This window comes from Actinosynnema sp. NPDC023794 (genome assembly GCF_040639675.1).
GTDB classification, from domain to species: Bacteria; Actinomycetota; Actinomycetes; order Mycobacteriales; family Pseudonocardiaceae; genus Actinosynnema; species Actinosynnema luteola.
In genome coordinates, this window is the sequence record NZ_JBFAFR010000001.1 from 574,191 (window position 1) to 687,718 (window position 113,528).

Here is a 113,528-nt window from a genome sequence, read left to right on the forward strand (position 1 = left end):
GTCGGATTCATCGGCGCGGCCGAGTCGAAGGACGCGTTGGCGGACAACGGTCTGGGGCTGGAATACCTGGTCGTGCGCGGTCGGCGGGGCGGCAGCGCCATGACCGCGGCGGCGCTCAACGCGATCGCGAGCGAGGAAGAATGACGGGCAAGCTGTACGGGGTCGGTGTCGGTCCGGGCGACCCGGAGCTGGTGACCGTCAAGGCGGCGCGGCTGATCGGCGAGGCCGACGTGGTCGTCTTCCACAGCGCGCGGCACGGGCGGAGCGTGGCGCGCAAGATCGCCGCGCCGTACCTGCGGGACGGGCAGGTCGAGGAGCAGCTGGTCTACCCCGTCACCACCGAGGACTCCGACGACTACCAGGGCGAGATCGACGCGTTCTACGAGGAGTGCGCGGCGCGGTTGGCCGCGCACCTGGACGCCGGGCGCACGGTGGTGGTGCTGGCGGCCGGCGACCCGTTCTTCTACGGCTCCTACATGCACCTGCACAAGCGGCTGGCGCACCGGTACGAGGCCGAGGTCGTGCCCGGCGTGACGTCGGTGAGCGCGGGCGCGGCGGTGATCGGCCGGCCGCTGGTGGAGCGGGACGAGGTGCTGACCGTGCTGCCGGGGACGTTGTCGGCGGACGCGCTGGTGGAGCACCTGGCCGGCGGCGACCCGGTGGCGATCATGAAGCTGGGCAGGACGTTCCCGCAGGTGCGGGAGGCGTTGGCGCGCGCGGGGCGGTTGGACGAGGCCTGGTACGTGGAGCGGGCGACGACCGGCGCGCAGCGGACCGCGCCGCTGTCCGAAGTGGACGCCGACGGCGTGCCGTACTTCTCGTTGGCGTTGCTGCCGAGCAAGCCCGCGGCCCGTCCGGAGTCCGAGGGCCGGGTGGTGGTGGTCGGGCTCGGCCCGGCCGGTCCCGAGTGGTTGACGCCGGAGGCGCGGCGGGCGTTGGCTGAGGCCGACGACCTGGTCGGGTACGTGACCTACCTGAACCGGGTGCCGGTGAACCCGCGGCAGCGGCGGCACGCGTCGGACAACAAGGTGGAGGCCGAGCGGGCGGCGTTCGCGCTGGACCTGGCGAAGCGCGGGCGGCGGGTCGCGGTGGTGTCCTCGGGCGACCCCGGGGTGTTCGCGATGGCCAGCGCGGTGCTGGAGGTGGCGACCGACGAGCAGTTCGCGGACGTGCCGGTGACGGTGCTGCCGGGGTTGACCGCGGCGCACGCGGTGGCGAGCCGGGTCGGCGCGCCGTTGGGGCACGACTACTGCGTGGTGTCGTTGTCCGACCGGCTCAAGCCGTGGGACGTGATCGAGGAGCGGCTGGAGGCGGCGGCGAAGGCCGACCTCGTGCTGGCGATCTACAACCCGGCCTCGCGCAGCCGCACGTGGCAGGTGGACAAGGCGCGCGACCTGCTGCTGCGGCACCGCTCCCCCGACACGCCGGTGGTCGTCGGGCGTGACGTCGGCGGGCCGGAGGAGTCCGTGCGGGTGGTGCGGTTGGCGGACCTGGACGCGTCCACCGTGGACATGCGGTGCCTGGTGCTGGTCGGGTCGTCGCAGACGCGGGTGAGCGCGCGTGGCACCGTCTTCACGCCGCGCCGCTACCCCGGGTGAGCCAGTCGACGGCCTCGGCCACCGTCTCCACCAGCGGCGCTCGTGGTGGCGGTGGTCGGCGCACGACGACGACGGGGATGCCGAGGTGACGGGCCGCGGTCAGCTTGGCCGCCGTCATCGGGCCGCCGCTGTCCTTGGTGACCAGGACTTCGATCCGGTGTTCGCGCAGGAGCGCCAGCTCACCGTCCACTGTGTACGGTCCGCGGTCCAGGACGAGGCGCAGGCGCGGGTTCGGCGGGTCGGGCGGGTCGACGGTGCGCGCGACACCGCTGGTGAACGCGGCCAGCTCCTGGCGGCCGGTGGTGATGAACGCCCGGCGGCCGGCGACGAGCGTGGCGGCCTCGGCGACGCTGTCCACGTACCGCCAGCCGTCCTCGGGCGGCCAGCCGGGGCGGCGCAGCACGAGGAACGGCGTCCCGGTCGTGGTGGTGGCGGCGAGGGCGTTGGCGGTGATGCGGTCGGCGAACGGGTGGGTGGCGTCCACGACGGCGTCCACGCGTTCGGCCCGCAGGTAGGCCACGAGCCCTTCGACGCCGCCGAAACCGCCGATGCGGACCTCGCCCTCGGGCAGCTTGGGGTCGGCCACCCGACCGGCCAGCGACGAGATCACGCGGACGTCGGTGAGCTGCCGGACCAGTTCACGGGCCTCGCCCGTGCCACCCAGCACCAGCACGGTCTTCACGGCTGTTGCATCCTGTCGTCGTGAGCACGAACCTGCGCTTCGGCTGGACCACCGGCGCCTGCGCCACCGCCGCGACCACGGCGGCGTACACGGCGCTGCTCACCGGCGAGTTCCCCGACCCGGTCGGGATCGTGCTGCCGAAGGGCCAGACGCCGTCGTTCGCCCTGGCCCGCGAGGAGCTGGGTGACGACCGGGCGTTCGCCGCGATCGTGAAGGACGCGGGCGACGACCCGGACGTCACGCACCTCGCGCTGGTCGGGTCCACCGTCCGGCGCGGCGCGCCGGGCAGCGGCGTGGTGTTCGAGGCCGGGCCCGGTGTGGGCACGGTGACGAAACCCGGCCTGCCGCTGGCGGTCGGCGAGCCGGCGATCAACCCCGTGCCGCGGCAGCTGATGCGCGAGCACATCGCGCGGGTGGCCTCGGCGCACGGCGGCAGCGGCGACGTGGTCGTGTCGATCTCGGTCGAGCACGGCGAGGAGCTGGCGCGCAAGACGTGGAACCCCCGGCTGGGGATCCTGGGCGGGCTGTCGATCCTCGGCACGACGGGGATCGTGGTGCCGTACTCGTGCTCGGCGTGGATCGACAGCATCCGGCGCGGCATCGACGTGGCGCGGGCGCAGGGGTACGAGCACGTGGCCGGGTGCACCGGGAGCACGTCGGAGAAGGTCGCGGCGGCGCTGCACGGGCTGCCGGAGGACGCGTTGCTGGACATGGGCGACTTCGCCGGCGCGGTGCTGAAGTACCTGCGCCGCCACCCCGTGGCCCGGCTGACCGTCGCGGGCGGGATCGGGAAGCTGTCCAAGCTGGCGGACGGGCACCTGGACCTGCACTCGGGCCGGTCGCAGGTGAACCTGGGCTTCCTGGCGTCCCTCGTGGACGACCCGGCGCTGGCCACGGCCGTCGCCGAGGCCAACACCGCGCTCGGCGCGTTGCAGGTGTGCCAGGCGGCGGGGGTGCCGCTGGGCGACCTGGTCGCGGAACGCGCCAAGGCGACGGCGGACGACGTGCTGCGCGGCGCCCCGGTCGCCGTGGACGTGATCGTGATCGACCGCGCGGGCACGGTCGTCGGCCGCGCCTGACGCCTCAGAACATCCCGTGGGGCACGTGGGCGTCGTCCGGCACCGGCTGGACCACGTCCCAGTGCTCGGCGATGAGGCCGTCGGCGAACCGCCAGATGTCGACCACGGCCGCGCCACGTGCGCCCTCCTCCTCGACCAAGTGGTAGTGCACCACGACGTGCTCATCATCGGCGATGACGCGCTTGAGCTCCAGCCGCGCCCTGGCCACCGGGGACTCCTTGATGAACTCCACGAACGCGTCACGACCGGACGGGTTGCCGGGGCTGTGGTCGACGAAGTCCTCCCGCAGCACGGTGTGCAGCACGTCGTGGTCGCCGGCGGCGAACCGCGCGAACGCGGTGAGGAACAGCGCCTTGTTGGCCTCGGCGGGGCTCTGGGCGGTGGTGTCGGTCATGGCTCCACCGTGGCAGCCGGTGATCACCCCGTCGATTACCCGGCGGGTAATGGCGGTCCCGACGGGCCGGGACGTACCGTGGCGACGAGGTGGAACCACATGTCCCAGGCCGGCACGGTCGGTGAGCTGCTCCGCGAGTGGCGGCGACGGCGACGGGTGAGCCAGCTCGAGCTCTCCGTCCAGTCGGGCGTGTCGAGCCGGCACATCAGCTTCGTGGAGACCGGCCGCACGAGGCCGAGCCGTCGGATGGTGCTGCACCTGGCCGAGCACCTCGCCGTGCCGCTGCGCGAGCGCAACCACCTGCTCGTGGCGGCCGGGTACGCGCCGGTCTACCGGGAGCGCGCCCTGGACGCGCCGGACATGGCCGCCGCCCGTGACGCCCTCCGCCAGGTCCTCGACGGGCACGAGCCGTACCCGGCCCTGGTCGTCGACCGCCGCTGGAACCTCCTCGCCACGAACTCCGCGGCCGAGGTCTTCCTCGACGGCGTCGACCCGGCGCTGCTGGAACCACCGGTCAACGTGATGCGCCTCGGGTTGCACCCGAACGGGTTCGCACCCAGGGTGGTCAACCTGCCGGAGGTGCGCGCGCGGCTGATGGCCCGCCTCGCGCGCCAGGCGGGCGATCCGCACCTGGCCGCGCTCCACGAGGAGCTGCTGTCCTACGGCCCGCCGGGCGACTACCCGCCGCCCGGCGCGCACGACATCGCCCTGCCCATCCGCATCCGCCACCGCGGGCACGTGCTGAGCTTCATCAACACGGTCGCCACCTTCGGCACCGCCGTCGACATCACGCTCGAGGAGATCGCGATCGAGTCGTACTTCCCGGCGGACCGGGCCACCGCGGAGGCGCTGGGCGCCCGGTCATGAACGGCTGCGGGTGGTCGAGTAGAGGTGGCTGTCCGGGAAGCCCTCGGCGGTCAGGACCTTGCCGACGACGATGACGGCGGTGCGCTTCACCCCGGCGGCGCGCACCTGCTCGGCGATGTCGGCGAGCGTGCCGCGCAGCACCAGTTCGTCCTCCCGGCTGGCGCGGGCGACCACGGCGACCGGGCACCCCGGGCCGTAGTTCGGCAGCAGGTCGGCGACCACCTCCTCGATCCGCTGCACGGCCAGGTGCAGCACGAGCGTCGCCCCGGACCGGCCGAGCGTCGCCAGGTCCTCCCCCGGCGGCATGGGGGTGGCGCGGGCCGACGTGCGGGTCAGGACCACGGTCTGGCCGATGCCCGGCACGGTCAGCTCGCGGTTCAGCGACGCGGCGGCGGCGGCGAAGGCGGGCACACCCGGCGTCACGTCGTACGGGATGCCCAGGGCGTCCAGGCGGCGCATCTGCTCGGCCATCGCGCTGAACACCGACGGGTCGCCGGAGTGCAGGCGGGCCACGTCCCGGCCGGCGGCGTGCGCGGCGGCGAGCTCGGTGGTGATCCGGTCGAGGTCCAGGTTCGCGGTGTCCACCAGGTGGACGTCCGGCGGGCAGTGCCCGAGGACCTCGACCGGGACCAGCGCCCCCGCGTAGAGGCAGACCGGCGACTCGGCGATGAGCCGCGCCGCCCGCAGGGTCAGCAGGTCGGCCGCGCCGGGCCCGGCGCCGATGAAGTGCACGGTCACGCGTTCTCCTTGGTCACGATCCAGGTCGTCACGGGCAGCTGCGGTCGCCAGCCGGTGAAGCCGCCGATCGCGGTCGCCCGGCTCACCTCCAGCCGCGTCAGGTCGCCGCCCAGCCGACCGCGCCACCGCGTCAGCACGGCCTCCGACTCCAGCGTGACGGCGTTGGCCACCAGCCGCCCGCCCGGTTTCAGCGCGTCCCAGCAGCGCTCGACCACGCCGTCGGCGGTCAGGCCGCCGCCGATGAACACGGCGTCCGGCCCTTCCTGGTTCATCACAGCCAGGTCGAGCGCCCCCGGCGACGTGCCGACGACGACCTCGATCCCCGGCACGCCCGACTTCGTCGCGTTGCGGGTGATGCGCGCGGCGCGCTCGGGGTGCTGCTCGACCGCGATGGCCCGGCAGCTCGGGTGGGTCCGGCACCACTCGACGGCGATGCTGCCCGCACCCGCGCCCACGTCCCACAGCAGCTCACCGGGGCGGGGCGCGAGCAGCGCCAACGTGACCGCCCGCACCTCGCGCTTGGTCAGCTGCCCGTCGTGCTCGTACTCCTCGTCCGGCCGACCCGGCGTCGACGACGTGCCGTCCGCGCCGCACTCGACCGCGAGCACGTGCAGCGGGTCGGCGTCGTCGAGCGAGTGGTGCACCCGCTCCCCCGGCCCGCCCAGCTGCTCCAGCACGGTCAGCCGCGCGTCCGGGGCCAGGGCGGCGACCTCGCGCGGGTTCCCGCCGAGCACGAGCACGCGCCGTCCCGGGTGCAGGTGCGGCACGACGAGCGCGGCGGGCTTGCCGACCAGGCTCACCACGTCCACGTCGTGCAACGCCCACCCCAGGCGGGCGCACGCCAGCGACACCGACGACGGGTGCGGCACGACGCGGACCCGCGCGGCGCCCAGCAGCCGCACCAGAGTGGCGCCGATGCCGTGGAACATCGGGTCGCCGCTGGCCAGCACGCCGACCCGCCGTCCGGCGTAGCGGGCCAGCAGGCCGGGCAGCGCGGGCGCCAGCGGCGACGGCCACGGCACCCGGTCGAACTCCCCCGGCACCAGGTCGAGCTGCCGGGCGCTGCCCATCAGCACCTCGCACGACGCGATCTCGTGCCGCGACGCGTCCGGCAGGCCGGCCCAGCCGTCGGCGCCGATGCCGATGACCGTGACGCTCACACCGTCCCCAGCACGCGGGTGACGGCGATCTCGATCACCACGCGCCGCGGGTTGGGCCGGGGCGTGCGGTAGCGGTCGGCGTACCGCCGCTCGGCGTCCTCGACCACCTCCGGCTCACGGCGGACGACCGCGCGTCCCTCCAGGGTCGACCACCGGCGTCCGTCCACTTGGCACACGGCCACGGGAGCGCCGCCGGCCGCCAGGATCTGCCGCGCCTTGTGCGAACCACCCGAGGTGATCACCCTGGCGGTGGCCGTCTCCAGGTCCAGCGTGACGCCGACCGGCACGACGTGCGGCGTCCCGTCCGGGCGGATCGTGGTCAGCGTGCACAGGTGGCGCTCGGTCCAGAACGCGCGGAAGTCCTCGCCCTTGCTCGACAACATGCGTGCATCATGCGGCACGCGCGGGCTATCGTGGAAAACGTGACGCGCCGATTTAGCCGCCCCCGGCCGGGAGACCCGGCCGCTGGGGCCTGTGGCGTGCGCTAGTTCACGCGGTCCCGGTGGCGGACCGGCTCGGCGGATCCCTCCAGCCGATGTCCACCACCGTCGAAGGGACCACCCGCGATGCCTCGCGACCTCAGCGACCCCGCGTACGGGCCGCACGCCGTGCAACTGCTGGTCGACGACGTCCTCGCCGCCCTGCCGGGTGAGTTGCGCGTGCTGCGCGACCACCCGGAGGTGTCGGTCGACGACAACTACACCGCGTTGGGCTACCCACCCGACGCCATCACCCGCGACGCCCGCTACACGCGCTACACCAGCGAGAACGGCATGCTGCGCAGCCACACGACGGCGATGGTGCCGCCCGCGTTGCGGCTGCTCGGCACGGAGGACGGCTGGGACGACGTGCTGCTGGCGTGCGTGGGGATGGTGTACCGCCGCGACGCGGTCGACCGGGTGCACTCGGGCACGCCGCACCAGCTCGACCTGTGGCGGATCTCCCACCACCGGGCCGACCTGGACGAGTTGATCGACGCCGTGATCACCACCGCCGTGCCCGGCATGCGGTACCGGACGACGCCCGCGACCCACCCGTACACCACGGCGGGACGGCAGGTGGACGTGCTGGTGGACGGCGAGTGGCTGGAGGTCGCCGAGTGCGGCCTGGCGGCCAGGCACGTCCTGCGCCGCGCGTGGCTGCCGGACGACGTGCACGGGCTGGCGCTGGGCGTCGGCCTCGACCGGCTGCTGATGCTGCGCAAGGGCATCCCGGACATCCGCCTGCTGTCCTCGGACGACCCGCGCGTGGCCGCCCAGATGCTGGACCTCGCGCCGTACCGGCCGGTGTCCAAGCACCCGCCGGTCACGCGGGACATCTCCGTCGCGGTCGGCGCGGACGCCGACGGCGAGACGATCGGCGACGTCGTGCGCGCGGCCGTCGGCGATTTGGTGGAGGAGGTCACGGTGGTCAGCGAGACCCCGGTGTCCGCCCTGCCGCCGGTGGCCGTGGCGAGGCTGGGCGCGCGGCCGGACCAGAAGAACGTGCTGCTGCGCCTGGTCCTGCGCCACCCGACCCGCACCCTGACCGACGACGACGCCAACGCCGCCCGTGACGCCGCCCACGCGGCCGTGCACGAGGGCAGTCAGCCCCTGACCTCGTTGAGGTAGTTGTAGATCGTGTACCGGGTCACGCCCAGCACGCCGGCCAGGTAGTCGATCGAATCGCGGATCAGGAAGAGGCCCGCTTCGTCCAGCACCCGCACCACCTGGGACTTGTGCGACTTCTTCATCAGCTCCACGGGCACGCCGACGGCGGTCACGGCGCGTTCGACCAGGAGGCGTTGGAGGGTGTCGACGTCGCCGGGGAAGGCCTCCACCGCCGGCGCCCCCGACACCGCCGTCTCCGGGCGTCGGTTCGGGCCAGGGTCGCTGTTGACGCACAGGCAGCCGACCGCCACCCCGTCGGCGTCGCGCAGGAACACGGTGGACGAGTGGATCACCCGCCCGTCCGGCGCGTAGGTCTCGTAGCCCGCCAGGTCCTGCGTCGTGCCACGGCGGACCAGGCCGAGCAGCAGGTCGGTCATCGGGCCGCCGACCTTGCGGCCGGTGAGGTCGCCCGCGATGGCGATGATCGAGTCGGGCAGGGCGCCGAGGTCGTGCAGCACGACCTCGGTGCCCGGTCCCAGCGCGGTGGCCAGGCTGTTCACCGTCGGGACCAGTGCGGTGAGCACCTCGGACGTCACCGCCGGAGCGGGCGCCGGCGCCTCGACGACGACCGGCTTGCGGATCTCCTTCAACGCGGTGGCGAAGCGGGCGACGGTGTCCGCGGTCGTGGAGGCGTGCGGTGACAGGCGCACGTGCTCCGGCCGCACGGTCGCGGCCACGCCCGCGTCCGCCAGCGCCGCGCCGATCACCGACGGCGCGTGATCGGGCAGCGTGAAGGCGAGGATGCCCGCGCGGCGGTCCAGCGCGGACACGACCGCGCCGCCGGCCGCGCGGATCACCTCGGCCAGTTCGTCGGATCGTTCGACGACCTGCGCGTGGATGGCCTCCACGCCGGCCACCTCGACCAGCTCCAACGCCGCCGCCAGCGCACCCGAGGCGATCGGGCTCAGGTTCGTGATCGACCACCCCGCCGCCCCCTCGCCGACGGGGTGGATGCCGTTGTCGAACAACCCGGGGTCCTCGGCGCCCGTCCAGCCCGACAGCACCGGGTCCAGCCTGCTCAGCGCCCGGTCGGACAGCGTCATGAACCCCGTCGACCAGCCCGCCCGCAGCCACTTCTGCCCGCCGACCACCAGCACGTCGGCCACCTCCCACGGCTCGTCGACCACCCCGAAGCCCTGGATGCCGTCCACGACCAGCAGCCGATCGCCGACCACCTCGCGCAACGCCGCCAGGTCGGCCCGGTAACCGGTGCGGAAGTCCACCGCGCTCACGGACACGGCGGTCGTGCGAGGCGTCAACGCCGCCCGCACCACGTCGGCCGTCACCGGACCGGGCGGCAGCCACGACACGTCGACGGACGGCGACCGCGCCCACGGGTAGGTGTTCGCCGGGAACTCCCCCGACGACACCAGCACCTCGCCGGTCACGCCCAGCGCCGCCTGGAACAGGCCGGTGCTCGTGTTCGGCAGCAACGTCACGTGGTCGGTGTCGCCGCGGCACAGCCGGGCCACCGCCGCCTTCGCGCGCAGCTCCTGTCGCATCAGGTCGTCCACCGTGGACGGGCCGGCCGACACCGACGCCTCCACCAGCCGCGTGGAGGCGTCCACCACCGCGAACGACGGCGGGCCGAAGCGGGCGAAGTCCAGGTACCCCTCCGGCTCGTGGAACTGGACGAGGTAGGACGACGGGATGCGCATGACCACCTAGAGCACCTTCGCGAGGAACTGCTGCGTGCGTTGCTGTCGCGGATTGTCCAGCACCTGACCCGGCGGTCCGGTCTCGACCACCGCGCCGTCCACCAGGAACACCACCTCGTCGGCCACCTGCCGGGCGAACCCGATCTCGTGCGTGACCACGATCATGGTCATGCCGTCGCGGGCGAGGTCCGCCATCACGTCCAGCACCTCGCCGACCAGCTCCGGGTCCAGCGCCGACGTCGGCTCGTCGAACAGCATGAGCTTGGGCCGCATGGCCAGCGCCCGCGCGATCGCCACCCGTTGCTGCTGGCCGCCGGACAGCTGGTGCGGGTAGGAGTCGGCCTTGTCGGCCAGCCCCACCCGGTCCAGCAACGCCCGCGCCTCGTCCACGGCCGCCTTGCGGGGCGTCCGCAGCACGTGCACCGGGCCTTCGGCGACGTTCTCCACCGCCGTGCGGTGCGGGAACAGGTTGAACCGCTGGAACACCATGCCGACACCGCGCCGCTGCCGCGCCACCTCCCGCTCGCGCAGCTCGAACAGCTTCCCGCCGCGCGAGGTGAACCCGACCGGCTGGCCGTCCACCCAGATCCGACCGGCGTCGATCGTCTCCAGGTGGTTCACGCAGCGCAGGAACGTCGACTTGCCCGCGCCCGACGGCCCGAGCAGGCACACCACCTGGCCCGCGTCCACGGACAGGTCGATGCCCCGCAACACCTCGGTGTGGCCGAACGACTTCCGGACCCCTACCGCCCGCACGAGGGTCACCGGGCCACCCCCTTGCCGTAGTAGCGCTCCAGGAAGTGCTGCCCGACGCTCGCCACGCTGACCACGACCATGTACCACGCGGCGGCGGCCAGCAGCGTCTCCATGATCTGGAGGTTGCGCGAGGCGATGTTGTTGGCGGCGTGGATCAGCTCCAGGAACCCGATGACCGACGCCATGGACGTGCCCTTGAGCATGTTGATGAAGTTGTTGCCGGTCGGCGGGATGATCACCCGCATGGCCTGCGGCAGCACGACGCGCCGCAACGTGGTCGCGGGCGTCATGCCGATCGCCTTGGCCGCCTCGACCTGGCCGTGGTCCACGCTGTTCAGCCCGGCCCGCACGATCTCCGCCATGTAGGCGCTCTCGTTGAGCCCCAGCCCGAGCAGCGCGGCCACGAACGCGGTCACCAGGACGTTGGTCTTCTCCTCGAACAGCCCCGGGATGGAGATGTTCTCGAACACCAGCGCCAGGTTGAACCACAGCAGGATCTGCAACAGCACCGGCAGGCCGCGGAACAGCCACACGTACCCGGCGGCGAACCAGCGGGCGACCGGGTTGGCCGACCGGCGCAGCAGCGCGATCAGCACGCCGAGCACGATCGCGCCCGCCTGGGCGGCCAGCGCCAGCACGACCGTGTTGACCAGGCCGCGCAGCATGATGTCGTGGGTGAAGAACCCCGGCACCGCGGCGTAGTCGATCTTCGCGTCGGCCAGCGCCCAGCCGAGCGCGCCGAGCAGTGCCAGGATCACCGCGCCGACGACCCACCGCCCCCAGTGCCGCAGGGGAACGACGACCAGGTCGTCCACCTCGTCCTCACCGGCCATTGACGGTCGCCTTCGTGACGGCGCCCTGCTCGACGTCCCAGGCTTCGAGGATCTTGCCGTAGGTGCCGTCGTCGATGAGTGCTTGCAGTGCCTTCTGCAGCGCTGCGGTCAGTTCCGGGGTGTTCTTGTCGACGCCGATGCCGTACGGGCCGCCGTTGATCGGGGCCAGGTCCACGACCTCGAAGAACTCGCCGTCACCGGCGGTCTTGGCCACGTACACGGCGGTGGGCAGGTCGTTGAGGATGGCGGCGACGCGGCCGGTGCGCAGCTGGTTCTGGTTCTGCGTGTCGCTGTCGGTGGCCGTCACCTTGATGGGTTCGCCGGACAGGCACTGGAACTGCTTGGCGTAGGTCTCCTGGCTGGAGCCGAGGTTGACCGCGACGGACTTGCCGCACAGGTCGTCGGGGCTCTTGACGCCCGCCGGGTTGCCCTTCTGCACCATGATCGTGATGCCGGAGGTGAAGTAGTCGACGAAGTCGATCGCCTGCTGCCGTTCCGGGGTGTCGTTCATCGCGGCCATGGTCACGTCGATCCGGCCCGCCTGCAGGCTCGTGATGAGCGAGCCGAACGCCATGTCCTGGTGCTCGACGGTCAGCCCGAGCTTGGCGCCGAGCGCCTTGGCCAGGTCGACCTCCGAACCGACCGGGGTCTTGCCGTCGGCGGCGTAGAAGTTGTTCGGCGGGTTCTGGATGTTCGAGCCGACGCGCAGCTTGCCCGCTTGGGCGATGGCGGCCGGCAGGGTCGCGGCCAGGGCGTCGTCCTTGGTGACAGCGTCCACGATCGCCGAGGACGACGGCAGGTCGTCGCCGGACCCGGCCGGCGGGTTCTCGGCGGGCGTACCGCACGCCACCAGCGCGAACAGGGACAGGGCGAGGGCTGCGGTCCTGCGCACGGGACACCTCCTGCATTCGGGTGAACCGAAAGCTACAACGTTCTGTTGAAGGCGTCCACTGCTTGTTGAAGGGAATTGTCGGCGAGCGACCATCGTTGATCCGGGTACAAGGGGGGCGACCCCCGCGTCCACAGCAAGGAGGACCTATGGCCACCGTGGAGCTGACCGCGGAGAACTTCGACGAGGTTGTCGGCGGCTCCGAGATGGTCCTGGTCGATTTCTGGGCGGGCTGGTGCGGGCCGTGCGTCCAGTTCGCCCCGACCTACGAGAAGTCCGCCAAGAAGCACACCGACATCGTGTTCGGCAAGGTCGACACCGAGGCGCAGCAGCAGCTGGCCGCGGCGTTCCAGATCCGGTCGATCCCGACCCTGATGATCGTGCGCGACGGCGTCGTGCTCTACGCGCAGCCGGGCGCGCTGCCCGAGGCGGCGCTCGAGGACCTCATCGAGCAGGCGCGCAAGGTCGACATGGAAGAAGTGCGCAAGCAGGTCTCCGAGCAGCAGGCCTGACCTCCACCGGGCCGGGTTCCACCTGACCTCCACCGGGTCGGGTCTCCAGCAGCTCAGTCAGTCCATCGCAGCCGTGTCGCGGGGCGGGGCCACCGGGTCCCGCCCCGCGGGCTGTCCGGCCTCCATCCGCCTGCCCCGCTCCAGCTCCGCGTCCAGCTCGGCGCCGAGCAGCAGGGCCAGGTTCGAGATCCACAGCCAGACCAGGAAGATGATCACACCGGCCAGCGAGCCGTAGGTCTTGTTGTAGGAACCGAAGTTCGCCACGTAGAACGCGAAGCCGAGCGACGCCGCGACCCACACCACCACGGTCAGCAGGCCGCCGGGCGTGATCCACAGGAAGCTGGGCTGCCGCACGTTCGGCGAGGCCCAGAACAGCAGGCCGATGGCCAGGCTCGCGAGCACGAACAGCACCGGCCACTTCGCGACGTCCCACACCGCGACGAACGTCGAACCGAGCCCGAGCACCTCGCCCAGCCACTCGGCCACGCCTCCCGTGAGCGTCACGCCGAGCGCCGTGAGCGCCAGCAGCACGACCACGCCGACGGTCAGGCCCAGCCGCAGCGGGATGACCTTCCAGAACGGCCTGCCCTCCTCGACGTCGTAGATCGAGTTCGACGCGCGCATGAACGCGCCCACGTAGCCCGAGGCCGACCAGAGCGCCGTCACCAGGCCGACGATCGCCAGCAGGCCGCTGGCCTGTGACCTCTGCAGGTTCTCGATCGCGCCCGCGATGGTGTCCTTTGCCTCGCCGGGCCCCAGCGCGTCCAGGCTGTCCACAATGGACTGTGTGGCGTCCGGGCCGAGCAACCCCAGCAGCGCGGTCAGCAGCAGCAGACCGGGGAACAGCGACAGCACCGCGTAGTAGGTGAGGGCGGCGGCCCAATCGGTGAGGTTGTCGTCTCCGAACTCCTTGACCGTCCTCTTCAGCACGGCCCACCACGAGCGCCTCGGCAGCTGGGTGGGCACCTCCGGTGCGTGCGCCATGGGCGACGGGTTTCCCCCGAACACGGTGCGTACACCCACGCGTTTCCGGGTAGTCGGAGGGCGAGTGGAGAGAGGAGACGGCCATGAGTCACGTCGCCGCCACCCGTGCGGCTGACACGGGCGCCGATCGGGTTACCGCGGGTGCCGCCGCGCGGATCACCGACCGCGGGACCGGTCGCGTGAGCGACCGCGGCACCGAACGTGTCGCCGGGCGGGAACCGTCCACCGCGGAACTGGTGAACAGGCTGTCCGAGCAGGTGAGCAGGCTGGCCAGGGACGAGATCCGGTTGGCCGTGTCCGAGATGCGCACGAAGGGCAAGCGCGTCGGCGCGGGGGCCGGGCTGCTCGGCGGCGCGGGCGTGCTGGCCTGGTTCGGCCTGATGACGGTGCTCGCGGGGCTGGTGCTGCTGCTGGCGACCGTCATGCCGGCGTGGATCGCGGCGTTCGTCGTCGCGGCGGCCGTGCTCGTCGTCGCGGGCGTGCTCGCGCTGATCGGCCGCAAGCAGCTCGAACGCGGCACCCCGCCGGTGCCGGAGGAAGCCATAGCGGGTGTCAAGCAGGACATCGCCACCGTGAGCGAGAGGGCACACCGATGAGCGGCAAGAACGGCCCCACCGACCCGGACGAGTTGCGCGCCGACGTCGAGCAGACCCGGCGGGAGCTCGGTGACACGGTGGAAGCGCTCGTGCACAAGACCGACGTGCCCGGACGGGTGAAGGACAAGGCGCATGAAGGAGTGGAACAGGTGAAGGAGACCGCTACGCGGGCCAACGCGGCGGTGTCGGCGGCGGCGGGCAAGGCCACCGCCAAGGTGAGCCGCGCCACCGACAAGGCGGGCGAGCAGGTCGGCAAGGCGGGCGCGGCGGCCGGCGCGGCCGGTGCGGCCGTCGGCGAGAAGGCCGCCGTGATCGGCGAGAAGGCGGGTGCCGCGGCGTCCCAGGTCAGCCACAAGGCCGGCGAGGTGGCGGAGCAGGTCGGCCACAAGGCGAGCGAGGTGGCCGGGCAGGTGAGCCACAAGGCCGGCGAGGTGGCCGATCAGGTCAGCGTCAAGGCCGGTGTGGTCGCGGAGCAGGTCGGCACGAAGGCCGCGCAGGCGGTCGAGGCGCTGCCGCCGCCCGTGCAGCAGCGCGTCGAGCGGGGCGTGCAGCAGGCTCGCCGGCACCCCGCGGCGGTCGCGGCGGGGGTCGCGGCGGTCGTGCTGGTGCTGTGGAGGCTCCTGCGGAGGGGGCGGTGAACGTGAACAAGCTCCTGTACCGGCCCCTCGGCATGCTGTTCGGCGTGCTCGGCGGTCTGGCCGCCAGCGCGTTGTTCGGCCAGGTGTGGAAGCTGATCACCGGCACCAAGGAGGCGCCGACCCCGACCCAGAAGGACCGGAGTTGGGGCGAGGTGCTCCTGGCGGCGTCCGTCCAGGGCGCGATCTTCGGCCTGGTGAAGGCCGCGATCGACCGGGGCGGCGCGACCGGTTACGACCGGCTCACCGGCGAATGGCCCGGTGACACGAACAAGTACGACGACTGACCCTCCCGCCAGGGGACCTCGTCCCGGAGGACCCTCCCGAGACCGGGAGGGTCCTCTCACGAGGGCGGCTCGTCTTCCTGCCCGCGCCGCTCGCCCTCGGCGAGGAACCGCTCCGGGTCCACGTCGAGGTCGGGCGGCTCCGGCGTGCCCGGCGAGTGCGGCGGGTCGGGGTTGATGTGCTGGTCCGGGTCGTTCGGGTCGCCTTCGAGCGGCTGTTCGGTCATGCGGTCGAGGTACCCGCGTGCCGGCGGTTCAGAACCTCGGCGCCCGCTTCTCCAAGAAGGCCGCCACGCCCTCCGCGTACTCCCGGCTGTGCACGGCTTCGTCGTACAGCGCGCGCACGGCGTCGTCCTCGTCGTGCTGACCGTCGGTGATCCGGTTGACGATCTGCTTCGCGCCGCGGACGCTGACCTGCGCGCGTGCCGCGATGGTCTCGGACAGCTGCCCGACCCTGGCGTCCAGGGCGTCGGCCGGGTGGACCTCGTTGACCAGGCCGATGCGCAGCGCGGTGGCCGCGTCGACGATCTCGCCGCTGAACAGGATCTGCTTGGCCCAAGCCGGGCCGACCACGTCGACCAGCTGCTTGGTGGACGTGAAGTTGTAGACGATGCCGAGCTTGGCGGGCGTGATGCCGAACCGGGCGTCGGCCGCCGCCACGCGCAGGTCGCAGGCCAGCGCGATCTCGCAGCCGCCGCCGATGCAGAAGCCCGTGATGGCGGCGATGGTGGGCTTGCCGAGGGTGGCGATCGCGCGTTCGCCGTTGTGGACGGCCTCGCTGTACTTCGCGGCGCCGTCCGCGCCGTTGCGGAGGGTGGAGAACTCGCTGATGTCCGCGCCGGCCGAGAAGTGCTCGCCGCCGCGGACGACGAGCACGCGCACGTCGTCGTCGTGCCGGACCTGGGCCAGCAGGCCGGGCAGCGCCGACCACATGTCGTAGCTCATGGCGTTGCGCTTGGCCGGGCGGTCGATGGTCAGCGTGGCGACCGGGCCGGCGGTGTCGAGCCTCAGCGTCATCACCGGAGACTAGATCCTCACCGGCCGTGACCGTACGTAACCACTCTCACACCACCCCCGCGTGTCGAACCTCCAGGCCCCGCGTGTCGAACCTCCAGGACCCCCGAGTTCAACACCCAGGACAGCCGGCCGTGTTCTGAGCGTTGAATTCGGCGGTCCTGAACGTAGGACACGGTGGTCCTGAACGTTCGACACGCGGGACGCGGAGGTTCGACACGCGAGGGGGTCAGCGGTAGGAGTTGCGGGTGTAGGTCAGGCTGAAGGTGCCGCGGTTGGCGAAGTAGACGGAGACCAGGTAGGCCGGGTCGGTGGCCAGGAGGCCTCGTTGGAGGTCGCTGCCGTCGTTGCCGTCGTCCCAGCCCCACGCGCTGTTCGCGGAGTTGTCCTTGCCGTTGTCGCCCCGGAACGTGCCCCAGCTCGCGAACGTCGTGGAGCTGTTGCGCTGCGCCCACAACCCGCCCGCCGCGAAGGTGTCCACGAGCCGGTACCCGACCGAACGGTCGTTGCCGCCCGAGGGCACCTCGCCCGTGGTGCTCGGCACGTACACCACACCGTCACCACCCGGGAACTCCGCGCCGTTCCACGCGTACAGCCCGTGCCCCTTCGCCTCCTGGCGCGTGGTCGGCCGGGTTCCCTGCAGCCGCAGCGTGCCGTCGATGCCCTCACGCCCGGACGTGAACGTGCTGCCGGCCGGCACGTACGAGTAGAAGTCGCTGTGCGCCACCGTGACCACCGCTTCGAGCCTGCCGAACGCCGAACCGTCCTTGCGCACGGTCGCCAGCAGGCCCTCCATGTCGTTCTCGTGCGTGAACTGCTCGAACGGGTCGGCGAAGTCCTCCCAGTCACGCGGGTGGTAGAAGCTGTAGACCAGGAACCAGTGCGTCGACGTCTCCACGACCGAGTAGTACGCCGCACCGGTGAGACGCGCCAACGAGTCGTCCTGCGCCTCCCAGTTGTCCAACGTGTTCCACTCGCCGTCGAAGTCCACAGTGGACAGGTAGTCGGCGTCGTAGTCGGACGAGTCGGTGTCCTGGTAGTGCACCGGCGCCCAGTGGAAGGCGAGTTCGGCGTCGGTCGCCGCGTGCGCGGGGGTCGTGAGGAACACCGAGAGCGCGGCGGCCGCGAACAGGGACGCGGCGATCTTGCGTGCAGGGGACATGCTCCACCTCCGTCAGGGATGCCCGTCGGAGCCAACGGGCCGCGCTGAACCCTGGGGTGAAGCGGTGGTCAACACAAGGGGTGGAACAGGTGATCATTACCGTGGAGGCGCCTCCGAAGTGCCCAGGAAAGCCCGCGAGACCGCGGAAACGCTTCGGGACACCGCAGGCGGGCGGACGGGGAATGTCGAAGAACCCCGGTCCACCCGCGACCGCGGCCCGCCCGGGTTCACCCCGAGACGACGAGCGCGAGCACCGAGGTCAGCAGCAACAGGCAGCGCGTGCGCATGGATCACCTCAAATCCTTCTCGAACGGCAGGAGCGGAAGGGCTTCCGCGGTCAGGTCGAACAGCGGCGTGTACCCGGTCGCCAGGTACAGCGCGCGGGCCTCCGGTTGCCGAGGCCCCGTGGTCAGGTAGAGCCGCGCGTAACCGAAGCGGACGGCTTCGCGCTCGAGCTCCGCGAGCACGCGGCGGGCAAGGCCGCGACGGCGGTGCCGCGAGTGGGTCCAGATCCGCTTCAACTCGGCGTGCGCCGGTCGTGGCGCATGAACGCACCGCCCGCCACCGCCGCGCCGCCCTCGAACAGCAGCACCAACGTGCCGCGCGGCGGGGAGAAGACGGCCGGGTCGTACCGCGTCAGCTCCGCACGGGCGGCGTCGCCGTAGCGGGACACGTACTCGTGCGTCAGCTCTTCCCTCAACGGCGAGGTGGCCGGGTCCTCCCAGCCGACCCGGCGGGCGACGAGGGTCGTCACGCCACCACCGCGGCGGCGCGTTCCCGGTCCCGCTTGGCCACTTCCTCCCGCACGATCGGGATCACGTGGCGACCGAAGTCGATCGTGTCGTCGACCATGTCGTAGCCGCGCGCGGACATGACGCCCACGCCCAGGTCGTAGTAGTCCAACAACGCCTGCGCCACGGTCTCCGGCGTGCCGACCAGCGCGTTGGAGTTGCCCGCGCCACCGGTCGCGGCGGCGGTCGGCGTCCACAGGGCGCGGTCGAAGCGATCACCGCGCCCGGCGATCTCCAGCAGCCGCTGCGAGCCCGCGTTCTCCGGGTTCTTCAGCGAGTGCCTGCGGGTCAGCGGGTTCGCTCCCCCGGTGCGGGACTTGATCGCGTCCACCGTCCGGTGGGCCTTCTCCCAGGCCAGCTCCTCGGTCGCGCCGAGGATCGGGCGGAACGCCGGTGGGGTTCGGAGCGGTTGGGGGTGGTGCTTTCGGTCGGTTCGGGGTGGGGTCAGGCGGCCGGGAACATCCGGGACATCCCCGGCGGTGGCGTGAAGGGGTGCCAGCGGTTCCGGCGTTGGGCGAGGCGGTCGGCTATCAGCCAGAGGACGGTGGCGTTGTAGCCGTAGCCGAGGTGGCTGGAGGTGACGGCGACGTTCTCCTGGCGGGCCGCGGGGGTGCAGACGCAGGTCTGCCAGGCGACGATGCCGTCGGACTTCGAGTAGACCGACGTGGACGGGACCGGGAAGGGTGGCCGGGTGTGTTCCGGTGGTGGCATGTCCGCGCCGGCGACGTAGAACCGGGCCAGTAGTCGGTACACCGGGTTGACCCGGGTCTGGCGGAGGTCGGTCATGGCGTAGGGGCTGCCCAGGGTGATCACTTGGCGGACCATGCCGGGATGTTCACGGGCCAGTTCGCGGGCGAAGATGCCACCCAGGGACCAGCCCACGATGCTCACCTTGCCGCTCACCGCCAGTTCACTCAGCAGGTCGCGCATGCCGCGCACGACGCCGACCGACGGGCCGATGTTCAGGCCGAGACCCCAGCCGTGGACGTCGTAGCCGAGGCCCGCGAGGAACTTGCGCAGCGTCGCGGTCGAGGCGTCGGTCGCGCCCAGGCCCGGCAGCACGAGGACGGTGTGGCCGTCGCCGCTGGGAGCGGCCCGCAACAACGACCGGGTGGCCGCGAACTGGCCGATGGCGACGGCGGTGCGGGTCGGTTCGGTGAGGTACCAGAGCAGGCCCGGCGCCGGACCTGGCTCGGACGACAGCTCTTCACGCAGGTCAGAGTCATCCGGTGGGACGTGCGGCAGTGCAGACATGGCCCCTCCCCCGCTCCGCGTCGAGCGCGAACCCCAGGTGACCATGATGTTTCGTGGCGGTTGATTCCGCCAGTACCGGCAAGTCTCGATTCTTGCGCGGCGCTGTCCTGGACCGCCGGGTCGGTACAGGCCTACGGTCGGGCGATGGACCGGATGAGCGCGATGGACGCGGGCTTCTTCTTCATCGAGGACGAGAACGTGCCCATGCACGTCGGGTCGGTCCTGGTGTTCGAAGGCCCGGCTCCGTCGTACGGCGACGTGGTGCGGTTGTTCGCGGCCAAGTTGGGCACCGTGCCGCGCTACCGGCAACGGGTCAAGGCGCTCCCGCTGCACGTCGGCCGACCGGTGTGGGTGGACGACGAGCACTTCCAGATCCTCTACCACGTCCGGCACACCGCCGTGCCGTCGCCGGGCGCGGACGACCAGCTCCGCAACCTCGCCGGACGGCTCTTCGCGCAACGCCTCGACCTGGCCAAGCCGTTGTGGGAGGTCTGGTTGGTCGAGGGCCTGGAAGACGGTCGGTGGGCGATCATCTCCAAGGTCCACCACTGCCTGATCGACGGCGTCGCGGGCAGTGACCTCATGCAGGTGCTGCTGGACTGGCGTGAGGACGCGCCCCTGCCCGAGCCGGTGCGGTGGCGGCCCGCCGCCGGCCCGTCGACCCTGGACCTCGTCGTGGACGGCGTGCGCGACGCGGTGCTGACGCCGGTCACCCACCTGGCCAAGTTCCCGGCGCTGGCCAAGCGGTTGCGCAGCGGCTCGGAGGTGCTGGACGTCGGCCGTGCCGTGCTGGGCAGCTTGCCGACGACCGCCCGGCGACTCGCCGTCGGCACCCCGAAGACCTTGAACGGGCCGATCGGACCGCACCGGCGGTGGGTGTGGGCCCGCGCGGACCTCGCCGAGATCAAGGCCGTCCGCCGGGTCACCGGTGGCACGGTGAACGACGTCATCCTCGCGGCCGTGACGCGCGGTTTCCGCGACCTGCTCGCCAAGCGCGACGACCTGGCCGACGGTCAGGTGGTGCGCAGCATGGTGCCGGTGTCGATGCGGTCGTCCGCCGAGCGCGGCGTGCTGAACAACCGCGTCAGCGCGGTGCTGGTGAACCTCCCCGTCAGCGAGTCGGACCCGTTGGCGCGACTGGCGTCGATCCGGGAACAGATGGACGACCTCAAGAGCAGCCGTCAGGCGGCCGGCGCGGACGTCCTCACGAACCTGTCGAACTTCGCCGCACCCACCCTGCTGGCGCTGGGTTCACGCACCGCCATGCGCTTCCCGCAGCAGCTGTTGCAAACGGTCACGACGAACGTCCCCGGCCCCCGCATCCCGTTGTTCATGCTGGGCAGGCGGCTGTCCGAGATCTACCCGTACGTGCCGATCGCCAGCACCGTCCGCATCAGTGTCGGCATCTTCTCCTACCTCGATCAGATCACTTTCGGCATCAACGCGGACTTCGACGGCGTGCCGGACGTCCAGGTGCTCGCCGACGGCATCCGCGCGGGCTTCGACGAACTGGTCACCTCGACCGCGAGCTGAGGTGGTCGGCCGCCACCGCGCCCGCCAACTCGGCCGCCTCCGCCGCCGCCTCACTGATCTTCGTCAGGGCTTTCGGATCGATGAACAGCTCCACGTCCTGACCGATCTTGAACACCACCGCCCCTCCCCCCGGCTCCACCTCGTAGTTGATCCACACATCGCCTGGAACCTGCGCCCACAAGTGCACCCGAGCCCGACCCATGACCTCTCCCGTCTCCGCCTCTGTTATGATCGTGACGAGTGGAGCTAATATTAGCAAGTAGCACAACTCGATCGGGTGATGAATCATGGCAATGTCACCATCTGTAGCCGGCTGGGAGCTGGGTCTCCGCCTGCGAGAGCGCCGTGAGCTCATGGATGTCACCGCGGTGTCGGCGGGGCAGGCCATCGACACGAGCCAGTCGTACATCTCGGGCGTCGAGAACGGGAAGCTCAAGATCAACGCGAGCAAGCTCGCCGAACTCGCCGCCATCTTGGAGTTCGACGAAGCGGAAGTCGAAGAACTGCAGGAACTGCGCGAGGCGGCGGGCAAGCGTGCCTGGTGGAGCCCTTACTCGGCCATGTTCAGCGCCGAAGTGCTGCGGTACTTCGGCTTCGAGGCCGGCGCCGAGAGCATTCGCGCCTACAGCGCGGGCATGATCACCGGCCTGCTCCAGACCCGGGACTACGCGATGGCCATCATGAACGGCGGCGCGCCGAGCATCCGGCTGGCCGAGGCGCACCGCCGGGTCGAAGTGAGGATGAAGCGACAAGAGCGGTTGGAGGGCGACGACCCGCTCCGGCTCACCACGGTGATCACGGAGTCGGGACTGCGGCAGATGGTCGGCGGCCGGGAGGTGATGGCGGCGCAGCTCAAGCACCTGGCCGCCAAGATCGACCAGCACCCGGAGACGCTCGACGTCCGGATCGTGCCGTTCAGCGCCGACTACCACAACGCCATCGGCGGGTCGACCTTCTACCTCCTGGGTTTCGCCAGCAGCAGGCTGCCCGACCTGGTGTGGCAGGAGACGGTGTCGACCACCGATCTGATCGATCAGCCCATGCGGATCCGCGAGTACAGTCTGGCCCACAGCCAGGCGATGGATTCCGCGCTCGACCGGGTCGAATCACTGGGTCTGATCGAGCAGATCGGCAAGGAGTTGGAGTGAGCGACCGCACCGACTGGTTCAAGTCGAGTCGCAGCGCCGAGAACCCCGCGTGCGTCGAGGTCAGGTTCGTGCCCGACGCGATCGACGTCCGCGACTCGAAGAACCCCACTGGGCCGACGTTGTCCTTCCCGCGCAACGCCTGGGCGAAGTTCCTCAACCGCCCGGGTTCGTCAGCCAGTCCTTGATCCGCGACGCCACCAGCTCCGGCACCTCCAGCTGCGGCACGTGGCCGACGCCCTCCAGGACCTCGAAGCGCCACGACGGGTTGCGGCGGGCGGCTTCCCGGGACGACGCCACGGGAACAAGCCGGTCCTCGTCGCCCGCCATCAGGTACACCGGCACGCGCACCCTGCTCATCGCCGCGTAGTACCGCCGTCTGGTGGCGCCGGTCCACACGACCGAGCGCGCCGCCGTCAGGAACGCCTCGTCCAGCCCCGGGATCTCGGCGCGCTGCTCCAGCAACGACATCGACGCCAGGACCATCTCCTCCGGCACCGACTTCGCGTTCGCGCACACCAGGTTCAGCACCCGCTTGACCTGCCGTCGCGTCGACACCCCGGTCCGCGACTTCGTCAGGAACCACTGCCCGAGCCCCGGCACGGCGTACATCGCGAACGCCGCCGTCACCTGCGGGTCCAACCGCGCGCCCAACGCCAGCGGCACGGCGGGGTCCAGCAGCGCCAGCGCGGTCACGGACGCGGGACGGCGGGCGGCGTGCAGGATCGCGATCATCCCGCCCATCGAGTTGCCGACGAGCACCGCCGGCTCGCCGACCACCTCGGCCAGGAACCGTTCCAGCAGCCGCGCGTTGGCGGGCACCGTCGTGGCACGTCCCTCGGGGTGGGTGAGCCCGAACCCGGCCAGGTCGACGGCCAGCACGCGGTGCCGGTCGACCAGGTGGGGCGCGATCAGGCACCAGTTCAGGTGCGAGCCGCCCAGGCCGTGCACGAGCACCATCGGCGGTCCGTCGCCGCCGAAGTCGACGTAGTGCACCGGGGCGCCGTCCAGGTCGACGTGCCGGCTCGTGCCGCCCCAGTGGTCGAGTGTCGTCATACCGGTCAGTATGTCCCGGCCGGGCCCGCCTCCGGACGGGGGCCCGAAGTCACCTAATGTGGTGAACATGATCGTCTGGATCAACGGCGCGTTCGGCGGCGGCAAGACGACCCTGGCCGAGGAGCTGGGTCGGCGGCTGCCGGACGCCCTGTCGTTCGACCCCGAGTACGTCGGCTACCTGCTGCGACAGTGGGCTCCCCTGCCGGAGAGCGGCGACTTCCAGGACATGCCGCCGTGGCGCAAGCTCACCGCCGAGTTCGCCGCAACCCTGCACCGGGAGTACGGGCGTCACCTGATCACGCCGATGACCCTGGTCGAGCCGGCCTACCGGGAGGAGATCTTCGGGCTCCTCGCCGCCGCGGGTGTCCCGCTCCTGCACGTCTTCCTGGACGTACCGGCCGACGAGCTGCGCCGCCGCATCAACAACCAGGTCATGGACCCGCACAACCCGGACGCCGACACGAAGATCCGCGCCTTCCGCCTGGGCAACGTCGACCGCTGCGTCGCCGCACGGGCCGACCTGCCCGCGGACACGCTGGTCCTCCGAGGCGACCTGCACACCCCGGAGCAGCTGGCGAACCAGGTCCTCGCCGCGCTCTAGGACGACGGCGGCCCGGCCGTGATGCGGTCGCGCACGGCGTCGACCGTGGTCTCCCAGTCCGACTCGACCCACCAGGTCGCGCCCGCGTCGGCCCACTCGCCGACGCTGGTCGCCACGCCCTCGGCGATCACGTCGAACCCCTCCCACGGCAGCCCGAGGGACGCGCGCAGTTCCCGCGCCCGCGCCACCACCGCCGCCAACTCCGACGGGTTCGCCGGACCACGCGCCTCACCGCCGTCGATCACGTTCGGCAGCAACCCGTCCCACGCCACCGCACGCCTCATCGACGCGGGGCGGCCGTACGCGCCCACGACCCACACCGGCACCCGTGGCCGCTGCACGGGCGGCGGTGGTGGGAAGAAGTCCGTTTCCCGCACGTCGTAGCGCTGCCCGCGGAACGAGAACGGCTGCCCGCGCATCAGCCCGTCGTACACCGCGAGCCCTTCGTCCAGCAGCAACGCCCGTTCCGCCCGGCTCGTCGCGCGCTCGAACGCCGTCCACCCGGGGTGCAGCGCGCCCAGCCCGACCGACAGCTGCACCCGCCCGCCGGACAACCGGTCCAGCGTCGCCGCCTTGGACGCCACGTCCCACGGCTTGAACCGGGGCAACGGCGTCAGCATCGTGCCCAACCTCACCGACGACGTGCGCATCGCCGCCGCCGTCAACGCCACCCAGGCGTCGACGCCCCACACCGACTCGGCCAGGAACACGCCGTCCCAGCCGCACCTCTCGGCCAACGCCGCGCACGACGCCACCTCCGGCGCGTCGAAGAACGGCAGCACGATCCCGCAACGCATGCCGGCAGCCTCCCACACGTGGTCACGTCGTCCCCGCCAGGAGTGGCGCGCTCCAGGTGCCGAGAGCGATCTCCGCGGTGATGCCGGGGCCGAAACCGGCGATGACGCCTCGCGCGCCGTGCCCCGCCCCGCCGTCGGCGAAGAGCCGTTCGAGCGCGTCGAAGATGACGACGCTGGCCACGTTCCCGCGTTCGGTGAGCGTCATCCTGCTGTACCGGAACGTCTCCGCCGGCAGCCGCAGGTGCTTGCCGAGGTCGTCCAGGATCCGAGGCCCGCCCGCGTGCACGATGTAGAAGTCGAGGCCCGCGATGTCCCAGCCGTGCGGTTCGGCCGTCTCCCGCATGGCGGGCGCGAGCATGGACATCGTGCCGGGCACCCGCTTGTCCAGCAGGAAGTGGAACCCGGTCTCGCGGACCTCGTAGGCGATCCAGTCCTCGGTGTCGGGCACCAGGCGCGAGCAGTTCCGCTCGACGCGCACGCCCTCACCGCCCTCGCCCCGCATCACGGCCGCGGCCAGCGCGTCGCCGAACAGGCCGTTGGACAGCAGGTTGCCGACGCCGAGGTCGGTCGGTTGGTACAGCAGGGAGCAGAACTCGCACGCCACGATCAGCACGTTGGCCCCGGGGTAGGCGGTGCAGAAGTCGTGCGCGCGGTTGATCGCCGCACCGCCTGCGGCACACCCGAGTTGCGCGATCGGGAGTTGGCGGGTCGACGACCGGAAACCCATGGTGTTGATCAGCCAGGCCGTCATCGACGGCATCATGAAACCGGTGCACGAGACGTACACGATCAGGTCGATCTCGGCCGCCGGCAGGTCGGCGTGCTCCAGCGCCCGTCGCACCACTTCCGGCACCCTGGACTTGGCCTCCTTCTCGTAGAGGGCGTTGCGCACGGCGAAGCCGGGGTGCCTGAGGGTGTCCTCGATCGGCTGGAGGATGTGCCTGGTCTGGACGCCGGTGTTGTCGATGAGCCGCAACGCGAGGTCGAGTTGCGGGTGGTCGCGGTGCAGGACCCTGGCGAGTTCCAGGGTCTGCTCACGGGTGATGAGGTGTTCGGGCACCGCGACGGCGGGTCGGCACAGCGTGGCCACGAGCCCGCCCTCACCAGGCGACGGGCAGCGCGAGCGGGCACCGCCAGATCGAGACGGTGTTCCACCGCACGTCCCGCGCCGGCACGGCCAACCGCAGCGTGGGGAACCGGGCCAGCAGCCCTCCGACGGCCACCTGGAGGACCATGCGGGCCAGGTGGGAGCCGAGGCAGTGGTGGCTGCCGTGGCCGAACGTCAGGTGCGGCACGGGGTTCTCGCGGTCGAAGTCGATCTCGTCGGGCCGCTCGTAGGCGAACCCGTCGCGGTTGGCGGTCAGGTACGACACGTGGACGGCGTCGCCCGCCCTGATCGTCACGCCGCCCACCTCGACGTCCTCCAGGGCGACGCGCGGGATGCCGCCGCCCTGCCGGAACGGGATGAACCGCAGCAGTTCCTCGATGGCCCGCGGCAGCGACTCCGGTCCCGACCGGAGCCGCTCCAGGTGCTCGGGGTGCGTGAGCAGTGTGTACGTGATGTCGCCGATCTCGTAGGTGGTGGTGTCGTGGCCCGTGACGACCAGCAGCATGACCAGCACGGACAGCTCCGCGTCGGTCAGCACCTCGTCGCTGACCCGGGCCGTGGCGAGGGCGCTGACCAGGTCGTCACCGGGGTCGCGGCGGCGTGCGGCGGTGAGCCGGTCGAAGTAGGCGCGCATCCCGGTCTTGGCCGCGGTGGCGGCCTCGCGGTCGGCGGGGCTCATCGACATCATCGCGGTCGCCCACCGCCGCAGCGCCGGCCGGTCCGGCTCGGGGATCTCCAGCAGCTCGCAGATCGTCATCAGGGGCAGCCGGTCCGCCAGGTGCTCGACCACGTCCGCCGGCGGGCCGTGCTCGACCATCGCGTCCAGCAGGGTGTCCACGGTCCGCCGCGCCCACGGTCGCAGCGCTTCGACCTGGGGCGTCGAGAACACCTTGAGGACCAGCCGGCGGACCCGGTTGAGGGCGGGCGGGTACATCAGGTTGATCGCCTCGCGCTGGGTGATGGGGGCCGGGGTGATGCGGGGGAAGTCGCGGTCGACCAGCGCGGCCCGGCTGAACCGCCGGTCCGAGGTGACCGCGCGGACGTCGTCGTGGCGCGTCACCAGCCACGCGTCGCCCTCGCCGTAGGGCAGGCGGACCCTGGCGACCGGCGACTCGGTCCGCATCCGGGTCAGGAAGGGGTCGGGCTCCAAGGCCTCGTCGTGACGAAAGGGGCAGCTCGACACCGCCTCTCGGTCGTGCGTCCGGACGTTCACGACGACGTTCCCCTCTGCGGCGGTCTGCGGCGAAAACTCATCCTTTCCATCAGACACGCCGCCGCACCGCCACGTCCCGGCCCCGGGCGCGGTTTCATCAGTTGTCGCGGTTCTCCCACCGGTTCGTGACCGGTGATCGCGCGCCCACTAACTCTCCGAGCTGGCCCGTGCCACTCATTCAGGCGCTCAAACGCCCTCCATGGAGCAGAGGTCCGGTGTGCCACAACCGCTCAAAGTAGGTCAGCACGCCCCGCAACCGGCGTCGTCGCCCGGATCCGCGAACGGGATCGGGCAGGACGGCGCGTGCGCGCACGTGACCAGGTCGTCGCAGCCGAAGTCAAGAGCGGTGCGCAGCGTGTCGCGGACGACCTCCAGGTCGACGATCCTGGCCTCCACCTCGGCGAGCTTGACCGCGACCCGGTCCCGCAGCCCCGGCTCGCGGCGGGGGCCGAGCCGTCGGCGGCGCACGTCGAGCAGGTCGGAGATCTCGTCCAGCGTGAAACCGAGCCGCTGCGCCGCCTTGATCATCCGCAACACGGTGAGCGCTTCCGGCGGGTAGACGCGGTGGCCGCCCGGCGTGCGCTCCGGTTCGGACAGCAGGCCTCGGCGCTCGTAGTAGCGCAACGTCTGGTGGTTCACCCCGGCGGCCTCGGCGAGCTGCCCGCTGCGCAACCCGGTCACCTCGCCTCACCCGCCCGCTCCTGGAGGGCGTCGAGCACGTCGACATGCGTGTCCGTGACCGTGAGGTCCAGCCGCACCCGCCCGGCCGAGGCCACGACGGCGAACGTGAAGAACGAGCAGCACGTGGTCTCGCGCACGGCCAGCGCCGCCGCCCGTGCCGCCGTCTCCGGCGTCGGGTCGAGGGTGATGCGCAGGTGGGTCGGGTCCGGGCGCTCCACGTCGCCGGTGGTGACCAGCTCGTCGAACTCCGCTTCACGCAGCGGGCGTTCCGCGGTCGGCAGCGTGCACACCGCCGGCGCCCAGCGTTCGTCTGTGCTCATGAAGCCACGGTAAGCCTGTACCGCGGTACCGGTTTCAACGTCAGGACATGGGCGTGAAGACGCACTCGAAACCGGTTCTCAACCCCGGCTTGTGCGTGGCGGCCATCCAGAACTCGCCGGGACGCACGACGCCGCCCAGGCAGCAGCTGCTGACGTAGCCGACGCTGGTCGTGGGCGGGCTCTGGGGCCCGACCAGCAACCGCACCCGAGCCGTCCGACCGGTGACGAAGTGCACGGACACGTACCCGAACGTCCTGGCCTGGTAGACGGTGTCCAGGGCGGCTCGGAAGCGCGGCTCGGCGGTCCGCGTGGGCCGCTCCCCGTTCCCGGTGAGCTCGCCCAGCAGGTCGGTCAGCTGCTCGACGCGGCCTTCCAGCTCCCGGATCCGGGCGTACAGCGCTTCGTCCCTCGGTACTTCGTCCCTCGGCGCGGACACGTCCCCACCCCTTGTCGCGTTGCGGCAACACCCTCGATGACGCTAAGACGCGGTCGACGCCCCGCCGTTCCCGACTCGGCCGCGCGGTGGCGCCCAGGTGGTGGTGAACGCGGCCCACACGAGCGGTGAGCAGGTGAGGTCGCCCGTTTCCTCCCACCGGGTGGCCGCGGCGCGTTGCCAGTCGTTGAGCGCGGTCACCGGGTCGGGCGCGCGGTGGGCGGCGTCGATGGCGACCACGGTGGGCGCGAGGACGGGGGTCGGCGGGAAGCCGGGCACGAGGCGGCGCAGCCCTTCGTCGGTCGGCAACGTCCACCTCGTCGCGGTCACGTGCTCCGCCCCGCCGTGCACCATGGCCGTGACCAGGCCGGACGGTTCGGCGAAGCGGACGTCGCCGCCGCTCTCGCAGGCCACCAGGGCGACCCGGGCCGGTATCCGCCACGGGCGCACCGGGCCGGGCCGGTGACCCAGCACGATGTCGGCGGCGGCCAGGGGGCGGTGCGCGCCGAGCGGTGCGGCCCGACCCGTGGTGTCGGCCGTGCAGGACAGGTGCAGGCGTGCGTCCAGGCCGTGCCCGCCGGTGGTGACGTGGCCGACGTAGAGGAAGCGCGAGGCGGTGGCCAGCGCCCGTTCGAGGTGGTCGCGGTCGATGTCGTCGCGGCGCAGGCCGCCGGGTGCGAGCGCGGTCAGGTCCGGGGTCGGGTGGCTGAGCACCGAGCCGAGGCCGGACGCGTCGGGGAACCCGGGCACGACGGGGTCCAGCACGCTGACGACGGGTCCTCGCGGGTCGAAGGCGTGCACGCGGCGTTCCGCGGCGTTGCCGACGGTCGCCGGGGGCAGCACCGAGATGGTGGCGTCGTGCACCGCCCGCTGTCCTTCGTCGACCCGCAGCGCTTCCCAGGGCACCAGGGCGGTCGAGGGTGACGGCTGGACGCGCAGGTGGGGCCGGATCCCCTGTGCCGGCCAGGAGTTCAGCTCGGCCGCCAGCCGGTGCGGCACCAGGGCGCGCGCCATCCGGGTCGACAGGTCGAGTTCGCGCGTGTGGTCCACCAGCGGGCCGTTCGTGAGCGCGCGCCGCAGCGCCTGGTCGGAGGTCTCGCCCGGCAACGGCGACGGCACCGCCGCCGCCCACTCGTCCAACGTGGCCCGCACGAGGTCGCGCGGCACGGCGATGACGCGGGGTTCGGCCGGTGCGTGCTCCCACCGCCACGACACGTACAGGTCGCCCGCGTCCACGAACTTGAGCTGCACGGTCACCACGACGCCACCGCCCGTTCCGACCGCACGGCGAACCCGTACCGCCGCTCGGCCACGTCGATCCAGGCGTCCAGGGCGGTCGGCGTGGCGGGGTCGAGCCGGACCCTCGGCGGCAGTTCGAAGCCGGTGGAGGGGAAGGCCGGGTCCGTGCCCGTGGCGAAGCCGGAGGCCGCGTAGGGCAGGTGCGTTCCGGCGGTCGGCGGCTCGGGCAACCCGATCAGGTCGGCGCGTTCCACGGGTGTCGTGATGCCCTCGGCGTGCAGGGACACCGCACCCGCGAGGTGGTCGATGTACTCCGCCGCCAACGTGGAGTCGCCGAGCGCCCGGATGGCCAGGAACGCCGACCGCGTGGCGGGTGCGGAGGCCAGTGCCACCCACCGTTCGCGCAGGGGGCCGTGCGGGAACCGCTGCCGGATCGCTTCGGAGGCCAGCGCGGCGGGGAGGGCCAGGTCCAGTGCCCGGCGGCCGAGCTGCTGCCGTTCGTCGCCTGTGGTGGTGGCGGCGCGGCGGATCAGGGCGTCCGCGCGCCACCACGCCATGCCCAGCGCGACGTGCCACAGTCCGGCCGCCTCGCACAACGCCGCCGCTTCGGCGTAGCAGGACTCGGCCTCGGCGAACTCCTGCGCCGCCTCGAACGCCGAGCCCCGCACTTGGTGCAGGGACAACGACTCCAGCGGGGTCGCCGTGCCCAGGAGCGCGAGTGCCCGGTCCGACAGGGCGAGGGCTTCCCGGGGCTCGCCGCGCAGGACCGCGACGGCGGCCCGACCGTGCAGGCAGGCGGCTCGTCGGCGGGGGTCGTCGGCGAGGAGGGCTTCCGCCTCGCCGTACAGCGCGTCCGCCCGGTCGGTGTCCGAGGCGAGGTAGGCCAGTCGGGCGGAGCTGATCAGGGCGGTGGCGACGCCGGCGACGTCTCCGGTGGCGGCGCTCAGGTCGCGGGCGAGGGCGAGGTGTTCGACGGCGCCGGGGAGGTCGCCGGTGGCGCTCGTGATCTCGGCCAACGTGGCGTGGACGGACGCGGCCATGGCGGGGGCGGAGGTGTAGGCGAGGTCCAGCGCGGTGCGCGCTTCGTCCGCGGCTTCGGCGAACCAGCCCCCGGTGGCGAGCACGCGGGCGCGGGTGGCGCGGACGGTGGCGCGGACGGGTTCGGCGTTGTCGACTTCCGTCACCAGGTCGAGGGCTTCGTCCAGGTCGGTGAGGGCGTCGGGGAGGTGGGTCTGGTTGAGCCGTGCCGCGGCTCGGGAGATCAAGGCGTTGACCAGGACGGAGGCCGAGCCGTAGGCGTCGCCGACGATCGTGAGCGCCGTTCGGGCTGCTTCGATGGCTTCGGTGCTCCAGCGGACGGCTTCTCGGGGGTGGTCGGCGACTCCGGCCAGGTTGCCGGCGACTCCGGCGCGGCAGACCACGGCTTCGACGTCGTCCACGGTGGCCGGGTCGCGGTGTGGGGCTTCGAGCGTCTCGCGGTACGCGGCCTCGAAGGCGACCCTGGCGGCGGCGCGATCGCCTGATGACAGCAGCACCGCGCCCTCGGCGTTCAGCTCCACGAACCGCCGCCACCGGGGCCCGAGCGGCTTCCGGCCCGGGTTGTCCGCCAGCAGCCGGTACGTGGTCGCGCGCCCCTCGTCCCCCGCCTCGTCGGCGAGGAGCGCCAGGTTCGTGTAGAGGTTCTCCAGGTACTCGGGCGCGTGAGAAGCCGCCAGCTCGACCGCCTCGACGGCCTCCGCCTCGGCCTCGGCGAGGTGACCGGCCACCATCAGCAGCCCGACGCGCGTGTTGCGCAGCACCACCTGCTGCGACGGCTCGGCGCCGACGAGCGCGTCCTCGACGTCCCGCCACCCCTCGTCCCACCGGTCGAGCCAGGGCAGCAGGTCCGCGCGCGCCGCGATGGCCGTCAGCCTGACCGTCCCCTCCCCCGCCTCGATCGCCTCGGTCAGCAAGTCCACCGCGCGCGAGCGCTCGCCGGCCATGTCCACCACGTGCGCCAGGTTCACCAGGACCTGCGCGCGGTCCTCCGCTGAGGACGCCGTGAGCGCCGCTTCGAGCGCGGACCGCGCGCCGACCAGGTCACCGGCGCCGGCCAGTCGCACGCCTTCGTCGTTCAGGTCCGACGAGTCGTTCACCGCGCCGTCCGCTCGGTCACGGTCGAGGTCGGCGAGCCGATCCGGGACCTGGCGTACGAGATGATCGCCGCACGGCGCGGCCCGGCGTCCGGATCGGGCGCGGTCGGCTCGGCGAAGTCCGGCGCGTAGACGGTCAGCGCGCGCCGGTCCGGCGGCAGCAACAGCACGGCCGCCGACACCGGCGCGGACCCGGTGAGCCACCCCGTCGCGTCGACCTCCAACGTCACCTCGACCTCGCCGAACCGGGCCGCCAACCGCGGCCCCGGCGTGGGTCCTGGCACGACGGACACCTCCAGCACCGTGCTCCCCTGCCGCCGCACGACGGCCCACCGGGCGGGCGCGGCGGCGTCGACCACGCCGTGCGGCACCAACGCCCAGTCCACAGCGGACGAACCGGACAGGGCCGTGACGCCGCCGCCGTCCACACCTCCGGCGGCCAACGCGAACCCCGCCCTGCTCGGGACCTCCGCCGGCCGCAGCTCGACCCCGTAGTCCTCGGCCAGCTCCGCGACGCGTTCGGCCAACGCGGCCAACGCGGGATCGGACACGTCGAGCGGCACGACCGGGGCCAACGCCCGCCCGACCGCGTCCGGGTCGTCCAGCAGGTGCTCCACAGTGGACACGGCGACCGCGCGTTCGGCGTGCAGCACGGCGGGATCCAACGCGGGCACACCGGCCGTGACCGACGCGGGCCACCACGCACGAGCCCAGTTCAGCTGCGCCACCCGGCGGCAGGCGTCCCGGACGCGCCAATCACCGTCACCAGGCACCTCCACCTCCGCCGCGCCACCGAGGATCGCCTCGGCCGCGTCGCCGTAGACCTCCCACAACCACTCGGACGCGCGCTCCGGGTCGTGCACGCGTGCGGCGGGCACGGCGGCGTCGGCCAGGACGTCCCACGCGAGCGAAGCGCCCGAACCTTCGAGCAGCGCCACGACCTCGGGCGACGTGGGCCAGTCGCCGACGACGAGGTCGGACTCGCGCGTCACCCTCACGCCACCGCCTCCCGCTCCAGCACGGACCGCAACCGGTCGCGCTGGTCGAGGATCACCGATCGCAGCACGCCGTCGAGCACGTCCCACACCTGGTCGAACGTCACGGTCTCGTGCCGCAGCTCCCGGCCGTGCACGCGCACCCACAACCGCCTCAGGTACGCCTCCCGCACGCCGCGCACGTCCGCGCGGACCTCCGGCGGCGCGGCCGACGGCATCCGCAGCACGCGGTGCACGTACGCCTCGCGTTCCCACCTCGACCGCAGCCTGGCCGCCGCCGAGCCCGGTCCGCCCGCCGGCCGGCCCGCGAGGTCGGCGGACGCGTCCCGGCCCAGCACCACGACGAGCCTGCTCTCCTCCTCGGCGAGCTGCCACGGCCCGGCCGATCGGGTGATCTCCCGCCGCACCAACGTCGGCACGTCCGCCAGCCCGGCCCGCTGGAACGCGTTGGTCAGCGGCGCGAACAGGCGTTCCACGATCGACCGGTCGAACGGCCTCGGCAGGTTCGCCTTCGACGCGCCGCGCCCCAGCTCGGGTCGCACGGGCCGGTCACGCGAGGTCAGCCCGTGCGCCAGCGCCACGCCCGGCCGGTCGAGGTCCGCCGCGCCCGCGCTGCCCGCCGAGCCCGTGACCAGCGCGTCGAACAGGGTCCGGTCGGGCGTGACGGCGCAGGTGGCCAGGAACTCCGAGGTCGCCGTCGGCACCGCGGCGGCGGGGCGGGGAGCGGCCCACGCCGCGTCGAGCAGCCGGGTCAGCTCGGCCGCGTTGACCGGGTCGGTCACGAAGTCGCGCAGCGCGGCGACGGTCGGCCCCTCCTGCTCGTGGACCTCCTCCAGGACGGTCCCGGCGACGTCGGCCGCGTCCGGTCCGGGTTCGCCGTGCGCGGTGGCCAGCTCGAAGCAGCGCTGGAAGTAGAGGTCCTGCGGGTTGCCGTCGGTGATCCAGCGGCGGCGGCGCTCCTTCTTCAGCACCGCGAACCAGCTCGCGGTCGCGACCAGCACGGGGCCCGCGTCGGCGATGCGGGAGGTCAGGGCGTCGGCGTGCTCGGCGGCGATCGCGCCCGCCGCGAACTCCGGGTTGAGCACGGGCCGCAGCACGAGCGGGTCGAGGATCAGCTTCACCGTGCGGGTCAGCGGGCGGCCCGACGCGTTGCTCAGCGGAGCGACCGCGTCGCCCAACGCGGCCCACGCCCGGGCGACCAGCGCACCGCGCGGAAGCGTCGCGGCTCGGACGGTGCTCACCTGCCCGAGCCTAGTCGAACTCCGATCACCGCTGGTGGCGGACTCGCGCACCCGGTTCCTGGGACCGGTAGGCGAGACGCCCGGCCGAAGCTCACCCCGTCACGACCGAACGGGGGAACCGATGTACCCGACACCGCAGCAGTACTCGCCGATGATGCCCTACGACACCCCGTCGCCTCGGCGGCGACGCGTCCTTCCGCTGCTCCTGTTGCCGCCGGTGCTGTTCGCACTGCTGTTCTTCGGCGGGTCCTACGCGATCTCGCCGGAACCGGACGTCGAGATGCAGGCCGGTTTCGCCTTCGCCGAGATCGACGGGCGGGACGTGGTGCTGGCGCCGTACGCGCGGCACGGCGTGCGCGGCATGTTCCAGCTGATGACGCAGGACCTGTTCCAGGTGCGGCTGGCGGCCACGGACCCGGCCACCGGCGAGGTGCTGTGGGACACGCAGCTGTCCGACCGGCTGGTCTGGGAGGCGTCGGTGCTGGCCGCCGGGCAGCGCTACGCGTACCTGGCCACGGACTCCGGGCTGATCGTGGTCGAGTTGGCCGACGGGTCGGTGGTGGCCGAGGGCGCGGGCGTCCAAGGGCTCGGCGACGCGTTCGCCACGGCGCGGACCGCCTACGCGTACGACCGGGAGAACCGCCGCATGATGGCCATGAACGCCACCGGAGGGGTGTTGGCGATCAGGCTGGACGAAGTGGTGGCCGAGCCCGTCGACCCGCAGACGGCCGCCGCCTGGTCCGGTCGGCTGTCCGTGCAGCGCGGCCCCGGGGCGCCGACCGCGGCGACCGGCGCCGAAGCCGCCTTGGCCGGCGGCGAGCGGATCGCGCTGCGGCAGGCGCCGGGTGGCGTGCCGGGCAGCGTGCTGGTCCGCGTCCCGCCCGACGGGCGGGAGCTGCCGGTGGGCTCGACGACGTTCCACGGCGCCCGGCTGGTGGTCGACGGCGTGACCGCGGTCGCCGCGGCCACCGGGCACGTGCTGGTCGAGCACCAGCGCTCGGTGAACGACACCGGTGTCGCGCTGAGCCTGGTGTCCCTGGCGACCGGGCAGGTCACCGCGACGTTGGCGGTCGAGACCCGGGTGGAACGCGCGCTCGTCGGCCCCGACGGCATCACGGCGCTGACGGCGGGCGAGGTGTTCGCCGCCGCCCGCGGTGACGGCCGGGTCGTACCCCTCGACGTCGGCTCGGCCGACTTCTTCGGTTCCCACCGCTGAATCAGAGAGGGACCAACGACCATGAAGGTGCTCACCTGGCTCGGGCTGACCGTCGGGCTCGCCCTCACCGCGACGTGGGTCGCGGGCGGGCTGGCGGGCGACGACGAGTCCGCCTGGCTGAACGGCTGGTTGGCCGGCCCGATCATCCTGCTGTTCGTCGTGCCGTCGCTGTTCTCGGTGGACCGGCTGCTCGGCGGCGGTCTCGCGGCGCTGACCGGCGGCGTGCCCAAGCAGTTCCGCGGCGCGCCGATCGGCATGGGCACGGTGGTCGGCGTGGCGCGCACCGGCCTGTCCGTCAACGACCAGCCGCAGCTGGACATCCGGCTGCAGGTCGACACGGCGGACGGCCGCACGTTCCCCGCGACCGCGCGGCAGATCGTCGACCTCACCGACCTGTCCGTCGTGCAGCCGGGCGCGATCCTGCCGGTCCGCTACCTGCCCGACGGGCGCGCGGTGCTGGCCACCGACGCTCCGCCGCACGAGCTGCAAGCCGCCCTCGACCGCGTGCACGTGGCCAAGGGCTTCTTGACGCCGCACCAGCTGCGCATCACCGAGCAGGGCGTGGACGCGAGTGCCGTCGTGCTCGACATGGTGCCGACCGGCCACACGCCGGACGGCCGGACGGCGCTGCGCCTGACCCTGCGCGTGACCCGCCCGGACGGCACCACGTTCGACGTCACGCAGGACAAGGAGCTCCCGCCGCCGTCCATCCCGCAGGTGCAGCGGGGCATGGTGGTCCGGGTGAAGTACCTGCCGGGCGACGAGTCGGACGTCGCCGTCCTCACCACCCTGATGTGACGACCGGGTGGACGGCCGCGCCGCGTCGAGCGCGACCTCAGCCGGTCGTGGGCCGGCGGGGTTCGGGCTCGGGCAGCTCGCCGAACGCGGCGGCCGGTCGCCCCACAGCGCGTCCACCGGGTCTCGCCTGGCCACGGTCTCGCCGCCGGGCCGGCACCAGCAGCCCGAGCACACGCCACCGAGGGCCCCGCGATCGGAGACTCGCGCGGAACGCATTTCACCCTTCGGTGGCGCACAAGGAGAACGCGGGGAAGGGAATCACCGGTCCCGGCAGTTGATCCGGTCGGGTCAGCCGCTCCCCAACCGATCGGCCGGGCGACCCGGTCGGGGTGCCCGAACGTGGACCGGCGGGCAGGGCACAATGGCTCGCTGTGACCACAGCCATTCACCAGAGGATCGCCGACGAGCTCGGGGTGCGGGCCGGGCAGGTCAGCGCCGCCGTCGACCTGCTCGACGGTGGTTCCACCGTTCCCTTCATCGCCCGCTACCGCAAGGAAGCGACCGGCGCGCTCGACGACACCCAGCTCCGCACGCTGGAGGAACGGCTCGGCTACCTGCGGGAGCTGGAGGACCGCCGGGCGGCTGTGCTCGAGTCCATCCGGTCGCAGGGCAAGCTCGACGAGGCGCTGGAGGCGTCGATCCTGGCCGCCGACTCCAAGGCCCGGCTGGAGGACCTCTACCTGCCGTTCAAGCCGAAGCGGCGGACCAAGGCGCAGATCGCGCGCGAGCAGGGCCTCGAACCGCTCGCCGACGGCCTGCTGGACGACCCGACGCAGGACCCGCAGGAGGTGGCGAAGGCGTTCGTGACCGAGGAGGTCGCCGACGTCGCCGCCGCGCTGCTGGGCGCGCGGGCGATCCTGGTCGAGCGGTTCGGCGAGGACGGCGACCTCATCGGCGAGCTGCGCGAACGCATGTGGACGCAGGGCCGGCTCGCGTCCAAGGTCCGGGAGGGCAAGGAGGAGGACGGCGCGAAGTTCGCCGACTACTTCGACTTCTCCGAGCCGTTCACGAAGCTGCCCTCGCACCGCATCCTCGCGCTCCTGCGCGGTGAGAAGGAAGAGGTGCTCGACCTCCAGTTCGACCCCGCCGACGAGGACGAGCCCACCGGCTACGAGGCGCGCATCGCGTCCCGCTTCGGCGTGGACAACCAGGGCCGGCCCGCCGACCGCTGGTTGGGCGACACGGTCCGCTGGGCGTGGCGCACCCGGATCCTGGTGCACCTCGGCATCGACCTGCGGTCGCGGCTGCGGGCGTTCGCCGAGGACGAGGCCGTGAAGGTGTTCGCGTCGAACCTGCGCGACCTGCTGCTGGCCGCGCCCGCCGGCACCCGGGCCACGATGGGCCTGGACCCCGGTTTCCGCACCGGCGTGAAGGTGGCCGTGGTCGACGCGACCGGCAAGGTCGTCGACACCGACGTGATCTACCCGCACGTGCCCGCGAACCGGTGGGACGAGTCGATCGCCAAGCTGGCCGTGCTGGCGAAGAAGCACGACGTCGAGCTGATCTCCATCGGCAACGGCACCGCGTCGCGCGAGACCGACAAGCTGGCCGCTGACCTGCTCAAGCGGCACCCCGAGCTGAAGCTGACCAAGGCCGTGGTGTCGGAGGCGGGCGCGTCGGTGTACTCGGCGTCCGCGTTCGCGTCGGCCGAGCTGCCGGGCATGGACGTGTCGCTGCGCGGCGCGGTGTCCATCGCCCGCCGGCTGCAGGACCCGCTGGCCGAGCTGGTGAAGATCGACCCGAAGTCGATCGGCGTCGGCCAGTACCAGCACGACCTGTCCGAGACGAAGCTGTCGAAGTCGTTGGACGCGGTGGTCGAGGACTGCGTGAACGCGGTCGGCGTGGACCTGAACACCGCCTCGGCGCCGCTGCTGACCCGCGTCTCCGGCATCACCCCCGGGCTGGCCGAGAACATCGTGCAGCACCGCGACAGCAACGGCCCGTTCCGCTCGCGCCGCGCGTTGAAGGACGTGGCGCGGCTGGGCCCGAAGGCGTTCGAGCAGTGCGCGGGCTTCCTCCGCATCCCGAACGGCGACGACCCGCTGGACGCCTCCTCCGTGCACCCCGAGGCGTACCCGGTGGTGCGGCGGATGCAGGAGCGCGCGGGCGGTGAGCAGCTGATCGGCAACACGGCGGTGCTGAAGTCGCTGCGTCCGCAGGAGTTCGTGGACGACACGTTCGGCCTGCCGACCGTCACCGACATCCTGCGCGAGCTGGAGAAGCCGGGACGCGACCCTCGGCCCGCGTTCAAGACGGCGACGTTCGCCGAAGGCGTGGAGAAGATCGCCGACCTCAAGCCCGGCATGGTGCTGGAGGGCGTCGTGACGAACGTGGCCGCGTTCGGCGCGTTCGTGGACGTCGGCGTGCACCAGGACGGCCTGGTGCACATCTCGGCGCTGTCCAACACCTACGTCAAGGACCCGCGGGACGTCGTCAAGTCCGGTGACGTGGTGCGGGTGAAGGTGCTGGAGGTCGACATCCCGCGCAAGCGGATCGGGTTGACGCTGCGGCTGGAGGACGAGCCGGGCCGCAAGCCGCCCCGCGAGCAGCGCGAGCCGCGTGGCGGTCAGCGCGGCGGTGGCGCGCCCCGCGGTGGCGGCAAGCCCCGTCAGCAGGAGCGCCCGCCGGCGAACGGCGCGATGGCCGAGGCGCTGCGGCGCGCGGGGCTTGGCGGCGCGAAGTAGGGGTACCCGGCGGCCATGAGGGTCGTCGTCACGGGTGCCAGCGGCAACGTGGGGACGGCCCTGCGCCGCGTGCTCGCGGAAGCGGGCGACCCGGTGGTCGGCATCGCGCGGCGGATACCCGTCGGTTCACCCGGATGGGTGAGTTGCGACGTGGGCGCGCCGGCCGCCGAGGTGGTGTTGGGCAGGGCGTTCGCGGGGGCGGACGCGGTGGTGCACCTGGCGTGGGCGGTGCAGCCCACGTCGGGTGAGGCCGCCATGCGGCGCACCAACATCACCGGCACCGCGCACGTGCTGCGTGCGGCGGAACGCGCCGGTGTGCCGCACGTGGTGGTGATGTCCTCGGTCGCGGCGTACACGCCCGCTCCCGCGCCGGTGGACGAGTCGTGGCCGTGCGGCGGGGTGCCCGGCAGCGCGTACAGCGCGCAGAAGGCCGAGCTGGAGCGGTTGCTCGCCGGTCGTCCCGGGGTGGCCGTGCTGCGGCCGTGCGCGATCGTGCAGCCGGACGCGGCCGGTGAGCTGGGCCGGTGGGCGTTGAGCCCGTTGGCGCCGGTCCGGGTGGTGGGGCGGCGGTGGCTGCCGGTGCCGTTGTGGCGGGGGTTGCGGGCGCAGGTCGTGCACGCCGAGGACGTGGCGCGGGCGATCCGGGTGGTCCTCGCGCGGCACGCCTTGGGCGCGTTCAACGTCGCAGCCGACCCGCCGTTGGGCGCGCGTGAGCTGGCCCCGTTGTTCGGCGGGTTCCTGGTGCCGGTGCCGTTGGCCTTGTTGCGGGCGGTGGCTTGGCCGACGTGGCGGCTGGGTCTGCAGCCCGTGCACCCCGGGTGGTTGCGGCTGGCGGATCAGGTGTCCGTTGTGGACAGTTCACGGGTGCGGGCGTTGGGGTGGGCGCCCGCGCACCCGCCGCGGGAGGCGTTGGCGGAGTTCGTGGCGGCCATCGCGGAAGGGCGCGGCACGTGGGGTCCGCTCGCGCCGCGTGATGTGGGACGGTGGCAGGGGCTGCGGTTCGGTCGGCCGGTGCAGCAGAGCCAGGGAGACGTGCGTTGAGCGATGTCGTGGACGCGGTGGTCATCGGTTCCGGTCCGAACGGGCTGGTGGCGGCGAACCTGCTGGCCGACGCCGGGTGGGACGTGCTGGTGCTGGAGGCGGCCGACGAACCCGGTGGGGCGGTGCGGACGGCGGAGTTGACCGAGCCGGGGTTCCGGCACGACCTGTTCAGCGCGTTCTACCCGCTGGGCGCGGCGTCGCCGGTGATCTCCGGGTTGGACCTGGGTCGGCACGGGTTGCGGTGGCGGCGGGCGCCGGAGGTGCTGGCGCACGTGCTGCCGGACGACCGGGCCGTGGTGCTGTCGCAGGACGTGGACCGGACGGCGGCGTCGGTGGAGGCGTTCGGCGCGGGTGACGGTGACGTCTGGCGGGCGGAGTTCGCGTTGTGGCAGCGGGTCCGGGCGGAGCTGGTCGAGGTGTTGATGCGGCCGTTCCCGCCGGTGCGCGCGGGCGCCGGGTTGGTGGGCGCGTTGGGCGCGGGTGGGGCGTTGCGGCTCGCGCGGTCGTTCCTGCAGTCCGTGCGGGCGTTCGGGGACGAGCGGTTCTCGGGTGAGGGCGCGCCGTTGTTGTTGGCGGGCAACGCGATGCACACCGACCTGGGGCCGGACCAGGCGGGCGGTGCGGCGTTCGGGTGGTTGCTGTCGATGTTGGGGCAGGACGTGGGGTACCCGGTGCCCGAGGGCGGTGCGGGTTCGTTGACGCGGGCGTTGGTGCGGCGGCTCGGCGGTGTGGTGGAGTGCGGCCGGGCGGTGGAGCGGGTGGTGGTGGCCGGTGGGCGTGCGCTGGGGGTGCGTGACGCGGCGGGTGGGTACGTGCGGGCGCGGAAGGCGGTGCTGGCGGACGTGCCGGCGCCGGCGTTGTACCTCGGGTTGGTGGGGGCGGAGCACCTGCCGTCGCGGCTGGTGTCGGACCTGGCCGCGTTCGAGTGGGACGACGCGACGATCAAGGTGGACTGGGCGTTGGACGGGCCGGTGCCGTGGACGGCGGGTGGGGCCCGGGGTGCGGGGACCATCCACTTGGGAGGGGATTTCAACGCGTTGTCCCTGTTCAATGCCGAGATCGCGTGCGGGCGGACGCCACAGGTGCCGTTCGTGATCATGGGCCAGATGACGACGACGGACCCGAGCCGTTCACCGGCCGGCACGGAGACCGCTTGGGCGTACACGCACGTGCCGCGGGGTGAGCGGTGGCCCGCCGACCGGGTGCGCCGCCGTGCCGACGGGGTCGAGCAACTGATCGAGCGGCACGCGCCGGGGTTCCGCGACCTGATCCGCGCCCGTGCGGTCCACGGCCCGTCCGACCTGGAGACCGGCAACCGCAGCCTGGTCGGCGGTTCGATCAACGCGGGCACCGCCGCCATCCACCAGCAGCTGGTGTTCCGCCCGACCCCGGGCCTGGCGCGTGCCGACACCCCCATCGACCGCCTGTACCTGACCTCCGCCTCGGCCCACCCCGGCGGCGGCGTCCACGGCGCACCCGGCGCCAACGCCGCCCGCGCCGCCCTGACCCGCAACGCCCTGGCCGGCGACGCCTACCGCCTCCTCCTCCGCACCCTCCACCACCACCTCTACTAACCCGCGTGTCGAACGCTCAAGTCCCACGTGTCGAACCTTCAGGACCCGCGTGTCGAACCTTCAGGACCACCGAGTCCTGCGTTCGCGTCGTGCCGGTCCTGGATGTGGAGTTCAGGGGGCCTGAGCGTTCGACACGCGGGACCCGAGGGTTCGACACGCCGGGTCTGAGGGTTCGACACGCGGGACCTGGAGGTGCGACACGCGCGGTTAGGTGGGTTTGCGGGTGGCGCGGGCGGCGAGGCGGGCCAGGGTTTCACGGTTGCGAGGGGTCAGGAAGAGGGACTGGGCCGGGTCGGGGAGGAGGGAGAGGGGGCCCTTGATCGCCTCTTCGAGCATGGTGATCTCGCAGCCGTCGGAGGTGGCCTTCAGGTCGAAGCGGATGCGGGCCGCACCGAGGGGCCACAGGCGCGCCTCCAGCTCCACCATCCGGGGCGGGTCGACGTCCAGCACCGTGGTCACGTCCTCCACCGCCAACGGCCACGCGCCGACGCTGTGGTGGATGCGCGTGCCGGTGCCCGGCCACCCCGCGTCCACCTCGCGGATGTGCGCGGCGCCGACCACCCAGCCCGCGTAGGACCAGCCGTCGGCCAGCACCGCGAACACCCGCTCCACCGACGTTGGCACCGCCAAGCGCACCTCGATCATGCGCCTCGGATTCCCCGCCCGGACCGGCGAAAACTACCCACCAGGGCTACTTGGCGCGCGTGCCCTTGAGCTTCACGAGGTCGGACTCGAACAGGTTGGCGACCACGGCCAGCCCGCCGGGTGTCGCCGGGTCGGGCCGCGCGATGTACGACTGCGTCGCCGACGGCCGCCCCACCAGCGAGAACCGCAACTGCCCGGTCAGGCTCTTCGTGTCCACCTGGTTGGTGTCCTGGAACGCCCGCAGCACCCCGTCACGGGTCAGGTCACGGGCACCGCACGCCTTCTCCAGGATCGCCGCGAACGCCATCCCGATCACGTAGCCGTGGTCCACCGACCCGGTCGGCTCCAGCTCCGGGAACTTGCGCGTGAACGCCTCCGCCACCGCGCGCGGCCCCGGCAGGTCGGTCGCGAACGGCGCGATCGGCGACACCACCTGCACCCGCTTCACCACGGCCGCCGCCGCGGGCGACTGGAGGATCAACGGGTCGTACCCCACCGCGTTGACCAGGAACGGCACGTCCCAGCCGAGCCGCTCGGCGGTCGCGACGGCGGTCGCGGTCTGCTGCGGCGACGTGCTCAGGAACACCGCCTTCGCCCCCGCCGCACGCAGCTCGCCGACCTGCGCGGCCACGTCCGCGGTCTCCGGCACGGCCTTCGAGACCAGCTCCATGCCCCACTGCTCGGCGGCGAACGTGCTGCCTTCCAACGCGTTGACGCCGTAGTCGCTCTCGACGTGGATGTGCCCGATGGTGTCACCGGCGCCGATCAGGCCCGAGCGCTTGGCGTGGTCCAGCCCGTTGATCACGTCGAGGTCGTACGTCGTGCCGACGATCACCATGTGCGGGTTGCCGAGCAGGCTCGCCGACCACGACGCGGGCGCGGCGATGGCGCGGGTCTGCATCAGGTCCGGCTCGATGGCCTCGGTCATCGGCGCGCCGGTGACGTCGATGAACCCGAGCACCTCCGGCTCCAGCTCGAAGTACGCCTGCAACGCCCGGTCGACGTCGTAGCCGTGGTCGGCCTGCTTGAGCTCGACCTCGCGCCCGCAGATGCCGCCGCGCTCGTTCAGCTCGGCCAGGAACAGCTCGTAGCCCTTGATCCGGATGAGCGACGTCGCCGAGAACGGTCCCGTCATGTCGGTCAGCACACCGAGCGAGATCGTGTCGTCGGTGACGCCGGGGCCCATCTCGACCGGCGATTCCTCCGCCGCGCCGCAACCGGCGAGCAGCACCGCGACCACGGTGGATCCGACGACGAAGCTGCGCACCAACGAGGACTCCCACCACTCACGTTACCGACGGGTAAGGAGTATCGACAGAAGTCGCCCGGTTCGCCTAATCATGTGACATACCGCACGGTCGGTGACGTTTCCCGCAGCAGTTCGCACCCGTTCGCCGCGCCTGCCACCCGATCAGTCCCCATAACGTCACGAAGCGCAAGGAGTGCGCCCCGAACCGAACGCTTCGGGTTCCGATCCACCGACCGACAAGAAGAGCAGACGCCGTGAGGACCGCCGGGGGTCGCCCAGCGGTCCTCACGGCCTGTCCATGACCGGTACGTGCGCCTAAAGGTACGAGCGCTGGCCCCACGGCATCGCCGCGGCGAGCTGCGCCCGCCTGCCGATGTCGAGCTTGCGGTAGATGCGGGTGATGTGGAGTTCGACGGCCCGGGTCGACACCGAGAAGTGCTCGGCGATCTGCCGGTTCGTCATCCCCTCCAACATCATCAGCGCGATCCGGTGCTCGTGCGGCGTCAACGGCTCGCGCGAGCGCGCCTCGGCGCTCTGCCCGTCACGCGGCCGGACGATGCCCGGCACGCGCTCACCTTCCGGCACACCCAGCAGCACGTGCCACTGGCGTATGCGCACCTCGGCGATCGACTGCGATCGCACGTACGGGTCACCGCGCACCAGGTCCCGGGCCGCGGCGTCGTCGGGCACCTGAACGATGAGCAGCACGCCGGAACCATCGGCCCACGGGCCGGTTCCGACGAGCACACCCTGCTCGGCCAGCGGACGCCAATATTCCCGGTGTGCGAGATGAATGGATCTCCGCACCTGGCGCGCATCACGAAATGTCAACTCAACGGCGAAAGCCACTGGACTGATCCCCATTTCATTCCGCGGCCGACTTTCGCCACATACTCAACTGTGACGTTTATTCAGTGTCAAGTGAGACACATCACAACGGTGATATGGGAACCCAATGGCCCCTATAGCCGCTTTTCGAACCAGTGCTCCGCATAGCGGTCGTCGTTGAACGCGGGCACCTCACGGTAGCCGTGCCGCGCGTACAACGCCCGCGCTTCGACCAGGTCAGTACGGGTGTCGAGGCGAATGGCCGCAGCACCAAATGAGACAGCCGCTTCCTCGACCGCCGCGAGCAGCGCCGCTCCCCCGCCCGTGCCGCGAGCCGCCGGATCGACGAACATCCGCTTCATCTCCGCCATTTCGCGGTCAACCATGCGGAAGCCGACGCATCCTCGCACGGCCCCGTCGCGGTGCCCGACGAAGAACCGCGCCAGGTCGTCGGTCGGGTCCTCGGCGATCGCCTGGTCGACCTCCTCGGGCGCGGCCGGGCGGCCGTAGTAGCGCGCGATGATGTCGGCCAAGTAGGTGCGGATCACCGCGACCGCGGTCGGGCTGTCAACCGGTTCCGGCTGAACGGTCCAGGAACTCATTGGCAGATTCTCACCCGCGTTGGGCCATTCGGACACGTGGTTTTCGGCATTCCGGACGCGTGTAAAGTCCCCGCCCGTGGCAGCGCAACAGGTCCGGCTGGAGCGGGACGCCGTGGGGCTCGCGGTGCTCACCGTGGACGCTCCCCCGCTGAACCTCTACAACGCCGAGTTGCACGACCTGCTGGAGGCGGCGGTCGAGGACCTGGAGCAGCGGCCCGCGCGGGCGCTGCTCATCCGCTTCGAGGGCAAGGTCGTCAGCGGCGGCGTCGACGTGGGGCTGTTCGCCGCGCAGGAGACGTCCGCGCAGGCCAAGGCCCAGCTCGACCAGATGCTGGAGCTGACCGAACGGGTGGCCGCGCTGCCGTTCCCGACCGTGTTCGCCGCGCACGGGCTGTGCCTGACGTGGGCGTTCGAGGTCGCGGTGGCGTGCGACCTCGTCCTGGCCGCGCGGCGGGCGACGTTCGGGTTGGTGGAGAAGGTCGTCGGGCTGACCCCGACCATGGGCGGCACGCAGCGGCTGGCCGCGCGGGCGGGCGTCGGTCGGGCCAAGGAGCTCGTGATGACCGGCGAGCGCTACGACGCGGCCACGCTGGAACGGTGGGGCGTGGTCAACCGGGTGCTGCCGGACGGGGGTTTCGACGACGCGGCGCTGGAGTTCACCGCGGCGCTGGCGACCGGGCCCACGGTGGCGCACGCGGCCACCAAGCGGGTGCTGGCGCACTTCGAGAGCGGCGGCGTGGCCGAGGCGGACCAGCACGTCACCGCGATCGCGGCCGAGCTGTTCGAGACCGAGGACCTGCGCGGCGCGGTGCGGTCGTTCCTGGCCGACGGTCCGGGCAAGGCGACGTTCAGCGGTCGCTGATCCGCCGGAACTCGCCCCACCGGGTGTTCTGGCGGTCCCAGATCGCCCGGTACTTGGCGAACATCTCGGCGACCTTGGCAGCGTCGACCCGGTCGCTCGGCGTGGCCGCGAGGTAGTGGCTGACGTCGTCGTGCAGCCGGTGGAAGCGGGAGATGGACTCCTCCATCAGCACCCACAGGGGCCGCCACGCGAAGTACGGCTCCAGCACGGCGAACACCGTGGTCAACGCCACCAGCGAGAACGCGAGACCCGTCCAGAAGTCCAGGTCCTGCCAGCCCAGGATGATCGTCGCGGTCGCGGACATGGACAGCAGGCCGACCTTGAGCGCGGTCGCCCGGCGGCTGAACCTGGCCGCGCGCACCCGACCGTAGTCGCGGGCGCGGTCGATGCGGCCCAGCAGGTCCTGCGCCAGCTCGTGCGGGCTCAGGCCCGACTTCACCGGCTGCTCTTCAGGCTCTTCCACGGCGGGCACCCTATCGGGGGTCGTAGGCGGCGGAGCCGTACCAGGCCAGGGCGGAGCGCAGCTCGACCACGTCCCGGTCGCGGCGCTTGCGGTAGCGCTCGTGCGAGATCGGGTAGACGCGCAGGCCGCCCTTGTGCTTGGTGAAGCTGCCGCGTCCCAGCGTGTCCGGTGTCTTGGCGGCGGCGACCAACCAGACCACGAGCCACGGGCGGGCGTGGTGCGCCTCGACCTTCACGCGGGCGATCGCGTACCACGGGAGGCGGCGCGACTCCTCGCCGTTGGACAGCGTGATGCCGTCGGGTCCGACGTCGAGGGTGAGCGGCGAGCGCGCGACGCCGACCAGGAGGCGGATGCCGGCCAGCGCGAACGCCAGGAACGCGAGGAAGGCCGCCGCCCGCACGGCGTCGGGCGCGCCGGAGGCGGCGTCGGCGATGGAACCCGTCACGACGGCCGCCAGCGCGTTCGCACCGGCCCAGCTCAGCCCGACGGCGCGGGAGGTCTTGAACCGGACGCCGGTGGGGCGGACCTCCTTGGGCGCGGGGTCGACGCGGACGGGTGCCGCGGTCGGGGGCCTGGGCTGCACCGGCGCGGGGGTGACGAGGGTCGGCGGTTTGGGCGGTGGGTCGTCCACCATCACGCGGGTCGGCGGCTTGGCGGGCAGCTTGCCCAGCTCGGTGTGCCGTTGCTCGACCATGGTGCGGACGCGTGCGGGGAGCCAGGACGGTTCGGCGGACGGCGGGCCGATCGCCTCCAGCAGGCGTGCGGGCGTCGGGCGGTTCGCCGGCTCGCGGACCAGGCACGGCACGATCAGCGGCACCAGGCTCGGCGGCACGCGCGAGAGGTCCGGCTCCTGGTGGACCACGCGGTAGACCAGCGCGGACGTGGCGCCCTCGCCGAACGGCCCACCGCCCGTCGCGGCGTAGACCAGCACCGAGCCCAGCGCGAACACGTCACTCTGGGTGGTGATCTTGTGGCCGACGACCTGCTCGGGTGACAGGTAGCCGGGGGTGCCGAACACGATGCCCGCTTCGGTGAGCGCGGAGTGCTCCAGGGCGCGGGCGATGCCGAAGTCGATCACGCGGGGGCCGTCGTCGGCCAGCAGCACGTTGGACGGCTTGAGGTCGCGGTGCACCAGGCCCGCGCCGTGGATCGCGACCAGCGCTTCGGCCAGGCCGCCGGCGAGGCGGCGCACGGCGCGTTCGGGCAGGGGGCCGTGGTCCTGGACGGCCTGCTGGAGGCTCGGGCCGGGGATGTACTCGGTGGCCATCCACGGCCGTTCGGCGTCGGGGTCGGCGTCCACCACGGTGGCGGTCCAGAAGCCGCCGACCGCGCGTGCCATCTCGACCTCGCGGCGGAAGCGCTCGCGGAACTCGGGGTTGTCGGCCAGCTCGGCGCGCGAGACCTTGACCGCGATCGGCCGCCCGCCGCGTGACCGCGCCAGGTAGACCGACCCCATCGCGCCGCGGCCGAGGGCGGCGAGCAGCGTGTAGTCGCCGATCCGCGACGGGGCGTTCGGGGGCAGTGGCTGCACGACACCCACACTAGATGCGCCGGCCACCCCGCTTGGGCAAGACGGCGAGGTTCGCGGCGCAGCACACAGCGACGCAACCTCGGATGCGGTCGCGGAGTCGAGGGTGGCTCAGGGACCGGTCAGCGCGTCCTGAGCGTTGAATTCGGGGTACCTGAACGTAGGACACGCAGGTTCTGAACGTAGGACACGCGGGGTCTGGAGGTACGACACGCGGGTGCTGGAGGTAGGACTCACGGGGTGGTGAGGGTGAGGAGGGTCAGGGTGCGGGCTTGCCAGGAGTGCGGTTCGACCGAGGCGCGGAGGGTGTGCGGCGGCAGGAGGGGCCCGGTCGCGAGGGTGGTGCGGAGTGCGTCGACGAAGTCGGCGTGGGTGCGGGCGGCGCGGACGCGGTCGGTGTAGCCGGCCAGCTCGGCGAAGTCGGTGCTGACCACCGGCAGGCCCAGGGCCAGGTACTCCTTCAGCTTGATCGGGTTGGACCGTTTGATCCAGTCGTTGTCCTGCCACGGCATGATCGCCACGTCGAACGCCGAGCCGTAGGCCGGGATGGTGGTGTAGGGGCGGAAGCCCAGCCAGTGCACGTTGGGGTACTTGTCGAAGCGCTCCATGGGGTGGGTGGCGTCGCCGATCAGCACCAGGGACGCGTGCGGCAGCTCGGCGGCAACGCGTTCCAGCAGGTCGAAGTCCACCACGAAGTCGTCCAGGGCGCCGAAGAAGCCGATGCGCGGGCCGGGGATCGCGCGGACGTCGTCCGGCCACTCGTGCTCCGGCCGCGCGGTGAAGTGGTCGACGTCCACGCCGTGGTCGAGGAAGTGGGCGCGGGAGCCGGTGCGCGGCAGCTCCTCGTCCATCAACGCGTGGCTGACGTAGACGACGTGGTCGGCGTTGGCCAGGAGCTGGTCCTCCAACGCCTCGATGGACGCGCGGTCGGCCTCGGGGAAGTCCGAGTGCCGGTCCGAGCGGTTGAACACCAGGCTGTGCCGCCGCATCGGGGCGACCACGTCCCACGCGGTGGGGATCGTCACCATGATCACCGGCGTGCGCAGACCCAGCGCGAGGGCCACCAGCCGCACCTGGGCGCGGACCAGGACGGCGTTGACCTTGCGCAGGAACGGCGAGCCGTAGAACGGCAGCGGCAACGGGGACATCACGTAGAAGTCCGGCATCGGCCGGCGCACGAACTTGGCCACGCTGCGCAGCTTGCGCAGGATGCGCCGGGCGACGTGCGTGCTGTTGCCGCGGGTCGGCATCCGCATGCCGATGCTGTTGACCACGAGCACCCTGCGGTGCGCGGCCATCGACCGCATCAGCTGGAAGTCCGAGTGCGCCCGGTTGTGGTACCACCAGTCCTGCGCGGAGAAGCACACCCAGCCGGGTTCGGGGCCCGCGCCGGGGCGGGCCGGCCACCGTCGCCAGCGCAGCAGGTCGCCGACGGCCTTGCGGTGCTTGGCGCCGCGCGGCACGCGCAGCAGCTCGTTCAGCAGCACGGCGCACCACATCGCGAACGCGGCCAGGCGTCCGTTGCGCTCGCGGACCGCCCGGACCCGGTTCGTGGTGGCCATCGACCACAGCACCGGCGACGTGGACTGCTCGCCGCCGAGGTGCACGGCGCGTGCCCGCGGTTCGTAGCGGATGGCGTAACCGCGCTTGCCCGCGCGCACCATGTACTCGGTCTCCTCCGAGTACAGGAAGTACCGCTCCTCCAGCACGCCGGTCGCCTCACGCGCCTCGCGGGAGATCAGCCACGCCGCGCCGGTCGCCCAGTCCGCCGTGCCGGCCGTCTCGTACCGGAGGGGATCGACCACCAGCTCGCCGAGCGCCTCGGACCGGCCGGCCCGCGTGCCACCGAGGAGCGCCTCACCCAAGGCGCGCAACGGGTTCGGCGCCCGGCGCAGCGACAGCTGAGGCGCTCCGTCCGGCCCCGCCAGCCGGGGCACCGCGATGCCGGTCCCGGGCAACGCGAGCGCGGCGCTCAGCAGCGTGACGGCGTCGCGGTGGAGCCGGATGTCCGGGTTGAGCACCAGCACGTCGCAGTCCGGCGCGGCGGCGAACCCGGCGTTGACGCCCGCCGCGAAGCCGTCGTTGGACGTGCGCGCGACGACCTGGGCGTGTGGCGCGACCCGTGCGACGACCGCCAGGGTGTCGTCGGTGGAAGCGTTGTCCACCACCACGATTCGACTGTCCGGAACGGACTCCAACGCGGCGGCCACGGACTTCAGGCAGTCCTCGACGACCTCGGCGCTGTGGTAGGTCACGACGACGACGGCTAGCGGCACGTCCTACTCCCCGGTCCGGTTGCCGACTCGGTCGACTTCGGTCTGATTGCCGACGCCGTCGACATCGGTCTGATTGCCGACGCCGTCCGCGGCAGGGCGGCGGAACCGAGTGCGCAGCGCGCCCCCGAGCAGGCGGAACGCGAACGGCAGGTCGTCGCGCAGGTAGCGCTTGGCCAGGCGGCGCGGTTCGAGCGCGAGGCGGTGCAGCCACTCCGCGCCGAGCTTCTGCACCACGCCGGAGGCGCGCCGGAACTCGCCCGCGGCCATCGGGATGCCCGCGCCGCAGCCGAGGAACCAGGACGCGGGCAGGTCGGCGCGCAGGAGTCGGATCAGGCGTTCCTGCTTGGGGAAGCCGAGGCCGACGAACACCAGGTCCGGCTCGGCCTCCACGGCCTTGGCGACGGTCTCGGCGGTGGCGTCGGCGGAGGTCTCGAACCCGAACGCCGGCGAGTCCGTGCCCACGACGCGCAGCCCGGGGTACTTGGCGCACAACACGTCGGCGGCCTTCTCCGGCACGCCCGGTTCACCGCCGAGCAGGTAGAGCGAACGGCCTTCGCGGGCGGCGGCTTCGGCGAGGGTGAACACCAGTGACGACCCGGTGACCCGTTCGGGCACCGGGACGCCCGCGAGCCTGCCCGCCCACACCACCGGCATCCCGTCGGCGACGACCAGTTCCGACTCGGCGATCAGCGCCGCGAGCTCGGGGCTGCGGGTCGCCGCGCGCACGATGTCCACGTTGGCCGTGACGATCGCGCCGCCCTCGGCCCGTCGCCAGGCTTCGGCGACGTGGTCGGCCACACCGGACTCGCGGACGGACCACACGTCGACGGCGCCCACGCGAACGCGGGCCTGCGCAATGTCCGGCATACCCGCGTCATCGGGTTCCGGGTGGTCCCCGTTACGAGGTGCCCGGATGGCGGTAACGGTTACCGCACGTGACCGATATCGGGGGCATGTACGTTGCGTCCGTCCGGCCCGGCGAGCGGGTGAGGGGCCGGGTTCCCGGCACGGTCGTCGCGCTCGGCGCGGTGAGCCTGCTGACCGACGTCTCGGCCGAGATGGTCACCGCGTTCATGCCGGTCTACCTGCTGTTCACGCTCAACATGAGCTACGCGCAGTTCGGGGTGCTCGACGGCCTGTACACCGGTGCGACGGCCGTGCTGAGGCTCGTCGGCGGCCACCTCTCGGACCGGACGCACCGACACAAGGCGGTCGCCGCGGTCGGTTACGGGCTGTCGGCGGTGACGAAGCTCATCTTCCCGCTCGTGGGCGCGTCGGCATTCGGGATCGGCGCGACCATGGCGGCGGACCGCGCGGGCAAGGGTCTGCGCACCGCGCCGCGTGACGCGCTGATCTCGTTGGCCACGCCGCCGGACCGGTTGGGCGCGGCGTTCGGGCTGCACCGGAGCATGGACACGGTGGGCGCGCTGCTCGGGCCGTTGGTGACGTTCCTGCTGCTGTACTGGGTCGGCACGGTGGCGGGTCCGGTGTTCGTGGTGAGCGCGTGCTTCGCGGCGGTGGGGCTGATCGTGCTGGTGGCGTTCGTGCGGGAGAACCCGCGGCCGGTGTCGACCGGGCCGCGTCCGTCGCTGCGCGCGGGGTTCGCGTTGCTGGGGGAGACGGGGTACCGGCGGCTGGCGGTCGGGGCGGCGGTGCTGGGCCTGGCGACGTTGTCGGACGCGTTCGTGTTCATCCTGGTGCAGAAGGCGACGAACGCGCCCCTGCACCTGTTGCCGTTGTTGCCCTTGGGCACCGCTCTGGTGTTCCTCGTGGCCGCCGCGCCAGTGGGGCGGCTGGCGGACCGGATCGGCCGGTGGCCGGTGTTCCTGGGCGGGCACGTGCTGCTGCTGGCCGTGTACGTCCTGTTGCTGGCTCCCGGCACCGGTTACTTCGGTGTGGGTGCGGCCCTGGTGCTCCACGGCCTCTTCTACGCCGCGACGGACGGCGTCCTGTCCGCACGGGTGAGCGCGCTCGTGCCGGAGTCGTTGCGCGCGTCCGGTTTGGCGGTGGTGCAGACGGGCCAGGCGTTGGCGCGGCTGGTGTCGTCCGTGGCGTTCGGCTTCCTGCTCCAGTTCGCCGCCTTCGGCACGGCGGTGTACGCGGCCATCGGCTCACTTCTCGTCGCCGTGGTGGTGGCGTGGCGGCTCAACAAGCGGGCCGGCCCCCGTGAAGGGGCCGGCCTCGCCTCCTAGAGCAGGCCGATCGAGCCGTGTGCCACTGAACGGCCGTGGGTAAGGTCGCCCGCGTGGCTCGCCGTGTAACCCTGGAGCAGGGTGGCCAGGCCCACCAGCAGGGGGACGTTGGCGTCGCACTGCGCCTTGCCGTAGGCGTTCGTGGTCGCGGTGCAGAGGGGGTGGCCCTTGACCGTGCGGAAGGTGATCCGCTTGCCCGCCACCGGCTTGCCGGTGTGGGACTCGGTGAGGGTGGCGTCCAGGCCGCGTGCGGTGAAGCCCAGCAGGCGCAGTTGCAGCTGGGCGTGGCCGGCGGTCAGCTCGGTGGGGGCCGGCGGGACGGCGTGGATCGCGATGCCCACCGGGTTCACGCCCACGGGGACGGTGCCGACGACGGCCAGGGTGGCGGTGTCCACGACGGACACCGTGCCGCTGTTGAAGTTCGTCACGTAGGCCTTCGTGCCGTCCGGGGTCAAGGAGACGCTGATCGGTCTGCTGCCCACTGGGACCTGGGCCACCGGCGTGAGGGTGTTGATGTCCACGACGGACAGGCTGTGGCCCTCGCTGTTGGTGACGTAGGCGCGCGTGCCGTCCGGGGAGATCGCGACGCCGTGCGGGATGAAGCTGACCGGGACCGTGCCGATCACGGCGTTGGACGCGGTGTCGACCACGGACACGTTGTTCGACAGCTTGTTGACCACGACGAGCTTCGCGCCGTCGGGGGTCACGGCCACGGCGGTCGGGGTGTTGCCGGTCGCGATGTCGGCGATCTTCGCGTTCGTCGCGGTGTCCACCACGGAGACCGTGCCCGGGCCGGCGACGTCGTGCGCGACGTAGAGCCGCCTGCCGTTCGGCGTGATCGCGATCCCGTCGGCGTTCGCGCCGACCGGGATGGTCTCGGTGGTGGCCACCGTGGCCGCGTCCACCACGGACACCGTGCCGGCCAGGTAGTTCGACACGTACACGTGCCCACCGGACGGCGACACGACGACGCCGGCGGGGCCGTCGCCGACCGGCACGGACGCGTCCACGGTGTTGGTCGGCGTGTCGATGATGGTGAGCGTGTCGTCGCGCACGTTGGTCACGTAGCCGCGCGTGCCGTCGAACGCGACGCCGACGCCGTAGGGCGAGTCGCCGGCGGAGTCGATGAGCGTGGAGGTGACGGCGTTCGTCGCGGTGTCCAGCACCGACACCCCGCCGCCGTTGTTGGCGACGTAGCCGAGCACGCGCACGGGATCTGCGACGGCCGTCCCCGACGGCGCGAGCAGCAGCGCCGCACCCAAAGCGACCGCGCCGCACACCGCCGGCGTCTTGCGGATCTGTCTGAGCACGATCGGCCTCCGTGGGTTCGGGTCCCCGCACTGCCCCCATCGCCGGCCGGCTCCGCGCCGTTAGCCCGTCAGAACCGGTACACGTGAACTTGGTACGGACCGAAGTCGTCCACGATCCGGCCGTCCACGATCGGCACGGTCCGGTCCTCGTCCACCACCGTGGCCGTGCCCGACGACACCGGCACGGTGAGCGTGACGCGAGCGGCGAGGCTGCGGGGGTGGTCCTTGGTGCCGTCGGTCTGCGCCAGCACCCAGCGGGTGTCGCCGAGCTGCTTGTGCAGCACGGGGACCGGGATGCCGTTGTCGCTCGACGCGGTCACGCCCGGCGCGTTCGGCGCGTTGAGCACCGGTGCCAACGACTTCAGCCGCGCGTTCACGGCGGCGACGCGAGCAGTGATCCCCGGGCGGGTCAGGATGCTGGAGTACTCCCCCGTCCCGTCGGTGTAGAAGCTGTGCGCGAAGTAGTTGATGCCGGTGGCGCCGTGCAGGATCGTGTTCCACACCGCCGATTCGAGCTGGTCGGGATCGATGATCTCGCCGCGGTCGTGCGGGTGCCCCGTCTCGACGAACCCGTACAGCGGCTTGTCCGGGCCGCACCACTTGCGCATGGTGTCGATGACCTGCCCGTAGCTGTACGCGCCCACGGTGTGGTTGCGGTCCGGGTGCGTCCAGCCGTAGTAGTCGGCCGACGCGATGTCCGCGGCCGAGCAGTAGGTCCGCATGTCCTCTTCGTACGACTCCTCGATGTAGCCGTAGCCGATCTCGCCGGTCGGCGTGCCCATCCACGGGCTGAAGTTGAGGTACGTCGGCCGGGACGGGTCCTTGGCGCGCACCGCGTCGGCGGCCTTCACGATCGCCGACGGCTGCATGTCCGGGTGGAACACGTCGCCGTAGACCTTGGTCATGTCCGGCTCGTCGGCGATCAGGTAGCCGACGTAGTTGCGGGCGTGCGCGGTGTCGACCAGGACCTCGTCGACGCGCGTGCCGTCCACGTACACGCGCCAGTCGGTCTCGTGGAGCCCTTCCTGGCGGAGGTACCACCACTCGTCCTCCCAGAGCCCGATGCCGAAGTCGACGCCGATCTCCGGGAACGCCCGGCCGAGCTTCTTCCCGTTCTCGACGCCGGACGGGTCCTGCATCCAGACGTTGATCGGGAACACGGCCGGGTCGCCGGTCGGGTTGGGTCCGTTGGCCCACTGCTCGTAGTAGTCGACGGACGGGCCGGCGGGGACGGGCGTGGGCGTCGGGTCGGCCGGCCGCCGAGCCTCGGCCGTGCACGCGGTCAGGACGAGGGCGACGGCCAGGACCGCGCGGGTCCCGGTCACCTCGACGCCCGCGCGGCCAGCACTCGTTTCGCCTTCTCGAAGCCGTCCGGGCCGAGCAGCCGCAGCGCCGCGGTCTTGGCCAGGTACCGGGCGCCGTCACGCGCCGACCGCAGCGGGTGACCGATGAACCTGTCACGGGCCAGCACACCGCCGGCGGGCTCCGGCACGTCGTCCAGCGCCGCGCCGAACCGCGGCCGGTGCGGCGCGGGCGCGACCAGCCTGCCGCGGGTGCGATTGCTCACGTTCCCGCCGTGCACGACCTGGAGCCAGCCGGGCGGTCCGCCCAACGACACCACCTCGGCGTGCCGGTGCAGCCGGGTGTGCCAGTCGGCCCAGCACGTCACCGGCGCGTCCCAGCTCTCCCGCATCGACGCGAACGCGTTGTCGCGGTCGTGGTGCGCGAACAACCCGGTCGGGCTCTTGACCAGCCCGTTCGCCAGGTAGAGGGCGGTGCGGCGGCCCGTGGACCGCTGGGCCTGGAGCCGGGCGACGAAGTCCGCGGCGAGGCCGTCGTCGTTGTCCAGGTTGGTGGTGATCAGCTCGTCGCCCCTGACCGGGAAGAGCTTGGCGATGTCCTCGATCAGCTCGTCCCGGCTGACCTGCGTGCGGAACACCGGCGTGTACGCGTCGCCGTGCGCCTCGATGCGGTCCTTGAGCCACTGCGGGCTCTCCGGGTCGAAGTAGATCATCCACCGGAAGTCCGAGGACGTCTGCGCCGCCACGGACGGCAGGCAGTACCGCTCGAACAGCGCGACGCGTTCGGTCAACCACCCCTCCCGCGCCCGCACGACGCTCTCCGCGCCGACGGACGGCAGGTTGAAGCGCGTCAGCACGACGTGGTCCATGGAACCCCTTCCCGTATCTCCTCCTACATCGGGATCGGGGCCGCGCCGTTAACGATCCGCGGTCGAACACGATGAGTAGAGCGTGACTGAGCCCCCGGCACGACCAACGGTCGACGTCGTCATCCCGTGTTACAACTACGCGCGATTCCTGCGCGCGTGCGTGCAGAGCGTGCTCGACCAGCCCGGTGTCGACGTGCGGGTGCTGATCATCGACGACACGTCGAGCGACGAGACGCCCGAGGTCATGGCCGAGTTGACGCAGGACCCCCGGGTCGAGGGCCGCAGGCACGAGGTCAACCAGGGCCACATCGCGACCTACAACGAAGGCCTGCTGGAGTGGGCCAAGGCCGACTACACCGTGCTGCTGTCCGCCGACGACCTGCTCGCGCCGGGCGCGCTGGCCCGTGCCGCCGAGGTCTTCGAGGCCAACCCGAGCGTCGGCATGGTGTACGGACGTGTTGTTTATTACACCGACCACGACGACCTGCCGTCCGTGATCGCTCCGCCGCCCGGTCGCACGGTCTGGTCCGGTGTGGACTGGATCGAGGCGCGTTGCCGCACGGGGCAGAACGTGCTGTCCTCGCCGGAGGCCGTGGTGCGCACGTCGGTGCAGCAGGAGGTCGGCGGCTACCGGCCGGACCTGCCGCACGCGGGCGACCTGGAGATGTGGATGCGCATCGCCGCGGTGTCCGACATCGGCTACGTGCGCGGCAAGCCCGCCGCGTACTACCGGGTGCACCAGCAGAGCATGATGCGCACCCAGTTCTCGTCGCTGTTCGCCGACCTGGAGCAGCGGCAAGCCGTGTTCGAGCGGTTCTTCGCCGAGCACCCCGACCTGCCCGCACGGCTGCGGGCGCTGGCCGACCGGTCGATCGCCAAGGACGCGTTGTGGCGGGCGGTGCGCGCCTACGACCGGGACAAGCTGGACGAGATCCCGGTGGACGAGCTGGTGGCGTTCGCCCGGCGGGTGTTCCCCGACGCGGCGCGGCTGCCCGAGTACCGGGCGTTGCGGCGGCGGCGGGCGTTGGGGCCGCGGGTGTGCAGCCGCACGCAGCTGTTCGTCGGCAGCCACCTGGTCAAGCGGGGCGCCGGCGTCGTGGGCAAGCAGGTCTGGAAGTGGCGCGGCCAGTGACCGCCGAGGTGGAGCCGACCGGGACCGGGCGGCCGGAGCTGCGGCGCAAGGTCGGTTCGGCGATCCGGTGGAGCGTGGTCAACAGCCTGGTGCAGCGGTTGGGCCAGGTGGGTGTCGGCGTCCTGCTGGCCCGGCTCATCGCGCCGGAGCAGTTCGGCGTGTTCGCGGTCGCGCTGGTGGTGCTCAACATCGTGATGAGCGTGAGCGAGATGGGGGTGAGCGTCGCCCTGGTGCGCAGCGAACGGCCGGTCGAGGAGCTCGCGCCCACGGTGACGACGCTCTCCATCGCGTCCGGCGCGCTGCTGGCCCTGCTGTGCGTGCTCGGCGCGCCGTGGTTCGCCGAGGTGATGGACACGCCGCAGGCGACCGGCGTGATCCAGCTGATGTCGCTGTCGCTGGTGATCGCGGGCGCGTCGGCGGTGCCGGGCGCGGTGCTGCAACGCGAGTTCCGGCAGGACCACAAGTTCGTCGCGGACACGTCGGCGTTCGTCGTCGGCACGGCCGTGGTGGTCGTGCTGGCGTTGCTGGGCTTCGGCGCGTGGAGCCTGGCGTGGTCGCGGATCGCCACCAACCTGGTCGCCGCCGTGGTGATGTTCGCCTACACGCCGACGCGCTACCGACCGGGGTTCGACGCGGTCCAGGCACGGGAGGTGCTGGCGTTCGGGCTGCCGTTGGCGGGGGCGAGCCTGCTCGTGTTCGGGGTGCTCAACGTCGACTACATCATCGTCGGCAGCGTGCTCGGCACCGTGCCGCTGGGGTTCTACCTGCTCGCTTTCAACCTGGCGAACTGGCCGGTCGGCGCGTTCTCGCAACCGGTGCGCAGTGTGTCGCTCGCGGCGTTCTCGCAGGTCAGAGATGATCCGGAGCTGTTCGCGCGGACGTTCTCGCGTGCGCTGCGGCTGCTCGCGCTGGTGACGGTGCCCGCGTGCGTGCTGCTCGCGGCGTTGGCCGACCCGCTGGTGCGCACGGTGTACGGCGAGCGGTGGGCCCCGGCCGCGCAGGCGTTGGCGTTGCTGGTGCTGCTGGGAGCGCTGCGGGTGGCGTTGGAGCTCGGGTACGACTACCTGGCCGGCGCCGGGCGGTCGCGCGCGATCCTGGTGATCCACCTGGTGTGGCTGGTCGCGCTCGTGCCGCTGCTGGCGCTGGGCGCGCACCTGGACGGCATCCGGGGCGTGGCGCTGGCGCAGAGCGTGGTCGTGCTCGTGGTGATCGTGCCCGCCTACCTGATCGCGTTCCGGCCCTACGGGTTGCGGGCGCGGGCGTTGGGCGCGGCGGTCGCGCGGCCGGTGGCCGGCGGTGTGGTGATGGTCCTGGTGGCGTCGGGCGTGCAGTGGGTCGTCGACGGCGCCCTGTGGCGGCTGCTGGTGGGCGGCGCGTTGGCGTCGCTGGCGTACGCGGCCGTGGTGTTCCCCCTGCGCCACGAGGTGCTGGGCCTGTTGCGGAGGAGTGGCGCGTGAGGGTCGTCCAGCAGTTGCGACGACGGGCGCACCAGGTCACGCGGATCATGCGTGAACAGGGTGTGCGTCAGGTCGGCGCCCGTGCGCTCGGGCGCGCGGCACGGCGGTTCGGCGCGGACGCCGAGGTGTTCCCGGTGCGCCTGGACGACGTGCGCGCGGCGGACATCGGCGCGCGGCGGCCGGTGGTCGTGCCGCCGGTGCCCGAAGACGGGCGGCTGACGGTCAACTGGGTCAGCACGCCGCCGTCACCCGGCTCCGGCGGGCACACCACGATGTTCCGGCTGATCGAGCACCTGGAGTCGGTGGGGCACACGTGCCGGCTGTACCTGTACGACGTGTACGGCAGCCGTGCGGCCGACCACGAGCGGGTGATCAGGTCGGCGTTCCCGGGTTTCCGGGGCTCGGTGCACGACGTGGCGGACGGGATGGCCGACGCGCACGCCGTGTTCGCCACCGCCTGGATGACGGCCTACCCGGCGTTCAACGACCCGTGCGCCGGCAAGCGGTTCTACCTGGTGCAGGACTACGAGCCGTGGTTCTTCCCGGTCGGCGGGCTGTCGGCGTTGGCGGAGAACACCTACCGGATGGGGTTCCACGGCTTCACCGCCGGCCGGTTCCTGGCCGACAAGGTGCGGGCCGAGACGGGGATGGCGGCCGACTTCTTCGACTTCGGCTGCGACGCGGACCGCTACCGCCTGACCGAGGGCGTGCTGCGGGACGGCGTGGTGTTCTACGCTCGTCGGCTGGCGCCCCGGCGGGCGATCGAGATCGGGTTGCTGGCGTTGGAGATCTTCGCCGAGCGGCACCCGGACATCGCGATCCACACGTACGGGGAGAAGATCGGGTCGCTGGGACCTCGGCACGTCGACCACGGGCTGGTCACGCCCGACCGGCTCAACGAGATCTACAACCGGTGCTACGCGGGTCTCACGCTGTCGATGACGAACGTCTCGCTGGTGCCGCACGAGATGCTGGCCGCCGGGTGCCTGCCGGTCGTCAACGACGCCGAGCACAACCGGGTCGTGCTGGACAACGACCACGTCCGGTACGCGCCCGCGACACCGCACGACCTGGCCCGCGCGCTGTCCGATGTGGTCGCTTCGCCCGATTTCGACGCGCTGGCGCGGGCCGCGTCCGCCAGCGTGACCGGCCGGTCGTGGGACGCGGCCGGGCACGAGCTGGAGAAGGTGCTCAGGCGGGAGCTGCCGGCCTGAGCAGGCGGCGCTGCGCCGGCCGTTCGACGAGCCGGTGCAGCAGCCACGCCAGCCCGAGCGAGACGGCCAGGAGGGCGACGGCGATCCCGATCGCCCTGGCCAGGTCGACGTCGTGCGGTCCGAACGCCTCCGCCGCCCGCATCACCACCTGGTGCACCAGGTAGAAGGCGAACGAGACCTCGCCGAGGAACACCGCCGCGCGGTTGCGCCACGGTGACCGCGCGCCGGTGACGTCGGCGACCGCGGCGGCCGGGATGAGCAGCGCCAGCGGGACGACCGTGCCGGCGACGTAGCCGAACGTGCCGGGCAGGTGGCCGGAGACGACGTACCCGGCGACCGCCAGCGCGCCCGCCCACCACAGGGGCAGCCGGATCCAGCGGCCCGCGCGCACGATCCGGGCCAGCGCCATGCCCAGCACGAACTCCAGCGCGCGGGTCACCGGGAAGACGTAGACGAACCAGTACTCCAGGCCGTCAGGCAGGGGCAGGGCGACCGCGGGGACGGCCATGACGGCGGCCATGAGGCCGACCGCGAACGCCCAGAGCCGCCGGTGCGGGACGCGGTCCACCAGCGCCAGCAGCCACGCGAACGCCGCGTAGAACGCCGCCTCGCACGACAGCGACCAGGCCGGTGTGTTGACGCCGAAGTAGATCGACTGCACCGGGACCCACGCTTGGAGCAGGAACAGGCCCACCACGCCGGCGAGGACGGACGCGCCGCCCAGCCAGGCGAGGCCCGCGAAGACGACCACCCAGACCACCACGTGGTTGGGCAGGACCCTGGCCGCCCGGCGCCGCATGCCGACGTTCGCCGGCACGCCTTCCCGCGCGGACCACGTGAGCACGAAACCGGACAGGAGGAAGAAGAACCCGACCCCGGTCGCACCCTGCCCGAACACCACCTCCAGGACGCCTTCCGCGCCGGTCCCGGAGAACAGGCCGCCGGCGTGCAGGTGGAAGCCGAAGACGACGAACGCGGCGAGGAAGCGGAGCCCGGTGAGCGAGGGCAGCCGGACCGGCGGCAGTGGCGGGATCGCCGGCGCGGACGACGGGAGCGGTGCCGGCGCGTTCGTCATCGGCGCTTGGCCCGACCGGCGGAACGGGCCGTGCCACCGTTGCCGCGTAACACGATTCTTGCGGTCGTATATTCGTTTCCCGCCAGGAATAACAACTTCTGCCTCCGATGCAGCAGGATTTCCTTTTGCCACAAGGAAATCGCGGTGCCGCGAAGGGCGTTAGCCGAAGATCAGCTCGGGGACGGCGAGGTGGCCTCGGGGATCACGAGCACGGCGGCGGCCGAGCCGTCGGCGGGCACGACGTGGATCGACGCGAGCTTGGCGTCCTTCGGCACGGCGGCGAACGCGAGCCGCTCGTCGTCCAGCCAGGTGGCCTGGTCGTCGACCCCGGCGGTGCCCGGCAGCCTGCGCTCCTCGCCGGTCTCGAGGTCCAGCACGGCCAGCTCCCACGGCCCGAGCCGGCCGATGCGCTTCTTGTAGGCGACCTTCGTGCCGTCCGGCGACAGCGACGGGCACTCCGCGTCACGCCGCAGCGACTCCAGGCGACGTGCCACCAGGTCGCCCTTCACCAGCCAGGTGTACCCGCCCGAGGCCAGGGTCGCGTAGAACGTCCGGTCGTCGGCGGCGACCGTCAGGCCCCAGTAGTTCACGTCCTGCGCGGCGTGCGGCTGCCCCTCGACCACGGCGGCGAAGCCCTCCAGCGACTCCACCGCGTCGCCGGACCGCAGGTCCAGGTACCCGGTCCGGGTGGAGAACCCGCCGGGCACCGAGTACGAGTCGCCGGTCACGAACGACGTCCACGTGACCACCTGCCCCGACGCCGACACCTTCGCCCGGCTCGGCACCCCCGGCAGCGGCACGGTCCGCACCACGCCGCCGTCCCGCGTCACCTCGGCCGCGTACGTCGGGCCCGGACCGGCCAGCTTCAGGCACACCGTCGTGCCGGCGGCCCGGTACACCCGCTGGCACGTCATCGGGGTCGCGCTGCGGGCGGCGGGATCGGCGAGGCGCACCTGCTCGACCCGGCCGCGGCCGTCGGCCAGGGCCACGAACATCAGGTCACCGTCGACCGCGGCCACCGGCACGGGTGAGGTGTCGCGCACGACCGACGTCACGTACGCCGCCGAGGCGCCGACGACCAGTACGATGGCCAGGACGGCGAACACCACGCGCCGGTGGGTCAAGTCCATCACCACCTGTAACGACTGGGCGCGAGTCGGCCGATTTCAGAGTAACAACACCCCGCGCGCACGCCCGCGGGTAGACGTGGATCGGGGAGCGGATGGACTTCTGGGGCGCCGTGCGAACGCTGCGCAGGCGGTGGTACATCGCCCTGCCGGCGGCGATCACGGCTGTCGCCGTGGCCGCCGGTGTGTTCCTGTCCATCCCGACGCGCTACCAGTCCACCGGGGTCATGGTGCTCACGTCGCCGTCGGCCGGTGGCACGTTCTCGGAGAAGCTCTCCCCCGAGGACGCGGTGCAGGTCAACCCGCTGCTGGCGTTCGACGGCAGCCTGACGACCACCGCGCAGATCCTCGCGCAGATCCTGGCCGACCCGAAGACCCGCAAGGAGTCGCTCGGCCTCGACAAGGACTCGACGGAGAACTTCACCGCGGCCGGCGGGGGCATGAGCGGCCCGTTCCTGTTCGTGACCGCGGACGGCAGCACCCCCGAGGCGGCCGAGCGCCTGGTCACCACGGTGATGGAGTTCGCGACCAAGGAGCTGGACGAGCAGCAGACCGCGCTGAAGGCGCCGGCGTCGACGTTCATCACCTCGCAGGTGATCGTGAACCCGACCGAGGCGGAGGCGCAGATCGGCGGCAAGGTCCGGTACGCGGGCGCGGCGTTCGTGCTGCTGATGCTGTTGACGACCGCGGCCACGTTCGGCGGCGACAGCGTGCTGAACCACCTGCGGCGGCGCCGTGAGGCGCGTGAGGGCGATGGCGCGGACGAGTCCGCCGTGACGCCTCCCCCGGCCACCACCACCCCGCCGCCTGCTGCCCCGCCGCCCGTTTCTCCGCCGTCCGCTTCTCCCCCGCCGTCGCCCAACGGCGCGCCGCGCCGTCCGCCCGGCCCACCGGTCCGCCGACCGCAGCCCACGGCCAGCGAGCAGACGGTGAAGATCGCCGCGCCGGGTCCGCGCAACCTCGGCAACCCGGGGGCTCCGGCGTGGCCGACCAGCGACGACAAAACCTGACCGTGACCGAGCGGTTCCTGCCGGAACGGCCCGTGCGGCGGCGGGCGGACGGCGCGACGGTGATGAGCGTGTTCCTGCTGGCGCTGCTGATCATCCCGGCCCGGCTGGTGCTGTCGTTCGTGCCCATGACGCTGCCACCCGCGCTGGTGGTGGCGCTGCTGCTCGGCGTGCTGTGGGTGTCCGGGCAGATGGTGGACGACGTCGGCATGGGCAAGGGGCGCAACGTCGTGCGCACGGCCGTGGCGCTGTACCTGGCGTCGCAGCTGGCGACCTACGGCGTGGCGACCCGGCGCTGGTTGCCGACCGACGAGCTGACCGTGGCCGACAGCAGCATCATCCGGATCACGTCGATGATCGCGGTCGCGGTGTTCGTGTGCGACGCCGTGCGCACGAAGGAGCGGCTGGACCGGGTGCTCAAGCTGCTGCTGGGCTGCGCGGCGGTGATCGCGTTCGTCGGGCTGGTGCAGTTCGGGCTCGGGGTGGACCTGGCCTCGTACGTGTCGCTGCCGGGGCTGCGCGTGCAGGACAACGGGTACTCGGCGATGGAGGCGCGGTCGATCTTCCGCCGGCCGACCGGCACCACGAACCACCCCATCGAGTTCGGCCTGGTGTGCGCGATGGCCGTGCCGCTGGGGGTGCACTACGTGTTCAAGGCCCGGGACGACGGCACGCCGCACGTGCGCTGGTTCGTGTGCCTGGCGCTGGTGGGGCTGGGGGCGTTGCTGTCGTTGTCGCGGACGGCGCTGCTGTGCATGGCGGTCGGCGCGGTGATCATGATCATCACGTTGCCGAGGCCGCGCAAGATCGCCACGGCGGTGGTGGGCGGCGGGTCGTTCCTCGGCGCGACGCTGGTGGTGCCGGGGCTGTTCGGGACGTTGCGCGGGATGTTCTCCAACATCGAGGACGACCCGAGCGTGAAGGCGCGCACGGCGGACTACGAGGCGGCGTGGGAGCAGATCGACCTGAACCCGTTGCTGGGGCGCGGGTTCGGCACGTACCTGCCGACGAAGTACACGATCCTGGACAACCAGTTCCTGCTGACGTTGATCGAGAACGGCTACCTGGGGCTGTTCGCGTTGATCGGGATGTTCCTGGCGGCGGCGTTCGCGGCGGTCCGGGTGCGGATGATCAGCGAGGACGAGCAGCTGCGGAGCCTGGCGAGCGCGCTGGTGGCGGCCGTGGTGTCGGGTGGGATCGCGTCGGTGACGTTCGACCTGCTCGGCTTCGGCGTGGCGACGGGGCTGGTGTTCACCATGATCGGCGCGACGGGGGCGTTGCTGCGGGTGGCCAAGGAGCAGCGGCGGCGTGCGGCGGCGGAGCCGGCGACCACGGAGGCGTGAAGGCGCAGGTCAGAGGTCGACGCGTTCGCCCATGACGCCGCATGTGCAGTCCGACCGGCTCGAAGTGGACCCGCCACGAGGTCGTGTCCACCTGTCGCCCTGGGTACAACCCGGCCGCGCGCGGGGCTTGTTCGGCCTCCATCGAACACAGGTCCACTGCTTCCCTCCCACGTACGGCTCTTGGCGACTCAGGAGGCGTGGAAACCGCAGATCGCGTGTTCTGAGCGTTGAACTCGGGGGTCCTGAACGTAGGACTCTCGGGACCTGGAGGTAGGACACGCGGGACCTGAGTGTTCGACACGCGCGGGGTGGGGTTAGGGGGTCTGGGTCAGGCCGCGGTCCGTCTTGGTGTGGGTGGAGTGGCAGTCGGGGCAGGTGAGGGTGGGGTCCAGGCGTTGGCCGCACGCGCAGACCCAGCCCTTGTGGGTGGCCGGGTTGCCCGCGACGAACGCGTGCGCCGGGACGTCCTTCGTGATGACGGAGCCGGCGGCGGCGAAGGCGTGCTCGCCGATCTCCACCCCGCAGACGACCACGGTGCCGGCGCCCAGGGTCGCGCCGCGGCGGACCACTGTGGACAGCAGGGCGTCGCCGGTGCGCTTGATCGCCGCACGAGGCCGCAGGTCGTTGGTGAACAGCACGTTCGGGCCGAGGAAGACCTCGTCCTCGCACACCACGCCGTCGAACACGAGGGTGCCGTTCTTCACCGTCACCCGGTCGCCCAGCACCGCGCGACCCTCCACGAACGCGCCGTCGCAGATGTTGCAGTCCCGGCCGACCCGCGCGCCCGGAAGCACGTGCGCGAACGCCCACACGCGCGTGCCGTCGCCCACGTCGGAGCTCTCGCACAGGCCGTTCGGGTGGACGTGGACGCTCATCGCACGGCCTCGGTCAGAGCCGCCACCACACGCTCCTGCTGCGCCACGGTGATCTCCGGGAACAGCGGCAGGGACACGATCTCCCCCGCCACCGCCTCGCTGACCGGGAAGTCACCCGGCACGTGGCCCAGGTGCGCGTAGGCGCCCGTCAGGTGAACCGGCGTCGGGTAGTGGATGCCCGCGCCGATCCCGGCCTCGTGCAACGACGCCAGGACCCGGTCCCGGGACGCCACGCGCACGACGTACAGGTGCCACACCGGCACGTTGCCCGCCAGCACCACCGGCAGCGTCACGCCCGGCACGTCGGCCAGCAGCGACGAGTAGCGGTCGGCCGCCGCACGGCGCAGCGCGTTCCACCCCTCCAGCCGCCGCAGCTTCGCGGAGAGCACCACGGCCTGGAGCGTGTCCAGCCGGCTGTTGAAGCCGATCACCGAGTGCTCGTACTTGCGCGGCGACCCGTGCTCGCGCAGCAGCCGCACCGCCGAAGCCAGCTCGGCCGACGTGGTCAGCACCGCGCCGCCGTCGCCGTACGCGCCGAGGTTCTTGCCCGGGTAGAAGCTGGTCGCCGCGATGTCGCCGAGCCCTCCGACCGGCACGCCGTGCCGCCGCGCGCCCTGCGCCTGCGCCGCGTCCTCCACGATCGGCACGCCCAACGACTTCAGCTCCTCGACCGGCGCGGCCTGCCCGTACAGGTGCACCAGCAGCAACGCCTTGGTGCGCGGCGTCACCGCCTCCGCGACCTGTGAGACGTCGATCAGGCCGGTGTCGGCCACGCAGTCGACGAGCACCGGCGTGGCCCCCGTCCGCGCCACCGCGCCCGCGGTCGCGATGAACGTGTTGGCCGGCAGCACGCACTCGTCGCCCGGCCCGATGTCCAAGGCGCGCAACGCCAGCTCGATCGCGTCGGTGCCGTTGCCGACGCCGACGCAGTGCGGCACCTCCTGGTACGCGGCGAACTCCGCCTCGAACTCGGCGACCTGGCGGCCGCCGACGAAGGAGGTGTTCTTGAGCACGTCCGCCCAGCCGTCGGCTACCTCGTCGGCCACCTGCTCGTGCTGCGCGCGCAGGTCGACCAGCGGGATGTCGATCACGAACCGTTCCCCTCTCGCAGTCGCCGGGCGGGGTTGCCCGCCCAGACCTCACCCGCGGGCACGTCGGCGAGCACCACCGATCCCATGCCCACCACCGCCCCCGCGCCGATCGACACGCCCTCGCGGACCGCACTGCCCTGCCCGAGGTACGCGCCCTCCCCCACCCGCACGGACCCGCCCAGCGACGCGCGGCCGGCGAACGTGACGCCGTCGCCCACCTCGTCGTCGTGCGTGATCAGCACGTGCGGCATGGCCACGACGTGCGCCCCCAAGCGCAACGGCGCCGTCACCACCGCACCGGCCAGCAGGACCGTGCCCGGCCCCACCTCCGCGCCGACGGCCACCGAGGCCGCCGGGTGCACCACGGTCGCCCACCGGTCCTCCGGCAGGCCGAGCCGGGCGACGAGGTCCAACCTGCCGCGCGGCCGGTGCGCGTTGGCCACGCACACCAGCACCGCCGCGTCCGTCGAGCGCACGAGGTCCGTGCCGCCGAGGACGGGCAGGCCGTCGAGGTCCGCGCCGTGCCGGGCCGGGTCGTCGTCCAGCGCGCCGACGGGTTGCCACAGCCGCGGGAGGAGGCGGACGGCCGCGAGGACTTCGCGGGCCAGTCCGCCGCCACCCACCAGCAGCAGCGGTCGGGGTGCGTTCATCCGGGCGTCGCTCATCCGGTGGCGAACACGACGTCGACCCAGTAGTTGCTGCCCGCGTAGGACGACTCCGGGAACCCGGGACCGGCCCGGTAGACGCCGTTGCGGACGCCCTCGGCCGTGGCCGGCGCGCTCAGCGGCGGACTGGTCACGGCGTTGCCCATGAAGTACCCGGTGTCCACGGAGTACCGGCCGTTCGGCGCGGTGTAGGACGCCACGTAGGTGGTCCCGGCGATCACGGTCACCGGCGAGGAGAACGTGAGCGCCTGCCAGCCGGTGGCCGCCTCGTCGGCGAACGTGCCGGTGGCCAGCGGGTTGCCCGCCGCGTCCCACAGCGTGCCGGTGTGCGTGCCGGTGTTGCCCGCGCCCTTGTAGAACTTCACGCCGGTGACCGACCCGCTCACCGACGGCACGAACCGGACGCCGAGCTCGTAGGAGCCGGTGTCGTCGGCCGCCGGCACGGTGGGCACGGTCGCCGCGCTGAACAGCGAGCACGGGCAGTTCCCGGCCGTGGTCGTGGTGAAGGACCAGGTCGTGGGCGAGGCCATCAGGTTGCCGTAGACGTCGGCGACGCGCAGGCTCGCGGTGTAGGTCATGCCGCCGCCCAGCGGCGCGGCCGGCGTCCAGGTCACCTGCTGCTGGTTGGCCGACAGCGACAACGTGCCCGCGATCTTCGCGCCGCCGGAGTCGGCGAGCGCGAACTGGGCCGTGCTGAGGTCCACCGGCTCGTCGAACGCCGCGGTGAGCGGCGACGTGCGGGCCACCTCGCCCGCGCCGTCGAGCGGCGTGCGCCCGTTGACGACCGGTGGTGAGTTGTCGTCGTTGGGCAGGTAGACGACGTCGACCCAGTAGTTGCCGCCCGCGTACGAGTTCGTCGGGTGGCCCGCGCCCGCGCGGTAGACGCCGTTGCCGCCGTCCAGGCCCGCCGGCGCGCTCAACGGCCCGCTGGACACCGAGTAGCCGTCGAAGTACCCGGCGTCGACGGCGTAGTGGCCGGTGGTCGTGGTGTACGACGCCGTGTAGGTCTGGCCCGCCGACACGAACACCGGCGCGGCGAAGGTCAGCGTCTGCCAGCCGGACGCGGTCTCCCCGGTGAACGTGCCCGTGGCCAGTCGTTGACCGCTCGGCGACCACAGCGAGCCGGTGTGCGTGCCGGTGTTGCCCGCGCCCTTGTAGAACTTCACGCCGGTGATCCGGCCGCCCGCGGTCGGGGTGAACCGCACGCCCAGCTCATAAGCGCCGCCGTCATCGGCCGAGGCGACCGTCGGCACGGTCGCCGAGCTGAACAGCGAGCACGGGCAGATCACCACCATGGTGGTGGTGAACGACCACGTCACCGGGTCGGGCATCGGGTTGCCGTTGACGTCGGCGATCAGCACGTTCGCGGTGTACCGGGTGAACGGCATGAGCTTGCCCGACGGCGTCCACGTGACGGTCCGCTGGTCGCCGGACAGCGACAGCGAGCCGGTCAGCTGCGCGCCGCGCCGGTCGGTCAGCCAGATCTGCGCGCTGGCCGGGTCGACCGGCTCGCTGAACGTCACCGTCACCGGGCTGCCGGCGACCACGTCGGTCGCGTCCGGGGCCGGCGTGCGGCCGGTGAGCGTCGGCGGTGTGGTGTCGCCGTTGAGGCCGTTGCGGTAGACGACGTCGACCCAGTAGTTGGTCGCGTTGTAGGTCGAGGTCGGCGCGAAGCCGCCGCTGCCGTAGCGGTACACGCCGTTCGGCCCGTCGACGCCGTCGGCGAGGGCGCGCAGGCCCGCGTAGCTCGCGCCCTTGCCCGCGAAGTCACCGGGGCTGACCGCGTAACGCCCGTTGGGCGCGTGGTAGGACACGATGTAGGTGGTGTTCGCCTGCACGACCACCGGTGAGGCGAACGTCAGCTTCTGCCAGCCGCTCGCGCTCTCGTTGGTGAACGTCCCGGTGGCCAGCAGCAGGCCGGTGGACGACCACAGCGAGCCGGTGTGCGTGCCGGTGTTGCCGGTGCCCTTGAAGAACCGGACGCCCAGCACCTCGCCCTTGCCGTTGAAGCGGACCTTGGTGCCGACCTCGATCGGCGCGGTGTCGTTCGCCGCGTACACGGCGGGCCGGGCGAAGTCGTCCCAGATCGTGCAGGGGCACGTCGCGGGCCGGGTCGCGCCGGTGGTGAACGACCACGTCGACTGCGGCGTCTGGTTGCCCGCCGCGTCCGACACGCGCAGCGCCACCGTGTAGCCCGTGTTCGGGGTCAACGCCTGGCTCGGCGTGAACGTCACGGTCCTGTTCTCGTTCGACAGCGCCGTCGAGCCGGACAGCGCGCCGTTCGGGCCGGTCAGGGTGAACTGGGCGGAACCGGGTGCGATCGCCTCGTCGTAGGTGGCGGAGACGGCGGGGGTGAGCGCGACCGTGCCCTCGCCGCCGACGGGCGTGGTGGACGCGAGCAGCGGCGCGCGCTGGTCGGGTCCGGGGTCCGGCGCCCACACCACGTCCACCCAGTAGTTGCTGCCCCAGTGGGACTGGGTCGGGAAGCCGGTGCCGCCGAACCGGAACAGGCCGTTCGGGCCGTCCTCGCCGTTCTTCGGACCGGTGAGCGGTTCGAGGTAGCGGGGCCGCTGGAAGAAGTACTCCAGGTCGTAGGAGTAGTGGCCGTTGGGCGCGAAGTACGACACGACGTAGGTGACACCAGCCGACACCGGCACGGGCATCGCGAAGGTCAGCGTCTGCCACCCGCTCGCGGTCTCGTCGGTGAACGTGCCGGTGGCGATCGGGTTGCCCGCCTTGTCCCACAACGTGCCGGTGTGCGTGCCGGTGTTGCCCGGTCCCTTGTAGAACCGCACGCCGCGCACGTAGCCGTCGCTGTTCGCCCGCCACTTCACGCCCAGCTCCAACGGCGACGCGTCACCGCTGTCGGGCACGTCGGGGGTGTCGGCGTTGGTCCACAGGCCGCACGGGCAGGTGCGCGGGTTCACGCCGGGCGTGGCCACCACGGGGGTGGACAGGTTCGCCGAGTCGTCCACCGCGCGCACGCGCAGGCTCGCGGGCCCGGACTTGCTCGGGGTGTAGGTGTAGCTCCACGCCGTCTTCCCGGCCTGCCACACCGCCGGGTGCCAGCGGTCGCCGCCGTCGGTGGACACCTCGACGCCGCCGACCTGGCCGCCGACGTCGGACACCGTGCCGGAGAACGTGTACGGCGCGCCGACGGTCGAGATCGGCGGCACGCTGGTGAACGCGACCGTCGGCGCCTGGGTGTCGGTGCTCCTGGTCGCCTGCGTCAGACCGGGCTGCAACGTGGTGGCCTGCACGCCCATGTCGGCCAGGAAGTTGACCGTGGCCTGCTTCATCCGCACGTCGGAGGTCGGCGTGTTGGTGAGGAACGCGTGCTCGTCGTCCACGCCCCACGCCCACTGGACCGTGCCCGCGCCGAACACCAGCGACCCGCTCGGGTGCTTGTAGTAGGTGATGGCGTGGGTCTTGGTGTCCGGGGTGTAGAGGTCGCCGTGGTTCTGCAGCACGTACGGGCCGTCCGGCATGTTCACGGTGGTGCGGGACAGCTGGGCCACGCCCGGCGGCTGGAAGCCGTTGTCCTCCACCGAGTTCCACTCGTAGCCCAGCGTGCCGGGCTGGAACGTGTACGTGGTGTCGGCGGCCATCCACTGGAGGTCCGTGTGCCGCCACAGCCGCATCTTGCCGTAGGCGGCCGGTACCTGGAGCGAGTCCTCGCGGCGGCCGTTGACCGTGAAGATGTTGCCGAGCAGCGCGTTCTCCGGATCGCCACCGTCCTGATCGGGGTAGCGCGGGTCGCGCCAGGTGCCGGTCCAGTCGCTCAGGTGGTCGTTCTGGGTGCCCTTGGTCTCCTTGTAGCAGGCGATGGTCCGCCAGTCGGTCCGGGAGGAGTCGATGCTCTTCTCCCACCGGTGCTTCCAGAAGATCTCGTTGCCGGTGAGGAACGCCAGGTGCACGCCCGCGTCACGGGCGGCCTCCACGTTGTCGCGCTGCTCCTCGGACCAGTACTCGTCGTGGCCGACGGCCATGAACACCTGGTGGTTCTTGATCAGGTGGCCGCGACGGGCCGAATCGGCGTCCGTGGTGTAGCTGACGTCGTACCCGTTGGCCTCCATGAAGCGCAGCATCGGGTACTCGGCGTTGAAGATGAAGTTGTCGTCGCCGTCACCGCCGGTGTACGGGCGGTTGTAGCTGACCTTGTACGCCTGCCCGCCCTGGCCGGGGCCGTCGCCGAAGTACAGGCTGTTGCCGCCGTAGCGGTTGTAGGCCACCCAGGTCGAGTCCGAGGTCTGGAACAGGACCTTCGAGGTGCTGGTGTCGTCGCGGACGACGAACACGATCTCGTTCTCCGCACCGGTGTCGTTGCGGTGCGTGCGCGCGTAATAGATGCCCGAGACCGCGGTGGGCGGCACGTTCCAGCTCAGCGACACCTGCCAGTTGCCGCAGTCGATCAACGCGCTGCCGTCCACGCCCCGCATGCACGGGTCCTGGTTCTGCGCGCTGCCGCGGGTGATCCGCTCCTGGAACCGGGCGCCGACGCCGCCGTAGTAGCCGAGCCGGTAGATGTCGATGTAGTAGGACGACGCGCTGGTGAGCATCTTGAAGTCGACCCGGCCGCCGGGGTTGGCGCTGATGTCGGTGGTGAAGCCGAGGATGCTGTCGTCCCGGTAGGACACCTGCCAGTCGGGCGTGCCCGGCTTGGTGTTCTCGCACGCCACCTTGTTGACCACGGGCACGTCGCACGGCGCGGCGGCGGCTTCGGGGGCGCGGAGCAGACCGACGACCGCGATGGTGGACGCCACGAGGGCGGCCACCACCGCCAAGCGCAGCAGGGTCACCGCGAGAACGGGTCTGGCCCGCTTCCGGTCGGCGGTCATGGGGTTCACCTTTCGAACACAAGCTGTCGTGACGGGTGGTGATCGCGTGCGCACTGCATCGACCAGCGGAGCCTCGTTGCTCCGATCGTCGCTGGAAGCCGGCTTCGCGTTACACCACAACGGAAGGATCCGTACCGCCGAACGCAGGCTGTGCGGGGCGTGCTCTCTAGTGCGACGGGAGCGGCAGCCGCAGCGCCGCTCTGAGCTCCGCCACCACGGTGTCCTGCTGCTCGGCCGTGAGATCGTGGTAGAGCGGGAGGATCAGCGACCTCGCGGTGAACGCCTCGGTCACCGGCAGCTCGACGTGCGGGTGCCCGGCGTAGGCCGGCTCCAGGTGCGCGGCCATGATCCCCCGCCGCGCGGACACGCCCCGTTCGGCCAGGCGCGCCAGCACGTCGTTGCGCGTCACCGCGACTTCCTCGGGGAGCATCACCCAGAACGACTGGTAGTTCGTCGTGCCGTGCTCGGGGTCGCGCACCGGGCGCAGGCCGGGCACGTGGGCGAGCAGCTCGTGGTAGCGGGCCGCCAGCTCGCGCCGGCGACGCACGATCGCGTCCAGTTTGGACAGCTGCACCAGGCCGACGGCGGCCTGGATGTCGGTCATCCGGTAGTTGAACGCGGTCTCCAGGTAGCTCTCCACGACCGCGCCGCCACCGCTGTGCCGCTCGGCGGCGCTCACGCTCATGCCGTGCTCGCGCAAGCGCTTGGCGCGCGCCGCCCACTCGGGGCGGTTCGTGGTGAGCATCCCGCCCTCACCGGTGGTGATCAGCTTGCGCGGGTGGAAGGACCACGCGGCCATCTCGGCGTCCGCGCCGACCGGCACGCCGCGGTAGGTCGAACCGGCGGCGCAGGCGGCGTCTTCCACCACCGTGACGCCGCGCGGTCCGCACAGCGCGCGGATCGCGTCGACGTCCGCGGGCACACCGGCCTGGTGGACCAGGATCACCGCGCGCGTGCGCTCGGTGAGCACCGCCTCCACCGTGGCGGCGGACAGGTTGCCGGTCTCCGGCTCCACGTCCGCGAACACCGGCGTGGCGCCGCAGTAGCGGACCGCGTTGGCCGTGGCGATGAACGACAGCGACGGCACCACGACCTCGTCACCCGGCCGCACGTCGAGCAGGTGCAGCGCGACGTGCAGCGCGGTCGTGCACGACGACACGGCGACGGCGTGCAGGGCGGCGACGCGGCGGGCGAAGGCGTCCTCGAACGCGGCGACCTTCGGACCCTGCGCCACCCAGCCGGACAGCACGGCGGCGGACGCGGCCTCGGCCTCCTCCGCGCCGAGCCACGGCTTCATCACCGGGATCACGGGGACACCTCGGCCATCGCCGACCGCCACCACGACACCAGCCCGCGCAGGCCGTCCACGAGTTCGATGTCGGGCTTCCAGCCGAGGTCGCGGGCGGCGGCGGAGATGTCGGCGAGCCGGCGCGTGACGCCGTTGACCGCGCGCTCCGGGCCGTGCTCCAGCGGCAGGTCGGAGTCCATCGCGACGAGCAGGGCGTGGGCCAGGTCCTTGAGGCTGGTCTCCTGCGCGCTGGCGATGTTGTAGACCTCGTCGGTGACGGCCGCCTTCGCGGCCAGGACGTTCGCGCGGGCGATGTCGTGCACGTGCACGAAGTCCATGGTCTGCGCGCCGTCGCCGAAGATCAGCGGCGGCTTGCCGTCGGCGATGCGCTCCATCCAGCGGATCAGCACCTCGGTGTACTTGCCGTGCGCGTCCATCCGCGGCCCGTAGACGTTGAAGTAGCGCAGCGCGACGTAGTCCAGGCCGTGCATGGCGTGGAAGCTGCGCAGCATGCCCTCGTTGAACGCCTTGGCCGCGCCGTAGAACGTGTCGTTGTTGTACGGGTGGTGCCGTTCGGTGGTCGGGAACTCCTCGGCCAGCCCGTAGACCGACGCCGACGAAGAGGCGACGACCTTCTTCACGCCCGCCGCGGCGGCGGCCTCGATCACCGTGAACGTGCCGTCGACCAGGCACTCCAGCGCGAGCCGCGGTTCCTCGGCGCACTGGGTGATCCGGATCGCGGCGAGGTGGAACACCAGGTCGGTCCCCCGGCTCAGCTCGGCCAGCAGCGCCCGGTCGTTGATGTCGCCCTCGACCACGCTGAGCCGGTCGCCCGCGAGCGCGGCGGCGTCGGCGAGGTTCTCCCGGCGACCGCGGACGAAGTTGTCCAGCACGACCACCTCGGCGGCGCCGGCGGCGAGCAACTGGTCCACCACCGCGGAGCCGATGGTGCCCGCCCCTCCGGTGACGAGGGCCCGTTGGCCGGTGATCGGCTGAGCCGCGTCCGACATGGTGCTTGTTCCTTCCATCTGCTGGATCACGCGGTGACGAGCTGGAGCGCGGTCGGCTGGTCGACGCGCGCGACGGTGACGAACTCCCCGCCCGCGGCGAGGCTGGCGGAGGCGGCTTCGAGGGTGGCCAGCACGCGCAGGCCCGACCAGCCGTCGGTGAGCGGCGGGCGCTTCTCGGTGATCGAGGCGGCGAACTCCGCCATCATCCCGCGCAGCGCCTCCTTCTCCGGCAGCGCGGGCGCCACGGTGTCGCCGCGCCGGTAGGAGATGATCGCCTGGCGGCGGTCCTCGTCGTCCTCGATCCGGTCGGCGCCCCGGTCGTGCACGGACAGCCGCTGCACGGCGTTCAGGTCGTCCCACACGACCGTGCGGCGCGAGCCGCCGACGATCATGGTGCGGATCTTGCTCGGGGACAGCCAGTTCACGTGCACGTGCGCCATCACGCCGTCGGACAGCTCCAGCGTGAGGTGGCCGACGCACGCGCGGCCCGCGCCGATCGGGTCCGAGCCGTGCGCGGCGACCCGCGTCACGCGCACGCCGTCGGGCAGGATCGCGTCGAAGATCGACAGGTCGTGCGGCGCGAGGTCCCAGAACACGTCCACGTCCGGTTGCACCAGGCCCAGGTTGACCCGCACCGAGTCGAGGTACTGCACCGTGCCGATCTCTCCGCCGCGCACGAGCTGCCGCAGGTGCTGGACGGTCGGCGTGTAGACGAAGGTGTGGTCGAGCATCAGCGTGAGGCCCCGGGCCTCGGCCTCGCGGACGAGTTCGAGGCCGTCGGCGTAGTTCGCCGCCAGGGGCTTCTCCACCAGCACGTGCTTGCCCGCGCGCAACGCGGCCAGCGCGACCGGCAGGTGCGTGGCGGCCGGGGTGGCGATGGCGACCGCGTCGACCGCCGGGTCGGCGAGCACGTCGTCCAGCGAGCCGGACACCCGGACGGTGGAGTAGTCGCCCAGCACGCGCCGGGCCCGTTCCACGTCCAGGTCGCACAGGTAGCGCAGCTTCAGGCCGGGGGTGGCCTGTGCGTTGCGCACCAGGTTCGGCCCCCAGTAGCCGGCGCCGATGACGGCGATGCCGATCGGCTGGTCCATCTGGTTCTCCCTCTCATGGCCGCCTCCGCTGGGAGACGTGCGTCGGCGGGTCATCAGTAGGCCCCCTGGCCGCCGAACACGGCCCGGAAGGTCTTCCACAAGATCAACGCGTCCAGTGCGAGCGACCACTCCTCCACGTACCGGAGGTCGAGCCGCACGGACTCCTCCCACGACAGGTCGCTGCGCCCGGAGACCTGCCACAACCCGGTCAGGCCCGGCTTGACCAGCAGCCTGCGGCGCATGTCGGGGCCGTACTTCGCGCTCTCCTCCGGCAGCGGCGGCCGGGGGCCGACCAGCGACATGGCGCCGGTGAGGACGTTGAACAGCTGCGGCAGCTCGTCGATCGAGTAGCGCCGCAGGAACCGGCCGACGGCGGTGACGCGGGGGTCGCGGCGCATCTTGAACAGCACGCCCGCGCCCTCGTTCACCGCTTGCAGCTGGGCGCGCAGCGCGTCGGCGTTGGTGACCATGGTGCGGAACTTCAGGATGGTGAACGGCGTGCCGTCCTTGCCTACGCGGCGCTGCCGGTAGAGCACCGGGCCCCTGGTGTCGACCATGATCGCCACCGCGACCGCCAGGAGCACCGGGCTCAGCAAGGAGATCAGCAGCAACGAGCCGACCTTGTCCACGGCCGTCTTGACCACGCGGCGGAAGCCGGTGAACGACGGCTCGCTCACCCGCAGCAGCGGCATCCCGAGCACTCCGGTGACGTGCAGCCGGGGTCCGGCGAAGTCCATCAGGGCGGGCGCGACGACCATCTCGGTGCCAGTGCCCTCCAGGTCCCAGGCGAGCCGCTGGAGCCGGCGCGGTGTCCAGTAGGCGTCGGCGGTGACCGCGACGATCCGGTAGCCGCCGCGGCGGACCTGCTCGCCGAGGTCGCCGAACCGGCCGACGACCGGCACGCCGTCCAGCTCGAGGCCGATCTCGGCGCGGCCGTCGACCGTGCACACGGCGTCCACGCGCCAGCCGAGGTGGGGCGCGCGACGGGTGCGGCCGATCAGGTCGGCGACGGTGTCGATGTTGCCCGCGGCGAGCACCGGCAGCAGGCAGCGGCCCTCGCCCCGGGCGCGGTGCAGCGGGCGGCGCAGCAGGTAGCGGACCGGGAAGGCGACCAGCGCGACGGCCGGTCCGACCACGAACACCCACAGGCGGGCGCCCGGCAGCCCGGCCGCGAGCGCGCCGAGGCCCAGCGCGACGACGGACCCGAACAGGCCGCGGCCGAGGCGGCGGAACTCCTCCGCGCCCTGGCCGAGCACCATCGGGTTCCAGACGCGGCTGAGGAACAGCGATCCCACGATCACCGCGACGGTGACCGCTTGCAGCCCTAACAGGGACAGCGGGCCGACCGAGGCGTGGCGGGCGGACAGGGCGAAGCCCGCGAGCACGACGACCAGGACGGTGCAGAGGACGTCCGCGGCGATGACGCCGTAGCGGTAGGCGGGTTCCCAACTGCCGACCGTGGGGCTGGTGGTGCGCTGAGCGGTGGGCTCAGCGGTGCGCCGGTCGGCGCCGAGCCCCGCGACCGGTCTGTGTCGCGTTGGCTGGACCTGCTCGCTCATCGTGGTACTCCCCCGGGTGGGCCGGTTCGGACGTTGCACGTTCGCAGGGCATCCCCGACGGACCCGCGTGGTATACGGCAAATGTTCGGCCGGCGATTTTCGCCTCGCCAAACCGTCATTCGTCGCACCGACGGCGCGCGTTACACACGGTGCACGTCGACTGGGCGGTCATTCCGCGGCGCGACAGTCGACGCACACCGAGAAGCGTCATCGAGTGACTTCGGGTCACCGCCCCGTTCGGCGGAAAAGGCTTGCCCGACCGCCGGGACACCTCGGTCCACAGTGGCCGGCGACTGCCCGCGGGCACGCGGAGGCACGTCCATCGGATCTGGGACGGCTTCCGTTACAGCCAGTTTCCGCGCGGGGTCCTGGGCGAGCCGGAATGCGTCCGAAAAAGGACTTGAGGCCCTGCCCGGAGACCGCACCGTGGCGGGCTGCGATCACCCATTCACAGTGCGGTAGCAGCTATTCGGCGCAACGGATCGGGCACTTCGGGCCAGGAACTGTTCGACATTTACCGAAGTCGGTCGTTCGAGGGTGACCACGGCCACTTTTCGGGTGACAATGCTCCGGTGGTCGTCGTGTGGGTGATCGGCGGGCTGCTGGGCGCGTTCCACTGCGCGTGGGCGTGGCGCACCCGGCTGTACCCGCCCGGTCGCCGCGGTGTCGGGCTCGCTGTGGTGGACGCCACGTGGAGCCTGCCGAACACGGCGGCGGGCGCGGCGTTCCTGGCGTACGCGCTCGCGCGCGGCAACCGGGTGGACGTGGCGTTCAGCAGGCACCGGGGCACGCTCGGGCTGCGCGACGGGGTGATCAAGGGCTTCGCCACCACGGTCGGCCCGGTGCAGGCCGGCATCGCGATGGGCGTGGACGACCACGAGGCCGTGCACGTGTTCCAGGCGCGCCTGTTCGGTCCCGCCTACCTGCCGCTGGTCGTGGTGAACTGGATCGTCGCCACCGTCCTGCCCTACTGGCTGCTCTACCACGACCGGGCGAGCGCGCCGATCGACGGCGTGGCCCCCTACTTCCGCCGAGGCGTCTACCCGCACTGCTGGCACGAGGAGTGGGCCTACCGCCGCCAGGGCACCCCACCGCGCTGAACGTCGACCGTCCGACCCCGCCGGCAGCGCCTGCTCCCGGTCGGCGAGTGCGTCCAGCACGGACGTGCCCGGCGCGCACGAGCCTGTTCGGCCCGCCGCGGCGGCTGATCGACCGAGTCGCGGCCGACCGCCGAACGGCCCGCCCGGGTTATCGACCGATCACGGCCCACCGCCGCGCCGCCTGACCGGGGCCTCGGAGCCGGTTGCGGGACTCCGCAAGGGCCCGGGTGCTAGCGACCGGTAACCAAGCGGGCCTTCTCCTCGCCCACGGCGATCACGTCGCCGTGGTGCAGCTGGGCGCCACGGCGGGTCTCCAGGCGGCCGTTCACCGTGACTTCCTCGGATTCGACCAGGTCACGGGCGTGCGCGCCGTTGTCCGCCAAGCCGGCCAGCTTGAGGAACTGACCCAACCTGATCATGTCGTCGGAGATCTCGACCTCGCGGATGCGCATCGTCCCATCATCCTCCAGCGTGCACGTGCGTCCGCACGTGCCGCCGTTAACAAGGTTTGCATGGAGTCGAAACACGCCCGACATCATCCGAACGCGGTTCGGTCTACGGTTCCCGGAATGTGAGCACAGGCAGCTCTGACCCGGAGCCGACCGGCGGCGAGCGCAGACGCCGCCGGTCCCTGCGCGGGAACGTCGGCACGACCGGCGCCCGGTTCGGCTCCCCCGCGTTGCAGCGCAGTCTCGACGAGGAGCCTACGGAACAGCCCAAGCCGCCGCGCCGGCGGAGGTCGTTACGGGGCGAGGTCGGCGCCACGGGCGCGCGGTTCGGCTCGGCCGCGCTCCGGCGCAGCCTCGACGAGCAGCCGGACGACCACCTCGAGCAGACCGCGCCGTTCGACGCCCCGTACGACTACGTCGAGCCGCCGGCCGCCCGGGCGCCGGAGCCCGACCACGAGCCCTGGCCCGACCACGAGCCGGAACCCGCCGCCGAGGAGTTCTCCGGCCCGCTGGTCCGCCCCTACGCGTGGACGGGTGGCCGCACGGCGGCCGACTACGACCTGAGGCTGGAGACGCTGGTCTCGCTGGAGAGGGACGGCATCGCGATCGCCATGCGGGAGAGCACCGCGGAGCAGCGCTCGATCGTGGAGCTGTGCGCCAACTACCCCAGGTCGGTCGCCGAGGTCTCCGCGCTGCTGGCCGTGCCGCTCGGGGTGGCGCGGGTGCTGCTCGGGGACCTCATCTCGATGGGTGTGGTCGCCATGCACGACAACGCCGCCGCGGCCACCGGCGCGGACTTCACGCTCCTGGAACGCGTGCTAGTCGGCCTGCGCAACCTCTAGCCGCAACCGGCCGAAGACCTCGGCCAGCGCGGGCAGCTGGTAGTGCGCGTTGAGCCCGCTGGGGTTCGGCAGCACCCACAGCCTCGAGGACGCGATCGTCTCCTCCTGCGGGCCGATCGCCGCCGCCTTGCGCCCGAACGCCGCCCGGTACGCCGTCACGCCGACCACCGCCACCACCTTCGGCCGGTGCCGCCGCGCCAACGACGTCAGCCGCACACCGCCCGCCCGCAGCTCCTCGGCCGTCAGCTCGTCGGCCCGCGCCGTCGGCCGGGCGACCAGGTTCGTGATGCCCAGCCCGTACCGCGGCAGCTCGTCCTGCTCGGCGGGCGTCAGCAGGCGGGGCGTGAACCCGGACAGGTGCAGCGCGGGCCAGAACCGGTTGCCCGGCCGGGCGAAGTGCTGCCCCTTGGCCGCCGACAGCAGGCCGGGGTTGATGCCGCAGAACAGCACCTCCAACCCCGGCCCGACGATGTCCGGCAGGTGCGGTGGCGTCGGTCGCCCGTTGCTCATCCGCCGCCTTCCGCGCCGCAGCGGCCACCCGGCGCGGTCACCCGACCACCACCGGCGTGCCGTCGACGACCAGCCGCCAGTCGACCCGGTGGAACGCGGCCGGGTCGATCTCGCCGCGCTCGCGCACCCAGTCGATGATCAGCTGCCGGATCTCCAGCTGCCGGTTGTGCAGCACCGGCGCGGTCGCGATGTGCGGGAAGTTGCCGCCGCCGGACTGCCGGTAGTTGTTCACCGCCACCGCGAACGCCTGCTCGGCCGTCACCGCGACGCCGGCGTAGGCCAGCCCGGTGATCCGCTGCCCGACCGGCCGCGCCAGGTCGATGTCGTAGGTCAGCGGCGCGTCGAGGCCGGCCGCCACGTCGTAGAGGTAGTCCGGCGTGCCGCCCGCGTTGGTCAGCGCGTCCGGCTGGTGCGGCCCCGGCGTGCTCACCGCCTTGAAGTAGCCCGCCGACCGCTCCAGGTAGTCCTTGAGCTGCGCGCCGGTGAGCCGCACGCCGAACAGCGTGTTGTCGAAGACGTAGAGCCCCGCCACGTCGCGCACCGACACGTCGCCGGCCGGGATCGCCGCCGCCTTGTTGAACGGCGAGGCCAGCGACAGCACCGGCAGCGCCTCGGTCAGCGACGCCTTCAACGCCGCGCCCTGCACGAGGTTGACGAAGTCGAGCGCGGCGGTGTCCTCGTACCGCGCGGTCGCGGCGGACATCGCCGACCTCGACGTGCCGATCTTGGAGTTGACGTAGGCGACCACCTTGTCGTGGTCGTCACGCAGCCGGCGCACGATCGCCGGGTCCTCGGGCACGGTGTTGGTGTTGAGCACCTGCGAGCGGGACGCCTCGGCGCGCCAGCCCCGTCCCGGCGACCACGCCAGGTCGAACTCCATCAGGCTCAGCCGCTTGCCCCAGAACAGCGGCTCGGTCAGCAGCACCTGCCTGCCGGTGGCCTTGTTGGTGACGAACCGCTGCGCGATCTCGGTGTGCGCGTGGCCGACCAGGATCGCGTCGATGCCCGGCACCTCCTCGGCGACCAGGGCAGAGCAGTTCTCCGGGAACGGCAGCAGGTCGCCCAGCGAGGAGGACAGGTCCGCGCCGGAGTGCGCGGCGACCACCACGAGGTCCGCGCCCGCCGCGCGCACCTTCGGCACCCACTCGCGGGCCTGCTCCAGCACGCCGGGGAAGGTCATCTTCCCGTCCACGTGCGCCTTGTCCCAGATCGCGATGCCGGGGTTGGTCAGGCCGAGGATGCCGACCCGCAGCGGCGCCGCGCCGGTGCGCCACACGGTCTTGACCACGTACGGGCGGAACGCGGGCTCGCCGGTGGCCGAGTCGATCGCGTTCGCGGCCAGGAGCGGGAAGTCCAGCTGCTTCTCGAACGCCCGCAGCAGGGGGATGCCGTAGTTGAACTCGTGGTTGCCGAGCGCGGCGGCGTCGTAGCCGAGCTCGTTCATCGCGGCGGCCATCGGGTGCACCCGGCGGCGGCCGATGGGCTCGACCTTGGCGTAGTAGTAGGCCAGCGGCGTGCCCTGGATGGTGTCGCCCGCGTCGATCAGCAGGGTGCGGTGCGCGCCGCGTTCCTCCCGGACGGCCTTGACCAGCGTGGACAGCTTCGCCAGGCCCACGTCGTTGTGCCCGCTGTCGTCGAACTCGCGGTCGGCGAAGTAGTCCCAGTTGAAGACGTTGCCGTGCAGGTCCGTGGTGCCGAGGACGGTGAGGGTGAACCGCCGCCCACCGGCCCGGTCGTCGGGTGCGGCGTGTGCCGCCGTGCGGAACCCGGCCGCGGCGAGCACGGCCGCGGCGCCGCCCGCGAGCAGGGCGCGGCGGTGCAGGGGAGATCCGGTCATGGGGCGACCGTAGCCATTGACCGTTGACTACTCGGCCGGCTTCCCGGCGTCGTCGCCCTTCGCCCGCCGGTTCAGGCCGACGCCGACGGCGATGCCGACCACCGACAGAACCGCCGCGATCAGGATCCACACCCACAGCGGCACGCCGCCGTCGTCGTCCGTGCCGGAGGTGGACGCCGGGTCGGGCCCGCGGGTGGTCGACTGGGTGAGCGTGGCCACCGAGCCGGTGGCGGCGGTGGTCGACGAGGTGGCGGGAGCCTCGCCCGTCGACGTCACGGCGGGCGTCGTGGCGGCCGGCGGCTGCTGCGCCGCCGGTGGCGCGGTCACCGTGAAGGCGAACGTGCCGTCGACGAAGTCGCCGTCCAGCGACTCGACCCGCCACGACACCGTGTGCTGCCCGGCGGGCGACGAGGACTCCAGCAGGGGCACGGTCAGCTTCACGCCGTCGGCGGTGACCTCGCCCGTCGGCCAGGCGCTGCCGTCCGCGGCCAGGACGGTGACCTCGGCGCTCTCGGCGGGCACCGGCTCGGTGAACGTCAGCGTGAGCAGCGTGGGCCGCTGCGCCAGCGACGCGCCGCTCGCCGGGTCGCTCGAGACCAGCTCGGTGTGGGCGTGCGCGTGGGGCGACGCCCCGAACAGGACCAGGGTTGCCAGCAGTGCCGAGAGCGCCAGTCGGGTCATGCGGTAGTTCTACCGGGTCGGCGGGGTCCCCTGCTGGTCGGTCGGGCCGCCCTGCCTGGCGGGCGGCTGGCCGTTGCCCTGCTTCTGCTGCGGCCCGCCGCGCACCATGTTGCCCTCCATGATGCTGTCCGCGGTGGCCTTGCCGTCGGCGGACCCGGCGGGCTCGCCGGCGATCACGGTCACGATGTCGCCCGCGGCGATGTCGTCGAGCGCGCCCTGACCGCCGTTGACCCGCGTGTCGTCGTCGACCAGGTAGGTCGCGCTGAACCCGTCGGTGCTCTTCACCGTGATGGACGAGTCGCTGACCTCGGTGACCTCGCCGTTCTGGAACTCGCCGTGCTGGGTGTCGCCGAACGGGCCGCCCATGATCACCAGGCCGCCGTTCGCCCTGCCGTACCCGCCGGGCCCGCCCATGCCCTTGGCCGCGTCGGAGTTGCTCGCGGCGTAGATGACACCGCCGCCGACGGCGGCGATGCCGAGGGCGATCGCGACGGCGGCGAGGCTCTTGCGGCCGTTCCAGCCGGTTCCCGCAGCGGCGGCCTGCGGCGGCGGCTCTTCACCCCAGGTCGGGTGCTGCTCGGTTTCGGTAGTCATGGCGACCACGGTCTCGGGCGAGCCTGTGAGCCGGCTGTGCGGCCCTTGGGCGCTGCCTGTGCGTGCGCCACGACCGGTCGGGCGGCTTCACAGGTGGTACACAGGATCGGCACAGGTCCGGCTCAACCGCCGGGTCCAGGATCGGAGCATGCGCCCAGTGTCCGCTTCGGGGACGTCCCCTGAGCTCCGCCGCCCGGACGGGAGTCCGGTGCGGGTCCTTGTGGTGGACGACGAGTCCACGTTGGCCGAGCTGATGTCCATGGCGTTGCGGATGGAGCGCTGGGAGGTCCGCACCGCGCTGGACGGCACGTCCGCCGTGCGGATCGCGCGCGACTTCCGGCCCGACGTGGTGGTGCTGGACGTGATGCTGCCCGACTTCGACGGGCTGGAGGTGCTGCGCAGGCTGCGCGCGGACCTGCCCGGGCTGCCGGTGCTGTTCCTCACCGCCAAGGACGCGGTGGAGGACCGGATCGCCGGGCTCACCGCGGGCGGCGACGACTACGTGACCAAGCCGTTCAGCCTCGAGGAGGTCGTGCTGCGGCTGCGCGGCCTGCTGCGCCGCACCGGCGTCACCGAGGCGGGCTCGGGCACCGAGCTCGTGGTCGGCGACCTGGTGCTGGACGAGGAGACGCGCGAGGTGCGCCGCGGCGGCGTCGCGATCGACCTCACCGCGACCGAGTTCGAGCTGCTGCGGTTCCTGATGCGCAACCCCAAGCGGGTGCTGTCGAAGGCGCAGATCCTGGACCGGGTGTGGAGCTACGACTTCGGCGGGCAGGCCAACATCGTCGAGCTCTACATCTCCTACCTGCGCAAGAAGATCGACGCGGGCAGAACGCCCATGATCCACACGATGCGGGGCGCGGGCTATGTCCTCAAGCCCTCGTCCTGAGCGCCCGTCGCGGACGGCGAGCTGGCCGCTGCGGACCAAGCTGGTGGCGGCCCAGGTGGTGCTGCTGGCGGTCGTGTGCGCGATCATCGGCGTGGCGACCGGGTTCGCGCTGCGGGACTCGCTGATCGCCCAGTTGGACGGCCAGTTGCGCGAGGCGGCGGCGAAGGCGCGGCCCGACGGGCCGCCGGTGCCCAGCGGCTTCCCCAACCCGCTGGACGGGCCCGGGTTCGCGCCCGGCACGCTGATGTTGATCAAGCACGACGACGGCGGCACCAACGCGGAGCGGCTGACCAGGGGCAGCGGTGACCGGACCCGGCTGTCGGCCGAGGTCGCCGAGCGGGCCGAGGCCGTCCCGGCGGACGGCAGGCCGCGCACGGTGTGGCTGGGCGACGAGCTCGGCGACCACCGGATCATGGCGTTCACCACGCCGTTCGGGACCAGGGTGATCACCGGCCTGCCGATGGCCGACGTCGACAGCACGGTGTCGCGGATGGGGTGGATCGTCGGCGGGGTGGCGCTGGCCGGGCTGGTCGCGGTGAGCCTGGCGGGCGCGCTGATCGTGCGCCGGACGCTGCGCCCGCTGGAACGGGTGGCCGCGACCGCGAGCCGGGTCGCCGAGCTGCCGCTGCACGAGGGCGAGGTGGCGCTGGCCGAACGGGTGCCCGACGAGCACGCCGACCCGGGCACCGAGGTCGGCCAGGTCGGCCTGGCGCTCAACCGGATGCTCGGGCACGTGGGCAGCGCGTTGGAGGCGCGGCACGCCAGCGAGACCAGGGTCCGGCAGTTCGTCGCGGACGCGAGCCACGAGCTGCGCACGCCGCTGGCCGCGATCCGCGGGTACGCCGAGCTGACCCGCCGCACGTCCGACGAGGTGCCCGAGCAGATCGCGCACGCGATGCGACGGGTGGAGTCCGAGGCAGTGCGGATGACGTCGCTGGTGGAGGACTTGCTGCTGCTGGCCCGGTTGGACGCGGGGCGTCCGCTGGCGCGCGACCCGGTGGACCTCTCACGACTGGTGGTCGACACGGTCAGCGACGCCCGCATCGCCGGGCCGGACCACGAGTGGCGGATGGAGCTGCCGCCCGACGCCGTCGAGGTGACCGGTGACGCGCACAAGCTGCACCAGGTGCTGGCGAACCTGCTGTCCAACGCCCGCACGCACACGCCGCCCGGCACCACCGTCACCACGACCCTGTCCACTGTGGAGGGTGGGGTGCGGGTGTCGGTGAGCGACGACGGCCCCGGCATCCCGGCCGGGTTGCAGGGCGAGGTGTTCGAGCGGTTCAGCCGGGGCGACACCTCGCGGTCGCGGGCGGCGGGCAGCACCGGGCTCGGCCTGTCGATCGTGGCCGCCGTGGTGGCCTCCCACAACGGGTCCGTGCGGCTGGCGAGCGCACCCGGCCGGACCACGTTCACCGTGCACCTGCCGCGCTGACCGCGGCGTGATCGCCGGGGCGATCGTGGGGCTGACCGCGGGGTGACCGCGCACAGCCCGCTCACAGCCGGGGCACAAGGACCGCCCAGGGTTCGCCGACAGGCTCGACCCCATGCGAGCGCGACTCCCCCTGTTGCTGTTGTTGGCCGGTACGGCGGTGCTGTACCTGTGGCGGTTGGGCGACTCCGGGTGGGCCAACGCCTACTACTCCGCCGCCGCCCAGGCCGGCGCCGAGAGCTGGCACGCGTGGTTCTTCGGCGCGACCGACCCGGCCGGCGCGATCACCGTCGACAAGACACCCGCGGCGACCTGGGTCATGGGTCTGTCGGCCCGGCTGTTCGGCGTCAACGCCTGGAGCATCCTGGTGCCGCAGGCGTTGATGGGCGTGGCGAGCGTGTGGCTGCTGCACGCCGCGGTGCGCCGCGCGGCCGGCGAGGCGGCCGGGCTCATCGCGGGCGCGGTGCTGGCGCTGACGCCGGTGGCGGTGCTGATGTTCCGGTTCAACAACCCCGACGCGTTGATGCTGCTGCTGCTCGTGGCGGGCGCCTACGCCACGGTCCGCGCCACCGAGAAGGCCTCCGTGCGCTGGCTCGTGTCGGCCGGCGTGGCGGTGGGGTTCGCGTTCCTGGCGAAGATGCTCCAGGCGTTCCTGGTGCTGCCCGCGTTCGGCCTGGTGTACCTGGCGTTCGCGCCGGCCCCGCTGCTGCGCAGGGTGTGGCACCTGGGCGCGGCGCTGGGCGCGGTGGTCGTCGCCGGTGGTTGGTGGGTGCTGGTGGTGGAGCTGGTGCCCGCCGGGTCGCGGCCCTACATCGGCGGTTCGCAGGCGGACAGCGTGCTGGAGCTGGCGCTGGGCTACAACGGTCTCGGCCGGTTGACCGGTGAGGAGATCGGCAGCGTCGGCGGCGGCGGTCGGGGTTCGGGCGGGTGGGCCAGGCTGCTCGGCGACGAGATGGGCGGTCAGATCGCCTGGCTGCTGCCGACCGCGCTGGTGCTGCTGGTCGCCGGGTGGTGGGCCGGCCGCGCGGCCGAACGGATCGGGCTCGCGCTGTGGGGCGGTTGGCTGGTGGTCACCGCCGTGGTGTTCAGCTTCATGAACGGCATCATCCACGCCTACTACACGGTCGCGCTGGCGCCCGCGATCGGCGCGCTGATCGGGATCGGCGCGGTCGCGTTGTGGCGCAAGCGGCAGGAGCCCGTCGCGGCGGCGGCGCTGTCCGGCGCGCTGGCCGTGACGGCGCTCCAGTGCTACCTGCTGCTGCTGGACTGGTCCGCCCCGCTGGCGGCCGTCGTGCTGGTCCTCGGCCTCATCGCGGCGGTGGGGCTGTTCCTCGCCGCCTCCGCGCCCGCCGCCGTGGTCGTGCCGGTCGCCGTCGTCGCCGCGCTGCTCGGGCCGGGGGCCTACTCCGTGGCGACGGCCGCGACACCGCACTCCGGCGCGATCCCCAGCGCCGGTCCGGCGTGGTCGAACCGCCCCGGCGGGCTGGTCCTCATGGGGCCGGGCGGCGCGGGGGACAACGTCGGCGGCGGTGGCCGGATGGGCGGTCTGCTCAGCGCGCCGGCGCCGGGCGAGGAGCTGGTGGCGCTGCTGCGCGACAGCGAGGGCTTCACCTGGGCCGCGGCGGCCGTCGGCGCCAACAACGCGGCCGGCTACCAGCTCGACAGCGGTGCGCCGGTGATGGCCGTCGGCGGGTTCAACGGCACCGATCCCGCGCCGACGCTGGAGGAGTTCCAGGAGATGGTCCGAAGTGGACGGATCCACTACTTCCTCGGCGGAGCCCTGATGCCCGCGGAGACGGGCAGCGACGCGTCCCAGCGGATCGCCGAGTGGGTGGCGGAGACGTTCACCGCGACGACCGTCGACGACGTCGACGTCTACGACCTCACAGCCGGCGCACAGCGATGACACACGAGCCGCCCAGCCAAGCGCCCGAGGGTGAGCTCATGACCACGCTCACGACGACCACCGTGCTCGACGTGGTGGTGCCCGTGCACAACGAAGAACGCGACCTCGCGCCCTGCGTGCGCAAGCTGCACGCCGACCTCACGCAGACGTTCCCCTACACGTTCCGGATCACCATCGCGAACAACGCGAGCACGGACGGCACGCGCGCCGCCGCCGACGAGCTGGCCCGCGAGCTGCCCGGCGTGGCCGCGGTCCACCTGGCGGAGAAGGGACGTGGCCGGGCGCTGAAAGCGGTCTGGACCGCGTCGGACGCCGCCGTGCTGGCGTACATGGACGTGGACCTGTCCACCGACCTGGCCGCCCTCGCGCCGCTGGTGGCGTCGTTGATCTCCGGGCACTCGGACCTCGCGATCGGCAGCCGGCTGGCCCGCGGCGCGCGGGTGGTGCGCGGGCCGAAGCGCGAGTTCATCTCCCGCTGCTACAACCTGATCCTCCGCGGCACGCTCGCCACCCGGTTCACCGACGCGCAGTGCGGGTTCAAGGCGATCCGGGCCGACGTCGCCCGGCGGCTGCTGCCGCACGTCGAGGACACCGGGTGGTTCTTCGACACCGAGCTGCTGGTGCTCGCCGAGCGGGCCGGCGCGCGCATCCACGAGGTGCCGGTGGACTGGGTGGACGACCCGGACAGCCGGGTGGACATCGTGTCGACCGCCGTGGCCGACCTCAAGGGCGTCGTCCGGGTGGCCCGCGGTCTGGTGAGCGGGCGGATCCCGATCGGCGAACTCCGCGCGCAGCTGGGGAGGGAGCCGTTGGAACCTCAGACACCGGGGGTGCCGGCCGGGTTGTTCCGGCAGCTGGTCCGGTTCGCCGCGGTCGGCGTGATCAGCACGCTGGCCTACCTGCTGCTGTTCGTGTCGCTGCGCGGCGGGCTCGGCGCGCAGGGCGCGAACCTGGTGGCGCTGCTGGTCACCGCCGTCGCCAACACCGCGGCCAACCGCCGGTTCACCTTCGGCGTGCGCGGCCGGCGCGGCGCGGGCCGCCACCAGTTCGAAGGGCTGCTCGTGTTCGGCCTCGGACTCGCCCTGACCAGCGGCTCGCTGGCCCTGCTGCACCTGTTCGCCCCGCCCGGCGACCCGGCCGAGCTGGTCGCGGTCGTCGGGGCCAACCTCCTCGCCACCGTGCTGCGCTTCCTGTTGCTGCGCAACTGGGTCTTCCGGCCGCGCCGCACCGCGGAGACCGCTCCATGACCACACCGTCGACCCTAGGGAACCCTTCCATGACCACCGCAACCCTGACGGCGCCCGCACCCACCGCCAAGGCGCCGCCGCCGGGCCGGAACTGGACCACGCCCGCGCTGGTCGTGCTGCTGGCCGGCACGGCGGTGCTGTACCTGTGGAACATCACCGCGTCCGGTTGGGGCAACTCCTACTACGCCGCCGCGACCCAGGCGGGCGCGCAGAGCTGGACCGCGTGGCTGTTCGGCGGCCTGGACGCCGGTGGCGTGATCACGGTCGACAAACCGCCCGCCGCGCTGTGGGTGAGCGGGTTGTTCGCGCGCGTCTTCGGGTTCTCCAGCTGGACCGTGCTGGCGCCGCAGGCCATCGAGGGCGTGCTGGCCGTGTGGTTGTTGCACGCCACGGTGAAGCGCACGTCCGGCGCGGTGGCCGGGCTGATCGCGGGCGCGGCGCTCGCGGTGACCCCGGTGGCCGTGCTGATGTTCCGGTTCAACCTGCCCGACGCGCTGCTGGTGCTGCTGATGGTGGCCGCCGCGTACTGCACCGTGCGCGCGTTGGAGAAGGGTTCCGGCTGGTGGCTCGCGCTGGCCGGCGTCGCGGTCGGGTTCGCGTTCCTGGCCAAGATGGGGCAGGCGTTGCTGGTGCTGCCCGCGTTCACCGCCGCCTACCTGCTCGCCGCGCCGACCACGCTGCCCAAGCGGTTGCTGCACCTGCTCGGCGCGGGCCTCGCCGTGGTCGTGTCCGCCGGGTGGTTCATCGCGCTGGTCGAGCTGTGGCCGCGCGAGTCGCGCCCGTACATCGGCGGGTCGGACAACGACTCGCTGTGGGAGCTGGCCATGGGCTACAACGGCCTGGGCCGGATCTTCGGCGGACGCGGCGGTGGTGGCGTCATCGCGGGTGGCGGCAACGCCAACCTGGGCTTCGGCGGCGAGACCGGCATCGGCCGGCTGTTCGGCGCGAGCATGGGCGCCGAGATCTCGTGGCTGCTCCCTGCCGCCCTCGTCGGGATGCTCGCGGGGCTGTGGTTCACGCGCCGGCTGCCGCGCACCGACCGCACGCGCGCAGCGCTCGTGCTGTGGGGTCTGTGGGTGCTGGGCAACGGGATCGTGTTCAGCTTCATGAGCGGCATCACCCACCCGTACTACACGGTCGCCGTCGCGCCGGGCGTCGCCGCGCTCGTCGCCATCGCCGGCCGGGAGATGTGGCGTGGCCGCGCCCACCTGCCGGTGCGCGTCGCGCTGGCGACGACGGTCGCCGCCGCCGGGTTCTGGGGCTTCGCGCTGCTCCAGCGGTTCGGCGAGTGGCTGCCCGCGCTGCGCTGGGTCGTGGCGGCGCTGACCGTGCTGGTGGCCACGGCGGTCGTGATGGGCGTGCGCCGGGTCGCCGCGCTCGCGTTGGCCACCTCGGTCTTCTCCACCGCGGCCTTCGGCGTGGCCACCGCCGCCACACCGCACGGCGGCTCCATCCCGATGTCCGGTCCCCCGTCCTACGCGGGCGACGGCGGCATGGGCGGCGGACCGATGGGCGCGACGTCCGCCGAGCTGACCGACCTGCTGAAGGCCACCACCGGCACGTGGGCGGCGGCGACGATGAGCGCGCAGAGCGCGGCGAACCTGTCGCTGGAGTCGGGCAAGGCCGTGATCGGCATCGGCGGCTGGAGCGGCGGCGACCCGGCGCCCACGGTGGAGGAGTTCCGGCAGTACGTGGCGGACGGCCGGATCGGCTACTTCGTCTCCGGCGGCGGCATGGGTGGCGGCCCGCGCGGCGACAACGAGATCACCGAGTGGGTCGCGGCCAACTACGAGGCCACCACGATCGGCGGGACGACCGTCTACAAGCTCGGCTGACGTCACCCGGGCGGGGCGGTGGTCGTCGCGGCCACCGCCTCCGTCCCGGCCGGGTCGACGACGTGGCGCGGCGGCTCCGGCAGCCCCGCCCAGGAGCGGTACACGATGCCGGCCGCGTACGGGACCAGGTCGCGGCCACGGCGCCAGAGCCACGGGATCCCCTTCACCACCAACCACCCCGCGTGGTGCAGCGGCGTCACCTTGAGCCCGCCCGTGCAGGCCAGCGACACCCGGCCCGGCACCTCGCAGCCTGCCCGCGCCAACCGCGCCGCGAACGCCGCCGCGAGCCGCCGGTGCCCCGACTCCGACGGGTGCAGCCGGTCGACCGCCCACGTCTCCAACGAGTAAGCGCCTTCCATCAGGTCCAGGTCGACGCACTCGATCCCGTGCCGCCGCACCACGGCGTCGATGATCCCGTTCAGCTCGGCGATCCGCGCCCGCAACGCCCGCCGCAACGCGCCCGGCAACCGGAAGACCCGGCTGTGGTCGTGGAACCGCACCGTGACGACGGCGGAGCCGACCGAGACCAGCGCGCCCACGATCGCGTCCAGGTCGAGGTGCAGCTGCCGCGCGTCGAAGTCGGACCGCAGCGTGTCGTTCATGCCCACCAGCAGCACGGCCGCGTCGGGCCGCACGGGCAGGACCTCCGGCAGCTGCTCGTGCCGGACCGAGGCCACCCGCGCACCCGTGAACGAGGCGTTCAGGTACCGCGCGTGCGGCAGCGCCGCCGCGAGCAGCGGGCCGACGCCACGCCACCCACCGGGCACGGGATCGCCCACGCCCACCGCCGTCGAGTCACCGAGGACCACCAACGTGCGCACCGTCTTGGCCACACCGGAACGATCGCGCAGCCACGTGACGCGACGGGGACGAACAGCCCAACGCTATCGGAATGCCGGGTACAGCGGCAGTTCCGCGGCTCGCGCGCCGTACCGCGACACCAGCGCCGAGATGACGTCGTCGGCGTGCGCGGCGACGTGCTTCGCGCCGGACGCCAGCGCGTCCTGCCGCAGCCGCACCCACCGGGCCGTCAGCACGACCACGCGGGGCGGCGAGTCCAACGGCCGGTGACCGGACGGCAGCGACGAGTCCAGCCCCGGCAGCCCGCGCCACGTGCCGAGCCACACCCACAGCAGCTGCGCCTCCAGCAGCCGCGGCAGGAACACCGCGTCGTCGTCCAGGTCCGGCCACACCGAGGACACCTCGGCCCGCCACGCCGCGACCATCGCCTCCGACATGCCGGCGGGCAGCCCGTAGGCGCACCAGCACGACGGGAACGGCACCCGCAGGCACGCCGCGTCGAACACGATGTCGCGCACGCACCCGCCCTCGAAGTCGAGGAACCTGACGCCCTTGCTGGTCACGAGGTTGTTGTCCGGGCACGACGTGGACGGGCTGAACGCACGTCGGCGGGACGTGACGAACCCACGCACGGCCTGCTCGGCGAACGTGCGCACGGAGTCGGGCGTGTCGACTTCCAACGAGTCGAACAGCAGCTCGGGGAGCCCGGCCAGCGCCGTGTGCACGTCCACCGCGATCGGGTCGGCGCAGCACTGCGAGCCCTGGCGGCGCATCAACGCGTCGAAGTCCGCGTCACGCCCGGCGGTCGTCGCGTGCAGCCGGCCCATGGCGTGCGCCCACGACAGCAGCCCGCGTTCGGCGGCGCGCGCGTCGGAGCCGAGCAGCTTCTCCGCCAACCGCGGCGCCTTGCCCAGGTCTTCCAGCACGACCAGCCGCTTGGCGTTGTCCTGCGCGACCAGCTCGGGGGTGAGGCGTTCCTCGGACGGCAGCGCGGTGAGCAGCTTGTGGCTCACCACCTCGTGCGCGAACGGGTCGCGGTCGGCCACCGGCGAGGGGTAGCGCTTGACCACCAGCGTGCGCGGCAGCGAGAACGGCGTGTGGGCCACCCGGACGCGCGCGACCACGGACCGGCCCGCACCCCCGAGGTCTTCGGGGTCGGCCAGCCGAACCGGTGCGCCGAACCTCTTGCTCAACACCGACTGGGCCGCTGCCACCGCGTCGTCGAGCTCGGAGGGGGCAGCGTCGTCGATGTCCTGCGGGCCGGCGGTGATCTCCACGCTCATCTCCTCCGACCCTACTCCCGGTGGCGACCGATCTGACAGAACCCGTCCGGGCACCGTGACGGTAGTGCTCACGGTCCGACCGATCCACCTTTTGCGGAAATCAGCGCCCGGTCAACCGTCGGCGAGCGGTCGTCCCAGGTCGCGGACCCGGGCACGGCGGTTGCGCAACGCCAGGACCAGCGCCGCCGCCATCACGACACCGACGAGGTTCACCGCGAGCTGTGCAATCGACTGGAGGCATATGTCCCACTGGCCGAGAACCGCGGCCACCGCGGCGTAGCCCGCGGCGGGCACGGTGGTGACCGAAATGAACACCCCGACGAGCGCCGCCGACTTGGCGGACGTCATCGACAGCATCCCGGCCGCGCCCGCGAGCAGCGCCACGATCAACGAGAACGGCCCGACCTCGAAGACGAAGTCGAGCTCGTGCCCGGCCAGCACGAGGTGCCGCTCGAACAGGCCGGTGAGCGAACCGAGCCACGTGCCGATCGCGGTGACCACCATCGCGATCGGGAACCCGACCGCCAGCGCGTAGCCCGCCCGCCGCACCAGGTCCCAGCGCCGCAGCACCAGGCCGACGGCGATCGCGGCCAGCGGCCCGAACTCCGGACCGACGACCATCGCGCCGACCAGCGTGACCGGCGAGTCGGTGACCACGGCGACCGCGGTGAGCAGGCACGCGATGGTCAGGAACGACAGGAACGTGGCGTTGAGCCGGGATTCCTCCCCGGTGCGGGACAGCAGCTCCTCCCACACCACGGCGTCCGCGCCGTCACCGGGCGCGGCCACCTCGGCGCGGTCGGCCGCGTCGGACAGGGCGGTGTCGATCTGCTCGAGCGTGACGCCGCCGTCGCGGTCGACGCCGAGGTCGCACAGGGCGGCCACGACCGCGTCGGTGGCCTCCCGGGCGATGTCGGCCTCGACCAGGTCGCCCACCGGGTCGACGGCCGCGCCGCGCAGGACCACGACGTGGGTCACGCCGGGGTCCCGCCGCAGCGCGGCCAGCACCGCGTCGGTGCGCTCGGCCGGGCAGATGGCCCGCAGGTGCAGCACGGTGCTACTCAGCCGTCTCCTACCGGGCCGTCCCCTACTGGGCCGGCTTCTCCGCGGGCGCGGGCTTGAAGTCGACGCCCGCCTCCTTGCGCTGCTGCGCGGTGATCGGCGCCGGCGCGGCGGTCAGCGGGTCGTATCCGCCGCCGCTCTTCGGGAACGCGATGACCTCGCGGATCGAGTCGTACCCGCCGAGCAGCATGGCGATCCGGTCCCAGCCGAACGCGATGCCGCCGTGCGGCGGCGCGCCGTAGGAGAAGGCGTCGAGCAGGAAGCCGAACTTCTCCTGCGCCTCCTCGGGCGTGATGCCCATGACCTGGAAGGCCCGCTGCTGCACGTCCGCGCGGTGGATACGGATCGACCCGCCGCCGATCTCGTTGCCGTTGCAGACGATGTCGTAGGCGTAGGCCAGGGCGTTGCCAGGGTCGGACTCGAACCGGTCGATCCACTCCGGCGTCGGCGAGGTGAACGCGTGGTGCAGCGCGGTCCACTTGCCGCTGCCCACCGCCACGTCGTCGCCGATCTTGTCGACCGCCTCGAACATCGGGAAGTCCACGACCCACACGAACGACCAGGCGTTCTCGTCGATCAGGCCGACCCGGTGCGCGATCTCCACGCGGGCCGCGCCGAGCAGGGCGCGCGCGCCGTCCGGGTCGCCCGCGCCGAAGAAGACGCAGTCGCCCGGGTTCGCGCCGACGGCCTTGGCCAGGCCGTCGCGCTCGGCGTCGGAGAGGTTCTTGGCCACCGGGCCGCCGAGCGTGCCGTCCTCGTTGACCAGCACGTACGCGAGGCCGCGCGCGCCGCGCTGCTTGGCCCACTCCTGCCAGGCGTCGAGCGTGCGGCGGGGCTGCGACGCGCCGCCGGGCATGACGACCGCGCCGACGTACGCCGCCTGGAACACCCGGAACGGGGTGTCCTTGAAGTACTCGGTCAGCTCGGTGAGCTCGAGGTCGAAGCGCAGGTCCGGCTTGTCCGTGCCGTACTTGGCCATGGCCTCGGCGTAGGAGATGCGGCGGAACGGCCGCGCGATCTCGTGGTCGGCCAGGTCCTTCCACAGCGCGGAGATGATCTTCTCGCCGAGCGCGATCACGTCGTCCTGCTCGACGAAGCTCATCTCGATGTCGAGCTGGGTGAACTCGGGCTGCCGGTCGGCGCGGAAGTCCTCGTCGCGGTAGCAGCGGGCGATCTGGTAGTACCGCTCCAGGCCGCCGACCATCAGCAGCTGCTTGAACAGCTGCGGCGACTGCGGCAGCGCGTACCAGGAGCCGGGGCGCAGGCGGGCGGGCACCAGGAAGTCGCGCGCCCCCTCGGGGGTGGAGCGGGTCAGGGTCGGGGTCTCGACCTCGACGAAGTCCTCGGCGTGCAGCACCTCGCGGGCGATCCGGTTGGCCTCGCTGCGCAGCCGCATGGCCTTGGCCGGCCCACCGCGGCGCAGGTCGAGGTAGCGGTGCCGGAGGCGGGCCTCCTCGCCGACCTCCAGGTGCTCGTCGAGCTGGAACGGCAGCGGGGCGGCCTCGTTGAGCACCACCAGCTCGCTGGCGTAGACCTCGATGTCGCCGGTGGCCAGCTCGGGGTTCTCGCTGCCCTCCGGGCGGCGGGTCACGTCGCCGACGACCTTGACCACGTACTCCGAGCGCAGCTTGTGCGCGCGTTCGGCCATCTCGCCCTCGCGGAAGACGACCTGGGCCACGCCGGAGGCGTCCCGGAGGTCGATGAAGATCACGCCACCGTGATCGCGCCTGCGTGCCACCCACCCGGTCAGGGTGACGGACTGCCCGGCGTGCTCGGCGCGGAGCTTCCCGGCCTCGTGCGTGCGCATCACGGGAACTGCTCTCCTCGGTGTTTGCTTCTTCTGGGGTCAGCTCAACTGACGACTGGTCGTCAAGGCTAGCCAACGACCCGGTGCCCGACGTCACCAGGTTTCCCGACGCGGAAGACCACCGCGCGCAGGCCGGCGAAGTTGACGGCCGTCGCCACCCCCTGCGCCACCAGCCACGCCACCGCATGTTCCACCCGAAAGGGTGGCAACAGGTGCAATACGAGCGCGTTGACCAATACGTTGGCGATGAATGTGCTGAGGTACAGCAGGGCGAACCCCGTCACCTGCCGCACAACCCCAGCGGAGACGCCGAACGTGAACCGTCGATTGAGGAAGAACGCCGCCGCGGTGCCGATCGTGAAACTGGCCGCCTTGGCGGCGTGGACCCACACCCCGAATGCGAGCAGTGCGCTGTAGGTCCCGTAGTCGACCACCGCGCAGAGCGCTCCCACCAGCACGAACACGATCGCCTGACGGGTCGCGCCACCGTTTCGCACCACCGTTTCGACACCTCTCGAATGGAATACCAGTGACCGCTAGTCTGCGCCGATGCTAGTCAGGCTCTCCGGTTGGGGTCGCACCGCGCCGACGGTCGCGCGGGTCGTTTCACCGCGCGATTTCGAGGCCGTCGCGAATATCGTGAAAGAATCCCGCGAACGGGGTGTGATCCCCCGTGGCCTCGGCCGCAGTTACGGCGATCCGGCGCAGAACGCGGGTGGCGTCGTGCTGGACATGACCCGATTCGACCGCATTCGCCGGGTCTCGGTCGACGACGGCCTGGTCGACGTGGAGGCGGGTGTTTCGCTGGACGCCCTGATGCGGGCGCTGCTGCCGTTCGGGCTGTGGCCGCCGGTGCTGCCCGGCACGCGCCAGGTCACCGTGGGCGGCGCGATCGCCGCCGACGTGCACGGCAAGGGGCACCACGTCGTGGGCAGCTTCGGCGACCACGTGCGGTCGCTGGACCTGCTCACCGCGGACGGCTCGGTCCGCACGCTCACCCCCGACGGCGAGGGCTCGGCGTTGTTCTGGGCGACCGTCGGCGGCATGGGCCTGACCGGTGTGGTGCTGCGCGCGACGCTGCACGTCGTCCCGGTGGAGACGTCCTACTTCGTGGTGGACACCGAGCGGGCGGACGACCTGGACGACCTGCTGGCCCGGCAGTCCGCCGACGACGACCGGTACGCCGAGTCGGTGTCGTGGTTCGACGCCACGGCCACCGGAGCGCGGCTGGGCCGGGGTGTGCTGACCAGGGCGAACCACGCCCGGCTCGACGACCTGCCCCGGAAGCTGCGGCGCGACCCGCTGGCGTTCGACGCGCCCCGGCTGTTCACCGTGCCGGACCTGCTGCCGTCCGGGCTGCTCAACCGGGCGACCGGCCGGGCGTTCAGCGAGCTCTGGTACCGCAAGTCGCCCACGCGGTCCGGGCAGGTGCAGAACATCACGGAGTTCCTGCACCCGCTCGACGTGATCGGCGAGTGGAACCGGGGCTACGGCCCGCGCGGGTTCCTGCAGTACCAGTTCGTGGTGCCGTTCGCCGCGGTCGACGTGATCCGGCGGGTGGTGGCGCGGATCGCCTCGTCCGGCCACGTGTCGGCGTTGAACGTGCTCAAGCGGTTCGGGCCGGGCAGCCGCGCGCCGCTGTCGTTCCCCGCGCCGGGCTGGACGTTGTGCGTGGACCTGCCGATCCGGCCCGGCCTCGCCGAGCTGTGCGACGAGCTGGACGCACTCGTGCTCGACGCGGGCGGGCGGCACTACCTGGCCAAGGAGTCCCGGACCACGGCCGAGGCCGTCCGCCGCGGCTACCCCCGATTCGAAGAGTGGCGCGCGGTGCGCGCCTCGGTCGACCCGGACGGCGTTTTCGCGTCCGACATGTCCAGGAGGTTGAACCTGTGATCGACGCGGTGGGCAATCCGCAGAGCCTGCTCGTGCTGGGCGGCACGTCCGAGATCGCGCTGGCGGTGGTCCGGCGCTACACCGCCGCCCGCAAGCCGCGCGTGGTCCTCGCCGCCCGGCCCTCCCCCCGCCGTGACGCGGCGGTGGCGGAGCTGGCGGCGGCGGGCGTGCCGGTGACGGCGGTGGACTTCGACGCGCGTGACGTCGGCAGCCACCCCGCCGTGCTGGACAAGGCCTTCGCCGACGGCGGGGTCGACGTGGCGCTGGTGGCGTTCGGGGTGCTGGGCGACGCCGAGCGCGCCTGGCAGGACCACCAGGCGGCGGTCGAGCTGGCCGAGGTCAACTACACCGGCGCGGTGTCGGTCGGGGTCGGGCTCGCCGAACGGCTGCGCGCGCAGGGGCACGGCGTGATCGTCGCGCTGTCCTCCGTGGCGGGCGAGCGGGTGCGGCGGTCGAACTTCGCCTACGGGTCGGCCAAGGCCGGGATGGACGCGTTCTACCAGGGCCTGGGCGAGGCGCTGCGCCCGCACGGCGTCACCGTCACCGTGGTGCGGCCGGGGTTCGTGCACACCCGGATGACCGACGGCCTGCGACCGCCGCCGTTGTCGAGCACCGCGGACCAGGTGGCCGAGGTGGTCGTGAACGCGGTCCGCGACCGGCGCGAGCTGGTGTGGGCGCCCGCGCCGCTGCGGCTGGTGATGTCGGCGCTGCGGCACCTGCCCCGCGCCGTGTTCCGGCGGTTGCCGACGTGACCGCGACGACCGCGCCCGAGCGCGTCACCGGTCCCGCGCCCGCCCCGCGACCCGCGCGACGCGCGCGGTGGGTCCTGCCGGTGGCGGTCGGCACGGCGTTGATCACCGCGCACGGCGCGCTCTACGGCCACTGGCTGATCGACGACGCGGCGATCACGTTCGCGTACGCGCGCACGGTCACCGACGGCGCGGGTTCGGTGCTGCAGCCGGGCGCGGAGCCGACGGAGGCGTACTCGAATCCGGCGTGGTTGGCGCTGCTGGCGCTGGGCCGGTTGGCCGGGTTGTTCGACCGGGGCGCGATCTTCGGCGTGCCGGACTACGTGCTGTTCCCCAAGGCCCTCGCGGTGCTGTGCTGCGCGGGCGTGCTGCTGGCGTGCCACACGGCCGCGCGCCGGCTGTTCCACCGGCCGGGGCTGGTGACGGTGGCGTTCGGCGCGGTGCTGGCGGCCGTGCCGTCGTTCGTGGTCTGGGTGTTCTCCGGGTTGGAGAACCCGCTGTACGCGCTGGCGACGTGCTGGCTCGCGGTGGTGCTGTGCACGGCGGTGCTGGACGACCGGCTGTTGTCCGGGCGGGTGGCGGCGGTGGTCGGCGCGCTGGTCGCGCTGGCGGCGTTGACCCGGCCGGACGGCTTGATCTACGCCGGGGCGTACCCGCTGCTGGTGCTGCTGACGTCGCGTCGGGCCGGGTTGGCGGCGGCGGTGCGGTCGGTGGCGTTGTCCGCGGCGGTGTTCCTGGTGCCGTTCGGCGGCTACGTGGCGTGGCGGCGGGTGGAGTTCGGTCGGTGGCTGGCGCTGCCCGCGACGGCGAAGAGCCAGGGCCCGCCCACCCTCGCGGGGTTCACGCGGGTCGGCGAGGTGGTGCAGTACGCCGGCGCGCTCGCCGTGCTGGTGGTGGCGCTGTGCGTGGGGCTGGCGCTGGCGCGGGGTTCCCGGCTGGGGTCGGGGCTGGTCGCGCTGCTGGCGCCGTTCGGGCTTTCGTTGATCGCGTTCGCCGTGCTGGAGCAGGACTGGATGGGGCAGCTGCGGTTCGCCACGCCCGTGTGGGTGCTGGGCGCGTTGGTCGCGGTGTTCGCCGTGGCGCGGGTGCTGGGGCGAGGGACGGCACGGCGGCGTGCGGTGTTGTCGGCGGCCCTGGCCGTCGCGCTCCTGCCGTCGGCGGCCCGGTTCACCGCGGCGGCGCAGGAGTTCCGCGCCGCCCCGACGGTGCCGATGTGCCTGGTGGCCGAGACGTTCGGGCGCGGGTTCAACGGCCTGGCGGACGTGCTCGGCGCCTCGCGCCCCACCTTGGTGCTGCCGGACATCGGCGGCACCGCGCTGGCGTCGAGGCTGGAGGTGGTCGACCTGGTCGGGTTGGCCGAGCCGAGGCTGGCGGACCTGTGGGCCGCGCGGGACGTGGCCGGTGTTCGGGACTACGTGTTCGACCGGGTGAAGCCGACGTTCATCCACTCGCACGGCGAGTGGTCGCGGCTCACCGGCATCGCGGACGACCCCAGGTTGGCGGCGGACTACCACGTGCTCTCGTCCGGACCGGTCGCGCACGACTGGGTGCGCCGGGACGCCGTCCCCGACGCGGCGCGGCTGGCGGAGCTGCGCGACTACCTCCGGATCGACCTGGCCCGTGCCGAAGGCGTGCGGCTCGCCGCGCCACGGGGCCACTGCGGCCCCACCCTCCGCCCCGGGCAAGTGCCGGGATGACCGCCGACACCACCGCACACCCCGCCAACGATCGCCGGAGGGCCGCCATGTCTGCCGAGATCACCGTCCTGAGCCAGGTGCAGGGAGCGCTCGACCACCGGCTGGTGGTGGCGTCGGCGCGCGGGTTGTCGTGGTTCGGTGAGCACGGCGCCGGGTGGTTGGCGCTGGGACTCGCGGGCGCGGCCGCGGACCGGGCGCGGCGACGGGACTGGTTGGTCGCGACCGCCGGGGTCGCCGGGTCGCACGCGGTCGCCATCGTGGTCAAGCGCGTGGTCCGGCGGCAGCGGCCGGACGACGAGTCCGTCGCCGTGCTGGCCGGCACGCCCAGCAGGCTCAGCTTCCCGTCCGCGCACGCCGTGTCGACCGCCGCCGCCGCGGTGCTGTTCTCGCGGCTCACCGGTCGACGGCTGGAACCGGTGCTCGTGCCGCCGATGGTGGTGTCCCGGCTGGTGCTCGGCGTGCACTACCCCACCGACGTGGCGGCGGGCGCGGCGTTGGGCGCGGTGCTCGGGCGGTTGGTCCGCCGCAAGCTGGACCGCAAGCCGGACGGAGCGGCGAGGTGAGCGACACCAGCGAGATGAGCGGCACCAGCGAAACGCGTGGCACCGGCGAGCGGCGCACCGGCGTGATCACCGGCCTCGTCCGCGCGGTCCGGCCGCACCAGTGGGTGAAGAACTTCCTCGTGGTGGCCGCGCCGTTCGCCGCGAACCGGCTGGGCGAGCCGGCGGTGCTGCTGGACACCGGGCTGGCCCTGGTCGCGTTCTGCCTCGCCGCCTCCGCGGTGTACCTCGTCAACGACGCGATCGACGCGGAGGCCGACCGCGCGCACCCGACCAAGCGGCACCGCCCGATCGCGGCGGGCGTGGTCTCGGCGCGCACGGCGTGCGCCGCGGCGGCGGCGCTGTTCGTCGCGGCCGTCGGCGTCTCCCTGGTCTCCGGTCCGCCGCTGGCCGTGGTGATCGGCGTCTACTGCGCCGCGCAACTGGGCTACTGCCTCGGGTGGAAGCACCAGCCGGTGATCGACCTGTGCATCGTCGCGTCGGGTTTCCTGCTGCGCGCCATCGCGGGCGGCATCGCGGCCGGCATCCCGCTGTCGCAGTGGTTCCTGCTGGTGACGGCGTTCGGCTCGCTGTTCATGGTGGCGGGCAAGCGGTACGCCGAGATCGTGCTCTACGAGCGGACGGGCGCGGAGATCCGCGCGTCGCTGCGCCGCTACTCGGCCAGCTACCTGCGGTTCGTCTGGGCCACCGCCGCCGCGATCATGATCCTGGCCTACGCGCTGTGGGCGTTCGAGATGCGCGAGCGCGCCGACTACGACGCCGGCTGGGCGATGCTGTCGATCGTGCCGTTCGTGGTGGCCGTGCTGCGGTACGCGGTCGACGTGGACGACGGCGGCGCGGGAGAGCCCGAGCGCATCGCCCTGCGCGACCACGTGCTCCAGGTGATCGGCGTCTGCTGGGTGGTGTCGCTCGCGCTGTCGATCCACGTGTGAAAGCGGCGGCCCTCCCCCCTGCGTCCCCACCTACCGGGCGCCGTGGGCCGCCGCGACACCACTATGCGCAGACGGCGCTGAACGAACGGTGAGCAAACCTTGAACGCGCAGGTCAGGACGTGCGACGGGGCCGCCCCGGCAGGGACGGCCCCGGTTCGCGCGCGGTGCGGAGATCAGGCGGTGGGCGCCAGGTAGAGCAAGCGGTTCGGGGAACCGCTGCCCGGGTTGGTCACCTTGCTCGCGGTCGACTGGCCGACCAGGTAGCTCGACACCTGGGCCGGGGTCGCCGTGCGGGCGCCCTGCAGGTAGCGGGCCGCCGCGCCGGCGACGTGCGGGGTCGCCATCGAGGTGCCGCTGATGGTGTTGGTGGCCGTGTCGCTGGTGTGCCACGCCGAGGTGATCGACGAGCCCGGCGCGAAGATGTCCAGCACCGAACCGTAGTTCGAGTAGCTGGCGCGGGCGTCGGTGTTCGTGGTCGCGCCCACCGTGATGGCCTCGGTCACGCGGGCCGGGGAGTAGTTGGACGCGTTGGCGTTGCTGTTGCCCGCCGCGACGGCGTAGGTGACGCCGGCGGCGACCGAGCGGCGCACGGCCGCGTCGATCGTGGTGGAGACGCCGCCGCCGAGGCTCATGTTCGCCACGGCCGGCTTGACGTGGTTCGCGGTCACCCAGTCGATGCCCTCGATCACGTCGGCGAGGGTGCCGCTGCCGGCGTTGTTCAGCACGCGCACGCCGTAGACCGTGGCGCCCTTGGCGACGCCGTACTGGCTGCCCGCGATGGTGCCCGCGACGTGCGTGCCGTGGCCGTTGCCGTCCTGCGCGACGTTGTCGTTGTCGACCGCGTCACGGCCGTTGCGCGCACGACCGCCGAACGTGCTGTGCGTGATCCGGAGACCGGTGTCGATGACGTAGACGTTCACGCCGGAGCCGGTCGAGGTGTAGCTGTACGACGTGTCCAGCGGCAGGTTGCGCTGGTCGACGCGGTTGAGGCCCCACGACGGCGGGTTGGTCTGCGTCGCCTGGATGGTGAAGACCTGGTCCTGCTCGACGTACTCGACGGCCGGGTTGGCCGCGAGCCGCTTGGCTGCCTGCTCGGGCAGCGACACGGCGAAGCCGTTCAGCGCGCTGCGGTAGACGGTGTCGACCTGGCCGCCGTACTGGTTCGCCAGGCTCTCGGCGGACGCGGCCGAGCCGTCCTTGAGCTTGACGATGAAGTGGTTCTGGACCTTGTTCACGGCGTCGGCGGCGCGGATCTCGCCCTCGGCTGCCTGGGCCGGGGCGGCCAACAGGGAGGACGCGGTGACGGCGAGCGCCGTGACCCCGACCCCGGCCAGGAACCGGACCTGTCGTGACTGTCGCATGCGGATTCCGTTCTTCGACGGTGACCCCAACCCACCCCGAGGAGCTGTGCAGGGCTCGGGGGTGACGTTGGGCCACCTTGCCCTCGCTGACAGTCATCACCGTAGGCAACCGAGGCGTTAACTCGGAAGTGTGAACATTTGCCAGTTGAGCGCTCAGCGTCAATAAACGATCTGACCTGCGTGTTCCCATAATCCGGGCGCGGTCGCGTGACGGCGGCGCTACCGTCCGGACATGCGTCTGGAACCGGTCACCGAGGACAACTACCGGGCCGTCATCGGCCTGGAGGTCCATGAGGAGCAGCGGGCGTTCGTCGCGACGAACCTCAAGTCGATCGCGGACGCCTGGATCCACCGCCCGAAGTTGCAACCTCTTGCGCTGTTCAGCGGAGAGGAGCTCGTCGGCTTCACCCTCCTCGAACGCGACCGGCCCGAGGCGCTGCACATCGTCCGGTTCATGATCGACCGACGTGCGCAGGGCCGTGGCCTCGGCCGGAAGGGCCTGGCCGCGATCGCCGAGGTGGCGCGCTCCGAGGGCCGCACCGAGCTGGTGCTGAGCGTGGTGCCCGGCAACGCGGTGGCCCGCGGCCTGTACGCGGCGTTCGGCTTCACCGACACCGGCGAGGTGGACGGCGGCGAGCTCGTGATGCGCCACGAACTCGCCCCGTCGGCTCACCTGGCCGAGCAGTAGGTCACCGGCTCGGCGACCAGTACAGCAGCCGGCCCCACGACAGCGGCGTCGCCTCGGAGACGACCGCCGAGTGCACCTGCGCGGGCGTGGCGGTCGGGTTGAGCTGGAGGAACCGCAGCGTCACGCCGGTGACGTACGCCGTGGACAACGACGTGCCGCTGAGCGTGTTCGTGGCGGTGTCGCCGGTGTGCCACGCCACGGTGATGTTCATGCCGTACGCGTAGACGTCGACCACCGCGCCGTAGTTGGAGAACGTGGCCCGGGTGTCGGTCCTGGTGGCCGCGCCGGACGTGAGCGCCTCCCGGACGCGGGCGGGCGAGTAGTTGGCCGCGTCGGAGGCGCTGCCGCCCGCCGTGACGGACGCCGTGACGCCCGCGGCGATCAGCCGGCGCACCGCGTCGTCCAGCGCGGTGGACGCGCCGCCGCCCAGGCTGAGGTTGGCCGTGGCGGGCTTGACGTGGTTGCGCGCCACCCAGTCGATGCCGGCGATCACGCCCGCGGTCGTGCCGCCGCCGGTGCCGTTGAGCACCCGGACGCCGCACACCAGGGCTTGCTTCGCGACGCCGTTCACGCGGCCCGCGATGAGGGACGCGACGGCCGTGCCGTGACCGTTGTCGTCCTGCGGCACGGTGTCGTTGTCGACCGCGTCGTAGCCCGGGCACGTGCGGCCCGCGATCTCGGTGTGCGTGGCCCGGATGCCCGTGTCGATCACGTACGCGCGGGTGCGCAGCCCGGTCGACGTGTAGCTGTACGTGCCGTTGACGGGCAGCGCGCGCTGGTCGATCCGGTCGAGGCCGAACGGCGCGTTGGTCTGGGTGGTGTGCGCCCGCACGACCTGGTCCTGCTCGACGTACTCGACCGCCGGGTCGGCGGCGAGCCGTCGGGCCTGCTTCGCGGTCAACGTCGCGGCGAAGCCGTGCAGCGACGGGAACTCGCGGGTGACCTGGCCGTCGAGCCGGGCGGCGACCGCGCCGGCGGCGGCGACGTCCTTGAGCTTGACGATGTAGCTGCCGGGCACGGCGGTGGCCGAGCCGGCGTGCAGCACGGAGCCTTCGGCGTGTGCCGGCGCGGTGAGGGTGACGGCGGCGAGGGCGGCGACGCCCAGGCCGGACAGCAGTGTGCGCATGGCGGGTCCTTCGCAGGGTGAGGGGGTGGGCTGCTACCTCGTGGGCGAGAAGTGCAGGAGCCGGCCGCCCCACGACACCGGTCCCGGGCGGGTCAGCTCGGTGTGCACCTGGGCGGGGAGGGCGTCGGGGTGGAGGTGGAGGAACCGGGCGGCGACGCCGGTGACGAACCCGGTCGCCATGGACGTGCCGCTGAGCGTGTTGGTTGCGGTGTCGCCGGTGTGCCACGCCGACGTGATGCCGACGCCGGCCGCGTACAGGTCCACGCCGGGGCCGTAGTTCGAGAACGGCGCCCTGGCGTCGGTCTGCGTGTGGGCGCCCGACGTGAGCGCCTCGACGACCCTGGCGGGCGAGGTGTTGCCGACGCCGGTGTTGCTGCCGCCCGCGGTGACGGACGCGGTGATGCCCGCGGCGATCAGCCGGCGCACCGCGTCGTCCAGCGCGGTGGACGCGCCGCCGCCCAGGCTGAAGTTCGCCACGGCGGGACGGCCGGCGTTCAGCCGCACCCAGTCCACGCCGGCGATGACGCCGGCGATGGTGCCGCTGCCCTGGCCGTTGAGCACGCGCACGCCCACCACCCGCGCGCCCTTGGCCGCGCCGTACGTGCGGCCGGCGATGACGCCCGCGACGTGCGTGCCGTGGCCGTTGTCGTCCTGGGCGACGGAGTCGTTGTCCACGACGTCGTGGCCGTGCGCGGCCCGGCCGCCGAACTCGACGTGCGTGACCCGGATGCCGGTGTCGATCACGTACGCGGTGACGCCCGCGCCGGTGGAGGTGTAGCCGTAGGTCGTGTTCAGCGGCAGGGCGGTCTGGTCGATCCGGTCCAGGCCCCACGGCGCGTTGGTCTGGGTGGTGTGCGCCCGCACGACCTGGTCCTGCTCGACGTAGGCCACCGCCGGGTCGGCGGCGAGCCGTCGGGCCTGCGCCGGGGTGAGCGAGGCGGCGAAGCCGCCGAACGCGGGGTACTCGCGGGTCACCCGCCCGCGCAGCCGGCTCGTCACGGCGTCGGCCGTCGCGAGGTCCTCGAGCTTGACGATGTAGCTGCCGGGCACCGCCGTGGGCGAGCCGGCGTGCAGGACCGCGCCCTCGGCGTGGGCGGGCGCGGCGAGCAGGGTGACGGTCAAGGCGGCCACGGCGACGCCCGGTAAGAGCTTTCGCATAGGGCTTTCCTTTGCAGGGTAAGGGGGTCTTCCCGGCGCGGATCACGCGCGGGGCTTGCCAGTGTGCCGAACTCCGCGCCGGCGGTGGGCGTCCGCGCGGGAGTCGGTTCGGGGAACCACCACCGAGGTCGGCGCGATGTCAACCCGGAGGGGACCGCACTACGGCGGAGATGCACGTGCGGCGCGCTCGGACAACGTGATTGAGAAGCGATTCAACGCTGTGGAGAAAATACGGCCGACGGCTCGAACGAAACGAGAGGCCGGCGTGTCCGCGGCCAACACGGAGAAGTTCTCCGGGGTGAGTATGTAACCGCTGGAACCGCGATCCGCGGCACGGACCGGGCGGATGACACCCCCGACGGCCCGCCCGAGGTCTGCCACCAGCGGGAACACCGGCGCCACGAGTATTGCCCCGGCGGTCAACGTGAGCTTCGGCATAGGGGTTCCGTTCTCGGTCGTTGAACGGTCGCCGGCACCGGATTGCGACCGGCGTCGAAGCCCGCGACCGGGTGGAGTGTGCCGTGCATCACGCCACGTGCGCGAGGCCGTGGGCCGTGCCGCGCACCGGGACGGGACCGAATGACCGAGCGCGGTGCGGCGATCGCGGTAGCCGGGATCTTCACACCCCGGTCGGGCCACGCTGTTAATGAGAATTCAAAGATTCCACAGCCGACCGGATTTGCGGGTCCGATTCGGTCAAATTCAGCGCGGGAAACCCGATCGGCTGTACCGCCCCGGCGATTTCGCACGATAACGTCGCTCGCCTTGTCCTTGGGAGAACGGAGCGAAGATGCCTACGCCAGTCGTCGGACCGGAATCGCGGACGCGCGATCCCCGACGGATCGATGCGGGGGTCGACCCCTTCGCGGACGCATTGCGTGCGGCGATCCGCGCCAAAGGGCTCAGCCTGGAACGCATCCAGCACAAGCTGCGGGCGCGTGGCGTGGCGGTCAGCATCGCCGCGCTGAGCTACTGGCAGTCCGGCCGCAGGCGGCCGGAACGACCGGACTCGCTCACCGCCGTCAGCCACCTGGAGGAGATCCTGGACGTCGGCGCGGGCGGGTTGAGCTCGCTGCTCGGACCACCGCGGCCACGCGGCAAGGCCCGACCCCGTTCCCGCGTGTCCGGCCCGGAGGGCTGGGTCGGCGAGAGCGACTACGCGACCATCGCGGAACTGCTGGCCGACATCGACACCAGCACCGACCAGGACCTCACCCGGCTCAGCCTGCGCGATCAGGTGGAGCTCGCGATGGACGGCAGCACCCGCCGGGTCCGGTCGCGGCAGGTGCTGCGCGCCGAGCGCTCCGGCGTCGACCGCGTGCTGCTCGGCTACGACACCCGGCTGCCCGGCGACCCGCTGCCGGTCATCGGCACCCTGCGCTCGTGCAGGCTGGGGCGGGTTTCCGCCGACCCGCGCAACGGTCTGATGGTCGCGGAACTGCTGCTCGACCGCCCGCTGCGCCGGGGTGAGCGGACGGCCGTCGAGTACGAGCTGATCCACGTGGCGCCGCACCACCCCACGTTCGACAACACCCACTCGCGGCGCTTCCGCCACCCCGTTCGCGAGTACGTCCTGGAGGTCCGGTACGACTCACGGTGCCGACCCGCGCGTTGTGAACAATTCACGACCGGTTTGACCGGTGAAGAACCCGCCGACGTGCGCGAGACCCCGGTGGACACGTGGGGCTACGCGTACGCGGTCGCGCTGGACTTCGGCCCCGGCGTAGTCGGCCTGCGCTGGGAATGGACCTGACTCAGTAGGAGCGCGGCAACCTCAGCGTGTGCTGCGCCACGAAGTTCAGGATCATCTCCCGGCTGACCGGGGCGATGCGGGACAACCGGGACGCGGCCAGCATGGCGCCGAGTCCGTACTCGGTCGACAGCCCGTTGCCGCCGTGGACCTGGATGGCCTGGTCCACCGCCCCCGCCACCGCCTCCCCCGCCGCGTACTTGGCCATGTTGGCCGCCTCACCAGCAGCCCGGTCCTCCCCAGCGTCGTAGAGAGCCGCGGCCTTCTGGGTCATCAGCCTCGCCAGCTCGACCTGGATCGCGCACTGCGCCAACGGGTGCGCGATGCCCTGGTGCGCGCCGATCGGCGTGTCCCAGACCGTTCTGGTGCGGGCGTACTCACTCGCCTGGTCGAGTGCGCGGCGGGCCATGCCGGTGGCGAAGGACGCCGCCATGATCCGCTCCGGGTTGAGCCCGGCGAACAGCTGGGTCAACCCCGCGTCCTCCGAGCCGACCAGCGCGTCCAGCGGCAGGCGCACGTCGTCGAAGAAGCAGGTGAACTGCTTCTCGGGCGACAGCACCTCCATCGGGATGTGCTGGTAGGTGAAGCCGGGCGCGTTCGTCGGCACGATCATCAAGGAGGGGAGCAGCCGCTGGCCGGTGGCGTCGACGTGCCTGGCGACGACCATCACCGCCTCGACCTCGTCGACGCCGGAGATGAACGACTTGCCGCCCGCGAGGACCCACTCGTCGCCGTCGCGGCGGACGGCGGTGGCGAGCTTGTGCGAGTTGGAGCCCGCGTCGGACTCGGTGATGGCGAAGGCCATCTTGGTGGTGCCGTCGGCGAACCCGGGCAGCCACCGCCGCTTCTGCTCGGCGGTGCCGAAGCGGGCGATGATCGTGGCGCAGATGGCGGGCGACACGACGGTCAGCAGCAGCGGGCAGCCCGCTCTGGCCAGCTCCTCGCACACGGCGGCCAGGTCGCCGATGCCGCCGCCACCGCCGCCGTACTCCTCGGGCACGGCCACGCCGAGGTAGCCGAGCTCGCCCGCCTCGGCCCACAGCTCGTCGGTCTTCTCACCGGCCTTCGCCTTGGCGGTGAAGTACTCGTTGCCGTACTTGCGGGCGAGGTCGGCGACGGCCCTGCGCAGCGCCTGCCGCTCCTCGCTCTCGGTGAAGTTGATCGTCATGATCCGCCTGTCCCTCCGGTCGACTCGGGGCGCGGCCCATCGGCCACCACCGCGAGCACGTCGCCCGCGTCGACCTGCTGCCCCGCCCGCACGAGCACTTCCGCGACCGCGCCGCCGGTGGTGGCGAGCACGCGGTGCTCCATCTTCATCGCTTCCAGCACGAGCAGCTCCGCACCGGCCTCGACCCGTTGCCCCGACTCGACCGAGACCCGCACCACCGTGCCGGGCATCGGCGCGACGGTCGCGCCCTCGGCGAGCGTGGCCCGCGGCTCGGGGAACCGGGGCCGCAGCGTCAACGACACCGGGCCCACCTCGACGCGGTCCCCGTACACCGCGACCGGGTACGTCGTGCGCACCCCGTCGCGCTCGAACGTCACCGCGTCCGGCGCGGCCGTGACGACCGCCAGGTCCAGGCTCGTCTCCACGCCCGCGCGGGTGTGCCGGTAGTCGATCTCGACCGCCTCGTCGCCGTGCTCGAACACGGCGCGCTGCGGTTGGGACGCGAGGTTGCGCCAGCCCAGCGGGAGGGCGCCGGTGCGCCTGCGTTCGGCGAGCGCGAGGGCGGCGGCCAGCGCGGCGGGCCGGACGTCGACCGGTTCGGGGGTGGTGAGGCCGTGCTGGTCCAGGAATCCGGTGTGGGTGTCGCCCACGCCGAACGCCGGGTGCCGCAGCGTGCGGACCAGCAGGTCCCGGTTGGTGACGAGGCCGTGCAGCTCGGCCCGGTCGAGGGCGGCGGCCAGCTTGCGGATCGCCGCCGGCCGGGTCGGCGCCCAGGCGATCACCTTGGCCAGCATGGGGTCGTAGTGCACGCCCACCTCGCTGCCGTCCTCCACGCCGCTGTCCACGCGCACGCCGTCCGGCACGGCGAACCGGTGCAGGGTGCCGCTCGCGGGTCGCCAGTCGTGCGCGGGGTCCTCGGCGTACAGGCGGGCTTCGACGGCGTGGCCGTTCGGGGCCGGCGGTTCGGCGGGGAGGCGGGCACCTTCGGCGATGGCGAGCTGCCAGGCGACCAGGTCGAGGCCGAACACCTCCTCGGTGACGGGGTGCTCCACCTGGAGGCGGGTGTTGACCTCGAGGAAGTGGAACGAGCCGTCGTCGGTGTAGAGGAACTCCACGGTGCCCGCGCCGACGTACCCGATGGCCTCGGCGGCCTTGGTCGCGGCGTCGAACAGCCGACCGCGGGCCTCCGGTGTCACGGCCGGGCTCGGCGTCTCCTCGATGATCTTCTGGTGGCGGCGCTGGATGGAGCACTCGCGCTCCCCCAACGCCCACACCGTGCCGTGCGCGTCGGCGAGGACCTGCACCTCGACGTGCCGCGCGTGCTCCAGCAGGGGTTCGCAGAAGACGGTGCCGTCGCCGAACGCCGACTCGGCCTCGCGGCGGGCCGCGGCCACCTGCTCGGCCAGCTCGGACGCGGACCGCACCACCCGCATCCCCCGCCCGCCACCACCGGCGGAAGCCTTGACCAGCAAGGGGAACTCGGCGGCGGACTCGGGGTCCAGCTCCGGCAACACCGGGACGCCCGCCGCCGCCAGCCTCTTCTTGGCCGCGACCTTCGACCCCATCGCGTCGATGACCTCGGGGTCCGGCCCGACCCACGTCAGCCCGGCGGCGAGGACGGCGCGCGCGAAGGACGCGTTCTCGGACAGGAAGCCGTAGCCGGGGTGCACCGCGTCCGCGCCGGCGGCGAGGGCGGCGGCCACCACCACGTCACCGCGCAGGTAGGTGTCGGCGGGGCCGGCGCCGGGCAACCGGACCGCCGCGTCGGCCTCGCGCACGTGCGGCGAGCCCTCGTCGGGGTCGGAGAACACGGCCACCGGCGACACACCGACCTCGCGACAGGTGCGGATCACCCGACGTGCGATCTCACCCCGGTTGGCGATCAACAGCTTGCGGATCATCACGACCCCATCCCGGGTGGACGACGCCACCCCACCGGCAACACCCTGTTCACGCCCATGATCAAGTTCACGCCCGACACCCCGCCCGCGCCCGACACTCCGGTCGCACGCAAGACGTCGCCGCGCACCACACCCCGGCCGCGCGCAACGCCCGGCACCCGCTCCTCGCCGACACCGCAGCCGGCCAAGTGCCCGACCCGGCGGACTCCGCCCCGTCCAAAAACCCGCTCGCACCACCGCGGCCGGCCGGGTGCGGGACGCGGCGGACCCCACCCGTGCCCCCGCGACACCTCCGGCACCGGCGAACGACGCGCCCCCGAGCCCCGGCCGGTCCGGTGGTGGCGCGGCCCGCCGGACCACGGTGCGAAGCCGTTCCGTCCCGAAGCGGTCGGTGGCCTCGGTTCGCGGTTCATGCGGCCCTCACATCCGGAAGACGCCGTAGCGGTCCGCGCCCTTGACCGGTCCGCTGTGGATCGCCGACAGGCACAGGCCCAGCACGGTGCGGGTGTCGCGGGGGTCGATCACGCCGTCGTCGTAGAGGCGGCCGGACAGGAAGGCGGCCAGGGACTGCTGCTCGATCTGCCCCTCCACCATCTGCCGCATGGCCGCGTCGTGCTCCTCGTCGTAGTCCTGGCCCTTCGCCGCGGCGGCCTGGCGGGCCACGATCGACAGCACGCCGGCCAACTGCTTCGGACCCATCACGGCCGACTTGGCGTTCGGCCAGGTGAACAAGAACCTCGGGTCGTACGCCCGACCGCACATGCCGTAGTTGCCGGCGCCGTACGACGCGCCCATCACCACGGTCAGGTGGGGCACGCGGCTGTTCGACACGGCGTTGATCATCATCGCGCCGTGCTTGATGATCCCGCCCTGCTCGTACTGCGCGCCGACCATGTACCCGGTCGTGTTCTGCAGGAACAGCAACGGCGTGTCGCTCGCGTTCGCCAACTGGATGAACTGCGCGGCCTTCTGCGCCTCTTCGCTGAACAGCACCCCCCGCGCGTTCGCCAGCACCCCGATCGGGTACCCGTGCAGGTCGGCCCACCCCGTCACGAGACTGTCGCCGTAGTCGGGCTTGAACTCGTCGAACCGCGACCCGTCCACGATCCGGGCGATCACCTCACGCGGGTCGAACGGCACGCGCAGGTCCGTCGGCACCAGCCCGAGCAAGTCCTCCTCGTCGTGCAGCGGCGGCTCGGCGGCCCGGGGCGCGGGACCGAGCTTGCGCCAGTTCAGCCTGGCCACCACACGCCGGGTGAGCCGCAGCGCGTCCACCTCGTCCGCGGCCACGAAGTCGGCCAGCCCGGACGTCGTGCCGTGCATCCGCGCGCCACCGAGCGACTCGTCGTCGGACTCCTCGCCCGTGGCCATCTTCACCAGCGGCGGCCCGCCGAGGAACACCTTCGAGCGTTCCTCGATCATCACCACGTAGTCCGACATGCCGGGCACGTACGCCCCGCCGGCGGTCGCGTTGCCGAACACCGCGCTGATCGTCGGGACGCCCGCCGCCGACAACCGGGTGAGGTCCCGGAACGCCCGGCCGCCCGGGATGAAGATCTCGCTCTGGCTCGGCAGGTCCGCGCCGCCGGACTCGACCAGCCCGATCAGCGGCAGCCGGTTCTGCGCCGCGATGTCGTTGGCCCGGAACGTCTTCCGCAACGTCCACGGGTTGCTCGCACCGCCCCGCACGGTCGGGTCGTTGGCCACGATCACGCACTCGACGCCCTCGACCACCCCGATCCCCGTGACCACGCTCGCGCCCACCGGGTAGTCGGTGCCCCACGCGGCCAACGGCGACAGCTCCAGGAACGGGCTGTCCCGGTCGACCAGCAGCTCGATCCGCTCCCGTGCCAACAGCTTGCCGCGCTTGTGGTGCCGCTCGGTGTACTTCGGCCCACCGCCCGCGAGCGCCTTGGCCTGCTCGGCGTCCAGCTCGGCGAGCCTGGCCAGCAACGCCTCCCGGTTCTCGGCGTACCCCGAGGACCGGCGGTCCACCGCCGTGCGCAACGCAGTCATGCCGTGTACCCCAATCGCCGTGCCGCCAGCTCCGCCATCACCTCGGTCGCGCCGCCCCCGATGCCGAGGACCCGCGCGTCCCTGTAGTGTCGCTCGACCTCCATGACGCGGAGATAACCAGCGCCACCGTGCATCTGCACCGCCGCGTCCACGACGAACGAACACGCCTCCACGGCCGCGTTCTTCGCGAAGCACACCTGCGCCACGGCCTCCTCGCCGGCCAGCACCTTCACCGCCACCTCGCGCGTGTACGTGCGGACGAGGTCGATGCGCTGCGCCATCTCCACCAGCCGGTGGCGGATCACCTGGCGCGCGATGAGCGGCTTGCCGAACGTCTCGCGCTGCCGCGTGTACGCCAACGCCAGGTCCAGGCAACGCTGGGCCGTCGCGTACGCCTGCACGGCCAACGAGATCCGCTCCACCTGGAACTGCCGCATGATCAGCGCGAAACCGGCGTCCTCGGCGCCGACCAGGTTCGCCACCGGCACCCTCGCGTCCACGAAGGACAGCTCGGCGGTGTCCGAGCAGTGCCAGCCCATCTTCTCCAGCCGGCGGTCCACCGCGAACCCGGGCGTGCCCTTCTCGATCACCAGCAGGCTCACGCCCTGGTGCCCGGGTCCACCCGTCCGCACCGCCGTCGTCACGAAATCCGCCCGGTCACCCGAAGTGATGAACGTCTTCGTCCCGTTCACCACGTAGGAGTCGCCGTCACGACGTGCCGTGGTGCGCAGCGCCGCCACGTCCGAACCACCACCCGGTTCGGTGATGGCGAGCGACCCGATCAGCTCACCCGCCAACGTCGGCCGCACAAAGCGGTCGATCAGCCCCTCATCGCCCGAATCCACGATGTGCGGCAACGCGATGCCGTGCGTGAGCAACCCCGCGACGAGCCCGGACGACCCACCGGCCTGGATCAGTTCCTCGGTGACCACCACGGTGTCCAGCAGGTCGCCCGCGCCGCCGACCGCCTCCGGGAACCCGATCCCGAGCAACCCGATCTCCGCCGCCCTGCGGTGCAACGACCGGGGCAGCTCACCGGCGCGCTCCCAGTCCGCCAGGTGCGGCACGACCTCCTGCTCGGTGAACTTCCGCACCACCGCGCGCAGGTCACGCCGCTCGGGCGTGGCGAACAGGTCCGAGGTGGCGGTCACAGCAGCGCCTCCGGGATGTCGACGTGCCGGGAGCGCAGCCACTCCCCCAACGCCTTCGCCTGCGGGTCGAAGCGGGTGGACGACGCGACGCCCTCGCCGAGCAGGCCGTGCAGCACGAAGTTCAGCGCCCGCAGGTTCGGCAGCTCGTGCCGGTCGACCTCGCCCGCCTCCGGCAGCAGCTCCTTCAGCCGCTCGACGGTCAGCTCCGCGCGCAACCACTCGTACTGCGCGTCCGTTCGCACCCACACGCCGAGGTTGGCGTCACCTCCCTTGTCGCCCGAGCGCGCTCCCGCGATCACACCCAGCGGAACCCTCATACCTCGACCACCTCCCCACCCGGCAGCACGGCCCGGTGCGGCACCGACGACCGCGGCACGTACGCGGCCCGGTAGACGCCGAACGGCGTGCCGTCACCGGGTGGCGCCGTGACGTGGAAGCCGGGGTACGACGCCAGCGCCAGCTCGACACCCGCACGCGAGAACGCCTTGGCCCGCTTGGGATCCGCCGTCTTGACGGTCACGTGCAGCAGCGCGCTCGCCGTCTCCTCGGTGTCCGCGTCGACGTGATCGGTCCGCGCCAACGTCCACGTCAGCTCCCCCGGCCCGATCGCCGCCTCCACCTGCCGCCGCACGAGGTCCGCCTTGGCCTCGACGTCCAACCCGGTCAGCACGAACGTGGTCGAGTTGCGGAACCCGCCCAGCGTGGTGAGGCAGACCTTGAGCGCGTCCGGCGGCGCGGAACCCCTCACCCCGGAGATCCGCACGCCCCGCTCGTGCGGGTCGAGCCGGATCGTGTCGAAGTGGCTGACCACGTCCGGTCCGACGTAGGCGGGCGGCCCGATCTCGTAGAGCAGCTGCGCGGTGA

At 72.4% G+C, this 113,528-nt stretch carries 105 protein-coding genes and 1 pseudogene (2 of these 106 cut by a window edge); 39 read left to right on the forward strand and 67 right to left on the reverse strand.

Going from position 1 to position 113,528, the window contains the following annotated elements:
- A protein-coding gene (locus AB0H12_RS02525; protein WP_499620246.1) for a precorrin-8X methylmutase crosses the window boundary here: on the forward strand, positions 1-144 show its 3' end. 483 nt of this gene lie to the left of the window's left edge; 144 of the gene's 627 nt are visible here — the last part of the coding sequence; the start codon falls outside the window, past its left edge; the stop codon is at positions 142-144.
- Positions 141-1,598, forward strand: a complete 1,458-nt coding sequence (locus AB0H12_RS02530) for a precorrin-2 C(20)-methyltransferase (protein ID WP_499620247.1) — start codon at positions 141-143, stop codon at positions 1,596-1,598. The genes AB0H12_RS02525 and AB0H12_RS02530 overlap by 4 nt, the downstream gene beginning before the upstream one ends.
- Here AB0H12_RS02530 and AB0H12_RS02535 read toward each other — a convergent pair.
- The gene (locus tag AB0H12_RS02535) at positions 1,573-2,280 is read right to left on the reverse strand and encodes a cobalt-precorrin-6A reductase (RefSeq protein ID WP_499620248.1); all 708 of its coding nucleotides are present in this window, start codon (positions 2,278-2,280) and stop codon (positions 1,573-1,575) included. The genes AB0H12_RS02530 and AB0H12_RS02535 overlap by 26 nt on opposite strands.
- 20 nt (positions 2,281-2,300) lie before the next feature.
- Here AB0H12_RS02535 and AB0H12_RS02540 point away from each other — a divergent pair, with 20 nt between their 5' ends.
- Positions 2,301-3,359, forward strand: coding sequence for a cobalt-precorrin-5B (C(1))-methyltransferase (locus AB0H12_RS02540; RefSeq protein WP_499620249.1), 1,059 nt, complete (start codon positions 2,301-2,303; stop codon positions 3,357-3,359).
- Positions 3,360-3,363: 4 nt separating this feature from the next.
- Here AB0H12_RS02540 and AB0H12_RS02545 read toward each other — a convergent pair whose 3' ends face one another.
- Complete coding sequence (locus tag AB0H12_RS02545) at positions 3,364-3,753, reverse strand: nuclear transport factor 2 family protein (protein ID WP_499620250.1); 390 nt, start codon at positions 3,751-3,753, stop codon at positions 3,364-3,366.
- A 99-nt stretch (positions 3,754-3,852) separates the two neighbouring features.
- On the opposite strand from AB0H12_RS02545, the gene AB0H12_RS02550 reads away from it, so the two are divergent.
- Entirely contained in the window at positions 3,853-4,620 is a 768-nt protein-coding gene (locus AB0H12_RS02550) for an MmyB family transcriptional regulator (RefSeq protein WP_499620252.1), read from the forward strand.
- On the opposite strand, the gene cobM is transcribed toward AB0H12_RS02550, so the two are convergent.
- The 3 genes from cobM to AB0H12_RS02565 are packed head-to-tail and all read right to left on the reverse strand — an operon-like array spanning position 4,615 to position 6,901.
- A complete protein-coding gene (gene cobM, locus AB0H12_RS02555) occupies positions 4,615-5,358 on the reverse strand; it encodes a precorrin-4 C(11)-methyltransferase (RefSeq protein WP_499620254.1) in 744 nt (247 codons plus the stop codon). The genes AB0H12_RS02550 and cobM overlap by 6 nt on opposite strands.
- Positions 5,355-6,518 (reverse strand): precorrin-6y C5,15-methyltransferase (decarboxylating) subunit CbiE, encoded by a 1,164-nt coding sequence (cbiE, locus tag AB0H12_RS02560; RefSeq protein ID WP_499620255.1) that lies wholly within the window; start codon positions 6,516-6,518, stop codon positions 5,355-5,357. Before cbiE ends, cobM begins: the two co-directional genes overlap by 4 nt.
- The gene (locus AB0H12_RS02565) at positions 6,515-6,901 is read right to left on the reverse strand and encodes a pyridoxamine 5'-phosphate oxidase family protein (RefSeq protein WP_499620256.1); all 387 of its coding nucleotides are present in this window, start codon (positions 6,899-6,901) and stop codon (positions 6,515-6,517) included. The genes cbiE and AB0H12_RS02565 overlap by 4 nt, the downstream gene beginning before the upstream one ends.
- A gap of 183 nt (positions 6,902-7,084) precedes the next feature.
- Here AB0H12_RS02565 and srmL point away from each other — a divergent pair, with 183 nt between their 5' ends.
- Complete coding sequence (gene srmL / locus AB0H12_RS02570) at positions 7,085-8,128, forward strand: PheS-related mystery ligase SrmL (RefSeq protein ID WP_499620257.1); 1,044 nt, start codon at positions 7,085-7,087, stop codon at positions 8,126-8,128.
- On the opposite strand, the gene AB0H12_RS02575 is transcribed toward srmL, so the two are convergent.
- The 4 genes from AB0H12_RS02575 to AB0H12_RS02590 are packed head-to-tail and all read right to left on the reverse strand — an operon-like array spanning position 8,104 to position 12,306.
- Complete coding sequence (locus tag AB0H12_RS02575; protein WP_499620800.1) at positions 8,104-9,825, reverse strand: aminotransferase class V-fold PLP-dependent enzyme; 1,722 nt, start codon at positions 9,823-9,825, stop codon at positions 8,104-8,106. The genes srmL and AB0H12_RS02575 overlap by 25 nt on opposite strands.
- Before the next feature lie 6 nt (positions 9,826-9,831).
- Complete coding sequence (locus AB0H12_RS02580; protein WP_499620259.1) at positions 9,832-10,590, reverse strand: amino acid ABC transporter ATP-binding protein; 759 nt, start codon at positions 10,588-10,590, stop codon at positions 9,832-9,834.
- Positions 10,587-11,414 (reverse strand): amino acid ABC transporter permease, encoded by an 828-nt coding sequence (locus AB0H12_RS02585; protein ID WP_499620261.1) that lies wholly within the window; start codon positions 11,412-11,414, stop codon positions 10,587-10,589. Before AB0H12_RS02585 ends, AB0H12_RS02580 begins: the two co-directional genes overlap by 4 nt.
- Positions 11,404-12,306 carry an ABC transporter substrate-binding protein gene (locus AB0H12_RS02590; protein WP_499620263.1) on the reverse strand — a complete coding sequence of 301 codons (903 nt, stop codon included), beginning with the start codon at positions 12,304-12,306 and terminating at the stop codon, positions 11,404-11,406. The genes AB0H12_RS02585 and AB0H12_RS02590 overlap by 11 nt, the downstream gene beginning before the upstream one ends.
- 146 nt (positions 12,307-12,452) lie before the next feature.
- Between AB0H12_RS02590 and trxA the strand changes: the two genes are divergently transcribed.
- Positions 12,453-12,815: a thioredoxin gene (trxA, locus tag AB0H12_RS02595; protein ID WP_230570585.1), complete on the forward strand. Its 363-nt coding sequence runs from the start codon at positions 12,453-12,455 to the stop codon at positions 12,813-12,815.
- 57 nt (positions 12,816-12,872) lie between these two features.
- Here the strand turns inward: trxA and AB0H12_RS02600 are convergent, their stop codons facing one another.
- Positions 12,873-13,799, reverse strand: a complete 927-nt coding sequence (locus AB0H12_RS02600) for a YihY/virulence factor BrkB family protein (RefSeq protein WP_499620264.1) — start codon at positions 13,797-13,799, stop codon at positions 12,873-12,875.
- An 83-nt stretch (positions 13,800-13,882) separates the two neighbouring features.
- Between AB0H12_RS02600 and AB0H12_RS02605 the strand changes: the two genes are divergently transcribed.
- From AB0H12_RS02605 to AB0H12_RS02615, 3 genes are read left to right on the forward strand one after another with little or no spacing between them, the layout of a single operon-like run.
- On the forward strand, positions 13,883-14,395 hold the full coding sequence (locus tag AB0H12_RS02605; RefSeq protein ID WP_499620265.1) for a phage holin family protein: 513 nt from the start codon (positions 13,883-13,885) through the stop codon (positions 14,393-14,395).
- A complete protein-coding gene (locus AB0H12_RS02610) occupies positions 14,392-15,033 on the forward strand; it encodes a DUF3618 domain-containing protein (RefSeq protein WP_499620266.1) in 642 nt (213 codons plus the stop codon). Before AB0H12_RS02605 ends, AB0H12_RS02610 begins: the two co-directional genes overlap by 4 nt.
- A complete protein-coding gene (locus AB0H12_RS02615) occupies positions 15,030-15,317 on the forward strand; it encodes a DUF4235 domain-containing protein (RefSeq protein ID WP_498721234.1) in 288 nt (95 codons plus the stop codon). The genes AB0H12_RS02610 and AB0H12_RS02615 overlap by 4 nt, the downstream gene beginning before the upstream one ends.
- A 56-nt stretch (positions 15,318-15,373) precedes the next feature.
- On the opposite strand, the gene AB0H12_RS02620 is transcribed toward AB0H12_RS02615, so the two are convergent.
- The 6 genes from AB0H12_RS02620 to AB0H12_RS02645 form a co-directional block, all read right to left on the reverse strand.
- A complete protein-coding gene (locus AB0H12_RS02620) occupies positions 15,374-15,541 on the reverse strand; it encodes a hypothetical protein (RefSeq protein ID WP_499620268.1) in 168 nt (55 codons plus the stop codon).
- 28 nt (positions 15,542-15,569) lie between these two features.
- Positions 15,570-16,331, reverse strand: a complete 762-nt coding sequence (locus AB0H12_RS02625) for an enoyl-CoA hydratase/isomerase family protein (protein ID WP_499620269.1) — start codon at positions 16,329-16,331, stop codon at positions 15,570-15,572.
- A 226-nt stretch (positions 16,332-16,557) separates the two neighbouring features.
- Positions 16,558-17,490: a hypothetical protein gene (locus AB0H12_RS02630; protein ID WP_499620271.1), complete on the reverse strand. Its 933-nt coding sequence runs from the start codon at positions 17,488-17,490 to the stop codon at positions 16,558-16,560.
- A 290-nt stretch (positions 17,491-17,780) separates the two neighbouring features.
- Positions 17,781-18,215, reverse strand: a complete 435-nt coding sequence (locus AB0H12_RS02635) for a GNAT family N-acetyltransferase (RefSeq protein ID WP_499620802.1) — start codon at positions 18,213-18,215, stop codon at positions 17,781-17,783.
- A 25-nt stretch (positions 18,216-18,240) separates the two neighbouring features.
- Positions 18,241-18,819: an LLM class flavin-dependent oxidoreductase gene (locus AB0H12_RS02640; RefSeq protein WP_499620804.1), complete on the reverse strand. Its 579-nt coding sequence runs from the start codon at positions 18,817-18,819 to the stop codon at positions 18,241-18,243.
- On the reverse strand, positions 18,726-19,535 hold the full coding sequence (locus AB0H12_RS02645) for a lipase family alpha/beta hydrolase (protein ID WP_499620273.1): 810 nt from the start codon (positions 19,533-19,535) through the stop codon (positions 18,726-18,728). The genes AB0H12_RS02640 and AB0H12_RS02645 overlap by 94 nt, the downstream gene beginning before the upstream one ends.
- Positions 19,536-19,679: 144 nt before the next feature.
- On the opposite strand from AB0H12_RS02645, the gene AB0H12_RS02650 reads away from it, so the two are divergent.
- Positions 19,680-21,068, forward strand: coding sequence for a WS/DGAT/MGAT family O-acyltransferase (locus AB0H12_RS02650; protein WP_499620275.1), 1,389 nt, complete (start codon positions 19,680-19,682; stop codon positions 21,066-21,068).
- Here the strand turns inward: AB0H12_RS02650 and AB0H12_RS02655 are convergent.
- Complete coding sequence (locus AB0H12_RS02655; protein ID WP_499620277.1) at positions 21,049-21,270, reverse strand: hypothetical protein; 222 nt, start codon at positions 21,268-21,270, stop codon at positions 21,049-21,051. The two genes, AB0H12_RS02650 and AB0H12_RS02655, sit on opposite strands and share 20 nt — an antisense overlap.
- Before the next feature lie 91 nt (positions 21,271-21,361).
- Here AB0H12_RS02655 and AB0H12_RS02660 point away from each other — a divergent pair, with 91 nt between their 5' ends.
- Together AB0H12_RS02660 and AB0H12_RS02665 are read left to right on the forward strand one after the other, a co-directional pair.
- A complete protein-coding gene (locus AB0H12_RS02660) occupies positions 21,362-22,216 on the forward strand; it encodes a helix-turn-helix domain-containing protein (protein WP_499620279.1) in 855 nt (284 codons plus the stop codon).
- The gene (locus tag AB0H12_RS02665) at positions 22,213-22,401 is read left to right on the forward strand and encodes a DUF397 domain-containing protein (RefSeq protein ID WP_499620280.1); all 189 of its coding nucleotides are present in this window, start codon (positions 22,213-22,215) and stop codon (positions 22,399-22,401) included. The genes AB0H12_RS02660 and AB0H12_RS02665 overlap by 4 nt, the downstream gene beginning before the upstream one ends.
- Here the strand turns inward: AB0H12_RS02665 and AB0H12_RS02670 are convergent.
- A complete protein-coding gene (locus AB0H12_RS02670) occupies positions 22,370-23,269 on the reverse strand; it encodes an alpha/beta fold hydrolase (RefSeq protein ID WP_499620282.1) in 900 nt (299 codons plus the stop codon). The genes AB0H12_RS02665 and AB0H12_RS02670 overlap by 32 nt on opposite strands.
- Before the next feature lie 67 nt (positions 23,270-23,336).
- Between AB0H12_RS02670 and AB0H12_RS02675 the strand changes: the two genes are divergently transcribed.
- Positions 23,337-23,870, forward strand: coding sequence for a P-loop nucleotide/nucleoside kinase family protein (locus AB0H12_RS02675; RefSeq protein ID WP_499620284.1), 534 nt, complete (start codon positions 23,337-23,339; stop codon positions 23,868-23,870).
- On the opposite strand, the gene AB0H12_RS02680 is transcribed toward AB0H12_RS02675, so the two are convergent.
- From AB0H12_RS02680 to AB0H12_RS02725, 10 genes are all read right to left on the reverse strand, one after another.
- On the reverse strand, positions 23,867-24,667 hold the full coding sequence (locus AB0H12_RS02680) for an LLM class flavin-dependent oxidoreductase (protein WP_499620286.1): 801 nt from the start codon (positions 24,665-24,667) through the stop codon (positions 23,867-23,869). The genes AB0H12_RS02675 and AB0H12_RS02680 overlap by 4 nt on opposite strands.
- Positions 24,668-24,689: 22 nt before the next feature.
- Positions 24,690-25,757: a type III polyketide synthase gene (locus tag AB0H12_RS02685; RefSeq protein WP_499620287.1), complete on the reverse strand. Its 1,068-nt coding sequence runs from the start codon at positions 25,755-25,757 to the stop codon at positions 24,690-24,692.
- Between the two features lie 10 nt (positions 25,758-25,767).
- Positions 25,768-26,925 (reverse strand): cytochrome P450, encoded by a 1,158-nt coding sequence (locus tag AB0H12_RS02690; RefSeq protein WP_499620289.1) that lies wholly within the window; start codon positions 26,923-26,925, stop codon positions 25,768-25,770.
- Positions 26,926-27,228: 303 nt separating this feature from the next.
- Positions 27,229-27,669 (reverse strand): MerR family transcriptional regulator, encoded by a 441-nt coding sequence (locus tag AB0H12_RS02695; RefSeq protein ID WP_499620291.1) that lies wholly within the window; start codon positions 27,667-27,669, stop codon positions 27,229-27,231.
- Positions 27,666-27,989 (reverse strand): hypothetical protein, encoded by a 324-nt coding sequence (locus AB0H12_RS02700; protein WP_499620292.1) that lies wholly within the window; start codon positions 27,987-27,989, stop codon positions 27,666-27,668. Before AB0H12_RS02700 ends, AB0H12_RS02695 begins: the two co-directional genes overlap by 4 nt.
- 40 nt (positions 27,990-28,029) lie before the next feature.
- Positions 28,030-28,425, reverse strand: a complete 396-nt coding sequence (locus AB0H12_RS02705; RefSeq protein WP_499620293.1) for a hypothetical protein — start codon at positions 28,423-28,425, stop codon at positions 28,030-28,032.
- 42 nt (positions 28,426-28,467) lie between these two features.
- Positions 28,468-29,679 (reverse strand): CHAT domain-containing protein, encoded by a 1,212-nt coding sequence (locus AB0H12_RS02710; RefSeq protein WP_499620294.1) that lies wholly within the window; start codon positions 29,677-29,679, stop codon positions 28,468-28,470.
- Entirely contained in the window at positions 29,676-31,796 is a 2,121-nt protein-coding gene (locus AB0H12_RS02715; RefSeq protein WP_499620295.1) for a hypothetical protein, read from the reverse strand. Before AB0H12_RS02715 ends, AB0H12_RS02710 begins: the two co-directional genes overlap by 4 nt.
- Positions 31,793-32,791: a hypothetical protein gene (locus AB0H12_RS02720; RefSeq protein WP_499620296.1), complete on the reverse strand. Its 999-nt coding sequence runs from the start codon at positions 32,789-32,791 to the stop codon at positions 31,793-31,795. The genes AB0H12_RS02715 and AB0H12_RS02720 overlap by 4 nt, the downstream gene beginning before the upstream one ends.
- Positions 32,788-34,029: a hypothetical protein gene (locus AB0H12_RS02725; protein ID WP_499620298.1), complete on the reverse strand. Its 1,242-nt coding sequence runs from the start codon at positions 34,027-34,029 to the stop codon at positions 32,788-32,790. Before AB0H12_RS02725 ends, AB0H12_RS02720 begins: the two co-directional genes overlap by 4 nt.
- Positions 34,030-34,150: 121 nt before the next feature.
- Here AB0H12_RS02725 and AB0H12_RS02730 point away from each other — a divergent pair, with 121 nt between their 5' ends.
- The 5 genes from AB0H12_RS02730 (at position 34,151) to AB0H12_RS02750 (ending at position 41,342) form a co-directional block, all read left to right on the forward strand.
- The gene (locus tag AB0H12_RS02730; RefSeq protein WP_499620299.1) at positions 34,151-35,245 is read left to right on the forward strand and encodes a PA2928 family protein; all 1,095 of its coding nucleotides are present in this window, start codon (positions 34,151-34,153) and stop codon (positions 35,243-35,245) included.
- Between the two features lie 21 nt (positions 35,246-35,266).
- Positions 35,267-36,043: a hypothetical protein gene (locus AB0H12_RS02735; RefSeq protein WP_499620301.1), complete on the forward strand. Its 777-nt coding sequence runs from the start codon at positions 35,267-35,269 to the stop codon at positions 36,041-36,043.
- 371 nt (positions 36,044-36,414) lie between these two features.
- Positions 36,415-38,727, forward strand: coding sequence for a Tex family protein (locus AB0H12_RS02740; RefSeq protein ID WP_499620303.1), 2,313 nt, complete (start codon positions 36,415-36,417; stop codon positions 38,725-38,727).
- Between the two features lie 15 nt (positions 38,728-38,742).
- Positions 38,743-39,768: an NAD-dependent epimerase/dehydratase family protein gene (locus AB0H12_RS02745; RefSeq protein ID WP_499620305.1), complete on the forward strand. Its 1,026-nt coding sequence runs from the start codon at positions 38,743-38,745 to the stop codon at positions 39,766-39,768.
- Positions 39,765-41,342 (forward strand): phytoene desaturase family protein, encoded by a 1,578-nt coding sequence (locus tag AB0H12_RS02750; protein ID WP_499620306.1) that lies wholly within the window; start codon positions 39,765-39,767, stop codon positions 41,340-41,342. Before AB0H12_RS02745 ends, AB0H12_RS02750 begins: the two co-directional genes overlap by 4 nt.
- A 207-nt stretch (positions 41,343-41,549) precedes the next feature.
- On the opposite strand, the gene AB0H12_RS02755 is transcribed toward AB0H12_RS02750, so the two are convergent.
- From AB0H12_RS02755 to AB0H12_RS02770, 4 genes are all read right to left on the reverse strand, one after another.
- On the reverse strand, positions 41,550-41,987 hold the full coding sequence (locus tag AB0H12_RS02755) for an SRPBCC family protein (protein ID WP_499620308.1): 438 nt from the start codon (positions 41,985-41,987) through the stop codon (positions 41,550-41,552).
- A gap of 46 nt (positions 41,988-42,033) precedes the next feature.
- Positions 42,034-43,254 carry an ABC transporter substrate-binding protein gene (locus AB0H12_RS02760; protein ID WP_499620310.1) on the reverse strand — a complete coding sequence of 407 codons (1,221 nt, stop codon included), beginning with the start codon at positions 43,252-43,254 and terminating at the stop codon, positions 42,034-42,036.
- A gap of 297 nt (positions 43,255-43,551) precedes the next feature.
- Complete coding sequence (locus AB0H12_RS02765; protein WP_236594835.1) at positions 43,552-44,085, reverse strand: LuxR C-terminal-related transcriptional regulator; 534 nt, start codon at positions 44,083-44,085, stop codon at positions 43,552-43,554.
- 113 nt (positions 44,086-44,198) lie between these two features.
- Complete coding sequence (locus AB0H12_RS02770; RefSeq protein WP_499620312.1) at positions 44,199-44,666, reverse strand: GNAT family N-acetyltransferase; 468 nt, start codon at positions 44,664-44,666, stop codon at positions 44,199-44,201.
- A gap of 76 nt (positions 44,667-44,742) precedes the next feature.
- On the opposite strand from AB0H12_RS02770, the gene AB0H12_RS02775 reads away from it, so the two are divergent.
- Positions 44,743-45,528 (forward strand): enoyl-CoA hydratase/isomerase family protein, encoded by a 786-nt coding sequence (locus tag AB0H12_RS02775; protein WP_499620314.1) that lies wholly within the window; start codon positions 44,743-44,745, stop codon positions 45,526-45,528.
- Here the strand turns inward: AB0H12_RS02775 and AB0H12_RS02780 are convergent.
- From AB0H12_RS02780 to AB0H12_RS02795, 4 genes are all read right to left on the reverse strand, one after another.
- Positions 45,515-45,991 carry an SLATT domain-containing protein gene (locus AB0H12_RS02780; protein WP_499620315.1) on the reverse strand — a complete coding sequence of 159 codons (477 nt, stop codon included), beginning with the start codon at positions 45,989-45,991 and terminating at the stop codon, positions 45,515-45,517. The two genes, AB0H12_RS02775 and AB0H12_RS02780, sit on opposite strands and share 14 nt — an antisense overlap.
- Positions 45,992-46,001: 10 nt before the next feature.
- Positions 46,002-47,522: a serine/threonine-protein kinase gene (locus tag AB0H12_RS02785; RefSeq protein WP_499620316.1), complete on the reverse strand. Its 1,521-nt coding sequence runs from the start codon at positions 47,520-47,522 to the stop codon at positions 46,002-46,004.
- Between the two features lie 230 nt (positions 47,523-47,752).
- A complete protein-coding gene (locus AB0H12_RS02790; protein ID WP_499620317.1) occupies positions 47,753-49,795 on the reverse strand; it encodes a glycosyltransferase in 2,043 nt (680 codons plus the stop codon).
- Positions 49,796-49,798: 3 nt separating this feature from the next.
- Positions 49,799-50,662, reverse strand: coding sequence for a WecB/TagA/CpsF family glycosyltransferase (locus AB0H12_RS02795; protein WP_499620319.1), 864 nt, complete (start codon positions 50,660-50,662; stop codon positions 49,799-49,801).
- Between the two features lie 86 nt (positions 50,663-50,748).
- On the opposite strand from AB0H12_RS02795, the gene AB0H12_RS02800 reads away from it, so the two are divergent.
- Positions 50,749-51,987 carry an MFS transporter gene (locus AB0H12_RS02800; protein ID WP_499620806.1) on the forward strand — a complete coding sequence of 413 codons (1,239 nt, stop codon included), beginning with the start codon at positions 50,749-50,751 and terminating at the stop codon, positions 51,985-51,987.
- On the opposite strand, the gene AB0H12_RS02805 is transcribed toward AB0H12_RS02800, so the two are convergent.
- From AB0H12_RS02805 to AB0H12_RS02815, 3 genes are all read right to left on the reverse strand, one after another.
- Positions 51,984-53,297, reverse strand: coding sequence for a YVTN family beta-propeller repeat protein (locus AB0H12_RS02805; RefSeq protein ID WP_499620320.1), 1,314 nt, complete (start codon positions 53,295-53,297; stop codon positions 51,984-51,986). The genes AB0H12_RS02800 and AB0H12_RS02805 overlap by 4 nt on opposite strands.
- 68 nt (positions 53,298-53,365) lie before the next feature.
- A complete protein-coding gene (locus AB0H12_RS02810) occupies positions 53,366-54,622 on the reverse strand; it encodes a hypothetical protein (protein ID WP_499620321.1) in 1,257 nt (418 codons plus the stop codon).
- A complete protein-coding gene (locus tag AB0H12_RS02815) occupies positions 54,619-55,467 on the reverse strand; it encodes a glycosyltransferase (RefSeq protein ID WP_499620323.1) in 849 nt (282 codons plus the stop codon). Before AB0H12_RS02815 ends, AB0H12_RS02810 begins: the two co-directional genes overlap by 4 nt.
- Positions 55,468-55,549: 82 nt before the next feature.
- On the opposite strand from AB0H12_RS02815, the gene AB0H12_RS02820 reads away from it, so the two are divergent.
- Genes AB0H12_RS02820 through AB0H12_RS02830 form a run of 3 tightly spaced genes read left to right on the forward strand, consistent with a single transcriptional unit; the run spans position 55,550 to position 59,270 of the window.
- On the forward strand, positions 55,550-56,599 hold the full coding sequence (locus tag AB0H12_RS02820; protein WP_499620324.1) for a glycosyltransferase: 1,050 nt from the start codon (positions 55,550-55,552) through the stop codon (positions 56,597-56,599).
- Positions 56,584-58,056, forward strand: coding sequence for a lipopolysaccharide biosynthesis protein (locus AB0H12_RS02825; protein ID WP_499620326.1), 1,473 nt, complete (start codon positions 56,584-56,586; stop codon positions 58,054-58,056). Before AB0H12_RS02820 ends, AB0H12_RS02825 begins: the two co-directional genes overlap by 16 nt.
- Positions 58,053-59,270, forward strand: coding sequence for a rhamnosyltransferase WsaF family glycosyltransferase (locus AB0H12_RS02830; RefSeq protein ID WP_499620327.1), 1,218 nt, complete (start codon positions 58,053-58,055; stop codon positions 59,268-59,270). The genes AB0H12_RS02825 and AB0H12_RS02830 overlap by 4 nt, the downstream gene beginning before the upstream one ends.
- Here the strand turns inward: AB0H12_RS02830 and AB0H12_RS02835 are convergent.
- Complete coding sequence (locus tag AB0H12_RS02835) at positions 59,248-60,345, reverse strand: acyltransferase family protein (RefSeq protein ID WP_499620328.1); 1,098 nt, start codon at positions 60,343-60,345, stop codon at positions 59,248-59,250. The two genes, AB0H12_RS02830 and AB0H12_RS02835, sit on opposite strands and share 23 nt — an antisense overlap.
- Positions 60,346-60,515: 170 nt before the next feature.
- Positions 60,516-61,475 (reverse strand): TolB family protein, encoded by a 960-nt coding sequence (locus AB0H12_RS02840; protein ID WP_499620329.1) that lies wholly within the window; start codon positions 61,473-61,475, stop codon positions 60,516-60,518.
- 92 nt (positions 61,476-61,567) lie between these two features.
- Between AB0H12_RS02840 and AB0H12_RS02845 the strand changes: the two genes are divergently transcribed.
- Together AB0H12_RS02845 and AB0H12_RS02850 are read left to right on the forward strand one after the other, a co-directional pair.
- On the forward strand, positions 61,568-62,482 hold the full coding sequence (locus tag AB0H12_RS02845) for a hypothetical protein (protein ID WP_499620330.1): 915 nt from the start codon (positions 61,568-61,570) through the stop codon (positions 62,480-62,482).
- 2 nt (positions 62,483-62,484) lie between these two features.
- Positions 62,485-63,822, forward strand: a complete 1,338-nt coding sequence (locus AB0H12_RS02850) for an O-antigen ligase family protein (RefSeq protein ID WP_499620331.1) — start codon at positions 62,485-62,487, stop codon at positions 63,820-63,822.
- Between the two features lie 314 nt (positions 63,823-64,136).
- Here the strand turns inward: AB0H12_RS02850 and AB0H12_RS02855 are convergent, their stop codons facing one another.
- From AB0H12_RS02855 to AB0H12_RS02890, 8 genes are all read right to left on the reverse strand, one after another.
- A complete protein-coding gene (locus AB0H12_RS02855) occupies positions 64,137-64,697 on the reverse strand; it encodes an acyltransferase (RefSeq protein ID WP_499620332.1) in 561 nt (186 codons plus the stop codon).
- Positions 64,694-65,788: a DegT/DnrJ/EryC1/StrS family aminotransferase gene (locus AB0H12_RS02860; protein WP_499620333.1), complete on the reverse strand. Its 1,095-nt coding sequence runs from the start codon at positions 65,786-65,788 to the stop codon at positions 64,694-64,696. Before AB0H12_RS02860 ends, AB0H12_RS02855 begins: the two co-directional genes overlap by 4 nt.
- Positions 65,785-66,438, reverse strand: a complete 654-nt coding sequence (locus AB0H12_RS02865; RefSeq protein ID WP_499620334.1) for a NeuD/PglB/VioB family sugar acetyltransferase — start codon at positions 66,436-66,438, stop codon at positions 65,785-65,787. The genes AB0H12_RS02860 and AB0H12_RS02865 overlap by 4 nt, the downstream gene beginning before the upstream one ends.
- A gap of 11 nt (positions 66,439-66,449) precedes the next feature.
- The gene (locus AB0H12_RS02870; protein ID WP_499620336.1) at positions 66,450-71,291 is read right to left on the reverse strand and encodes a DUF4082 domain-containing protein; all 4,842 of its coding nucleotides are present in this window, start codon (positions 71,289-71,291) and stop codon (positions 66,450-66,452) included.
- A 166-nt stretch (positions 71,292-71,457) separates the two neighbouring features.
- The gene (locus AB0H12_RS02875; RefSeq protein WP_499620338.1) at positions 71,458-72,600 is read right to left on the reverse strand and encodes a DegT/DnrJ/EryC1/StrS family aminotransferase; all 1,143 of its coding nucleotides are present in this window, start codon (positions 72,598-72,600) and stop codon (positions 71,458-71,460) included.
- Positions 72,597-73,589: an NAD-dependent epimerase/dehydratase family protein gene (locus AB0H12_RS02880; RefSeq protein ID WP_499620339.1), complete on the reverse strand. Its 993-nt coding sequence runs from the start codon at positions 73,587-73,589 to the stop codon at positions 72,597-72,599. The genes AB0H12_RS02875 and AB0H12_RS02880 overlap by 4 nt, the downstream gene beginning before the upstream one ends.
- Before the next feature lie 26 nt (positions 73,590-73,615).
- Entirely contained in the window at positions 73,616-74,680 is a 1,065-nt protein-coding gene (locus tag AB0H12_RS02885; protein WP_499620341.1) for a Gfo/Idh/MocA family protein, read from the reverse strand.
- A gap of 53 nt (positions 74,681-74,733) precedes the next feature.
- Positions 74,734-76,239, reverse strand: a complete 1,506-nt coding sequence (locus AB0H12_RS02890) for a sugar transferase (RefSeq protein WP_499620342.1) — start codon at positions 76,237-76,239, stop codon at positions 74,734-74,736.
- A 572-nt stretch (positions 76,240-76,811) separates the two neighbouring features.
- On the opposite strand from AB0H12_RS02890, the gene AB0H12_RS02895 reads away from it, so the two are divergent.
- The gene (locus AB0H12_RS02895; RefSeq protein ID WP_499620343.1) at positions 76,812-77,339 is read left to right on the forward strand and encodes a hypothetical protein; all 528 of its coding nucleotides are present in this window, start codon (positions 76,812-76,814) and stop codon (positions 77,337-77,339) included.
- 230 nt (positions 77,340-77,569) lie between these two features.
- Here the strand turns inward: AB0H12_RS02895 and AB0H12_RS02900 are convergent, their stop codons facing one another.
- A complete protein-coding gene (locus AB0H12_RS02900) occupies positions 77,570-77,791 on the reverse strand; it encodes an RNA-binding S4 domain-containing protein (protein WP_499620345.1) in 222 nt (73 codons plus the stop codon).
- 119 nt (positions 77,792-77,910) lie between these two features.
- On the opposite strand from AB0H12_RS02900, the gene AB0H12_RS02905 reads away from it, so the two are divergent.
- On the forward strand, positions 77,911-78,630 hold the full coding sequence (locus AB0H12_RS02905) for a DUF742 domain-containing protein (protein WP_499620346.1): 720 nt from the start codon (positions 77,911-77,913) through the stop codon (positions 78,628-78,630).
- Here AB0H12_RS02905 and mug read toward each other — a convergent pair.
- Genes mug through AB0H12_RS02925 form a run of 4 tightly spaced genes read right to left on the reverse strand, consistent with a single transcriptional unit; the run spans position 78,607 to position 82,252 of the window.
- On the reverse strand, positions 78,607-79,140 hold the full coding sequence (mug, locus tag AB0H12_RS02910; RefSeq protein ID WP_499620348.1) for a G/U mismatch-specific DNA glycosylase: 534 nt from the start codon (positions 79,138-79,140) through the stop codon (positions 78,607-78,609). The two genes, AB0H12_RS02905 and mug, sit on opposite strands and share 24 nt — an antisense overlap.
- A gap of 37 nt (positions 79,141-79,177) precedes the next feature.
- Complete coding sequence (locus tag AB0H12_RS02915) at positions 79,178-80,977, reverse strand: bifunctional metallophosphatase/5'-nucleotidase (protein ID WP_499620350.1); 1,800 nt, start codon at positions 80,975-80,977, stop codon at positions 79,178-79,180.
- Between the two features lie 27 nt (positions 80,978-81,004).
- On the reverse strand, positions 81,005-81,658 hold the full coding sequence (locus AB0H12_RS02920) for a copper resistance CopC family protein (RefSeq protein ID WP_499620352.1): 654 nt from the start codon (positions 81,656-81,658) through the stop codon (positions 81,005-81,007).
- A gap of 9 nt (positions 81,659-81,667) precedes the next feature.
- Positions 81,668-82,252 (reverse strand): hypothetical protein, encoded by a 585-nt coding sequence (locus AB0H12_RS02925; protein WP_499620353.1) that lies wholly within the window; start codon positions 82,250-82,252, stop codon positions 81,668-81,670.
- Between the two features lie 148 nt (positions 82,253-82,400).
- Here AB0H12_RS02925 and AB0H12_RS02930 point away from each other — a divergent pair, with 148 nt between their 5' ends.
- The 5 genes from AB0H12_RS02930 to AB0H12_RS02950 all read left to right on the forward strand — a co-directional run bounded on the left by AB0H12_RS02930 (position 82,401) and on the right by AB0H12_RS02950 (position 89,561).
- Positions 82,401-83,141 (forward strand): response regulator transcription factor, encoded by a 741-nt coding sequence (locus AB0H12_RS02930; protein WP_499620354.1) that lies wholly within the window; start codon positions 82,401-82,403, stop codon positions 83,139-83,141.
- Positions 83,119-84,576, forward strand: coding sequence for a sensor histidine kinase (locus AB0H12_RS02935; protein ID WP_499620355.1), 1,458 nt, complete (start codon positions 83,119-83,121; stop codon positions 84,574-84,576). Before AB0H12_RS02930 ends, AB0H12_RS02935 begins: the two co-directional genes overlap by 23 nt.
- Positions 84,577-84,688: 112 nt before the next feature.
- A complete protein-coding gene (locus tag AB0H12_RS02940; protein WP_499620356.1) occupies positions 84,689-86,479 on the forward strand; it encodes an ArnT family glycosyltransferase in 1,791 nt (596 codons plus the stop codon).
- Positions 86,476-87,726 (forward strand): bifunctional glycosyltransferase family 2/GtrA family protein, encoded by a 1,251-nt coding sequence (locus AB0H12_RS02945; RefSeq protein ID WP_499620358.1) that lies wholly within the window; start codon positions 86,476-86,478, stop codon positions 87,724-87,726. Before AB0H12_RS02940 ends, AB0H12_RS02945 begins: the two co-directional genes overlap by 4 nt.
- A 29-nt stretch (positions 87,727-87,755) precedes the next feature.
- Positions 87,756-89,561 (forward strand): glycosyltransferase family 39 protein, encoded by a 1,806-nt coding sequence (locus AB0H12_RS02950; protein ID WP_499620360.1) that lies wholly within the window; start codon positions 87,756-87,758, stop codon positions 89,559-89,561.
- Between the two features lie 2 nt (positions 89,562-89,563).
- Here the strand turns inward: AB0H12_RS02950 and AB0H12_RS02955 are convergent, their stop codons facing one another.
- The 5 genes from AB0H12_RS02955 to AB0H12_RS02975 form a co-directional block, all read right to left on the reverse strand.
- On the reverse strand, positions 89,564-90,394 hold the full coding sequence (locus AB0H12_RS02955) for an SGNH/GDSL hydrolase family protein (RefSeq protein ID WP_499620361.1): 831 nt from the start codon (positions 90,392-90,394) through the stop codon (positions 89,564-89,566).
- Positions 90,395-90,445: 51 nt separating this feature from the next.
- A complete protein-coding gene (locus AB0H12_RS02960; RefSeq protein ID WP_499620362.1) occupies positions 90,446-91,645 on the reverse strand; it encodes a hypothetical protein in 1,200 nt (399 codons plus the stop codon).
- 111 nt (positions 91,646-91,756) lie between these two features.
- On the reverse strand, positions 91,757-92,698 hold the full coding sequence (locus AB0H12_RS02965) for a DUF389 domain-containing protein (protein WP_499620364.1): 942 nt from the start codon (positions 92,696-92,698) through the stop codon (positions 91,757-91,759).
- 34 nt (positions 92,699-92,732) lie between these two features.
- A complete protein-coding gene (gene aspS / locus AB0H12_RS02970; protein ID WP_499620366.1) occupies positions 92,733-94,517 on the reverse strand; it encodes an aspartate--tRNA ligase in 1,785 nt (594 codons plus the stop codon).
- A 65-nt stretch (positions 94,518-94,582) separates the two neighbouring features.
- Positions 94,583-95,014, reverse strand: coding sequence for a GtrA family protein (locus tag AB0H12_RS02975; protein ID WP_499620367.1), 432 nt, complete (start codon positions 95,012-95,014; stop codon positions 94,583-94,585).
- A 49-nt stretch (positions 95,015-95,063) separates the two neighbouring features.
- Between AB0H12_RS02975 and dprE1 the strand changes: the two genes are divergently transcribed.
- The 5 genes from dprE1 to AB0H12_RS03000 are packed head-to-tail and all read left to right on the forward strand — an operon-like array spanning position 95,064 to position 100,345.
- Positions 95,064-96,407 carry a decaprenylphosphoryl-beta-D-ribose oxidase gene (gene dprE1 / locus AB0H12_RS02980; protein WP_499620368.1) on the forward strand — a complete coding sequence of 448 codons (1,344 nt, stop codon included), beginning with the start codon at positions 95,064-95,066 and terminating at the stop codon, positions 96,405-96,407.
- Entirely contained in the window at positions 96,404-97,159 is a 756-nt protein-coding gene (gene dprE2, locus AB0H12_RS02985; RefSeq protein ID WP_499620369.1) for a decaprenylphospho-beta-D-erythro-pentofuranosid-2-ulose 2-reductase, read from the forward strand. Before dprE1 ends, dprE2 begins: the two co-directional genes overlap by 4 nt.
- Positions 97,156-98,853, forward strand: a complete 1,698-nt coding sequence (locus tag AB0H12_RS02990; protein ID WP_499620370.1) for a hypothetical protein — start codon at positions 97,156-97,158, stop codon at positions 98,851-98,853. Before dprE2 ends, AB0H12_RS02990 begins: the two co-directional genes overlap by 4 nt.
- A gap of 47 nt (positions 98,854-98,900) precedes the next feature.
- Positions 98,901-99,416 (forward strand): phosphatase PAP2 family protein, encoded by a 516-nt coding sequence (locus AB0H12_RS02995; RefSeq protein ID WP_499620372.1) that lies wholly within the window; start codon positions 98,901-98,903, stop codon positions 99,414-99,416.
- A complete protein-coding gene (locus AB0H12_RS03000; RefSeq protein ID WP_499620374.1) occupies positions 99,413-100,345 on the forward strand; it encodes a decaprenyl-phosphate phosphoribosyltransferase in 933 nt (310 codons plus the stop codon). Before AB0H12_RS02995 ends, AB0H12_RS03000 begins: the two co-directional genes overlap by 4 nt.
- A 173-nt stretch (positions 100,346-100,518) precedes the next feature.
- Here AB0H12_RS03000 and AB0H12_RS03005 read toward each other — a convergent pair whose 3' ends face one another.
- Positions 100,519-101,706, reverse strand: coding sequence for a S8 family peptidase (locus AB0H12_RS03005; protein ID WP_499620375.1), 1,188 nt, complete (start codon positions 101,704-101,706; stop codon positions 100,519-100,521).
- Positions 101,707-101,938: 232 nt separating this feature from the next.
- Between AB0H12_RS03005 and AB0H12_RS03010 the strand changes: the two genes are divergently transcribed.
- The gene (locus tag AB0H12_RS03010) at positions 101,939-102,394 is read left to right on the forward strand and encodes a GNAT family N-acetyltransferase (RefSeq protein ID WP_499620376.1); all 456 of its coding nucleotides are present in this window, start codon (positions 101,939-101,941) and stop codon (positions 102,392-102,394) included.
- A gap of 1 nt (position 102,395) precedes the next feature.
- Here AB0H12_RS03010 and AB0H12_RS03015 read toward each other — a convergent pair whose 3' ends face one another.
- Both AB0H12_RS03015 and AB0H12_RS03020 read right to left on the reverse strand, forming a co-directional pair.
- On the reverse strand, positions 102,396-103,520 hold the full coding sequence (locus AB0H12_RS03015; protein ID WP_499620377.1) for a S8 family peptidase: 1,125 nt from the start codon (positions 103,518-103,520) through the stop codon (positions 102,396-102,398).
- 33 nt (positions 103,521-103,553) lie between these two features.
- Complete coding sequence (locus tag AB0H12_RS03020) at positions 103,554-104,678, reverse strand: S8 family peptidase (RefSeq protein ID WP_499620379.1); 1,125 nt, start codon at positions 104,676-104,678, stop codon at positions 103,554-103,556.
- A 790-nt stretch (positions 104,679-105,468) separates the two neighbouring features.
- Between AB0H12_RS03020 and AB0H12_RS03025 the strand changes: the two genes are divergently transcribed.
- Complete coding sequence (locus AB0H12_RS03025; RefSeq protein ID WP_499620380.1) at positions 105,469-106,431, forward strand: hypothetical protein; 963 nt, start codon at positions 105,469-105,471, stop codon at positions 106,429-106,431.
- 1 nt (position 106,432) lies between these two features.
- Here the strand turns inward: AB0H12_RS03025 and AB0H12_RS03030 are convergent, their stop codons facing one another.
- The 5 genes and pseudogenes from AB0H12_RS03030 to AB0H12_RS03050 form a co-directional block, all read right to left on the reverse strand.
- Positions 106,433-107,590, reverse strand: coding sequence for an acyl-CoA dehydrogenase family protein (locus AB0H12_RS03030; RefSeq protein ID WP_499620807.1), 1,158 nt, complete (start codon positions 107,588-107,590; stop codon positions 106,433-106,435).
- 2 nt (positions 107,591-107,592) lie between these two features.
- Complete coding sequence (locus AB0H12_RS03035) at positions 107,593-109,497, reverse strand: acetyl/propionyl/methylcrotonyl-CoA carboxylase subunit alpha (RefSeq protein WP_499620382.1); 1,905 nt, start codon at positions 109,495-109,497, stop codon at positions 107,593-107,595.
- Between the two features lie 420 nt (positions 109,498-109,917).
- A complete protein-coding gene (locus tag AB0H12_RS03040) occupies positions 109,918-111,513 on the reverse strand; it encodes an acyl-CoA carboxylase subunit beta (protein ID WP_499620383.1) in 1,596 nt (531 codons plus the stop codon).
- On the reverse strand, positions 111,510-112,664 hold the full coding sequence (locus AB0H12_RS03045) for an acyl-CoA dehydrogenase family protein (protein ID WP_499620384.1): 1,155 nt from the start codon (positions 112,662-112,664) through the stop codon (positions 111,510-111,512). Before AB0H12_RS03045 ends, AB0H12_RS03040 begins: the two co-directional genes overlap by 4 nt.
- Positions 112,661-113,528: pseudogene (locus AB0H12_RS03050) on the reverse strand (acyclic terpene utilization AtuA family protein); it runs 631 nt beyond the window's last position. Before AB0H12_RS03050 ends, AB0H12_RS03045 begins: the two are co-directional and overlap by 4 nt.

Bases quoted from the DNA above. Each gene is read 5' to 3' on its own strand.
- AB0H12_RS02915 (WP_499620350.1), bottom strand. From the start codon at position 80,977: ATGACCGGATCTCCCCTGCACCGCCGCGCCCTGCTCGCGGGCGGCGCC.
- AB0H12_RS02900 (WP_499620345.1), bottom strand. From the start codon at position 77,791: ATGCGCATCCGCGAGGTCGAGATCTCCGACGACATGATCAGGTTGGGT.
- AB0H12_RS02885 (WP_499620341.1), bottom strand. From the start codon at position 74,680: ATGGACCAGCCGATCGGCATCGCCGTCATCGGCGCCGGCTACTGGGGG.
- AB0H12_RS02675 (WP_499620284.1), top strand. From the start codon at position 23,337: ATGATCGTCTGGATCAACGGCGCGTTCGGCGGCGGCAAGACGACCCTG.
- AB0H12_RS03015 (WP_499620377.1), bottom strand. From the start codon at position 103,520: ATGCGCACACTGCTGTCCGGCCTGGGCGTCGCCGCCCTCGCCGCCGTC.
- AB0H12_RS02865 (WP_499620334.1), bottom strand. From the start codon at position 66,438: ATGAACGCACCCCGACCGCTGCTGCTGGTGGGTGGCGGCGGACTGGCC.
- AB0H12_RS02730 (WP_499620299.1), top strand. From the start codon at position 34,151: ATGTACCCGACACCGCAGCAGTACTCGCCGATGATGCCCTACGACACC.
- AB0H12_RS02610 (WP_499620266.1), top strand. From the start codon at position 14,392: ATGAGCGGCAAGAACGGCCCCACCGACCCGGACGAGTTGCGCGCCGAC.
- AB0H12_RS02845 (WP_499620330.1), top strand. From the start codon at position 61,568: ATGGACTTCTGGGGCGCCGTGCGAACGCTGCGCAGGCGGTGGTACATC.
- AB0H12_RS02655 (WP_499620277.1), bottom strand. From the start codon at position 21,270: ATGGGTCGGGCTCGGGTGCACTTGTGGGCGCAGGTTCCAGGCGATGTG.
- AB0H12_RS02950 (WP_499620360.1), top strand. From the start codon at position 87,756: ATGACCACCGCAACCCTGACGGCGCCCGCACCCACCGCCAAGGCGCCG.
- AB0H12_RS02625 (WP_499620269.1), bottom strand. From the start codon at position 16,331: ATGACGCTGAGGCTCGACACCGCCGGCCCGGTCGCCACGCTGACCATC.
- AB0H12_RS02930 (WP_499620354.1), top strand. From the start codon at position 82,401: ATGCGCCCAGTGTCCGCTTCGGGGACGTCCCCTGAGCTCCGCCGCCCG.
- AB0H12_RS02890 (WP_499620342.1), bottom strand. From the start codon at position 76,239: ATGAGCGAGCAGGTCCAGCCAACGCGACACAGACCGGTCGCGGGGCTC.
- trxA (WP_230570585.1), top strand. From the start codon at position 12,453: ATGGCCACCGTGGAGCTGACCGCGGAGAACTTCGACGAGGTTGTCGGC.
- AB0H12_RS02920 (WP_499620352.1), bottom strand. From the start codon at position 81,658: ATGACCCGACTGGCGCTCTCGGCACTGCTGGCAACCCTGGTCCTGTTC.
- srmL (WP_499620257.1), top strand. From the start codon at position 7,085: ATGCCTCGCGACCTCAGCGACCCCGCGTACGGGCCGCACGCCGTGCAA.
- AB0H12_RS02530 (WP_499620247.1), top strand. From the start codon at position 141: ATGACGGGCAAGCTGTACGGGGTCGGTGTCGGTCCGGGCGACCCGGAG.
- dprE1 (WP_499620368.1), top strand. From the start codon at position 95,064: ATGCTAGTCAGGCTCTCCGGTTGGGGTCGCACCGCGCCGACGGTCGCG.
- AB0H12_RS02670 (WP_499620282.1), bottom strand. From the start codon at position 23,269: ATGACGACACTCGACCACTGGGGCGGCACGAGCCGGCACGTCGACCTG.
- AB0H12_RS03020 (WP_499620379.1), bottom strand. From the start codon at position 104,678: ATGCGAAAGCTCTTACCGGGCGTCGCCGTGGCCGCCTTGACCGTCACC.
- AB0H12_RS02870 (WP_499620336.1), bottom strand. From the start codon at position 71,291: ATGACCGCCGACCGGAAGCGGGCCAGACCCGTTCTCGCGGTGACCCTG.
- AB0H12_RS02680 (WP_499620286.1), bottom strand. From the start codon at position 24,667: ATGCGTTGCGGGATCGTGCTGCCGTTCTTCGACGCGCCGGAGGTGGCG.
- AB0H12_RS02585 (WP_499620261.1), bottom strand. From the start codon at position 11,414: ATGGCCGGTGAGGACGAGGTGGACGACCTGGTCGTCGTTCCCCTGCGG.
- AB0H12_RS02735 (WP_499620301.1), top strand. From the start codon at position 35,267: ATGAAGGTGCTCACCTGGCTCGGGCTGACCGTCGGGCTCGCCCTCACC.
- AB0H12_RS02645 (WP_499620273.1), bottom strand. From the start codon at position 19,535: ATGTCTGCACTGCCGCACGTCCCACCGGATGACTCTGACCTGCGTGAA.
- AB0H12_RS02575 (WP_499620800.1), bottom strand. From the start codon at position 9,825: ATGCGCATCCCGTCGTCCTACCTCGTCCAGTTCCACGAGCCGGAGGGG.
- AB0H12_RS03035 (WP_499620382.1), bottom strand. From the start codon at position 109,497: ATGATCCGCAAGCTGTTGATCGCCAACCGGGGTGAGATCGCACGTCGG.
- AB0H12_RS03025 (WP_499620380.1), top strand. From the start codon at position 105,469: ATGCCTACGCCAGTCGTCGGACCGGAATCGCGGACGCGCGATCCCCGA.
- AB0H12_RS02755 (WP_499620308.1), bottom strand. From the start codon at position 41,987: ATGATCGAGGTGCGCTTGGCGGTGCCAACGTCGGTGGAGCGGGTGTTC.
- AB0H12_RS02630 (WP_499620271.1), bottom strand. From the start codon at position 17,490: ATGTCCCCTGCACGCAAGATCGCCGCGTCCCTGTTCGCGGCCGCCGCG.
- AB0H12_RS02880 (WP_499620339.1), bottom strand. From the start codon at position 73,589: ATGTCGGACGCGGCTCAGCCGATCACCGGCCAACGGGCCCTCGTCACC.
- AB0H12_RS02925 (WP_499620353.1), bottom strand. From the start codon at position 82,252: ATGACTACCGAAACCGAGCAGCACCCGACCTGGGGTGAAGAGCCGCCG.
- AB0H12_RS02960 (WP_499620362.1), bottom strand. From the start codon at position 91,645: ATGAGCGTGGAGATCACCGCCGGCCCGCAGGACATCGACGACGCTGCC.
- AB0H12_RS02620 (WP_499620268.1), bottom strand. From the start codon at position 15,541: ATGACCGAACAGCCGCTCGAAGGCGACCCGAACGACCCGGACCAGCAC.
- AB0H12_RS03010 (WP_499620376.1), top strand. From the start codon at position 101,939: ATGCGTCTGGAACCGGTCACCGAGGACAACTACCGGGCCGTCATCGGC.
- AB0H12_RS03005 (WP_499620375.1), bottom strand. From the start codon at position 101,706: ATGCGACAGTCACGACAGGTCCGGTTCCTGGCCGGGGTCGGGGTCACG.
- AB0H12_RS02770 (WP_499620312.1), bottom strand. From the start codon at position 44,666: ATGAGTTCCTGGACCGTTCAGCCGGAACCGGTTGACAGCCCGACCGCG.
- mug (WP_499620348.1), bottom strand. From the start codon at position 79,140: ATGAGCAACGGGCGACCGACGCCACCGCACCTGCCGGACATCGTCGGG.
- AB0H12_RS02650 (WP_499620275.1), top strand. From the start codon at position 19,680: ATGGACCGGATGAGCGCGATGGACGCGGGCTTCTTCTTCATCGAGGAC.
- AB0H12_RS02550 (WP_499620252.1), top strand. From the start codon at position 3,853: ATGTCCCAGGCCGGCACGGTCGGTGAGCTGCTCCGCGAGTGGCGGCGA.
- AB0H12_RS02995 (WP_499620372.1), top strand. From the start codon at position 98,901: ATGTCTGCCGAGATCACCGTCCTGAGCCAGGTGCAGGGAGCGCTCGAC.
- AB0H12_RS02565 (WP_499620256.1), bottom strand. From the start codon at position 6,901: ATGTTGTCGAGCAAGGGCGAGGACTTCCGCGCGTTCTGGACCGAGCGC.
- AB0H12_RS02600 (WP_499620264.1), bottom strand. From the start codon at position 13,799: ATGGCGCACGCACCGGAGGTGCCCACCCAGCTGCCGAGGCGCTCGTGG.
- AB0H12_RS02815 (WP_499620323.1), bottom strand. From the start codon at position 55,467: ATGGACCACGTCGTGCTGACGCGCTTCAACCTGCCGTCCGTCGGCGCG.
- AB0H12_RS02745 (WP_499620305.1), top strand. From the start codon at position 38,743: ATGAGGGTCGTCGTCACGGGTGCCAGCGGCAACGTGGGGACGGCCCTG.
- AB0H12_RS02935 (WP_499620355.1), top strand. From the start codon at position 83,119: ATGTCCTCAAGCCCTCGTCCTGAGCGCCCGTCGCGGACGGCGAGCTGG.
- AB0H12_RS03040 (WP_499620383.1), bottom strand. From the start codon at position 111,513: ATGACTGCGTTGCGCACGGCGGTGGACCGCCGGTCCTCGGGGTACGCC.
- AB0H12_RS02800 (WP_499620806.1), top strand. From the start codon at position 50,749: ATGTACGTTGCGTCCGTCCGGCCCGGCGAGCGGGTGAGGGGCCGGGTT.
- AB0H12_RS02835 (WP_499620328.1), bottom strand. From the start codon at position 60,345: ATGACGAACGCGCCGGCACCGCTCCCGTCGTCCGCGCCGGCGATCCCG.
- AB0H12_RS02940 (WP_499620356.1), top strand. From the start codon at position 84,689: ATGCGAGCGCGACTCCCCCTGTTGCTGTTGTTGGCCGGTACGGCGGTG.
- AB0H12_RS02545 (WP_499620250.1), bottom strand. From the start codon at position 3,753: ATGACCGACACCACCGCCCAGAGCCCCGCCGAGGCCAACAAGGCGCTG.
- AB0H12_RS02840 (WP_499620329.1), bottom strand. From the start codon at position 61,475: ATGGACTTGACCCACCGGCGCGTGGTGTTCGCCGTCCTGGCCATCGTA.
- AB0H12_RS02855 (WP_499620332.1), bottom strand. From the start codon at position 64,697: ATGAGCGTCCACGTCCACCCGAACGGCCTGTGCGAGAGCTCCGACGTG.
- AB0H12_RS02945 (WP_499620358.1), top strand. From the start codon at position 86,476: ATGACACACGAGCCGCCCAGCCAAGCGCCCGAGGGTGAGCTCATGACC.
- AB0H12_RS02700 (WP_499620292.1), bottom strand. From the start codon at position 27,989: ATGAGCACAGACGAACGCTGGGCGCCGGCGGTGTGCACGCTGCCGACC.
- AB0H12_RS02605 (WP_499620265.1), top strand. From the start codon at position 13,883: ATGAGTCACGTCGCCGCCACCCGTGCGGCTGACACGGGCGCCGATCGG.
- AB0H12_RS02795 (WP_499620319.1), bottom strand. From the start codon at position 50,662: ATGCCGGACATTGCGCAGGCCCGCGTTCGCGTGGGCGCCGTCGACGTG.
- AB0H12_RS02660 (WP_499620279.1), top strand. From the start codon at position 21,362: ATGTCACCATCTGTAGCCGGCTGGGAGCTGGGTCTCCGCCTGCGAGAG.